Genomic DNA, 91,124 nt, shown 5'->3' on the forward strand with positions numbered 1-91,124 from the left:
AGTGGCCCTGGCCTTGGCCAGGGTCTGCAGTCGCGTGAGCTGGCCGGCCGCGGACGCGGCGAGATCCTGGTGGTCCTCGGTGATGGCGAGTTTGGACGCGGTCACGGACTTACTCACGGTGAGCCTCACTGCTGAAGGTGTCGGTCGGCAACCGACGTTATCGCGCGCCGCACCGGTCCCATATCTGTGACGCCGGTCACAAATTGACTACGGCCAAAACATGAATAGACAACTTCGCCCAGATTGTCGTTTGGTTTCCGCGCGCGGGGGTACGCTCGCGCAATGACGGAACGGCCGGCCACCCGGTATCCCGGACCTACTCTGACTACCCGCCTGCAATGGTTGCGCAACGCCGGCCCCTCCGACTACCTGCTGGCGATGAGCGTGGCCTCGGCGTCGCTGCCGGTCATCGGGAAACACCTTGAGCCACTTGGCGCACTGACCGCCGCGGGGATCTGGGGCACCCGACACGCCCCCGATTTCGTCGGCGCGCTGGCGAAGTCGCTGGTGACGCCGAACGACGCCGAGAAGAAGAAGCAGGAACGGGACTGCACCAACGCGGTCACCGAGGCCGCGCTGCGCGATGTGGTGGGTCCCAAGGATCTGGAGATCGAGTGGCCCGCCGCCGAGCGCACCCCGCCGGTCTGGAAAATGCGTGAGCACCGCCGGCACGTGCACCGGAGCTCGGTGCGCTACGGTCCGCGGCCGGGGCAGTTGCTCGACGTGTGGCGCCGGGACGACCTGCCGGCGGAGCCGGCGCCGGTGCTGATCTTCGTGCCGGGCGGGGCCTGGGTTCACGGCAGCAGGATGCTGCAGGGCTACGCGTTGATGTCCCATCTAGCCCAGCAGGGCTGGGTGTGTCTGTCCATCGACTACCGGGTGGCGCCGCACCATCCGTGGCCCGCCCACATCAGCGACGTCAAGACCGCGATCGCATGGGCCAGGGCCAATGTCGACCGGTTCGGCGGCGACCGTAACTTCGTTGCGATCTCCGGGACCTCGGCCGGCGGCCACCTCGCCGCGCTGGCCGGGTTGACCGCCAACGACCCCGAGATGCAGGGCGAGCTGCCCGAGGGTTCGGACACGTCGGTCGACGCGGTGGTCGGCGTATACGGCCGCTACGACTGGGAGGACAAGTCGACGGTCGAGCGGGTCCGCTTCATGGACTTCCTGGAACGGGTCGTGGTCAAGCGCAAGTTCGACAAGCATCCCGACGTGTACCGCAAGGCCTCGCCGGTGGCGCGGGTCCATCCGGAGGCGCCGCCGTTCCTGGTCGTCCACGGCACCGGTGACAGCGTGATCCCGGTGGCCCAGGCCCAGAGTTTCGTCGAACGTCTGCGCGGCGTCTCCCGTTCGGTGGTCGGCTATGTCGAGCTTCCCGGCGCGGGCCACGGTTTCGACATGACCGACGGTGCCCGCACCGGAGCCGCGGCGACCGCAATCGGCTTGTTCCTCAACCACATTCACCGAAACCGGAGCCTCATCGGGGCCAAAGAGGTTATATAGTCACCTCCGGTGCGGAAGGTGGCGCGGTGAAGAGGCTTCGTGGCTGGGACGCTGTGCTGCTGTACAGCGAAACCCCCAACGTCCACATGCACACGTTGAAGCTCGCCGTGATCGAGCTCGACGATCTCGGCGGGGCGCACTTCGGTGTCGAGGAGCTGCGCAAGGTCATCCACAGCCGGCTCTACAAGCTCGACCCGTTCCGGTACGAGCTGATCGACATCCCGTTCAAGTTCCACCATCCGATGTGGCGGGAGAACGCCGAGGTCGACCTCGAGTACCACGTCCGGTCCTGCCGGGCCGACGCGCCGGGCGGCCGTCGCGAGCTTGACGAGGCGGTCGGCCGCATCGCGAGCACCCCGCTGGACCGCAGCCGCCCGCTGTGGGAGATGTATCTGATCGAGGGCCTGGCCGGCGGCCGCATCGCGGTGCTCGGCAAGATCCACCACGCGCTGGCCGACGGTGTCGCGTCGGCGAACCTGCTGGCCCGCGGCATGGATCTGCAGGACAGCCCGCAGGCCGACCGCGATTCCTACGCCACCGATCCGGTCCCGACCCGGGGGGAGCTGGTGCGCACGGCGTTCGCCGACCACATGCGCCAGATCGCCAAACTGCCCGGCGTGGTGCGGTACACGGCTGCGGGGGTGCGGCGTGTGCAGCGCAGCGAACACAAGCTGTCCCCGGAGCTGACCCGGCCGTTCACTCCGCCGCCGTCGTTCATGAACCACATGATCGATGCGACCAGACGCTTCGCCACCGCGACGCTGTCACTCGACGACGTCAAACACACCGGCAAGCAGCTCGGGGTCACGATCAATGACATGGTGCTGGCGATGTCGGCCGGCGCGCTGCGAAAGTTGTTGCTGCGCTACGACGGTCGCGCCGACCACCCGCTGCTGGCGTCGGTGCCGGTGAGCTTCGACTTCTCCCGCGACCGGATCTCGGGCAACTACTTCACCGGTGTGCTGGTCAGCCTGCCCGTCGACCTCGAGGACCCGCTGAGCCGGGTCAAGGCCGCGCACGTCGCCGCGGCCGCAGGCAAGGAGAGTAACAACCTGATCGGGCCCGAACTGGTCAGCCGGTGGTCGGCGTACTTCCCGCCCGCCCCGGCCGAGGCGATGTTCCGCTGGCTGTCGAACAAGGACGGCCAGAACAAGGTGATGAACCTGCCGATCTCGAATGTGCCCGGCCCGCGGGAGCGCGCCCGCGTCGGCGGTGCGCTTGTCACCGAGATCTACTCGGTCGGGCCGCTGACCGCCGGCAGTGGACTCAACATCACGGTGTGGAGTTACGTCGACCAGATCAACATCTCGGTGCTCTCCGACGGGACCACGCTCGAGGATCCACACGAGCTGACCGCGGCCATGCTCGAGGAGTTCACCGAGATTCGCCGCGCGGCGGGGCTTTCCGCCGAGCTCACGGTCGTCGAGTCGGCGATGCCCAACGACGTCGCCCACTGACGCCGAAATCGCATTCCACGCGCCCAAATTCGCTCGCGGGCCGCGTGGAATGCGATTTCGGCGGAACTCAGGCGGCTGCCGCGGGCTAACTGGCCTTGTCGGCAACCTGACGGGTGGCCATCACCCAGGACAGGAACTCCTCGACGGCCTGCGCCGTGTAGTGCGCCCGCGGCGAACCGTAGTAGAAGTCGAAAGCATGTTGGGCGTGCGGGATCTCGGCGTAGACCACCGGGGAGTTCGACACGTCGCGCAGCGCGTCGGCGAACTCACGGCCCTCCGGCACCGGAATGATCGAGTCGTCCTGGCCGTGCAGGATGAAGAACGGTGGCGCATCGGGGCGCAGCCGGTACATCGGCGACGCGTCGACGTACTCCTGCCGGTGCCGCGCGATCGGCCTCTTGACGACGAACCGCTGCAGGAACGCGATGAACTCCCTGCGGCCGCTGCCGCGCGCGGACACCCAGTCGTAGCGGCCGTAGATCGGAACCGCCGCCGCCACCGAGGTGTCGGCGTCCTCGAAACCGGGCTGGTACTGCGGATCGTCGGCGGTCAGCGCCGCCAGCGACGACAGGTGCCCGCCCGCCGACCCGCCGGTGATCGCGACGAAGTCCGGGTCTCCGCCGTATTCGGCGATGTGCTCCTTGATCCAGGCCAGCGCGCGTTTGACGTCGACGATGTGATCGGGCCAGGTGTGGCGGGGGCTGACCCGGTAGTCGATCGACACGCAGATCCAGCCGTGATCAGCCAGGTGGCTCAACAGCGGGTAGGCCTGCGGCCGGCGCATCCCGATCGCCCACGCTCCGCCCGGAACCTGAAGTAACACAGGGGCTTTCCCGTCACGGGGCAGATCGGCCCGGCGCCAGATGTCCGCCTTGTTGACTCGCAGCGGCCCGTACTGCACGACGCTCTCGACGTACCGACGGCGGATCACGTCGTTGGGGAAGACGCCGACGTAGCGACGCCTGGCCGGGCGGGCCTTCTCGGCGATCCGCTGGTAGTTCTCGCCGAGCGCCTCGCGCAGCGGATCCTCGAAGTACGGCTGCGAGCCGACGTTGCGGCGGTGGATCAGATACAGCAGAGCCCAGGCGACCGCGGTCAGCCCCAACGCGATCCGGCCACGCGGACCACGGAAATCGCCGCGGATGCCGCGCCGGAGCGCGTCGAGCATCGAACCGGCCAGGTACACCGGCGACATCTCCGAGGTGGGCCAGCCGAATGCGAATACCGGGATGGTCGGATAGCCGTCGCGCGCCAGCGGGCGGACCCCGTTGGCGGCGTTGAGCAGCTCGGCGACGGCGCGCAGCAGCGGCCGGCGCTTAGGCATTATCAGGCATTCTTGACGCGTTCCTGCAGGTCCTTGCGGGAGATCTTGCCGGTGATGCTTCGCGGCAGCTCATCGAGAATCGTGATCTCCCTGGGCACTTTGTAGTTCGCGAGGTGGTCGCGGACGTGTTGCTTGAGTGTGTCGGGGGTAGCCGCGGCGCCGGGCTGCAAAACCACGAACGCCTCCAGGCGCTGGCCGAACTTCTCGTCGTCGACGCCGAGCACCGTCGCCTCGGCCACGTCGGGATGGGCGGCCAGCGTCTTCTCGACCTCGATCGGGTAGACGTTCTCACCGCCGGAGACGATCATCTCGTCGTCGCGGCCCACCACGAACAGGCGGCCGTCCTCGTCGAGGTAGCCGAGGTCGCCCGACGACATGAACCCCTCGTGGAAGTCCTTGCCTTTCCCGGTCGACCCCTTGGTGTAGCCGTCGAACTGCGTCGAGTTCCGCACGTAGATCCCGCCCACCTCGCCGGTGGGGACCTCGTGGAAATCCGCGTCCAGGATCCGGATCTGGGTGCCTTCGGCCGGCCGGCCCGCGGTGTCGGGCGCGGCCCGCAGGTCGCGCGGTGTCGCGGTGGCGATCATGCCGGCCTCGGTGGCGTTGTAGTTGTTGTAGATGACGTCGCCGAACCGGTCCATGAACTTGATGACCACGTCGGGGCGCATCCGCGAACCCGATGCCGCCGCGAATCGCAGTGAGCGGCCGCTGTACTTGCCGAGCACCTCCTCGGGCAGCTCCATGATGCGGTCGAACATCACCGGCACCACGCACAGCCCGGTGGCGCGGTGCTTGTCGACGAGCTCGAGGGTCGCCTCCGGGTCGAACTTGCGGCGGGTGATGATCGTGCACGCCATGGACGCGGCGAAGGCCAGCTGCGAGAAGCCCCACGCGTGGAACATCGGCGCGACGATCACCACGGGCTGCTCGGCGCGCCACGGGGTGCGGTCGAGGATGGCCTTGAGCACGCTCGGGTCGCCGCCGGAGTGTTTGGCGCCCTTGGGCGTTCCGGTGGTGCCCGAGGTCAATAGGATGACCCGGCTCTTGGCCAGCGAGCGCACCGGCTCCTGTCCGGTGTGCGCGTCGATCAACGCCTCGACCGTGTGCCGGTCGGTCGGCCCTTCGGTCCACGCGACGATGCGGGTGGTGTCGGGTCGTCCGGCCAGCGCGCGGTCGACCGTCTCGGTGAACTCCTCGTCGTAGATGACCGCGACGGAGCGGCCCTCGCCCTCGCGATCCATCACCTCGGCCAGCGCGGGCCCGGCGAACGAGGTGTTGAGCAGCAGGACGTCGGCGCCGATTCGGTTGGCCGCGATCAGCGCGTCGACGAAACCGCGGTGGTTGCGCGCCATCAGCGCGATCACCTCGGGCTGGCCGCCGGGCTGCGCCTGCAGTGCGGCGGCGAGAGCGTCGGCGCGCCGGTCGATCTGGCGCCACGTCAGGATGCCGAGTTCGTCGACCAGTCCGGCCCGGTCCGGGCAGCGCTGGGCGGCCGCGGCGAACCCGGACGTGATCGCCATGTTCTCGCGCTGCATCGCGCCGGTGATGCGCAGGTACTTGTCGGGCCGCATCGGTGCGATGACGCCGGCGCGCACCATCGTCGAGACCAGGCCGAGGGCGTTGGTGACGGAGTCGGTGATTCCCATGGGCACCTGGCTCAGCCCAGCACCGGGAGCCGGCGCTCTCGGGCCAGTTCGTCGAGGGCTCGCTGCATCACCCGCCGCACATGAGCGTCGACCTCGTCGATGTCGGGATCCTCGCCGAACTCGGCGACGATGTCGATCGGCGGCAGCGCCTTCATCGTGATCTTCGACGGCAGAGGCACGTTCAATGGCAGCACCACCGACAGGCCGAACGGGAAACCGAACGACACCGGCACGATCTTGGCGCGGAACGCCCGCGCCACCGGACCCAGTGCTTTGGCCACCTCCGTGCCGCGGGTCAGGAACAGCTGACTCTCCTGGCCGCCGATGCCCACCGTCGGCACGATCGGGACACCGGCGTTCAACGCCGCCTTGACGTACCCGGTGCGCCCCCCGAAGTCGATCTTGTTTGCGGCCAGTGTCGGACGGTAGACGTCGTAGTCACCGCCGGGGAACACCACCACGACACCGCCCGAGCGCAGCGCCTCGTCGGCGTTGCGGTGATTGGCCGGGATGAAACCGGTCTTCTTGAAGAAGGCGCCGGTGGGGCCGACCATCAGCATGTCGTGGCTGAGCGTGTAGACCGGCCGGTCGAAGCCGAACTTGTCGTAGAAACCGCTGGCGAAGACCGGCACGTCCATCGGGAACAACCCGCCGGAGTGGTTGGATACCACCAGCGCGCCACCGTTCGGGAAGTCCTCCAGCCCGCGCACCTCGGCACGGTGCCAGCCCTTGAGGAACGGCTTGAGGAGGCCCATCACCCGCTCGGTGAGCACGGGATCCCACTTGGTGATCTCGGACGTCTCGATGTCGGTCTGGTCGTCGGTCGCACCCACGGCGGCCCCCTCAATACTGGAACGTGTTCTAGTTTTGCCAGTGTACCCACTGCTCATGGCCGTCGAAGCGTGCCTATGAGCAGCGTCACTGACCGAAGAAACCAGTACCGGTACGGGGCCGTCAAGCTCGGTCGCCCGATCGCAACCTTGATCTTGATCAGGCGGGTGCCGCCGACAGCTGGGCCCTCACCGCGCGGGTCAGGTCATCGGCCAGGATCTCGGGCGCTCCGGCGAACAGGCCGTCGAGCGCGAGCTCGGCGACCACGGCGGGGTCCGTCTTCTGCTCGGCAGGGATGTCGCTGACCATGTCGGTGTCCATGTAGCCCACGTGCAACGCGGCGACGTGGACTCCGCGCGGCGCGAGCTCCTGGCGTACCGCGTCGGTCATCGCCCACCCGGCGGCCTTCGCCGCGGAGTACGCCCCGCTGGTCGGCGGGTGCAGCCACGACAGCACCGAGAGCACGTTCAGGATCGAGCCGCCCCCGTTGCGTTCGATGACCGGCGCGAACTCCCGGATCACGGCCAGGGTGCCGAAGTAGTGCGTCTCCATCTCCAGCCGGATGTCGTCCAGAGGGCCGTCGAGCAAACCGGCGCTGGTCGACACACCGGCGTTGTTGATCACGACGGTGACGTCCGGGGCCAGTTCGGCGGCACGGTGCACCGATTCCGGATCGGTGATGTCGAGCGGGATCGGCACCACCCCGGGCAGGTCGATCGTCTCGGGTCGCCGGGCGGCTGCGTAGACCTTGGCGCCGCGCGCCACGAGCTGCTCGGCGAAGCGTCGGCCGAGGCCCCGGTTGGCTCCGGTGACCAGTGCGGTGAGGTGTCCTGTGTTCGTCATGTCGACCTCAACACCGCGGCACCGCCGCGCAGTCCCCGCCGGCGAGGAATTGCAGCTGGCTGGTAGTCCGAAACGCCCGACGGATCCGGACCGCCCACTGTAGGTTCGAATCACTGTGGCGGAACCCGGTCGGGGGATTCCGCCACAATGATTTTCGGGGCGGGTGTTGTCGAGGCCCGGTGGGCCGTGCCCGAAGTAGGCAGTAGGGCAGCAGGAAAAGTCATGTTCCCGGTCGCGGCGGCCGACGATACTCGGAGACCGTGACCGACGATTCTTCGCCTGGGCACGCGGCTCTGCGTCGCCGCGACCGGCTCCGCGAACTCCTCGACGCCGTCACCGACTCGTCCAACGGCGATGTCGGCGACATGGCCCGCAGTAGCTACAGCTCGGAATTCCACTTCTCCCGTGAGGTCCGACGGTTGACCGGGGAATCGCCGGCGGCACTGCGGCGCAGGGTGATGCTGGAGCGCGCCGCCTGGCGGCTGCAACGCGGCGAGCCGGTGTCCGCCGTGGCCGCGGACGAGGGCTGGTCGTCGGCCGAGGTGTTCTCCCGGGCATTCCGCCGCACGTACGGCCGGCCGCCGTCACAGGCCGGCGAGATCCACTTCCGGCTCCCGGCGCCCAACGGCCTGCACTTCCATCCGCCGCAGTCACTGTGGCTGGACAGCGATCCCGGCGAACCAGGCGCTGCGCACGCGCCCGACATCGCGGCGTTGATGGTCGAGCACGACCTCGCCGACACCGCGCATCTCATCGAACGGGCCGCGCAGCTGACCGCCGATGAGTGGGTGGCCGAGATCGCGCACGGGCAGACGGTGCTCCACTGGGACGGCCCCGAACCGAGTGTGGGCGCGGTGCTCGGCGCGATCGTGTGGACCAAGGAGGTCTGGCTGGCCACCATCGCCGGTGACGACTTCCCGTCACGCAGCGCCACCCGACCCGAGTCCGTCACCGCCGTCGAGCTGGCCGCGCACCACGACGGCCTCGCAGCGCGCTGGCGGGCGATGGTGGCGGAGTACACCGCGGCCGGACGGCTGGGGGACACCGTGATCGACGCGCTCTGCGACCCGCCGGAGTCCTTCCAGCTCTACGGCATCGTCGCGCATGTGCTGACGTACTCGGCGCACCGCCGCGAACTCGCCCGCACGATGCTGGCGCGCCTCGGCGCGACGAGCCGGTGCGGCGACCCGCTGGATTGGATGAGGGGAGATCAGTGAGCACCGTCTACTACACCGCCTCGAGCCTGGACGGGTACATCGTCGACGAGCACAAGAGCCTGGACTGGCTCACGTCCCGCGACATCGACGCCGACGGCCCCTTCGCCATCGACCCGTTCCTGGCGTCGGTGGGGGCGTTGGTGATGGGTGCCGACACCTACGAGTGGATCCTGCACAACCACCCGGGCGAATGGATGTACCCGCAGCCGTCCTGGGTGCTGACCCACCGGCCGGGCCTGATCGCCGACGGCCATGACGTGCACACCTTCGCCGGCGACGTCACCGAGCTGCACCCGACCTTGGTGTCGGCGGCAGACGGCAGGGACGTGTGGGTGGTCGGCGGCGGGGACGTCGCCGCCCAGTTCGTCGCCGCGGGTCTGGTCGACGAGGTGATCGTGTCCTACGCGCCGTGCACGTTGGGCGCCGGATCGCCGGTGCTGCCGCTGCGTTCGGAATGGAAGCTGGTGTCCTCGGCGGTCAACGCGGACTTCGTGTGCGCCCGCTGGCGCCGCGCCTGACCGCGAGCAGACGCAAAATCGCACTCCTGGGGCCTTCTCCGTGCGACTTTGTGTCTGCTCGGCGATGAGTTCCGGGTTTGGCGGAGGTCGGAACCGGCATGACCGATAACCAGGGCCAGATTCAGGACACCATCGAGCGGTGGGTCGCGGCGATCCAGGCTCGTGACCATGACGGAGTGCTCGCCGCGCACACCGACGACATCGTGATGTTCGACGTGCCCCGCCGTGCCACGGGATCCACGGGATCGACGCCTACCGTGACTCCTGGCCACCGTTCTTCGAATTCCTCGCTGGCGGAGCGGTGTTCGAGCTCGTCGACCTCGACGTCGTCGCCGGTCACGACGTCGGGTTCGCGTACGCGCTGCTGCGCTGCGGCCGGCCCGAGCAGCTCGAGGCCAAACCCGGTGAGCGGTTGCGCGTCACGATGGGCCTGCGCAAGGTGGACGGCCGGTGGCTGATCGCCCACGAGCACCATTCGTTCCCGATCGAGACTGAGCAAGGGTCTGGGTGCGGCTGACACTCCCGGCCGGATGACGCCCAGCAGACACAAAGTCGCACGCCCACCGCGGTGAGCGTGCGACTTTGTGTCTTCTCGCGCTAGGACGTCGGCGGCGTGTAACCGAACGGCAGCAGGATGCTCTTGGGCTCGCAGTAGGCCTCGATGCCCTCCCAGCCGTTCTCGCGGCCGATGCCCGAGTTCTTGAAGCCGCCGAACGGCGCACACGGGTCGAACGCGTACATGTTCACCGCGTAGGTGCCGGTGCGGATCCGCCGGGCGATCTTCAGCGCCCGGTCGTTGTCGGTGGTGTACACCGACCCGGCCAGGCCGTAGACCGAGTCGTTGGCGATGCGCACCGCGTCGTCCTCGTCCTCGTAGGGGATCACCGCGAGCACCGGGCCGAAGATCTCCTCCTGCGCGATGGTCATCGAGTTGTCCACGTCGGCGAACACCGTCGGCTGCACATACCAGCCGCTGTCCAGGCCCTCGGGACGTCCGCCGCCGGTGACCACGCGGGCGCCCTCCTCGATGCCCTTCTTGATGTAGCCCTCCACGCGGTCGCGTTGCTTCTCGCTGATCAGCGGGCCGATCATCGCGGCCGGATCGTCGGGCAGGCCTGGGACCATCCCGGCCACCGCGGCGGCCAACTTTTCAACGACCTCGTCGTAGCGCGAACGCGGCGCCAGGATGCGGGTCTGCCCGACGCAGGCCTGGCCCGAGTTCATCAGGCCGGAGAACACCAGCATCGGCAGCGTGGAATCCAGGTCGGCGTCGTCGAGGATGATCGCCGCAGACTTGCCACCGAGCTCCAGCGTGCACGGCTTGAGCTTGTCGGCCGCGATCTTGGCGATCTCCTTGCCGACACCGGACGACCCGGTGAACGTGTACTTGTCCAGATTCGGGTTGGCGGTCAGCGCCTGACCGGTCTCCGGGCCGCCGGGCACGATCGACAGCACGCCTTCGGGCAGGCCCGCCTCGACGAACATCTCCGCCATCGCGAATACCGACAGCGGTGTCTCGGAGGCCGGCTTGAGCACCACGGTGCAGCCGGCCAGCAGCGCCGGGCCGAGCTTGTTGGCGGCCAGGAAGAACGGCACGTTCCACGCCGTCACGGCACCCACGACACCGACGGGCTCACGCACCACCAGGGTCTGGCCGTAGACGCCGTCGCGGATGTCCTGCCAGGTGAACGTGTCGGCGGCCCCGGCGTAGAACTGGAACGACGACATCGCCGCGCCGTACTGCATCATGTCGACGATCGTCGGCGGCTGGCCGGTCTCGGCGGCGAGCAGGAACTTCAGCTCGTCGGCGCGCTCCTCCATGATCTTGACGGCGCGGCCCAGCACCTCGGCGCGCTGCTGTGGCGTCATCTGCGGCCACGGACCGTTGTCGAACGCCTCGCGGGCGGCCGCGCAGGCGGCGTCGACGTCGGCCGCCGAGGCCAGCGGCACCTTGCCGACGACCTCGCCGGTGGCGGGGGAACGCACCTCGATGACGTCCGAGGTGGCCGGCTCGACCCACTTACCGCCGATGAACAGTTTGTCCCATTCGGTCCGAAACGCAGTGCTCTGTGTCATAGGCGTCACACTACCGACGGATAGGTCAAACGAGAACCTGTTGCAAGACAGCCTCAAAACGGCTGCAACACCAGCACCAGATTGCTCACCAGGAATTCCCGCACGCCCGGCACCTTCGTCAGTCCCCAGGCCCATCGCGGGTGGTAGCGCGGAAATGCGGCGATCAGCGCGCCGGTGCCGCGCGCCCAGCGCAGCCCGTCGGCGGCGTGCACGGCGAACAACGACGAGCCGTAGTCATTCTTGGGTCGGTGGCCGTGTGTGCGGGCGTACCGGTCAGCTGCCCGGCGACCACCGAGATAATGCGTGAGGCCCATCTCGTGCCCGCCGAACGGCCCGAACCAGACGGTGTAGGACAGCACGGCGAGCCCGCCGGGCCGCGTCACCCGCAGCATCTCCTCGCCGAGCCGCCACGGCTCGGCGACGTGCTCGGCGACGTTCGATGACAAGCACACGTCGACGCTGTCGTCGGCGAACGGCAGCGCGGTCCCGGAGGCCCGGACGAACGTGCCGGCCCGACCGTGGGTGCGGGGTGCGGCGGCGTGCATCTCCCGGGGGTCGGGTTCGACGCCGATGTAGCGGACGCCGGCCTCGGTGAACGCCGACGCGAAATAGCCCGGCCCGCCGCCGACGTCGAGCAGCGTCAGTCCGGTGGGCGCCGTGCCTTTGGCCGACTGCCACAGGTCGCCGACCATCGCGACGGTGTCCGCGGCCAGTGCGCCGTAAAAGCGGTCCGGCTCACTCTGCTCGAACCGGAACGCCGCGAGCAGCCGCGCCGAGCGGGACAGCGTCGCGCGTTCGGCGAAGCGGTCGGTGGCGGGCACCCGGTCACCCTACTGATCACCCGGCTAGGCTGGCGGGGATGTCTGACCTGCCCGATCCCGTGTGCTCCTCGCGTGCGCAGGTCCGTTCCGTGCTGCTTCTCTGCTGGCGTGACACCGGCCACCCGCAGGGCGGCGGCAGCGAGGCCTACCTGCAGCGCATCGGTTCCCAGCTCGCCGCGTCGGGCACCCGGGTCACGCTGCGCACCGCCCGCTACCGCGGCGCGCCGCGGTGTGAGGTGGTCGACGGCGTGCAGATCCAGCGCAGGGGCGGGCCCTACAGCGTATACGTGTGGGCGGGGCTGGCGATGGCCGCCGCGAAGATCGGACTGGGGCCGATGCGCCGCATCCGGCCCGACATCGTGGTGGACACCCAGAACGGGCTGCCGTTCCTGTCCCGGCTGGTGTACGGCCGCCGGACGGTGGTTCTGGTGCACCATTGCCACCGCGAGCAGTGGCCCGTCGCCGGGCCGGTGATGAGCCGCATCGGGTGGTTCGTCGAATCGCGGCTGTCCCCGCGGCTGCACCGCCGTAACCAGTACGTCACGGTGTCGCTGCCGTCGGCCCGCGACCTGGCCGCGCTGGGCGTGCACCCGGACCGGATCGCGGTGGTGCGCAACGGTGTCGACGCGGCGCCCGAACACACGCTGGCCATTCCCCGTTCGGAGACTCCGCGCGTCGTGGTGCTCTCGCGGCTGGTACCGCACAAGCAGATCGAGGATGCCCTCGATGCGGTGGCGCGCTTGCGCACCCGCGTCCCCGATGTTCACCTGGACGTGCTGGGTGACGGCTGGTGGGCGCAGCGGCTGGTCGACCATGCCGGGCAGCTGGGGATCTCCGATGCGGTCACCTTCCACGGCCACGTCGATGACGCCACCAAACACGCCGTGCTGCAACAGAGTTGGGTACATGTGCTGCCTTCCCGGAAAGAGGGTTGGGGCCTGTCGGTGGTCGAGGCTGCGCAGCACGGTGTGCCGACTATCGGTTACCGGTCCTCGGGCGGGCTGACCGACTCGATCGTCGACGGGGTCACCGGGATGCTGGTCGACGACTGCGATCAACTGGTCGACGGTCTGGAGCGGTTGCTCACCGACGGGGTGCTGCGCGAGCAGTTGGGCGCCAAGGCCCAGGTGCGCAGCGGCGACTTCTCCTGGCGCCAGAGCGCCGACGCCATGCGCGCCGTGCTCGACGCGGTGCGTGCCGGCGTGCCGGCCAGCGGCGTCATCTGATCACGGCGCGCGAATTCCGCTCTTATCGCGGACAGCAGCGCGAATGGCCATTAACATAGCGCCATGCTCAGTGTGGTGCGCCGGATCCTGGGCTACGAGATGACCGTCGCCGAGTGGATCGGGACCGCGCTGCTGGTCGGCGCGCCGTACGGGATTCTCGGGGTCCTGGTCACGGTGCTGCGGCCCGACCACATCGCGGCAGCGGACGGTGGGCTCAAGGTCTTCGCGGTCGCCGGCTCGCTGCTGTTCTGGCCCATCCTGCTCGTCACGGGCGTGTGTATCCCATGAGGGGCAACAGGATTCAGATCAAGCGGCGCACCGCACGCTGGAGCGACGAACCGGTGCGAGTCGGCGACGCGATGGACTTCTGGTCGTTCGCCGCCGGCGCGGCCAACGTGATCATGCAGATGTCGCGTCCTGGAGTGGGTTACGGCGTCGTGGAGAGCAAGGTCGACTCGGGCAACCTGCTCAAGCACCCGTGGAAGCGGGCCCGCACCACCTTCCAGTATCTGGCCGTCGCGATCTTCGGATCCGACGATGACCGGGCCGCCTTCCGGGCAGCCGTCGACGGCGCACACCGGCACGTGCAGTCGGGACCGTCAAGTCCGGTGCGCTACAACGCCTTCGACCGCGATCTGCAGATGTGGGTGGCCGCGTGCCTGTTCGTGGGGCTGGAAGACACCTACCAGCTGCTGCGCGGCCGGATGACGCCCGATCAGGCCGAGCAGTTCTACCGCTCGGCCTGGACGCTCGGCACCACGCTGCAGGTCGGCGCCGACCAGTGGCCGCCCACCCGTGCGGAGTTCGACCAGTACTGGGACTCGGCCTGCGAGCAGGTCCAGATGGACGATGTGGTGAGGTCCTACCTCACCGAGCTGATCAATGTGACGATGATCAATCCCGTTCTGGGACTGCCTTTCCGGCCGCTGTTGAAGTTCCTCACCGCGGGCTTCCTGGCCCCGGTTTTCCGCGACGCGCTCGGCGTTTCGTGGGGTGGCGGGCGGCAGTGGTGGTTCGAGCAGCTGTTCCTGTTCGTCGCGTTCGTCAACCGCTTCCTGCCCGGCTTCCTTCGCCAGGGCGGCAGTCACATCCTGCTCGCCGACGTCCGCAGGCGCGTCCGCGCCCACCGGCGGCTGGTCTGAGAGGAGCGCCGCATGTCGATCCGCACCGCCACGCGCAGCGTGCTCAGTAGACGGTTCTGTCTGGCCGACGTGATCGAACTCGGGCTGTGGCTGGCGATCCCTTATGTCACCGTCGGTCTGGTGTGGGCGTTCTTCCGCGTGGAGGAGGTCCGCCTCCTTGAGACATCGTTGAACACGCTGATGCCTGCCGGCGGTGGGCTGCTGGCCTATCTACTGGTCGCCGCGCTCTGGCCGGTCCAGCTGCTGCTGCCGGCCGTGTGCGTGACGTGACCGCAGCCGCGCGAGCAGCATCGCGATGAGCCCGACGACGAGCTGACCGAGCCACACCGAGTGCGCGGCCAGCAGCAGCGCCCGATGGGGCGCGGCCGGGCTGTCGCCGCCGATCGCGTACACCGTCAGCGCGTCGTCCCGGTAGGCCACCGGCAATTCCAGGTCCACCGCGGCGCCCTCGACCACCACCCAGCCCACCCCGGCCGCGGCGAGCTCGCCGGCGCCGGAGCCGGAGATCAGCAGCCGCTGCACCTCGCGGGCCCGGCTGCCCTCCCCGGGAACGGTCTGTCCCGCGATGGTCAGGTCACCGGTGCTGAGCACCTCGGCACGGACCCAGCGCGGCAGCGGGTCGAGCACCGGTGCGTCCCCGGCCCACGGGAACCGCCGCATGCTGTCGACGGGCAGCACGGCGACCGGCGCCGGGTCGGCGTTGATCAGCTCGGCGGCCGCCGGCCAGCCGGGCGGATACGTCACCGCGCCGACGCGGCCGCCGACACCCCAGACCAGGTCCGGCAACGTCGCCACCACCGCGGCGCAGCACAGCGCGGCGGCGGCCGCCGCGGGTAGCCGGGGACGCAGCGCGACGACGGCAGCCGCCCCGGCCAGTGCGTAGGCCGGCATGGCCAGCGCGACCCACTTCTGCCCGTCGCGCAGCACCCCGAGCCCCGGGACCGCGCCGACCACGCCCTCCAGCACCGCCATACCGGGCCCGGTGGCGAGCAGCGCCGGCGCGACCACTGCCGTCACCGCGACCACCAGCAACGGCAGCGCGACACGGCGGCGAAGCAGCACCGGCAGCCCCACCGCCACGATCGCCAACAGCACACCCGTCGACACGATTGCGAAAAGCGTTGTCCGCGAAGCCGGTACCGCCTCGGCATTCCAAATGCCGCCCAGGCCGGCCAGGCTGCCCAGAGTGGCCAGCCCCGGCTCGGCACGCGCGGCGAACGCCTCGATCCCGGGCCGCTGGTCCACCGCACCGGCCCAGCCGCCGGCCACCGCCGACGCGACCAACCACGGCAGTGCGGCCGTCACCGCCGCCGCCAGGCTCACGGCTGCGCACCACCACCGCGGCCGGCCTGAACCGGGGGCCGTCGCACACGCGAGCGCGATCGTCGCGGCCAGCATCAACCCCGTCGGCGTCAATCCTGCCAGCGCCACCCAGAACAGCAGCGCCCCGATCCTGCCGAAATCGCATTCCACGCGGTCATGTCCCGCATTTCCGCGCGTGGAATGCGATTTCGGCGATTGCCGCAGCGCCAGCACCGTCGCCGCGACCCACGGCAGGCACCCGTAGCCCACCAGCAGGCTCCAGTGCCCCTGCAGCAGCCGCTCGGCCACGTAGGGATTCCAGATCGCGATGGTGACGGCCACGCATTGGCCGGCGGTCCCGGCGTCGGGCAGCACCGTGGTCACCAGCCGGGCGGCGCCCCAGCCGGCCAGCCACAGGCCGAGGATGAGCACGGCCTTGACCACCACCCCGCCGTCCACCACGGCCGAGCCCAGCGCGACCGCGAAATCCTGCGGCAGCGCCCTCGGCGCGGCCTGGGTCAGCCCCAACGCGGCATCGGTCAGATAGGACCGCGGTGTGGACACCGCATCACGCAGCAGCAGGTAACCCGGCGCGAGGAGCGGCCCGGTCACCGCGAGGGTCAATGCCAGCGCATAACCCGGCGCGACGAGCGAGCGCCAGGTCGGCGCGGAGACCGGCGCGATCAGACCGGTCGGTCCGGCGGCAGGTCCGTCGGCCGCTGCGCGGGCAGTTTCTCGGTCTTCGCCTCGGCGCCGGGCACCGGTTCGCCGTCGTCGCCGCGCTTACCGAAGAACCGGTTGCCGGTGTCGTCCAGACCGGGATCGATCAACTGCGACTCCGTGCGCAGGCTGAACGAGCCGAGCAGCGCCCCGCCAACCAGCGCGACCAGGCCCAGCGCGGTGAACGTGATCGGCAGGATGCGGCCCCACAGCGACACCCGGTCCCGCTCGTCCTGCGCGGAGGCCACCTGGGACTCGACCGTCTCCTCGGTGGACGTCACGGTGTAGTCGACGAACGTGACCTCGGGCTTGAGCGCCTCGCGGGCGTAATAGTGGTAGCCGCGGTCGGACTCCTTGACGATCGTGCCCGACACCGGATCGACCCAGAACGTGCGCTGCGCGGCGTAATACCGCGTCATCGTGATCATCTCCTCGGGGTCGCCCTCGAGGCCCCACAGCGCGGCTCGCGCCGTCACCTGGCTGTCGGCGTCGTCGTCGTACAGCGACGGGTACTTGACCGGCTCGACCAGCTTGCCGTCGGCGTCGAAGCCGACGTTCTGGGTGAACTTGTAGGCGGTCAGGCCGTTGACATCCTCCTCGCCGGAGTAGTTGGCGTCATACGCCTTCTGCGCGATCGGATCGAACACCGGGTACGTCTTCTTCTCGGTGTCGAACGGGAAGCGGTAGGCCAGCCCCTCGTGCGGCAGCGCGATGCTCGTCGGCGGCACCTCATCGTCGATGGAGCGCGGCCGCTGCACCGAACCGCCGGGATTGGTCTCGCTCGACACCGCCATCGCGGTGGAGCGGTTGACCGTCACGGTGTCGACCATCGCCAGCAGCAGCCCGTTGTCCTGCTGCCGGTCGGTGCGCCGCAGCGACGAGCCGACCTGCAGCGTCACCACGTCGGCGTTCGACGGGGACTCCACGCTGATCTGCTGCTGCAGCACCATCGGGACGTCCTCGTTGATCACGAACCGCTCACCGAGCAGTGACGCCGGGTCGAACGCGGTGCCGGTGCCGTCGCTGACGAGGGTGGTGTCGATGTCGAGCGGAATCTTGGCGATTTTGTCCTGGGTGTAGGTGGACAAGAGCAGCGCAGCGATGAGCAGGGCAGCTCCGAGGCCCATGATTCCGCACGCGGCGATCCTCAGCGCAACTGCGCGGTTCAATACCGTGTCTCCCTTCGCGCGCCGCCACGGGCGTGGCGGTGGCGGCGCCCAGCCAGACGCCCAAAAGTCCGGTTCGACCCTAACAGCACAGATGATGGTCGTCGCTTACTACGAGGGTTCACCGGCAGCGCCTGACTACCCGTTTATCCGGCGGGATTCACGCAGGGACGGTGTTGCGGGCACACTGTTCGGCGTGAACGACGCCAAAGCCGTGGGCGATTCGAGCGCCGTCGGCGGGACGCGCGGATTCCTGCCCGCCGTCGAAGGCCTGCGCGCGTGCGCGGCGATCGGCGTCGTCGTCACGCACGTGGCGTTCCAGACCGGCCAGGGCGGCGGCGTGGTGGGACGGGTGCTGGGCCGCTTCGATCTGGCCGTCGCGGTGTTCTTCGCGCTGTCGGGGTTCCTGCTGTGGCGCGGCCACGCGGCCGCGGCGCGCGGGCTGCGGGAGCGTCCGTCGACCGGGCACTACCTGAGGTCGCGCATCGTGCGGATCATGCCGGGCTATCTGGTCGCGGTGGTGGTGATCATGACGCTGCTGCCCGACGTCAACGCCGACTTCACGGTGTGGCTGGCCAATCTCACGCTGACCCAGATCTATGTGCCGCTGACCCTGACCGCGGGCCTCACCCAGATGTGGAGCCTGTCGGTGGAGATGAGCTTCTATTTGGTGTTGCCGCTGCTGGCGCTGCTGGCCCGCCGGCTGCCGGTGAGCGCGCGGATCCCGGTGATCATCGCGGTCGCCGTGGCGAGCCTGTTCTGGGTGCGCATCCCGTTCGACCCCGACTCCGGGCACAACCTGTGGAATTGGCCGCCGGCGTTCTTCTCGTGGTTCGCCGCGGGCATGGTGCTCGCGGAGCTGACGGTCAGCCCGGTGGGCTGGGCCCATCGGCTGGCCCGCCGGCGCGTGCTGATGGCGGTGCTGGCGTTGACGGCGTTCCTGATCGCGGCGTCCCCGCTGGCCGGGCGCGAGGGCCTGCACCCCGGGTCGGTCGGGCAGGTGACGTTGAAGACGGCGATGGGCGCGGTGGTCGCCGGCGCGCTGCTGGCCCCGCTGGTGCTCGACCGGGTGGATACCCCGCACCGGCTGCTGGGCAGCCCGGTGATGGTGACGCTGGGCCGGTGGTCCTACGGGCTTTTCGTGTGGCACCTGGCCGCGCTGGCGATGGTGTTCCCGATCATCGGCGCGTTCCCGTTCAGCGGTCACTTCACCGTGGTGCTGATCCTGACCCTGCTGTTCGGTTTCGCGATCGCTGCGGTCAGCTACGGATTGGTGGAGTCTGGGTGCCGCAATGCGTTGCGGCGCTGGGAGCGACGCCATCATCCGACCCCGCTGGATTCGTCGGTCAGCGACGAGGTCGAACCCGCCGAAGCCCGCTGACGCCCGACCCCTCAGCCGCCGAAATCGCATTCCACGCGGTCGCCCGGCCGATTTCTCCGCGTGGAATGCGGTTTCGGCGGGAAATCAGGACTGCGCCCGCCGCATCAGGGGCCTGGGCGGCCAGTGCCGACACCTGGGTGCCGATCGGGGGTACCGGTGGCGCTGTCATGGCCCCCATCTTGACCGGTGCGCCGGGAATCGGGGAACGACACCAGCGAAACCGCGACCGCGACCATCGACAGCAGCGCGAGGAACTGCACTCCCGCGGAGTGGCCCACGTAACCGTCCACCGAGCGCCACGGGTTCTGGCTGAGCACGGCGCCGGCCAGGATCAGACCGAACGCGGCGGTGCCGACGGTCAGCGCGTCCCGCAGTCGTTCCCGCCGCCGCAGCAGGTAGCGGACGCCGACCGCGGCGCCTGCGACCAGCAGACCGCCGACTCCCGAGATCACCGCGGCCACCAGCGCGGCGCCGGCGGCGACCGCGAGCGCGGGAGGCTGCCACGGTCTGGAGGGCGGCCCTGGGACGCCGGGGCGGCGCACGGGGGCGAACGCCAGCACGAACAACACCGGCAGCAACGCCAGGCCGCCGATCAGTCCGGCGCGGTAGGTGGCGTTGGAGGCGAAGTCCAGCGTCACGGCGCCGGCCGCCCCCGCCGGAAGCACCCAGCCCTGCTGCCATCCGTTGACGGTGACCGACGTCAGCGCGGCGCCGTCGGCGGTGCGCGCGGTCCAGCCGGGGTTGGCGCTCTCGGGTACGACGAGGACACGCGCGGTCTGCGACGCCGGCACAGTCACCTCGCGATCGACGCTGGTCCACTCCTCGACGGTGACGGGCGACGTTGTCGCCGAACCGATGTCGGCAGAACGCGGACCGTCCAGCTGCACACCGTCGACGATCAGTCCCGTACCGGGGCTGATCACCAACTCCTGCTCGCCCGCCGGTAACGGGATCGGCTCGTCGCGGCAGGGGCGGGCCGGGATCGGGTCGCCGTCGAGCAGCGCGCCGACGGTGGCGGTCACCGACGTCTGGATGAACTCCCCGGCGACGCCGATGACCGGACCGCGTCCGCACGGCACACTCACCGTGCGTGCCCGGTTGGCCGCCGCGTCGGCGGCTCCGACGGGTGTGCCGCGTCCGTCGAGTGCGACCACCTCCGCCAGGCCGGGAGGCTTGAGCTGGTCGAAACCCAGTGAGGTGCGGTCGATCACGTCGTCCCAGTCCATGAGCCACACCGTGATCGAGTCGGTCACCCGCGGGTGCAGCCGGAAGGTCTCGGTTCCCGCCGTCATGCGGCGCACCTGCGGACCGTCCCCGAGATCGACGGCGATCAACCGCGGCCGGGCAGGCAGCGGCGACGAGCCAGGGGTGACCCGCAGCGCCGAAACCTCGGTGGCGGCAGGCAGTTTGAGCTGCAGCGATGGTGGGGTGTGCGGCTGCACGGTGCGCTGCGGTGCCGTCCACGACGTGCCGGTGTCCCCGTCGGTGGCCGCGTACGCCGAGCCGAGCACGTCGATCGGGTCGGAGTCGCCGTGGGCGCGGGTGGTGTCCGGCTGCGCGATCAACTCGGCCAGATGGGGTCCCTGGCGGCCACGCACCCACACCGTCGGGGTCACCTGTGTCGCCTCCGGCACGGTCAGCGTGCGGCTCAGGTTCACCGGTTCCTCGGCCGCCAGCGCCATCGCCGCGGCGCACCGAGTTCCGGTGGGACTCTGCGCGCAGCCGGCGCGACCCAACAGCTCTGATCCCAGATCCCACTGCGCCACAACAGAATCCGATGGTGGAGCGGGCACGTCGACGGTGTGCCGGAGACTCACCGGGTGCGCGAACCCGTTGGCGTCGTACTGGGTGATGCTGATGTCGGTGATGCCGAACTGCACCCCGGGCGAGCCATCGTCGGTGCCGGTGGCGGTGATCCGTACCCACGGGGACTCGCCGTAGGGCAGCGCCACGGTCAGCGGCTCGCCGGCCTCCTCGAAGCGGACGGTGCTGGTGCCGTTGACGGTTGACACCTCGATTCGCCGCACCTGCGCGCCGACCGCCGTCGCGCTCGGGGTGACGGTCAGCGTGGCGTTGGTGACGGGATGGTCGAAGTCGACCTGGAGCCATTGGCCCAGCGCGGTCTGCAGGGAATTGGACACCCAACTCGTGGACGGGTCTGCGTCGATCGCCGATGCGGGATTTGAGGACGGCGACACGTCGGGCAGCGCCGTGGAGTCCGATGCGGCACTGGACACCGAGAGCCTGCCGCCGCCCCACCGGCCGTAGACGAGTTCGCCTCCGGTGGTCGGATAGTCGGGCACCCGGTTGTACGTGTTGCGCGCGTCTGCGGGTGCGCGGATCGCCGACGAGTGGTCGTCCACGCGGCCGTAGTCGGTCTCCCGCGCCGTCGGGGTGTCGGTCACGGTCACCAGCGGCGAGGGCAGCCCGGCCCGTGTGGCGTCCTGGGTCAGCAGTGCGGGGCCGAGCGGGTCCCGCCCGACGAGCCTGCGACGTTCGTCGAGCCGCAGCAGCGACTCCGGGCCGCCGTCTACGCGCGGCATTGAATCAGCCTCGACCACATACGGTTTCAGTGACACCGGGCGGTCGACGCGGTAGATCTCCACGGCCGGATAGCGCGGCCGCAAGCCGCTGTCGGTGACGAATCCTTCCAGGCTGCCGGGGCCGATCGGCGGCCCGAACTCGGCGACCTTGGTCAGGCCGGGGGAGCTGTCGATCGCGCGGTGCACCAGGATGGGCCGCGCCGACCGCGACGAATCCGGATCCAGGTCGTTGCGCACCACCACATGGGAGACGCCCTGCCGGGACAGCGTGTCGGCCAGACCGTCAGAGGGCCGTCCCGCGGCGAACAGGCGCTGCACCGAGTCCAGCGCGCGGATCGTCTCCGGCGGGGTGAGCGGGATCGAATCGCGCACCCCCCACGCGCTGTCGCCGAGCACCTGCAACGGTTCGTCGTGGCTGTTGCCCCAGATCTGCGTCGCGAACGGAGCGCCCGGTGCCACCAGCACCCGGCCCCCGGAGTTGTTGTCGTCCAGCCACTCCGCGGTCTCGTGCCAGTACGGTGGGATCTCGTCGAACGCCCCGGGAGGGGTGAGCCGCCCGGTCCAGGCCAGCGCGGTGGCGGCGGTCAGCGCCGACAACAGCACGATGCCGACCGCGATCCGTTTGTCGTGTTCCGGGTGGGCGAACGCGTTGCGCCACACCGGCCGCGGCGCACTGCCCGGCAGTGGAATGCGCCCGAGCAGGTGGGCCAGCCCGAGCGCGAGCGGCAACCGCAGCAGAGGCTCGAGCTTGTGCAGATTGCGCAGCGGGGTGCCCTCGGCGTCGAGGAAGGCCTGCACGTACTGCGCGACGGGGGACCCCAGGCCGCCCGAGTAGCCCGCCGCCAGAAGTGCGACGCCGACCAGCAGCATCGTCACCAGGCGACCGCGGGCCGGCATGGTCGTCAGCGCCAGACCGGCCAGCCCGCCGGCGGCCACCAGCGTGGTCGCCAGCACGGCCACCGACCCGGTGACCAGCGGGGCGCCCGCGGTGGCGGTCGGTGCGACGTACGGCGTCCACGCCCCGGTGCCGCGCAGCATCTCCGTCAGCGACATCCACCGCGTCGTCACCCCGGAGGACTCGATGAAGTCCAGGAACGGCGGGCTGATGCGGCCCAGGTGCAGCAACGCCACCACCCACCACGTCACGGCCAGCGCCACGCACGGCAGCCACCACGCCACGAACCGTCGCCACGTCCGGTCGGGCCGGTGGCACAGCAGCCACACCACCGCGCACAGACACGCGGTGAGCGTCGCGACCGCGTTCACCGCACCCATCAACGCCACCGCGACGGCGGAGCGAGCCGCCAGCACCCGCACCCGGGACCCGCCCTGGAGGGCCAGGATGACCGGCAGCAGCACCCACGGCGCCAGCATCATCGGCAGCGTCTCCGACGAGATGGCGCCGATGGTGGTCAGCACCCGCGGCGACAGCGCGAACGCGAGCCCGCCGAGCACCCGGGACGTCGTGGTGCCGATGCCCAGCGCCTCGGCGACCCGCTGCAGCCCCCAGAACCCGGCCACCAGCAGCAGCGCCCACCACAGCCGTTGCGTCACCCAGCCCGGGACGCCGAGGAGATCACCGGTGAGAAAGAACGTCCCGTGCGGGAACAGGTAGCCGTACGCCTGGTTCTGTGCCTGGCCGAACGGCAGCTCGCTGTTCCACAGATTGAACGCGCGCGACAGGAAGCGCAGCGGGTTCGCGGTGAGGTCGAGTTTGGTGTCGGGTGAGATCTGGCCGGGCGACTGGGCGAATGTCAGGACCAGTGCCGCCGCGGCGGCCACCCACAACCAGCGCCGCGACAGCGGCCGGGTCAGGTCAGGGGCGGAGGGCAGGAGCGTAGCGACCCGGGATTTAGGTGCGGTCGCCGTACTCGACCCTGTTGAGCACCGATGACGCCGGATCGCCCGCTTGCAGCGGAGGCTTTGTGTCCTGCTGCACCATCAACGTCACACCGAACACGGCTGCCGCCCCGAGCAGCAGGCCGACGACGATGCTGGCTGCAGCGGGTACGAGAAACCGATCCATGCGGCAAACCTAGCACGGAGGCCGCCGCGGCCCGGGCGCCCGCGGAGCGGCGCGATCAGGCGCGGGTCACGGCTCCGGCGGCACGATCAGCACCGGACGGTGTCCCCGGCGCAGCACATGGTCGGCCACGCTGGACTGGATCAGCGACCGGAAACCCGTGGTCGCCCGGGTGCCCGTGACGATCAGGTCGGCGTCGAGCTCGTCGGCGGCCTCGATGATGGATTGCCACACGGTGAAGGTGGCCGCCCGCCGCATCGGCTCGGCGGGCAGACCGGCGGCCAGCGCGAGTTCGAGGCCCTCGTCGTTGATGCGCTGCGCCTCGGCGAGCGCGATGTCGATCTCGTCGTCGTTGCGCGGATCGGGCGGCCCGTCGAGGTCGTAGTGGTAACCGACCGGGGCCGAGCCCCGGTCCAGCGGCAGCCACACCGTCAGCACCACGGCCCGGTCGGCGGTCAGGAACCGGCTGGCGTAGTGCACCGCGCGTCGTGCAGTGGGCGAGCCGTCAAAGGCGATGACCATCACGGTCTTCTTGTCCCGGGGTACGGGGCCCGTCATCGCCGCTCCTTGTCCTCGCTCGTCACCCCCCACAGAATATTTGGTCGCAGCCGCACCACAGGGCGTCTTCATCGGGCTCTTGCGCCTCCGAGCCGCGGGACTCGGGACCCCGCCACGGCCCGGGGGAATAGATCGAGACACGTTCTGCCGTTACTGTCGGTCCGTATGCCTGCGTCACGGATCGTCCCGAAAACCGTCCCGCATGCTCTCGCCGGGGTGCTCGCGGCGTCGGCGCTGCTGGTCGGCTGCACATCGCCCGCCGAACCGGAGTCGGCCGGCCCGCCGGTGATCCACGCGACCCCGTCGATGGCGGCCGGCCCCGCACCGGCGCCGCCGGCCGCCCCGCCCCCGGCCGCGCCGGCGTGCGGTGACCCCGCGGCCGCCGTCGCGGCGATGTCCACCCGGGACAAGCTCGCCCAGCGGCTCATGGTCGGGGTGACCGGCGCGGCGGACGCCCGCTCGGTCGTCGACACCCATCGCGTGGGCGGCATCTTCGTCGGCAGCTGGAGCGACCTGTCGATGCTGACCGACGGCTCCCTGGCCGGCATCGCCGACGCCGCCACGCCGTTGCCGCTGGCAGTCAGCGTCGATGAGGAAGGTGGCCGGGTCTCGCGGTTGTCCGGCCTGATCGGCGCACAGCCGTCGCCCCGGCAGCTGGCGGCCACCAACAGTCCGGAGCAGGTCTACCAGATCGCCCTGGAGCGCGGACGCAAGATGCGCGGCCTCGGCATCACGGTCGATTTCGCGCCCGTCGTCGACGTCACCGACGCAGCCGACGGCGGCGTGATCGGCGACCGTGCTTTCGGTGCGGACCCGGCCCAGGTCACCGACTACGCGGGCGCCTACGCCCGCGGGCTGCGTGACGCCGGTCTGCTTCCGGTGCTCAAGCACTTCCCGGGGCACGGCAACGGGAACGGGGACACCCACGCAGGCAGCGTCGTCACCCCGCCGCTGGCCGATCTGCAGGCTCACGACCTGCTGCCGTACCAGACGCTGACCACCCAGGCCCCGGTCGGCGTGATGGTCGGCCACATGGAGGTGCCGGGCCTGACCGGCAGCGAACCGGCCAGCCTGAGCCCGCCCGCCTACGCGCTGCTGCGGTCGGGCGACTATGGCGGCCCGCCGTTCGGCGGCCCGGTGTTCACCGACGACCTGTCCGGCATGCAGGCCATCACCGCCCGGCTGGGCGTCGGGGACGCGGTGCTGCGCAGTCTGCAGGCGGGTGCCGACGTTGCGCTCTGGCTGAGCACCGGCGAGGTGCCCGCGGTGCTGGACAGATTGGAGCAGGCGGTCGCCGCCGGCGAACTGACCATGCCGCGCATCGACGAGGCTGTGATGCGGATCATCGCGATGAAGGGTCTCTCGCCACGCTGCGGCGGCTGATCGGTCGTCCAGTGCTTACCCTGTGGTAGGACGTTCGTCGCTGATCGGTCAGGAAGGCACGCGCAATGGCAGGTGGTACCAAGCGGTTGCCGCGTGCCGTCCGGGAGCAGCAGATGCTCGACGCCGCGGTGGAGATCTTCTCCGTGAACGGCTATCACGAGACGTCGATGGACGCGATCGCCGCCGAGGCGCAGATCAGCAAGCCGATGCTCTATCTGTACTACGGGTCCAAGGAAGAGCTGTTCGGCGCCTGTCTGAACCGTGAGCTCGGCCGGTTCGTCGATGAGGTGAACAGCGACATCGACTTCAGCGCGCCGCCGAAGGAACTGCTGCGCACCGCGGTGCTGGCTTTCCTGAAGTACATCGATGCCAACCGGGCGTCGTGGATGGTGCTCTACACCCAGGCCACCAGCTCCCAGGCGTTCTCGCACACCGTGCGGGAGGGCCGCGAACGCATCATCGAGCTGGTCGGGCGGCTGCTGCGTTCGGGCACCAAGTTCCCCGAGCCCGACACCGACTTCGAGTTGATGGCGGTTGCCCTGGTCGGTGCGGGCGAGGCCATCGCGTCGCGGGTCAGCACCGGCGACGCCGACGTCGACGAAGCCGCCGAGCTGATGATCAACCTGTTCTGGAGCGGACTCAAAGGGGCGCCGTCGACCGTCGACGTCGACGCCACCGCTGTCATCTCAAGCTAGCGACGGTCCCCGTCAGGTGGGGGTGACCCTTGGTCAGGTGCCGCAGCGTCAGGTCCCAGCCGTCGGGGTTGCGTTCGACGTACAACCCGGCCCTGGCGGGCAGTACCACCGGCTTGGCGAACCGCACCGAGTACTTCACCGCGTCCGGCAGCTGGCCCTCGATGTTGGCCAGAACGGCTGCGGCGCTGAACATCCCGTGTGCTATCACGGTCGGGAAACCGAACATCTTGGCCGCGATCGCGTTGGTGTGGATCGGGTTGTGGTCGCCGCCGACCGACGCGTAGTGCCGGATCTGCCCGGGGGTGATGCGCAGCACCGCGTTCGGCGGCGGCAGCTTCGGCTGCTTCTGCGGCGGCGGCTTCGGCTCGTCCGACAGGCTGGTGCGCTGCTGATGCAGGAAGGTGGTGATCTGATGCCACGCAACGTCATTGCCGACCTTGACGTCGGTCACGATGTCGACCAGCAGTCCGCGGCGGTGCTCACGCATGTTCTCCGCGTGCACCGTCGCCGACACCGTGTCGGTCACGGCGATCGGGCGGTACTGGGTGATGTGGTTCTCCAGATGCACCGAACCCATTGCGGCGAACGGGAAGTCGAACCCGGTGATCAAGGCCATCACGGTCGGGAACGTCAGAGCGAACGGGTAGGTGAGCGGGACGACGTTGTCGAACCGGAGCCCGGTGACGTCGGCGTACTCGGCGACGTTGACCGGGTCGATGGTGAGGTCCTCGACGGTCAGCGTACGGGTGGGCAGCGTGTCGCCGCGGCGCACGAACGGCAGCGCGCCGACCGCGGCCAACGCCAGGTTCCTCAAGCCCGAGGGCTGCTGGTCACCCATCTCTACGCGCCCAGCATGGCTTGACCGCACACCCGGATCGTGTTGCCGGTCACGGCATTCGAACCCGGGCTGGCGAAGTACGCGATCGCCTCGGCGACGTCGACGGGCTGACCGCCCTGGAACAGCGAGTTGAGCCGACGGCCGACCTCACGGGTGGCGAACGGAATCGCGTCGGTCATCTTCGTCTCGATGAACCCCGGCGCCACGGCGTTGATCGTGATGTTCCTGTCGGCGAACTGCGGAGCCAGCGCGTCGGTCAACCCGATCATGCCGGCCTTGGTGGCGGCGTAGTTCGTCTGCCCACGGTTACCGGCGATGCCCGCCATCGAGGACAACCCGACGATCCGGCCGCCGTCGCCGATCAGGCCGCTCTCCACCAGCCCCTCGGCCAGGCGTAGCGGCGCAAGGAGATTCACCGCCATCACCGAGTCCCAGCGGGATTCGTCCATGTTGGCCAGCAGCTTGTCTCGAGTGATGCCGGCGTTGTTGACCAGGATGTCGAGCCTGCCCCCGTGGTGTTCGCGGACGTGCTCGGCGATGCGGTCGACCGCGTCGGCGGCGGTGACGTCCAGCGTCAGCGCGGTCCCACCCACCTTGGTGGCGGTCTCGGCCAGCGCCTCGGCGGCGCCCTCGACATCGACGGCGATCACCTTCGCGCCGTCTCGGGCGAACACCTCGGCGATGGTCGCGCCGATCCCGCGCGCCGCACCCGTGACAACGGCGACCTTGCCGTCGAGCGGCCGGTCCCAGTCGGCGGGCGGGGTCGCGTCGGCCGCGCCGACCCGGAACACCTGACCGTCGACGTAGGCCGACCTGCCGGACAGGATGAAGCGCAGCGTGGACTCCAGGCCCGTGGCGGCCGGTTTGGCGTCGGCCGACAGGTACACCAGTGACGCGGTCGATCCGTCGCGCAGCTCCTTGGCCAGCGACCGGGTGAAGCCCTCCAGGGCGCGCTGCGCGGTGCGCTCGTGCACGCTGCCGGTCTCCTCGGGTGTCGTGCCGATGACGACCACGCGACCGGAATGCCCGAGGTTGCGCAGTAGCGGGGTGAAGAACTCGTACAGCCCTTTGAGACCCTCGGGATCGGTGATGCCGGTGGCGTCGTAGACCAGGCCCCCGAACGAGTCGGCCCAGCGCCCGCCGAGATTGTTGGCGACGACGTCGTAGTCGTCGGCCAGCGCGGCGCGCAGCGGTTCGACCACGCGGCCCTCGCCGCCGATCAGCAGGGAACCGGCCAGCGGCGGCTCGCCCTGCTTGTAACGGCGCAGCGGCTCGGGCTGCGGCACACCGAGTTGCTTGGCCAGGAACGAGCCAGGCCCGGAGTTGACGACCTGGGAGAGAAGATCGGAAGCCACGGCGCTGCCTTTCTGGAGATCCGGGTACATCAGTTGTCGACGGTGAAGGGGTTACCCAGCACTGTCATATCCCTCACGAACTTACTCCAGAGTAAGAACAGTGGGTAGTATGACCCTCGACACCCCATCAGCAGGGAGGCAATGTGGCTGAGAACTCAGACAACGCTGGGACATCAGAAATCGCCGGGACCAGGGCCGCTCGCCGGGTGGCCGTGCTCGGCGGAAACCGGATCCCGTTCGCGCGGTCCGACGGCGCCTACGCGAAAGCGTCCAACCAGGACATGTTCACCGCGGTGCTCGACGGCCTGGCCGAGCGCTTCAATCTCAAGGGCGAGAGGCTCGACGCGGTGATCGGCGGCGCGGTGCTCAAGCACAGCCGCGACTTCAACCTGATGCGCGAGTGCGTGCTCGGCAGTTCGCTGTCGTCGTACACGCCCGCGTTCGACCTGCAGCAGGCCTGTGGGACGGGTCTGCAGGCCGCGATCGCCGCGGCTGACGGCATCGCCCGGGGCCGCTACGAGGTCGCCGCGGCAGGCGGGGTGGACACCGCCTCGGATGCGCCGATCGCGTTCGGTGACGACCTGCGCAAGGTGCTGCTCGGACTGCGCCGCGCCACATCGAACGTCGACCGCCTCAAGCTCGTCGGCAAGCTGCCCGCGTCGCTGGGCGTCGAGATCCCGGTCAACAGCGAGCCGCGCACCGGCATGTCGATGGGCGAGCACGCCGCCGTCACCGCCAAGGAGATGGGCGTCAAACGGGTCGACCAGGACGAGTTGGCCGTCGCCAGCCACCGCAACATGGCCGCCGCCTACGATCGCGGTTTCTTCGACGATCTGGTCAGCCCGTTCCTCGGGCTCTACCGCGACAACAACCTGCGACCCGATTCGTCGACTGAGAAGCTGGCCAAGCTCAAGCCGGTCTTCGGCGTGCGCAACGGCGACGCGACGATGACCGCGGGCAACTCCACTCCGCTCACCGACGGCGCGTCGGTGGCGCTGCTGGCGTCGGAGGAGTGGGCCGCGCAGCACTCGATCCCGGTGCTGGCGTATTTCGTCGATGCCGAGACCGCGGCGGTCGACTACGTCAACGGTCGCGACGGCCTGCTGATGGCGCCCACGTACGCGGTGCCTCGGCTGTTGGCCCGCAACGGCCTGACGCTGCAGGACTTCGATTTCTACGAGATCCACGAGGCGTTCGCCTCGGTGGTGCTGGCGACCCTGGCGGCGTGGGAGTCCGACGAGTACTGCAAGGAGCGGCTCGGTCTGGACGGCGCCCTCGGGGCGATCGACCGGTCCAAGCTGAACGTCAACGGTTCGTCGCTGGCCGCCGGTCACCCCTTCGCCGCGACCGGCGGGCGGATCGTCGCCCAGCTGGCCAAGCAGCTGGCGGAGAAGAAGGCCGAAAGCGGCAAGCCCGTGCGCGGTCTGATCTCGGTCTGCGCCGCAGGTGGACAGGGTGTGACGGCCATCCTGGAGGCCTGATCGGAAAGTTTTCCGGATCGCTGTAACGCCTGCGATGGAGGCGCCGATACAGGGGATAGCTCCGTGTTGCCGTCTGACCCCCCGACCCGACGGCAACACGGGGCTCTCAACTTTTCGGCGTAGATTTCAGCCATGCAGATCAGCATGTTCGGACAGATCAGCGGCCTCGGCGGTAATCCGATCGACGCGACGATCGCCTACCTCGCCCAGTTGCGCGACGAGGGTTTCGCCCGGGTCTGGATGAGCCAGCTCCCGTACGAACCCGATCTCTTGACCATCCTCGCGGTCGCGCTGCACGAGGTCGACACGATCGAGGCCGCCAGCGGCGTGGTACCGATCCAGAACCAGCATCCGATGCAGCTGGCGCAGCGCGCGCTGACGGTCAGCCTGGCGTCGGGCGGCCGTTTCATCCTGGGCCTGGGCATGACGCATGCCGCCGTCACCGAGGGCATGTGGGGCATTCCGTGGGACAAGCCGGTCCGCAGGCTCAATGAGTACCTCGACGGACTGTTGCCGCTGCTGGCCGGAGAACCCGCGGACGCCGCCGGAGAGACCGTCACGACGCGCGGGGCGCTCGTCATCCCGGGGGCGCCGCCCCCCGACGTCTACATCGCCGCGCTCGGCCCGCAGATGCTGCGCCTGGCCGGCCGGCGCACCTCGGGCACGTGCACATGGATGACCGGCCCGAAGACGCTGCGCGAGCACATCAGCCCGACATTGCGGCAGGCCGCCGCCGACGCGGGCCGTCCGGCTGACGCGGTGCGCGTGGTGGCGTCGCTTCCGGTGGCCGTCACCGACGACGTCGACGGGGTGCGCAAGCAGGCCGCCGAACAGTTCGCCGTGTACGGGACGCTGCCGTCGTACCGCGCGATGCTCGACCGCGAGGGTTACGCGGGTCCGGAGGACGCTGCGATCATCGGTGACGAGGCGACGGTGCGCGACCGCATCGCCGAGCTGCGCGACGCCGGCGTCGACGAGTTCGTCGGCGCGGCGTTCGACAGCTCCGACGAGGGTCGCACCCGCACGAGAGCCCTACTGCGCGAGGTGGATTCGGCGGGGTGAAAATTCTCGGGAAAAGCCCGGGACTACCCCTTTTGCACCGCCCCCGCGCGGCGTAGCATCGTTCGCACGACGGGTTCGGGAGTGACTAAATCCAAAGAGCCGGCAAAGGGATGTGAGTCGGCCGCGCGAGATATGTAGAGACGCACCCAAGTGTCCTCCCGAACCCGCCCTTGTGTCCGGGGCAGGGTACAAAGTAGGCCATGACAGCCCTGAGCCTGCTGCAACTTCTCACCTTCGTGGCGTTTCTCGGGCTACTTGTGTACGCAGCCGTCGTCCCGCGTGAAGCCAATCCGGCGAAGCGTCGCCACCGGACGCGGCTGTACCGGGGTGCGGCGATGGTCGCCGGGGCGGCCTTCTTCGCGGTGCTCGCCGCTGGCCGGCTCGGCTGGTCCCGAAACGCGCTGGCTGTCGTCGCCGTCGGTTTCCTGGCCGCCGGACTGGTGGACATGTCCAGAAGCCGACGCGTCAAGAAATAGCTGCGCATACCGCGGTTCAGCTGCCCCGAGGCACACCCGCCTCAGAAGTCCACCTTTTGCAGGGGTCCTCTCGAACTTTTGCTGAAATTCGTGGATGTGATGCGCGTGGGACATGCTCCCGAGAGCGCAGACGCCCCGAGGCCAGACCCCCGCCAGCGCAAGACGCCCCCGGCAAGAATCCGGGGGCGTCCTGGGTCCGAGGCTGCGGAAGGGTCTAGAAGGCGGCCTCGTCCAGTTCCATGACCTCGTTGTCGAGGTTCTCGATGACGGACCGGGTGCTGGTGAGCAACGGCAGGAAGTTCTTCGCGAAGAACGACGCCACCGCGACCTTGCCCTCGTAGAACGCGCGGTCGTCGCCGGTCGCCCCACCGTCAAGCTTCTCGATGGCCACCGCGGCCTGCTGCTGCAGCAGCCAGCCGATCACCAGATCGCCGACGCTCATCAGGAAGCGCACAGAGCCCAGGCCCACCTTGTAGATGCTCTTGGGATCCTCCTGCGAGGCCATCAGGTAGCCGGTCAGCGACGCGGCCATGCCCTGGACGTCCTCCAGCGCGGTGGCCAGCAGCGCGCGCTCGGCCTTCAGCCGGCCGTTGCCGGTCTCGGCCTTGACGAACTGCTCGATCTGGCCGGCCACGTGGCCCAGGGCCACACCCTTGTCGCGGACGATCTTGCGGAAGAAGAAGTCCTGCGCCTGGATGGCCGTGGTGCCCTCGTACAGCGAGTCGATCTTGGCGTCACGGATGTACTGCTCGATCGGGTAGTCCTGCAGGAAGCCCGAACCACCCAGGGTCTGCAGGCTCTCGGTGAGCTTGGCGTACGCCTGCTCGGAGCCCACGCCCTTGACGATCGGCAGCAGCAGGTCGTTGACCTTGACCGCCACCTCCGGCTCGATGCCGTGCAGCGTCTTGGCGACCTCCGCGTCCTGGTGGGTCGCGGTGAACAGGTACAGCGCGCGCAGGCCCTCGGCGTAAGCCTTCTGGGTCATCAGCGAGCGACGGACGTCCGGGTGATGCGTGATGGTCACGCGCGGAGCGGTCTTGTCGGTCATCTGGGTGAGGTCGGCGCCCTGGACGCGCTCCTTGGCGTACTCCAGCGCATTCAGGTAACCGGTCGACAGCGTCGCGATCGCCTTGGTGCCCACCATCATTCGGGCCTGCTCGATCACGTCGAACATCTGCGCGATGCCCTCGTGGACCTCACCGACCAGCCAGCCCACGGCCGGGACGCCGTGCTGACCGAGGGAGAGCTCGCACGTCGCGGAGACCTTCAGGCCCATCTTGTGCTCGACGTTGGTGACGAACACGCCGTTGCGTTCGCCGGGCTCGCCGGTCTCGGGATCGAAGTGGAACTTCGGCACGAAGAACAGCGACAGACCCTTGGTGCCCGGGCCTGCGCCCTCGGGGCGGGCCAGCACCAGATGCATGATGTTCTCGAACAGGTCATCGGAGTCGGCCGAAGTGATGAAGCGCTTCACGCCGTCGATGTGCCAGGTGCCGTCGGGCTGCTGGACGGCCTTGGTGCGTCCGGCGCCGACGTCGGAGCCGGCGTCCGGCTCGGTGAGCACCATGGTGGAGCCCCAGCCGCGGTCGGCGGCGAGCTTGGCCCACTTCTTCTGCTCCTCGGTGCCGAGGTGGTAGAAGATGTCGGCGAATCCGGCGCCCATCGCGTACATGTACACCGCGGGATTGGCGCCGAGGATGTGCTCCTGCAAGGCCCAAGACAGCGCGCGGGGCATCGGCATGCCGCCGAGCTCCTCGCTGACGCTGATCTTGTCCCAGCCGCCCTCGACGAGCGCGCGGACGGACTTCTTGAACGACTCCGGAAGGGTCACGGTGTGCGTCTTCGGGTCGAACACCGGCGGGTTGCGGTCGCCGTCCTCGAAGGACGCGGCGATCGGACCTTCGGCGAGACGGGCCATCTCGCCCAGCATCTCTACCGCGGTGTCGACGTCCAGCTCGGAGTAGCTGCCCTGACCCAGCGCCTTGTCGACGCCGAGGACCTCGAACAGGTTGAATACCTGGTCACGAACATTGCTCTTGTAATGGCTCACGGGTTCCTCCTCGTTGAGAACGCCACCTGCGGTTGGGTACTTGTCGGCAAAGTTACCCACCAGTAACTGTGCTCGACTATACCGCCCGGTAACTTGAACGCAAGACGAGTGTGGGCAATTTCGGCCTGTTCACCAACCAGGCGGTTGGCCGGGCTGGGAATTTCGCCGCGAAACCCGTCGTGAACAGGCGTTTCAGCGGTCTGTGATGATACTCACGTTTAGCCCGGATAGGGTGTCACGATGGGCGCGACAACGGCGGTTGCGGTATGGGGAACGGGCAATATGGGGACCACCGCCATCCGGTCGCTGACCCGGTTTCCGGGCCTGCGGCTGGCCGGGGTGATCACCTCGTCCGAAGCGAAGGCCGGGACGGACGCGGCGACTCTCGCCGGGCTCGGCGCGCCGACGGGCATCGCGGCGACCACCGACGTGGACGCGGTGCTCGACGGCTCCGACGCGGTTGCCTACATGGCCTCCGGCGACATCCGGCCCGAGGAGGCCCTCGCCGACATCGAACGGTGTCTGCGTGCCGGCGCCCACGTCGTCACCCCGTCGCTGTATTCGCTCTACGACCCCCGCTCCGCACCGCCGGAGTGGCTGGAGCGGCTCACCGCGGCCGCGGCCGACGGCGGCGCCGCCCTGCTGGTCAGCGGCGTCGACCCGGGCTGGGCCAACGACGCGCTCGCGGTCACCGCGGCCGGGCTGTGCACCGGGATCAACACCATCACCTGCCAGGAGATCTTCGACTACTCGACCTACGACCAGCCCTACGCGGTGCGGGTGTCCTGCGGTTTCGGCGGGTCGATGGACGAGACCCCGATGATGCTGCTGCCGGGCATCCCGACGATGGTGTGGGGCGGCAACATCCGGCTGATCGGACGCGGGCTGGGCCTGGAGATCGACGAGATCACCGAGGAGGTCGAGCGGCTACCGCTGGAGGAGTCGGTCCACAACGTCATGGGTCACTTCGAGAAGGGCACCCAGGGGGCGTTCTTTCTCCGCGTGATCGGCTGGGCCGGCGGCAGACAGCGTGTCGTCGTCGAGCACATCACCCGCATCGATCCGGCGTGCGCGCCGCACTGGCCGCAACCCGATCAAGGAGTGGGTGATCATCGCGTCATCGTCGACGGAGACCCGCAACTGACCATCGTGACGCGCGCCGATGTGCCCGGCGGCACCCGCGCCGACGGCGGCAACGCCACCGCGGCCAACCGGCTGCTCGGGGCGATCAGCTGGTTGTCCGGCCAGAAGCCCGGCGTCTACGACGGTCTGGACGTGCCACTGCACCCGCCGCTGCCGCCGGACGTGGAAGCCACCCGCTGGAGTTAGCCTCCCGCCAGTCCCTTGTTCACCAGCCGGGTGAGCCAGGCCGGGGAGAACCGCGCCCCCAGCGCCAGGGCCTTGGCCTGTACACCCACTGGGAAGTGCACCTGCGCGACGAGCCGGCGAGGCCAGGTGGCCTCGACGGCGGCGACGATGTCGGTCGCGATGTCCTGCGCGGTCAGCCGGATGCCGAGCGACTGGGTGGTGCCGGTCGTGACGTCCTTGGTCATCGCGGTGTTCACGTACAGCGGCCACATGTCGATCACGCGGATCCCATGGCGTCCCCATTCGAGGTTGAGTGCCTCGGTGATGGCGCGGACGAAGAACTTCGTGGCGCTGTAGTTGGCCAGCTCGGCCTGGCCGTAGATCGCCGACGCGGACGCCAGGTTCACCACGACCGCGTGGCGGGTGCTCTTCAGGTACGGGAACGCGGCGTGCAATCCGTTGACCACGCCCTTGACGTTCACCTCGATCTCACGGTGGTGCACCGGCAGCGGGATCTCCTCGAAACGACCGGCGTTGAGCAGGCCCGCGTTGTTGATCAGCACGTCGAGCCGGCCTCCCGCGGCGTCGACGAACTCGGCCAGCCGCTGCGCCACCTCGTCGGCGTCGGTGACGTCGAGGTGCCCGACCACCGACCTGCCGCCGACCGCGGAGATGTCCGCGGCGAGTAGCCCTACGCCGTCCTCGTCGATGTCGTAGCCGCCGACGAGGTACCCGCGCTGGGCCAGAAGCAGCGCTGTCGCACGCCCGATCCCGGTCGCCGCTCCGGTGATGAACACTGATTTCGTCATGCCCGCTCCTTCGGTCAATTCAACTGCCACACAGCGCAATTCACGGCACAGTGCGAACCCGACCAGGCCAGGTGCGCACCGTGGCGATGCGGTGTCTCAGTCCTGCTCCGGGGTCGGCGTGGTCGGCCCCGGCTCCGTCTCCGCGTCCGGCAGCTGGCCCACCAGATACTCGGCCAACCCGCCGATGGTCGGGTAGTCGAACACCGCGGTCGCGTTGATCGTGAACGCGCCGCCGAACTGACTGTGCAACCGGTTGCGCAGCTCGATGGCCATCAACGAGTCCGTGCCGAGGTCCAGGAACCGGCTGGACGCCGCGGGTGGCTGCGCCAACCGCAGGAAGTTCTGCACCTCGCGCTGCAGGAACTCGGTCACGAAACCGGCGCGCTGCGGCACCGGGATCTCCTGCAGCTGCCGCAGCAACTCGCTGTCCCCGGTCACCTCGCCCTCCGGGCGGGGCAGTACCAGGTCGAGGATCGGGGGCCGGGAACTGCCGAGCACCTTCGCCGCGCGCTGCCAGTTGGCCTTGAGCACCGCGGCCTGACCGGTTCCGTTGGCGACGACTTCGGCCAGCGCGCTCAGCGCCGCCGACGGCTCCAACGGGATCAAACCTTGAGCGGTGATGTTCGCCGTCGCCGCGTCGGAGGACGCCATGCCCCCCTGCGCCCAGGGGCCGAAGTTCACGCCGGTGGCCGGCAGGCCGTGCGCGCGCCGCTGCGCGACGAGGCCGTCGAGGAACGCGTTGGCCGTCGCGTAGTTGGCCTGGCCGGGGGACCCGAACACGCTGGACACCGACGACGACACGATGAAGAAGTCCAGGTCGTCCTCCCGCGTCAGGCGGTCCAGGTGATCAGCGCCGAAAGCTTTGGGCGCCAGCGTCTTCCGGAAGCGGTCCAGATCCTGCGCAGCGAGCAGCGCATCATCGAGCACACCGGCCAGATGTGCCACGCCCGCCAACGGCGGCAGTTCGGCGCGGATCCTCTTCAGCAGCGTCGCCACCTCGTGTTCGTCCCCGACGTCGGCGGTGAACACGTGTACGCGGCACTTGTGGCGGTCGACGATCTCGTCGATCACCTGCTGTGCGTGGGTGTCGGGTGCACGCCGGGACGTGAGAACGAGGTCGCCGGCTCCCAGGTGGGCCAGATGCGCCGCGGTGTGCAGACCGATCGCGCCGAGACCGCCGGTGATCAGGTAGCTGCGGTCGGCCCGCGGCTGCAGCGGCGCGGGAATCTGGCACACGATCTTGCCGATGTGGCGGGCCTGCTGCATACGGCGGAACGCGGCCCGGGCCTCGGTCAACGGGTAGACCTCGGCGGGCAGCGGCCGCCACTCGCCCCGCTCCAGGCCGTCGGACACCTCGGTCAGCAGCGTGCGGATGCGTTCCGGATCCTGCAGCGTGGTGACGTCGAGTGCGACGATCTCGTAGGAGATGTCGGGCCGGGCGGCAGCCATCTGCTCGGGTGTCCAGATGTCGCGTTTGGCGATCTCGGCGAAGCGACCGTTGCGCGCGGTGGCCCGCACCGTGGCCTCGATGAACCCTTCGTTGGTCAGGCTGTTGAGCACCACATCCACGCCGGCGCCGTCGGTGTCGTCCAGGATCTGGTCGGCGAAATCGGTGCTGCGCGAATCGTAGACGTACTGCACACCCATCCTGTGCAGCGTCGCCCGCTTGTAGGTGCTGGCGGTGGCGAACACGGTCGCGCCGTGCTGCTGGGCCATCTGGATGGCGGCCAGTCCGACCCCGCCGCTGGCGGCGTGGATGAGCACCCGGTCACCCGGTTTCAGCTGCGCCCAGTCGAACGCCAGCCGGGTGGTCAACGCTGCGGCGGGGATGGTGGCCGCCTCCACCGCGCCGACCCCGTCGGGGATCGGCGCCAGCAGTTGCGCCGGGACGTTGAAGCGGCTGGAGAACGCGCCCTGCATGAACCCGTAGACCCGCTGGCCCACGTCGAGTCCGGTGACGCCGCTGCCGAGTTGGGTCACCGTACCGGCGAAGTCGCCGCCGATCGGTCCCGGGTCGCCCGGGTACAGCCCCAGCACGTTGAGCACGTCGCGGAAGTTCAACCCCGCGGCCTCGACGCGCACCTGCACGTAACCTTCGGCAGGCGGCGGAACTTCGGTCTCGGTGAGCCGCAGGTTGTCGATCGCGCCGCGCTCGGTCGGAGCCAGCACGAAGTCCGCGGAGCGTGGCACCGTGAGGTGGCCGCTGCGCGACCACGGCAACAGCCGGGACGCCAGCAACTTCCCTTGGCGCACTGCGAGTTCCGGCTCGTCGACCGGTGCTGCCAGCAGGCCGGCCAGCGCGCGCACCGCTTCCGGTGAACCGTCGCAGTCGACCAGCCGCCACCGCAGGCCGGGTTCCTCGTTGGCCGTGGTGCGTCCGAAGCCCCATAGTGCGGCCTGCACGGGGTCGACCGGCTCACCGGATTCACAGGCCACGGCCCGCTCGGTGACGACCCACAGCCCGCCGGGCAGCTTCACGCCGCCGTCCTGTGCGCCGCGTTGCAGCGTGTGCACCGCGCTGAGCAGGTGACCGATCTCGGCCTCGATCCGCGCCTGAACGTCGGCACTGGACTCACCGGCGCTCGCCGCGCTGCTGCGCCACACGACACCGGAGAACGGCACACCCTTCGCGTGTGCCTGGCTCAGCACCTCGCCCAGCGGTTCGGTATCGGTGTCGCGGTGCCACGCGATACAGCCGGGAACGGCGGAGGCCAGCTCGTCGAATCCGGCGATCAGCCAGGTGCCGGCCGGTGCGCCGGCATCGGCCGGCGCGGGCACCTCGTGCCAGCCCAGGGTGTAGAGCAGCCGGGTGGCGTCACCGCCGAGGCCGCGCAGCAGCGCCTCCCGCGGGGCGCGCTTGACGGTGAACTCGCGGATGCCGCCGAGGATGCGACCGTCCCGGTCGACGAAATCGAGGTCGAACACCTGGGTTTCGTTGTCCAGCGCCGCGGCGTGCCACCGGGCGCGGCAGTAGAACCGGCGCGGCATCTTGTCGCGCAGCACAACCTGCCCGTACCTCAACGGCAGGAACAGGTCGCTGACACCCTGCTCGGCGGCCAGCAGCGCCGGGAACGCCGGGAACGCGACACCGGTGCACAGGTCCATCAGCACCGGGTGCATCGGTTCGGTGGCCAACTGTTCGGCGAGTTCCTCACCGACGAGGATGTCGCCGATCGCCTCACCGTCGCCGAGCCACAGCGACTTCAGCGAGCCCGACCAGGTCGGTCCCCAGGCCAGCTCCAGGTCGGCGAACGTTTCGAACAGCTCCTGGGGGCGCATGCGTTCCAGGCGCTCGATGGCCTCGTCGACCGGGTCGGAGTCCTGCCCGACCGGTTCGTCGTCGCCCATGCCGGCCGCGACGGTGCCCTCGGCGTTCAACGACCACTCGGCGTCGCGGACGCCGTAGGGCCGGCTGTGCACTTGGAACGTCCACGACCCGGCATCGGTCAGCGGGCGCAGGGTCAGCTGCACCTCACGGGAAGTCTTCTCCGGCAGGATGATCGGCTCGTAGAAGAAGATGTCCCTGGCGCGTGCCGGGGTGCCGACGGCGGCCAACGCCATCGCCGCGTACGTCGCGCCGGGAACCACGACGGTGCCGTAGATGACGTGGTCGGACAGCCATGGCTGCGATCTGACGGACAGCCTGCTGGTGTAGACGGTGTCACCCGAGGCCAGATCTTTGGCTCCGCCCAGGATCCCCGATGCCGCGGCACCGGTCCCGCCGTCGACGGCGAGCCCGCTCGTCCTCGGCCAGAACCGGCGGCGCTGGAAGGGGTAGGTGGGCAGTACCGGCCGGCGGGACGGGCGGCGATGCAGCACAGCGAAATCGGGCCGGTGACCGCCGACGTAGGCCGCGGCGAGCGCGTCGGCGATCTGCCGCCGATCATCGATGCCCTTACGCAGGGACACGATCGCCCGCGGCGCGGCCAGGTGCTCCGGCCATACCTGCACCGCGGCGCCGGTGAGTACCGGTTGCGGTCCGATCTCCATCAGCACGGTGGCGCCCAGTGCCGCCACCGTGCGCACGCTCTCCGCGAACTGCACGGGCTGGCGGGAATGCTTGCGCCAGTACTGCGCGTCGAGCGGGGTCTGGGCCGTCAGCACCGTCCCGGTGCGGTTGCACACCAGCGGCATGGTCGGCGTGGCGTATTCCAATCGCGAGGCGTAGGCCTCGAATTCGTCGAGTACAGGATCCAGCAGCTCGGAGTGGAAGGCGTGGCTGGTCTCCAGCCAGGTGCAGCGGATCCCGTCCTCGCTGAACCGGGAGACGATCTGTTCCAGCTCCTCACCCGGGCCGGAGAGCACGGTGTTGGGTCCGTTGTAGGCGGCCACCGACACCCGCGCGAACCCACCGGCGGCCTGTTCGACGCGGGTGGCGTCGGTGAACACCGCCACCATCCGGCCGCCGGTGGGGAGGCTGCCGAACATCCGGCCGCGTTCGGCCATCAGCCGGGCACCGTCGGTGAGGCTGAACACGCCGGCCACGCACGCGGCGGCGTACTGGCCGACACTGTGTCCCAGTACCACGTCGGGTTCGATGCCCCACGACTGCCACAGCCGGGCCAGGCCCATCCCCACGGCGAACAGCGCCGGCTGCGCGAACGACGTGTGCCGCAACCGTTCTCCGGCCTTTCCGCCGGTCTCCCGGTCGGTGGCGAACACGACCTCGGTCAGCGGCAGCGGCAGGATGTCTGCGACGGCCTCCGCGCACGCCGTCACCGTCTCGGCGAAAACCGGCTCGGTGTCGAACAATTCGCGCGCCATGCCGGGGTACTGGCTACCCTGGCCGGTGAACAGCCACGCCGTCACCGGCCGATGGGTGTGCTCGCCGCGGACGACGCCCGGGCGCAGCCGGTTCTCGGCCAGCTCGGCCAGTCCCTGCCGGGCCGCGTCGACCGAATCCACCACCAGCGCGGCGCGCTGCTCGAAGTGGGAACGGCCCGTTCCGGCGGTCAGGCACACGTCGGCCAGGTTGGCCTCCGGATGGGCGCAGAGCCAGGACTGGTAGCGCTGCGCCAGGCTCACCAGAGCCTCCGGAGACCGCGCCGACAGTGGCAGGACGTGAACCGGTGCCTGCTCGGTGGTGCCCGGCTGCTCGTCGTCGATGACGGGTGCGGGCCGGGCGGGCGCCTCCTCGACGAGGACGTGCGCGTTGGTGCCGGTGAACCCGAAGGAGCTGACCCCGGCGCGGCGGGGCCGTCCGTCGGTCTCCCAGGGTGTCGGCTCGGCGACGACACGCACCGGCAGTGTGTCCCAAGGGATGTGCGGTGACGGGTTGTCGAAGTGCAGGCTCTTCGGCAGCACCTGGTGCTGGAGGGACAACACGACCTTGATCAGACCCGCTGCGCCGGAAGCGGATTCGGTGTGCCCGATGTTGCTCTTGACCGATCCCATCAGCAGCGGCCGGTCCACGTCGCGGGCGGCGCCGTAGGCGGCGGCTGCTGCTGCGACCTCGATGGGATCTCCCAGCGGGGTGCCGGTGCCGTGCGCCTCCAGATAGTCGACGTCGCCGCCGCTCAGCCCGGCCCGAGCCAGCGTGGCAGCGATGAGCCGTTGCTGCGCACCGCCGTTGGGCACGGTCAGACCGCTGGACGCGCCGTCCTGGTTGACCGCGCTGGCCGGGATGACCGCGCAGATCCGGTCGCCGTCACGCTCGGCGTCGCTGAGCCGCTTGAGGACCAGGATGCCGCAACCTTCGCTGCGCACATAGCCGTCGGCCGACGCGTCGAAGGTCTTGCACCGGCCGACCGGCGAGAGCATCCGTGCGCGGGACGCGGCGACCACCGGGACCGGGCTCAGCAGCACGTTCACGCCGCCGGCCAGTGCCATGTCGCAGTCACCGGACTTCAGCGCCTGGCAGGCCTGGTGCACGGCGACCAGCGCCGAACTGCACGCGGTGTCGACGGCCACCGCGGGGCCTTCCAGACCCAGCGCGAACGCGACGCGGCCCGAGATCGCGTTGAGCGCGTTGCCGGTGATGAAGTGGGGTTCGATCTTGTCGATCGATTCCGCGGACAACAGGTGCGCGTACTCGTTGGCGGCGACACCGACGAATACGCCGGTTCTGCTGCCGCGCAACGCGGCCGGGGCGTACCCGGCTCGCTCCAGGCCCTCCCAGACGGTTTCGAGCATCAGCCGCTGCTGGGGTTCGATCCAGACCGCCTCGCGCGGGGAGATGCCGAAGAACTCGGGATCGAATCCGTCGATGCCGTCCAGGAATCCGCCGAAGCGGGTGTAGGTCTTTCCGGCCGCGTCCGGGTCGGGGTCGTAGTACTCGTCGATGTCGAACCGGTCCTCGGGAACCTCCCGGATCGCGTCGACCCCGCCGGCCAGCACCTCCCAGAACGCCTCCGGGTCGGGCGCACCCGGGAATCTGCACGACACCGCGACGATCGCGATGGGGTCGTCGGTGCGCGGCACCGCGGTGACCGGCAGCGGCGCCGCCTTGGTCTGCTCGGCGAGTCCGAGAACCTCACCGAGCAGGTAATCGGCCACGTCCGAGAGCCGGGGATGGTCCATCGCCAGCGTGGCGGGGATGTCCTTGCCCACGCCCTGCTCGATGCGGCGCCGCAGTTCGACCGCCATCAACGAGTCCATGCCCAGGTCGAAAAACCCGGCTTCCTCCCGGATCTCGGCGGCATCGACACGGGTGATCTCGGCGACCGCGTCGCGCAGATAGTCGGTGAGCAGCTTGCGGCGTTGCTGCACAGGCGCATTGGTGAGTCGCTCGACCAGCGGTGTGGTCCCGGAAGGGGTCGGTACCGGTACCGCGTCGGGCACCTCGCGCTCGAGCTCGGCGAGGAACGCCCGACGCCCGGTCTGCTGGTAGAGCGGCAGAAACCGGGCCCAGTCGATGCGCGCCACGACTCCCTGCACGGTGTCGGCCGACGTCGCGACATCGGCCAGGCCCGCCAGTGCGTCGGTGGGGGACAGCGTCCGGATGCCGCGCTGGTCCAGCCGCGCCCGGGACTGCGCATCGGCCATGCCCGCCGACCACGGGCCGAAGTTGACGCTGAACCCGGTGATGCCCTGTTCGCGCAGGCGCCATGCCAGCCCGTCGAGGAACGCGTTGGCTGCGCCGTAGGCGGTCTGGCCGAAGCCGCCCCACACCGACGCGATCGAGGAGGTGCTGAGGAAGAAGTCCAGGCGCAGATCGGCCGCGGCTTCGCTCAGGTGCCAGGCCCCCCAGACCTTCCCGGCGAACACGCGGTCCACCTCGGCGTCGTCCAGGGTGCTCAGCGCAGTGGTGCCGACCTCCCCTGCCGCGTGCACGATGCCGGCCAGCGGCGGCAGTTCGGCGGCGATCGTGCCCAGCAGCCGGGCGACGTCGTGCGCGTCGGCGACGTCGGCGGTGAACACGCGCACCTCGCAGGCGTGCTGTTCGCTCAGCGCGTCGATGCGGCGCTGCGCCTCCTCACCGGGGGCGCGGCGGCTGGTCAGCACCAGATGCCGGGCGCCGTGCGTGGCAAGGTATCCGGCGATCTCGAGACCGATCGAGCCCAGGCCGCCGGTCACCAGGTAGGTGGCGTCGCCGCGCAGGTGCAGCAGCTGCCCGCCCGGCGCTGTGGTCCGGCGGACGAGCCGGGGCACGTAGAGCGCCTGGCCGCGCAGCGCCACCTGGTCTTCCCTGAGCGCGGAGTCGGGCACGGCCGACACCTGGTCGAGCAGACGGTGCCATTCCTCGGCAGAGCCTTCGCCCAGATCCGCCAGCCCGCCCCACAACTGCGGCAGCTCCAGCGCTGCGGCGCGGCCGAAGCCCCACAGCGCGGTCTGATCGGGTGCGACCGAGTCGGCGTCGAGGACACGTTGGCCGCCGCGGGTCACCAGCCAGATGGGGGTGCGTAGTTCGGCTGCGGCCGCGGCGCGGAACAAGCGGCGGGTGCCGCCGAGGATGCGGTGCTGCATCCGCAGCAGCGAGCGCATCGACGGTGCGGTGTCGGCGTCCAGCGCCGCGACGTGCAGGATCCGCAGCGGCGAATCCTCGGTTGCGGCCGCGCGGAATGCGTCGACGAGTTTGGTCTCCTCCGCGTCGGACATCGGCGGCGCGACGAAGCTGTGCTGGTGGCCACGCGCAGACAGCGCGTCGAGCAGCGGCCGGACTGTCTCGTTCTCCTCGCCGACCAGGATCCACGTGGCGGTGTCCCGGGAGGACGCGACCGCGGCGATGTCCCAGCGGATGTGGTAGCGGTCGTCGGCCACGGATTGCCCGGCGCGTTGCTGATTATGTTGTGCGGCAAGCCTGTTCAGTACATCGACGGTGTGGTCGTCGGAGGCCGGGCTGCCCAGCAGTGTCGCGAGTTCGTCGATGTGGCCGTCCTCGAGCAGGCGGACGGTCTCGGTGCGCGCGGCGGAGAACCGCGCCGCCTCGGGACGGTCCCGGTTCTCGGAGAACCAGTACTGGCGATGCTCGAACGGGTAGGTCGGCAGGTCGAGTTTGCGCGCGTGCGGGCGGCGCATTGCCGCGAAGTCGGGCAGGTGGCCCATCACGTAGGCGTCGGCGAGCGCTTCGGTGATCTGGCGGTGATCTGCGGTGTTGCGCCGCAACGACGCGATCACGCGCGGGCTGGTGGCCGGGTCGGGCCAGGCGCCGAGCGCCGCGGCGGTCAACACCGGGCGCGGTCCGATCTCCACAAGCGTCTTGCAGTTCAGCTCTGCCAGCGTGCGCACGCTCGCGGCGAACTGCACCGGCTGCCGGGCGTGCCTGCGCCAGTAGGCGCCGTCGAGTCGGACGCTGCGGCCCAGCGCCGCGCCGGTGCGGTTGTCGATCAGAATGCGCTGCGGCGCAGCGAAAGTGAACTGCTGCGCGTAGGACTCGAATTCGTCGAGGATCGGGTCGAGCAGTGCCGAGTGGAATGCGTGGCTGGTGTCCAGCCAGTCGCACCGCACGCCGTCGGCGGCCAGGCGTGCCACCGCCTGCTCCAGATCCGTGGCAGGACCGGACAATACGGTGTTGGCGCCGTTGTAGGCGGCGACCGAGAGGCTGGGGAACTCGTCGGTCAGGGCCTCGACACGGTCGGCGGCGGTGAACACCGCGGCCATGCGGCCGCCGGCGGGCAGGCTACCGAAGAGCCGTCCGCGTTCGGCCATCAGCAGGGCACCATCGGTGAGGCTGAACACCCCGGCGACGCAGGCGGCCGAGTACTGGCCGACGCTGTGCCCGAGCACCACGTCCGGTTCCAGACCCCAGGACTGCCAGAGCCGGGCCAGGCCCATCTCCACCGCGAACAGCGCCGGCTGGGCGTAACTCGTCTGTCGCAGCGCCTCTTCGGCGTCCGGGCTGTCGGCCGCGAAAATTACTTCCAGAAGCGGCTTTTCGAGCACATCGGCGACGGCATCCGCGCACTGACGCACGGTGTCGGCGAACACCGGCTCGGTGTCGAACAGCTCGCGGGCCATGCCCGGATACTGGCTGCCCTGACCGGTGAACAGCCACGCCGTCTTCGGCGCCTCGTAGGACTCACCCCGCACCAGGCCGGGGGCCGGGCGGTCGTCGGCCAGCGCGCCGAGCAGATCCACCGCGGAGTCCCGCGAGTCGGCCACCACGGCGGCCCGGTGCTCCAGGTGCGCCCGCGCCGCGCCGGCGGTGAAACACACGTCGGCCAGGGTGGCCTCCGGATGGTCCTGCAGCCAGCTGCGGTACCGCCCGGCCAGCGCCAGCAACGCGGCGGGAGTGCGCGCCGACAGCGGCAGCACCCCGAACCGCTCCGGTTCGGGTACCGGCGCGGGTCCGGTGGTCTGATCCGGCGCCTCTTCGAGGATGACGTGGGCATTGGTGCCGGCGAAACCGAACGAACTGACCCCGGCGATGCGGGGCCTGCCGTCGGTCTCCCACGGCATGGTCTCGGTGACCACCTCCACGGCGAGCCGGTCCCACGGGATGTGCGGCGACGGGGTCTGGAAGTTCAGGTGTTTGGGCAGCGTCGCGTGTTCCAGCGCCAGCACGACCTTCAGCACGCCGGCGATGCCCGCCGCGGCCTCCAGGTGCCCGATGTTGGTCTTCGCCGAACCGATCAGCAGCGGACGTCCCGGTTCGCGTCCGCTCCCGAGCACCGCACCCGCGGCCTGGACCTCGATCGGGTCGCCCAGCGAGGTGCCGGTGCCGTGCGCCTCCAGGTAGCCCACCTCGCCGGGCTCGACGCCGGCGCGTCGAAGCGCGTCGGCGATAACCCGCTGCTGCGCAACACCATTGGGCACGGTCAGGCCGCCCGACGCGCCGTCCTGGTTCACCGCGCTGCCGCGGATCACCGCGCGGATCCGGTCACCGTCGGCCAAGGCGTCCTCGAGGCGCTTGATCACGATGACGCCGCAGCCCTCGCCGCGCACGTAGCCGTCGGCGGACGCGTCGAAGGTCTTGCACCGGCCGTCGGGGGCGAGCATGTGCGCGCTGGAGAACGTGATCATGGTGGCCGGGGTGAGCAGCACGTTCGCACCGCCGGCCAGCGCGAGGTCGCATTCGCCGAGGCGCAGCGTCTGGCAGGCCTGGTGAATCGCCACCAACGACGAGCTGCACGCCGTGTCGACGGCGACGGCGGGTCCCTGCAGCCCCAGCCGGTAGCTGATCCGGCCCGCAGCGGCCGCGTTGGAGGTCCCGATGGCCATGTAGGCCTCGATCTCGGGATAGGTCAGCTCGTCGGAGGCCATCCCCAGGTAGTCGTGGGTGGCCAGCCCGACGAACACGCCGGTGTCGCTGTCGGCCAGCGAGGTCGGCGCGATGCCCGCGTGCTCGACGGCACGCCAGGCGGTCTCCAGCAGCATGCGGTGCTGCGGGTCCATCAGACGGACCTCGCGGGTCGACATGCCGAAGAACGGCGCGTCGAAGCCGGTGGCGTCGTCGACGAAGCCCGCGCGGCGGGTCACCACCTTGCCGGGGGTAGCGGGGTCCGGGTCGAAGAACTCGTCGACGTCCCAGCGGTCGCCCGGCACCTCCGAGATCGCGTCGCGACCCTCGCGCAGCACGTCCCAGTACTCGTCGGCGTCCGAGGCGCCGGGAAACCGCGCGGCGTAGCCGATGATCGCGAACCGTGGGGCCGGGTCGTTCCGTTGTCCACCGGAATCCATGCCGCTGACCTCCTTGCATCGACGGTGAAATGCGACCCTGCGGACACCTGTCGCGCGTGAAGACCCACTTCCCCCGTCGGACACTATGGCACGGACCCCCGCACAGTGTGCGGTTGCCGGCAGGGGATATGCCCTAGGCCGGCAACCACGGGCCGGGCCGGAGTATGTTGATCCGGCAACGGGCCGATTCCTTGATCTTGAGGCGGTCGGGCGGGAAGTATCGGGAGGGTCAAGTCTTGCGCATCGGCAAGATCACGGTTGGCGCACTTGACGAATGGTCGCTCAGCTCAGGGGCTGTCACGTCCTGGCATCCGACGGCCGCGGCGCTAAACAAGGCACGGCAGGCGCCGCGCAGCACCGTGCCGGTCAGCTACATGCAGGGCCAGCATCTGCGCAATTACTCTGAGCGCACCACCGCCGGGCTGACGTTCTCCCGCCAGATCATCGCCAGCTGCGAGGTGCCCGGCCAGTGCGACATCGCGGCGATGGACCATGCGGTGAACGCCTACCTGCGCCGCCACGACACTTTCCGTAGCTGGTTCGCGCCCGGTGAGGACGGGGGCTTCGTCCGGCATGCGCTTGAAGACCCCGCCGACATCGAGTTCGTGCCCGTCGATCACGGCACCATGACTGTCGATCAGATCCGCGACCACGTGGTGGCCATTCCGAGCCCACTGGAATGGGGCTGTTTCACGTTCGGGGTGATTCAGAACGACGGGCATTTCACATTCTTCGCCGCCATGGACCACGTCCACGGGGACGCCACGCTGATCGGCACCACCATGCTGGAGGCGAACGGGATGTATTCGGCGCTCAGCGGCGGCGGTCAGGCGCTGACACTTCCCGATGCCGGCAGTTTCGACGATTTCTGCGTCAGGGAGCGCGCACACACCTCGGAATTGACCCTGGATTCGCCCGAGGTGCAGGCCTGGATCGAATTCGCCGAGAACAATAATGGCGGATTCCCCGAATTCCCGCTTCCGTTGGGCAATCCGCTGGATTCGGTCCGCAGCGACATGACGTCGGAGATGCTGCTGGACGCGGCGCAGACCGAACGCTTCGAAGCCGCCTGCACCGCCGCAGGAGCGCGGTTCGTCGGCGGCCTGTTCGCAGGCCTGGCCCAGGTGGAGCACGAGCTGACCGGCGCGTTGACGTATTACGGCCTGACACCCCGGGATTCGCGTTCGGCGTCGGACAATTTCATGACTCAGGGCTGGTTCACCGGGCTGATCCCGATCACCATTCCGATCGGCGCGGCGTCGTTCGCCGAAGCCGCGTGGTCGGCGCAGACCGCATTCGACTCGAATCTGAACATGGCCAAGGTGCCGTATTACCGGGTACTGGAGTTGGCGCCGTGGCTGAAATGGCCGGAGCCCAATTTTCCGGTATCGAATTTCCTGCACGGCGGCGCTGCCCCGCTCAACGCCATTCTTGCCGCCGGTGAGATGGGCCTGGCGAACAATATCGGCATCTATCCGGACGGCCGATTCTCTTATCAGCTGACTGTGTACATCTTCCGCTACGGCGAAGGCACGGCCATGGCGATCATGCATCCCGACAATCCGGTCGCCAAGAAATCTGTCACCCGTTACCTGCTGGCGATGAAGTCCGTGTGCGCGCTCGTCGCCGACACCGGGCACTGGGGGCGCGTCGCTTAGCGTGGCAGCGGGAGTGAGGGCGATATGCGGCGGCTAGCCGATGTGGTGGTGCGGTGGCCCTGGGCGGTGATCGGGGTCTGGGTCGCGCTGGCCCTTGCGCTGCCGATGTCGTTCCCGTCGCTGGGCGAGATGGCCGAGCGGCACCCGCTGGTGATCCTGCCCGCCGACGCGCCCTCGAGTGTCACGGCCCGCAAGATGGCCGAGGCGTTCCAGGAGCCGGGCTCGGACAACCTGCTCGTCGTCGCGTTCATCAACGAGGGCGGCCTGGAGCCTGCCGACGAGGTCACCTACCGCGAGGTGGTCGACGCACTGCGCGACGACGTCACCGACGTGGTGTCGGTGGAGGACTTCATCAGCACCCCCCAGCTGCGTCAGTTCCTGACCAGTGAGGACAAGACCACCTGGGTGCTGCCGGTCAGTCTGGAAGGGGAGCTCGGCACCCCGCGGGCGTTCGACTCCTTCAACCGGGTCGCCGATGTCGTCGAACACCACCTCGGCGACGGGCCCCTGGAGGTGCATCTGACCGGTCCCGCGGCCACGGTCGCCGACCTCACCGTCGCCGGTGAACAGGACCGACTGCCCATCGAGATCGCGATCGCGGTGCTGGTGCTGGGTGTGTTGCTGCTGGTGTACCGCAGCGCGGTCACCATGCTGCTGCCGCTGGTGACCATCGGGTCGTCGCTGTTGATCGCCCAGGGCGTGGTGGCCGGTTACTCGGAGTTGACCGGCTCGGGGGTGTCCAACCAGTCCATCGTGTTCCTGAGCGCGATCATGGCCGGGGCGGGCACCGACTACGCGGTGTTCATGATCAGCCGCTATCACGACTTCCTGCGGTCGGGCGCCGATTTCGACGACGCGGTGAAGTCGGCGATGGTCTCCATCGGCAAGGTCATCACCGCCTCCGCAGCGACCGTGGGCATCACCTTCCTGGTCATGAACTTCGCGCAGATGGGCGTGTTCAAGACGATCGGGGTGGCGGCGGCGATCGGCGTCGGCGTCGCGTATTTGGCCGGGATGACGCTGCTGCCCGCGATCCTCGTGCTGGCGGGGCCGCGCGGCTGGGTCAAGCCGCGCCGGGAACTCACCACGCAGTGGTGGCGGCGGTCCGGTATCCGGATCGTGCGCCGGCCGGTGCAGCATCTGGTCGCCAGCGTCCTGGTGCTCCTGCTGCTGGCGGGCTGTGCGATCTTCGCGCAGTTCAACTACGACGACCGCAAAGCGGTCTCGGCGTCGGCGCCGAGCTCGATCGGCTACGCCGCGCTGGAGCGGCACTTCCCGATCAGCCAGTCCATCCCGCAGTACATCCTGGTGCAGTCGCCGCGCGACCTTCGCAGCCCGCAGGCACTGGCGGATCTGGAGCAGATGGCCTCGCGTATCGCGCAACTGCCGGACATCGGGCTGGTCAGCGGTGTCACCCGGCCGCTCGGCGAGGTCCCGGCCGAGTTCCGGGCCACCTTCCAGGCCGGCATCGTCGGGGACCGGTTGGCCGCGGGCTCGGCCCAGATCGGCGAGCGCACCGACGACCTCAACACGCTGGCCGACGGCGCCACCACGCTGGCCGACACCCTCGGGGACGTACGCGCCCAGGTCGACAGGATCGCACCGAGCCTGCAGACGCTGCTCGACGCGGTCACCAAGGTGCGCGTCGAGTACGGCGGCGAGCGGCTGGTCCGCGACGTCGAGACGGCGGCCAAGCTGGTTCAGAGCGTCAACGAGCTCGGGCTGTCGATGGGCATCAACGTCGCCGCGGTGCGGGACATGTTCGGCTGGATCGGCCCGGTCCTGGTGGCGCTGAACGGCAACGCGGTCTGCGACGCGAACCCGTCGTGCGTCAACACCCGCATGCAGTTCCAGCGGCTGATGGACGCGCGCGAGGACGGCCGGCTCGAGCGGATCAACACCCTGGCCGGAGATCTGGAGGGGCTGGACGACCGGCAGTCGCTGAACGCGACGGTCGCGACGCTGAACTCCGCGATGACCAACATCGTCAAAGCCGTCGACGAGCTGGGCCTGGACTCGCCGAGCGGCGCGCAGACCGGTCTGCGCGATGTCCGGCAGGGCGCCGACCGGCTGGCCAGCGGGAGCCGGCAGGTGGCCGGCGGTGTCGACGAACTCGTCGAGCAGGTGAAGGTGATGGCCGCCGGCCTGGACCAGGCGTCGACGTTCCTGCTGACGATGCGCAACGACGCGGCGGCCTCGTCGATGGCCGGGTTCAACATCCCCGCCGAGGTGCTGGGCGCGGTGGAGTTCCAGAAGGCCGCCGAGGCTTTCATCTCCCCGGACGGCCACTCGGTGCGGTACCTGGTGCAGACCGAGCTCAACCCGTTCAGCCCCGATGCGATGGATCAGGTCAACGCCATCAGCGACATCGCCCGGGGCGCACAGCCGAACACCACCCTGGCCGACGCGACGATCTCGATGGGCGGCTTCCCCGCCGCGTTGCGCGACACCCGCGACTACTACGAACGCGACATCCGGTTCATCATCATCGTCACCCTGATCGTGGTGCTGTTGACGTTGGCCGTGCTGCTGAGGTCGGTCATCGCCCCGCTGTATCTGGTCGGTTCGGTGGTGGTGTCGTACTTCGCGGCGATCGGCATCGGGGTGCTGGTGTTCCAGATGCTGCTCGGACAGCAATTGCACTGGAGCGTGCCGCCGTTGGCGTTCGTGGTGCTCGTCGCGGTGGGAGCCGACTACAACATGCTGTTCGTGTCGCGGCTGCGCGACGAGTCCCCGCACAGCGTGCGCTACGGCGTGATCCGCACCCTGAGTTCCACCGGCGGGGTGATCACCGCGGCGGGGCTGATCTTCGCCGCTTCCATGGCCGGGCTGCTGTTCGCCAGCATCGGCATCGTCGTCCAGGGCGGTTTCGTGATCGGGGTCGGGATCCTGCTGGACACCTTCGTGGTCCGCACCATCACGGTGCCGGCCATCGCCGCCCTGGTCGGGCGTGCGAACTGGTGGCCGTCGCGGGTGACCGAGCCCCGAAACGACCGGGTCGGTGCGCATGGGTGAGGTGTGTGAAACTACGACTCGTGCCGGCCGCGGACCCGATGTGACCTCGTCGACCATCCTGTCGATGCTGCACGGACGCGCCAGCATGCGCCCCGACGACATCGCCTTCACCTTCACCGACTATCTCGACGATCCGGGCGGGGTGCCCGAGAGCCTGACGTGGTCGCAGCTGGCCCGGCGCACCATGAACGTGGCCGCGGCGATCCGCCGCCACGGCGCGGTCGGTGACCGCGCCGTGATCCTGGCCCCACAGGGGCTGGACTACATCCTGGGGTTTCTCGGCGCCATGCAGGCCGGGCTGGTCGCGGTCCCGCTGCCGCTGCCGCACCGCGGATCCACCGACGACCGGCTGGGGCCGATCCTCGCCGACACCGAACCGGCGGTCGTGCTGACCACCGCGGCGGTCGCCGATGACATGGCCGACCACCTCACCCGGTCACCGCGGCAGGCGGCGCCGACCGTCGTCGAGGTCGACGCCCCGGCTCTGGCCGCCGTCGGCGCCAACGCCCTCGAAACCGTCGAAACCGTTGCACCGCAGGATATTCCGAGCATCGCCTACCTGCAGTACAGCTCTGGCTCCACCCGTCGGCCGACCGGCGTGATGATCTCGCACCGCAACCTGACGGTGAACTTCGAGCAGCTGATGCGCAGTTTCTTCGCGCGGGCCCCGCTGCCGCCGGACGCCACGCTCGTGTCGTGGCTGCCCTTCTACCACGACATGGGCCTGGTGCTGGGTGTGTGCGCACCGATCCTGTGCGGCCGCCGCGCCGAGCTGACCAGCCCGGTCGCATTCCTGGAGCGGCCGGCCCGCTGGGTGCGCGCGCTGGCCGAGAACCCGCACGCGTGGTCCTCCGCGCCGAACTTCGCGTTCGACCTGGCGGCTCGCAAGACCAGCGACGACGATCTGGCCGGACTGGACCTGGGCGGGGTGGTGGGCATCATCAGCGGCGCCGAACGCGTCGAGCCGGCGACACTGCACCGCTTCGTGGATCGGTTCGCGCACTTCAATTTCCGTGACCACATGATGCGCCCGGCCTACGGTCTGGCCGAGGCGACGGTGTTCGTCGCGACGAGCACCTGGAACGAGGCCGCGCCCGCGTCGTACTTCGACGCCGCCGAACTGGGTGCGGGCCGGGTGCTGCCGTGCGCGCCCCGGCGCGGCCCGTCCGCCGGAAAGGTCACCGCTCTGGTCGAATACCAGGTGCCGGCGTCCCCGTCGCTGCGCATCGTCGACCCCGAGACCCGCCGCGAATGCCCGCCGGACGTCATCGGTGAGATCTGGGTGCACGGCGACAACGTCGCCGAGGGCTACTGGCGGGAACCGCCCGCCGGACAGGACGTCTTCGGCGCCGCGATCGTCGACCCGTCGCCGGGTACCGCCGACGCGCCCTGGCTGCGCACCGGCGATCTGGGCTTCCTCCACGACGGAGGACTGTTCATCGTGGGCCGGATCAAGGATCTGCTGATCATCCGCGGGCGCAACCACTATCCGGAGGACATCGAGGCCACGGTGCAGGCGATCACCCGCGGCCGGGTCGCCGCGATCTCGGTGCCGGTGCGCAGCACAGAGGAGCTGGTCACCGTGATCGAACTCAAGCAGCCCGCCGACCGCGACGAGCACGCCACCCGCCGGCTCGGTGAGGTCAAGAGTGAGGTCACCGCCGCGATCTCCAACGCCCACGGCCTCAGCGTCGCCGATCTCGTGCTGGTGCCGTCCGGGTCTATCCCCACCACCACGAGCGGCAAGATCCGCCGCGCCGCATGCGCCGAGCAGTACCGCCAGGACCAGTTCGTCCGGCTGGACGCCTGAGGGGCATGAGTTTGCGGAGTAAGGTCTCGGGGCAGGGCAGTCGAACGGGCGGGGGTGTGTGACCGACACATGAAGCGACTACTCGCGTTCGGCACCGCGCTGACCACCCTGGGCGCCGCCGGATGTCTCGGGTTCGGTATCGCATCCGCCGACGAGAACCCGCCACCCACACCGCCCGTCGCGGGTACCGCCCCGCCGATCGGCACGCCGGGCCGGGCCTACGCGCTGGGCGGCGCACACGTGCTCGGTATCCCGTACGACGAATACATCATGCGCACGGGCGCGGACTGGTTCCCGGGTCTCGACCGGCAGATCGTCGACTATCCCGCCGGTCAGGTGCAGGGCCACACGCTGGAACGGCTGTTCCCGGGCATCGGTGCATTCGGGGACCGCGTTGCGCCCGGACTCGGGCTCGACGGCCCCAGCGTCGGTGAGTCCGTCGACGTGGGCTCGCCCGACACCATCGCCGCGATCCGGCAGGGCGGGCGCGGCACCGCGATCGGACTGTCCGAGGGCGCGATGGTCCTCAACGACGTGCAGGCCCGGCTCGCCTACGACCCGGCCGCTCCGCCCCCGGACCAGTTGAGCTTCGCGATGTACGGCGACCCGGTGGCGCGGCACGCGTTCGGCGAGAGCTTCCTGACCCAGAACTTCCCGGTCGGCAGCGTCGTCCCCTCGCTCGACTACCGGATCCCGCCACCGGTGGAAAGTCAGTACGACACCTACCAGTTTGTGTCCGCGTACGACAGCATCGCCGACTGGCCGGACCGGCCCGACAACTGGATCTCGGTAGCCAACGCGATCGTCGGCCTGGCCACCGGGCACACCGCGGTCGCGTTCACCAAGCCGAGCATGGTGCCGCCACAGAACATCAGGACCACCGTCAACTCCCGGGGCGCGAAGACCACGACGTACCTGATCCCCGAGGAGCATCTTCCGCTCGTGCTGCCGTTCAAGTACCTCGGCGTCCCTAAGGACACGCTGATCGAGCTCGACCGGGTGCTCAAGCCGTACGTGGATTCCGGCTATTCACGGCACGACGACCCGCTGACCGCACCCGTCACGGTCGATCCGGTCAACGGCTACGATCCGGCCGAGGTCACCGCTCCGGCCACCCAGGCCGCGTTCGGCGGCGGCGCGGACCCGGTGTCGCAGTTGCTGTCCGGGCTGCAGTACGTGCTCAACAACCCGCCGTAACCGCTAGAGAGCGGTGAGCCCGACCGCGAGCAGCACCCCGCCGACCGCGGCCAGCAGCACGGACACTCCGCGGCGGCCCTGCGCCCGCAGCCACCCGTACAGCGCCGACAGCGCCGCGCGGGTACGGTCCGGGGCGATCAGATGGCACAGCAGTGGGATCTCCACCAGCGCGAGCGCCACCACGTTGAACGCCATCAGCGCGCCGAACTGCACCCCGGCCGCGGCTCCCGAGGCGACGATCAGCGCCAGCGCGGCCAGATAGTCCACCGAGGGCAGCGCCAGGCCCAGTCCCGCGACGCCCGCCGTCCACAGGGAGCGGCCCTCCAGCAGCCGGCGGGCCCGGATCGCCAGCGGCGCGAAACGTTCCCCGGAGCTGCCGTCGCCGCGGCCCCCGCCAAGCACCCCGACGGCCACCAGTGCGGCGTTGAGCAGCAGGATCGCTCCGACCACGATCTGCACCCTCGGCAGCGTGAAATGCGCCGAGTCCAGCGCCGGGCGCAGCACGAACAGCACGACCACCCCCACCGCGGTGCCCATGGCGAAACCGCCACCGAGGAGCGCGAGCAGCTGCAGGGCCGGCCGCGGCCGGTTGATCATCAGCACCGTCATCCCGATCCGGAACGGCTCCAGGCTCACCGCGACGGCCATCAGCAGGAGCGGGAACCACATGAGGGGCGACGTTACCGCGCCGACACCCGAACCCGACTTACGTTCAGACCGATTGCAACGCTTGCCTGCTCGTCACGCTGTGACCGGCCGTTTTGCCGTCACCCCGACGTGGCCGCGACGCACCGGCGCGTGGGAGGATGGGGGACGATGAGCTCAGAAACCCATCCGGACGACAAGCTCGACCCGACCGCGCTGCGCGACGCGTTCGGGCATTTCCCGTCCGGAGTCATCGCCGTCGCGGCCGAGGTGGACGGTGTGCGCGTGGGTCTGGCGGCGAGCACCTTCGTGCCGGTCTCACTCGACCCGCCGCTGGTGTCGTTCTGTGTGCAGAACTCGTCGACGACCTGGCCCAAGCTCAAGGATCTGCCTTACTTAGGGATCAGCGTGCTCGGCGAGGCCCACGACACGGCCGCGCGCACGCTGGCCGCCAAGACCGGTGATCGGTTCGCCGGGCTGGAGACGGCGTCGACCGAGCGAGGCGCGGTGTTCATCCACGGCACCAGCGTGTGGCTGGAGAGCAGGATCGAACAACTGGTGCCGGCCGGGGATCACACCATCGTGGTGCTGCAGGTCAGCGACATCACGGTGAATCCCGAGGTGCCGCCGATCGTGTTCCACCGCAGCACGTTCCGCCGGCTGGACGCCTGACGGGACGCAGCCCGGCGGTCGGCGCCCGCGGGTCAGGGACGGGCGGCGAGTTCGTCCCGGTAGTGCCGGACGCGCTGGTCGAGTTCGGCGGCATCGGCGGATCGGCCCTCCTTGCGGGCCAGTTCGGCGCGGATGCTGATTTCGCGGATCGCGGTGCGAATTTCGTTGATGCTGCAAGGCTCGCGAAGCGACATCGGAGCTGCCTTTCGTCGATGATTGGCTGCTTAGCCGAAGGGTACCCCCGGAACCTGGAGATGCACCACGGATCAGGCGGCGTGCACGTCCCGCAGCCCCACCGCGTTGCGCAGGCCGGAGCAGTTCACGCAGCCCACGCAGCCGATGCAGTCCTCGCAGTCGACGCAGCCCACGCACACCTTGCAACGGACGCAGGCGACACAGGCCAGGCACGCCAGGCATTTCGAGCACGCGATCGACAGCACCACCAGGATGCTGTTGGCGACGGCCGCGCTGCCCGCGGTCGCGATCGACTGGGCGATCGCCGCGCTGCCCGCCGTGGCGATGGAGTTGGCGACGGCCGCGCTGCCCACGGTCGCGATCGACCCCGCCACCCCGGCGCTCCCCGCGGTCGCGACGGAGCCGGCCACGACAGCACTGCTGTGGGTCGCCACAGATCCCGCGACGACGCAACTGTTTTCGGTCCGCAAAGAACGGACGACGGCGTCCGATGCGCCCTCGAGCGTGTTCATCGCGGTCTTCTGCTCTTCGCGCAAGCGCTCATGGCGGTCTTCTGCTCTTCGCGCAAGCGCTCATCGCCGCCGGAACAGCTTGTCGCCCAGCCACACCAGCGGGTCGTACTTGCGGTCGGCGACGCGTTCCTTCATCGGGATCAGCGCATTGTCGGTGATCTTGATGTGTTCGGGGCACACCTCGGTGCAGCACTTGGTGATGTTGCAGAGTCCCAGCCCGTTCTCGTCCTGGGCTTCCTGGGCGCGGCCGTCGTGGGTGTCGAGCGGATGCATGTCCAGCTCAGCCTGCCGCATCAGATATCGCGGACCCGCGTACGCCTGCTTGTTCTCCTCGTGATCACGGATCACGTGGCACACGTTCTGGCACAGGAAGCACTCGATGCACTTGCGGAACTCCTGCGAGCGGTTCACGTCCTCCTGGGCCATCCGGTACTCACCCGGCTGCAGATCTTTCGGTGGAGCGAAAGCGGGGATCTCCCTGGCCTTCTCGTAGTTGAACGACACGTCGGTGACCAGGTCGCGCATCACCGGGAAGGTGCGCAGCGGCGTGACGGTGACAACCTCGTTTTCACCGAACGTTGACATCCGGGTCATGCACATCAACCGCGGACGGCCGTTGATCTCCGCCGAACACGATCCGCACTTGCCGGCCTTGCAGTTCCACCGCACCGCAAGATCCGGGGTCTGGGTGGCCTGCAGCCGGTGGATGATGTCGAGCACCACTTCGCCCTCGTTGACCTCGACGGTGTAGTCCTGCAGCCCGCCACCGGTGTCGTCGCCGCGCCAGACCCGAAGCTGTGCGTTGTAGGCAGCCATGATCAGCCCTTCCGTTGCGGGTACTCGGCCAATTCTTCGGGGGTGAAGTACTTTTCCAGCTCCGAAAGCTCGAACGTGGCGAGCAGATCCGGCCGCATCGGCGGCTGCAGCTCGACCTCGACCGAGATGTCCGGGATCACCGGGTCACCAGGCTCGTCCCCGCCGCCGACGGTCTTGCAGACCAGCAGCTTTCTACGCCAGTTCGGGTCCATCTGCGGGAAGTCGTCGCGGGTGTGCCCACCTCGGCTCTCGGTGCGCTGCAGCGCCGCCTTGGCCACGCACTCACTGACCAGCAGCATGTTGCGCATGTCGATGGCCAGATGCCAGCCCGGGTTGAAGATGCGGCCACCCTCGACGACCACGTTCTGGTAGCGCTTCTTCAACTCGGCGATCCTTACCAGCGCCTCTTCGAGTTCGTTCTGCTTGCGGATGATGCCGGCCAGGTCGTTCATCGACTCCTGGAGTTCGGCGTGCAGCGTGTAGGGGTTCTCGGCGTTGTCCTTGGGTTCGAACGGCGACAGCGCGAGCTTCTCGGCCCGCTCCAGCGCCGCATCCGAGACCGTCGGCCGGTTGTCCAGCGCCCGGACGTAGTCGGCGGCCCCGAGTCCGGCACGGCGGCCGAACACCAGCAGGTCCGACAACGAGTTGCCGCCGAGTCGGTTGGAGCCGTGCATGCCGCCGGAGCACTCGCCCGCGGCGAACAGCCCCGGCGTGGCGGCGCCGGCGCTGTCCGGGTCGACCTCGATACCGCCCATCACGTAGTGACAGGTCGGGCCGACTTCCATCTCGTCCTTGGTGATGTCGACCTCGGCCAGCTCGATGAACTGGTGGTACATCGACGGCAGCCGACGCTTGATCTCCTCGGCGGGCATGCGCGACGCGATGTCGAGGTACACACCGCCGTGCGGGGTTCCGCGGCCCGCCTTCACCTCTTCGTTGATCGCACGGGCCACCTCGTCGCGCGGCAGCAGATCAGGGGTGCGCCGCGCGGAGTCGTTGTCCTTGAGCCACTGGTCGGCTTCTTCTTCGGTCTCGGCGTACTGACCCTTGAACACGTCCGGGATGTAGTCGAACATGAAGCGCTTGCCCTCGGAGTTCTTCAGAACCCCGCCGTCGCCGCGCACACCTTCGGTGACGAGGATGCCCTTCACCGACAGTGGCCAGACCATGCCGGTGGGATGGAACTGGATGAACTCCATGTTGATCAGCCCCGAGCCGGCGCGCAGCGCCAGTGCGTGCCCGTCGCCGGTGTATTCCCAGGAGTTCGACGACACCTTGTACGACTTGCCGATGCCACCGGTGGCCAGCACGATCGCCGGAGCCTCGAACAGCACGAACTTGCCGGTCTCGCGGTAGTAACCGAACGCGCCGGCCACGCGGTCGCCGTCTTTGATGATCTCCGTGATCGAGGCTTCGTGGAACACCCGGATCCTGGCGTCATAGTCGCCCAGCTCGCGCTTGTCCTCCTGCTGCAGCGACACGATCTTCTGCTGCAGCGTGCGGATGATCTCCAGGCCTGTGCGGTCACCGACGTGGGCCAGCCGCGGGTAGGTGTGCCCGCCGAAGTTGCGCTGGCTGATCCGGCCGTCCTTGGTGCGGTCGAACAGCGCACCGTAGGTTTCCAGCTCCCAGACCCGGTCGGGTGCTTCCTGAGCGTGCAGTTCGGCCATGCGCCAGTTGTTGAGGAACTTGCCGCCGCGCATCGTGTCACCGAAGTGCACCTGCCAGCTGTCCTTGGTGTTGACGTTACGCATGGCGGCCGCGCAGCCACCTTCGGCCATCACGGTGTGGGCCTTGCCGAACAGCGACTTGGTCACCACGGCGACGCGTAGACCCCGCTCCCTTGCCTCGATCACCGCGCGCAGCCCGGCGCCGCCGGCCCCGATCACGACGACGTCGTACTCGTGCCGTTCCAGGTCACCCATTCACAATCCTCACTGTGTTTCCGAATTAAGTTGTCAGCCGATGAATCTGGGGTCGGGGAACCATCCCGCGGAGACGGCCATGACGTAGAAGTCCGTGAACATCAGCGTGCCCAGCGTGATCCACGCGTACGTCTTGTGCCGGACGTTGAGCCTGCTGATCTGCGTCCACATCCAGTACCGCACCGGATGTTTGGAGAAGTGCTTGAGACGGCCGCCCGCGATGTGCCGGCAGGAGTGGCACGACAACGTGTAGGTCCAGAGCAGAATCACGTTGATCAGCAGCACGAGGTTGCCCAGACCGAAACCGAAACCGCCGCCGGGCTTGTGGAACGCGATGATCGCGTCGTAGGTGTTGATCACCGAGATGATCGCGGCGATGTAGAAGAAGTAGCGGTGGGTGTTCTGGATGATCAGGGGCATGCGCGTTTCGCCGGTGTACTTGGCATGCGGCTCGGCCACCGCGCACGCCGTCGGCGACTGCCACACCGACCGGTAGTAGGCGCCGCGGTAGTAGTAACACGTGAGCCGGAACAGCAGCAGGAACGGCAGGGACAGCGCCGCGTACGGCAGGATCGGCCAGTCGGGCAGGAACTGGCCGAAGTGGCTGGCCTCCGGGATGCAGCCGGTCGACACACACGGCGAGTAGAACGGCGTGAGGTATCCGTACTCCTCGACGTAGTACCACCTCTGCATGAACGCCCGCACCGTCGCGTAGATGATGAACGCGGCGAAGCCCAGGTTCACGATCAGCGGCGACATCCACCACCGGTCGGTCCGAAGCGTGCGCTGCGGAATCTGGGCACGGCCAGGCGAGAAGACGCCGGTCGCTCTGCGGTCGGCGGTGGGTGCGCTCACGGTTACCTTTCGATGAAGTTGTGTCCCGACGCGCGTGCCGCCCGAAGGCGGCACGCGAGGCTCAGTGGGTTCCGCCGAGGCCCTCGTCGTCGACACCACGCCAGAAATCGGTGTCGTACTGCGTGTCCGGGATCGGGATCCGCTCGGCGACGTGATGGTGCCGGCTGACCCCGCGGGCGAGTTCCAGTTCCTCGGCGTCGATGTCCAACCGGTCGATGTCGTTGAGAATGCGCTCGGCGTCATTGACAATGCGACGGGTGGCTGGGCTGTCCCCGTATCGCGAAGCCAGCGACGTGACGCAACGCCGGAGGCTCCCGATCAGATCGTGGAGCTGGGCGAGTTCGGTGGTGGTGCTGGTGGTGGACAAGCGACCTCCTTGGGCTGAAGGGTGTCATGGATCACAGTACGCAACCGATGCTAGCTAAATCACCGATGCAAAGCGTGAGACAGATCACTAATGAGGAGAAGTCGTGACCGTTGACGAGTTGAAGACCCGGGCGGATGCGTTGCTCGCGCTGCATCAGCCGGGCAACCCGGTGGTGCTGCCGACGGTGTGGGACGCCTGGTCGGCGCGGCTGGCCACCGGCGCCGGCTTCGCGGCGCTGACCGTGGGCAGCCATCCGGTCGCCGATTCGGTCGGCAAGGCCGACAACGAGGGCATGACGTTCGACGACCTGCTGACCCGGGTCGCGCAGATCACCGCCGCGGTCGACGTCCCGGTGTCGGTCGACATCGAGTCCGGCTACGCCGAGGAGCCGGCCCGGCTGATCGACGGGCTGCTGTCGGTCGGAGCGGTGGGGCTGAACATCGAGGACACCGTGCACAGCGACGGCGGGCGGTTGCGGTCGTCGCGAGAGCACGCCGAACTGGTCGGGGCGCTGCGGGCGGCCGCGGACGCCGCCGGGGTGCGTGTCGTGGTGAATGCCCGCACCGACCTGTTCCTGCGCCAGGACGGCGACGAGTCCGACCGGGTGGACCGCGCGATCGCGCGGCTCACGGAGGCCGCCGCCGCGGGGGCCGACGTGCTGTACCCGGTCGGGGTGCATCCGCCGGAGGTGATGAGGCGGTTGACTTCGGAGCTGCCGCTGCCGGTGAACGCGATTGCGAGCCCGGATCGGTCCGACCCGGCGTCCTACGGGCCGCTGGGGGTGGCGCGGATCAGCTTCGGTCCGTTCTGGCAGGCGGCGCTGGCCGAGCGGTCCAAGGAGATCCTGGCCCGCTGGGTCTGATCGGGCGGCATCTGAAGTTCTTAAAAGAACTGGGCGGCAACGAAGCCCGCGACCAGCACGGCCGTGCCGCCGATCTCGCCGACGATCAGCGCGGCCATCGCCACCCGCACGGTGGTGTCGACGCGTTCGAATTGGTTGGTGGTGTCGCGCCGCATCCCGTGCATCACGTAGGTGGCTATCGCGAGCACGAAGAACGCGACCACCACCGCCGCCGAGGCCAGGTTGACCCACGTCGGCCAAGCGCTGAGTTCGACGAACACCGCCAGCAGCATCGTCGCGAACGCGTACAGCAGCGCCGCGCGGTGGGCGATGTCGACGTACGGGTGGGCCAGGTGGTCGGGGCTGGTGGCCATCTGCCGGTACTTCCAGATGCCCAGCACCAGTGCCCACAGGAAGATCAGCCCGGCGGCGAGCACGGTCAGAGCGGTGTCGACGGCCAGCGGGGTGGTCATGGAGACAGCACAGTACCGGCGGGGTCCTTGTGGGCCCCGGCGAACCGGCTCACAAGGTTCGCGGCGCCGACGTGAGCACCCCGTGACGGACGCTTCACACGAGGCGACACGGTGGCAATATCGGCTCCCTACCGTGGCCGTCATGAGCTCTACTTCGCACGTCGTGGTCGTCGGTCACGGCATGGTCGGCCACCGGTTCGTCGAGGCGCTGCGGTCGCGCGACACCGCGAACGCGTGGCGGGTGACCGTGCTGGCCGAGGAACTCGACGCGGCCTACGACCGGGTCGGGCTGACCGGCTACACAGAGCACTGGGAGCGTGCCCGGCTGGCGCTGCCGGGCAACGACTACTCCGGCGACGACCTCGTCGACGTCCGGCTGGGTCACCGGGTGACAGGAATCGACCGCACGGAAAGGACCGTCACCACCGCTGACGGCACCCGAGTCCACTACGACGCGCTGGTGCTGGCCACCGGTTCCTACGCGTTCGTGCCGCCGATCCCCGGACGCGATCTGCCGTCCTGCCACGTCTACCGGACCCTCGACGACCTCGACGCCATCTACGCCGACGCCGTGCGCACCCGCGAAAGCAACGGCGCGCCGGTCGGAGTCGTGATCGGCGGTGGCCTGTTGGGGCTGGAGGCAGCGAATGCGTTGCGCGGCTTCGGGTTACAGGCACACGTGGTGGAGCGCTCGTCGCGGCTGATGTCCCAGCAGCTCGACGAGGCCGGCGGGGCGCTGCTGGGCCGGATGATCGCCGACCTCGGCATCACCGTGCACACCGACGTGGGCACCGAGTCCATCAGGCCCGCGCAGCGCAACCGGCCGCTGCGGCGCAGTGAAGAGGACGATTCCGTGCGGGTGATGCTCAGCGACGGGACGGCCATCGACGCCCGCGTCGTGGTGTTCGCCGCCGGGGTCCGGCCGCGGGACGAGCTCGCGCGCGAGGCCGGCCTGGCGATCGCCGACCGCGGCGGCGTGCTGACCGACGTGACCTGTGCCACCAGCGATCCCGCGATCTACGCGATCGGCGAGGTGGCCGCGATCGAGGGCCGCTGCTACGGGTTGGTCGGGCCCGGGTACACCAGTGCCGAAGTGGTCGCCGACCGGCTGCTGGGCGGCGGGGCGGAGTTCCCCGAGGCCGACATGTCGACCAAGCTCAAACTGCTCGGTGTCGACGTCGCCAGCTTCGGCGATGCGATGGGCACCACGCCGGACTGCCTCGACGTGGTGGTCAACGACGCGGTGAACCAGACCTACGCCAAACTCGTGCTCTCCGACGACGCGAAAACCCTGCTCGGCGGCATCCTGGTCGGTGACGCCTCCTCCTACGGGCTGCTGCGGCCGATGGTGGGCGAACCCCTGCCCGGCGCGCCGCTGGCGCTGATCGCCCCGTCGGGGACCGACGGCGGCGGGCTCGGCGTCGGAGCCCTGCCCGACGGCGCCCAGATCTGTTCGTGCAACAACGTCACCAAGGGCGACCTCACGGAGGCGATCGCGTCCGGCTGCTGCGACGTGCCCGCGCTGAAGAAGTGCACACTGGCCGGCACCTCGTGCGGGTCGTGCGTACCGCTGCTCAAGCAGCTCCTCGAGGCCGAGGGCGTCGAGCAGTCGAAGTCGTTGTGCGAGCACTTCTCTCAATCGCGTGCCGAGATGTTCGAGCTCATCAGCGCCACCGAGATCCGCACCTTCTCGGGGCTGATCGAGAGGTTCGGCACCGGCAGGGGCTGCGACATCTGCAAACCCACGGTCGCGTCGATCCTGGCCTCGACCAGTTCGGACCACATCCTCGACGGCGAACAGGCCTCCCTGCAGGACTCGAACGACCATTTCCTGGCCAACATCCAGCGCAACGGCAGCTATTCAGTGGTGCCGCGGGTGCCCGGCGGTGACATCACCCCCGAACACCTGATCCTGATCGGGGAGATCGCAAGGGATTTCGGGTTGTACACCAAGATCACCGGCGGCCAGCGCATCGACATGTTCGGCGCGCGCGTCGACCAGCTGCCCGAGATCTGGCGCCGGCTCGTCGACGGGGGCATGGAATCCGGTCACGCCTATGGCAAATCGTTACGCACCGTGAAGAGCTGCGTCGGCAGCGACTGGTGCCGCTACGGCCAACAGGATTCGGTGCAGATGGCGATCAACCTGGAACTGCGCTACCGCGGGCTGCGCGCCCCGCACAAGATCAAGATGGGCGTGTCCGGGTGCGCGCGCGAATGCGCGGAGGCCCGCGGCAAGGACGTCGGCGTCATCGCCACCGAGACCGGCTGGAACCTGTATGTCGGCGGCAACGGCGGAATGACACCGCGGCATGCCGAACTGCTGGCCGGCGACCTCGACGACGAGACGCTGATCCGCTACATCGACCGTTTCCTGATGTTCTACATCCGCACCGCGGATCGTCTGCAACGCACCGCACCCTGGGTCGAGGAGAAAGGTCTGGAGCATCTGCGCGAGGTGATCTGCGACGACTCGCTGGGTCTGGCCGCCGAGTTCGAGGATGCGATCGCCCGCCACGTCTCGGGTTACGCGTGCGAATGGAAAGGCGTGCTGGAGGATCCCGACAAGCTGGCGCGGTTCGTGTCGTTCGTCAACGCCCCCGACGTGCCTGACCCCACGGTCGCGTTCATAGAGAACGCCGGCCGCATGGTTCCGGCGCCGAGCACAACACACATTGGTATGCCGAAGGTGGGAAGGTAGCCCGAAGATGACTCTGCTCAACGATGTTCAGGTCTGGACCACGGCCTGCCGGTACGACTTCCTGATCCCGAACCGCGGCGTCGGTGTGCTGCTGCCCGGCGGCGCTCAAGCCGCGCTGTTCCGCCTGGACGACGGGACCCTGCACGCCATCGGCAACATCGACCCGTTCTGCGGCGCGGCGGTGATGTCGCGCGGCATCGTGGGCGACCGGGCGGGCCGGGCGGTGGTGCAGTCGCCGATCAAGAAGCAGGCGTTCGCGTTCGACGACGGCAGCTGCCTCGACGACCCCGACCACTGTCTGCCGGTATACGAGACGAGGATCACCCCCGACGGAGACGTCCAGATCGGCTCCTGATCCCGGCGTGCCTGTATCCCGCGAAATCGCATTCCACGCGGCCTTTTCGCGCTTTTGGCCGCGCAGATCGCAATCTCGTCGTGATCAAGTAGGGACTTTCGGCCCCTGTCCTGCCCGCGCCGGTTTTCTAACCTCGACGGCATGACCTACGTGATCGGTAGCGCGTGTGTGGACATCGTCGACAAGTCGTGCGTGCAGGAGTGCCCGGCCGACTGCATCTACGAGGGCGATCGCGCGATGTACATCAACCCGAACGAGTGCGTGGACTGCGGGGCGTGCCGCATCGCGTGCCGGGTCGATGCGATCTACTACGAGACCGACCTGCCCGACGAGGAGCTGGCGTTCCTGGAGGACAACGCCGCATTCTTCACCTCGACGCTGCCCGGCCGCGACGCGCCGCTCGGCGATCCGGGCGGTGCGTCGAAGCTGGGCCGGGTCGGGGCCGACACCCCGCTGGTGGCGGCGCTGCCGCCGTCGTCGACTCCGCACCCCTGACACTCATCGCCGAAATTGCGTTAAGGCAGGCGCGCACTCGGAGTCGAACCCTGCCCGCCGGAAACGGTTGGCGATCAACCGAGTGATGCCGGGATGGGTGCCCAGCGGATCGGTCACCACATCGGCCCCGCTCGCGCGGAGCCGGTCCTGAAACAACCCGTCGGACAACAGGTATGAGGCGACCGCCACCCGTCCGCCGGGCCGCCGCAGTGCGGTCACCGCGTCGGCGATCCGAGGTTCCCCGGTGGCAGCGAAGGCCAGTTCCACCCGCGTGCCGAGCGTGGCCGACAGCCACGTGGCGGTGGTGTGCAGATCGCGCATCGCCCGCCGGTCGGATGTGCCCGCCGCGGCCAGGATCACCGAATCATCGGTTCGCCAACCCGACTCGACAAGACGGTCGACCAGCACCCGGATCAGTGCGGGATCGGGCCCGAGCGCCCGGGTGACGACGACATCGCCGTGACCACTTGTCGCGATGTGAGCCGGGATGTCGACGCGGACGTGATAGCCGCTGGCGAGAAACGCGGGCACCAGCACGGTCGGCTCGCGCCGGAAGGTGCCGAGCACCTCGGCCGGCGTGGGGCCCAGCACGTCGACGAACGCCACGCGCACCGGGCGCTCCAGTGTCGCCGACACCTGCGCGGCAAGGTCGGCGATCAACGCGACCCCGCTCTGCTTGCGGGTGCCGTGCGCGACCAGGACCAGGTTCATGACGCGACCACCTCGTCGACCGGCAATCGGTAGCCGCGCTTGACCACCGTCGACACCATCTTCTTGTCTCCCAGCGCCGTTCGCAGGCGCAGCACGGCCGTCTCGACGGCGTGGGTGTCGGTGCTGCTGCCCGGCAGCGCGCGCAGCAGGTCGACTCGCGAGACCACCGCGCCCGGTCGCAGTGCCAGCGCCCGGATCGTCGCCATCGCCGCCGGCGAGAGCGCCTTGACCGCGCCGTCGACCAGCACGCAGGTGCCGCGGATCTCTAACAGGTGCCCGGCCACCCGCACGGTACGTGCCTGCAGCAGCGGCAGTTCGTCGGTGATGTGACGTGCCAACGCGCCCAACCGCATTCGCTCCGGCGCCGAGGTCGGCACCCCTAGCCGCACCAGCGGACGGGCGGTGACGGGGCCGACGCACATCGCGTGCACGCCGGTGCGCAGCGCCGAGAGCACCTCGGCCTCCAGGCCCATCTCGGTGGCGCGCAGCAACACCGACGCCACCGCGGGTGCCGAGGTGAAACTGACCGCGTCGAACTTCTGCTCCGCGATGCCGGCCACCAACTGGTCGAACTCACCGTTGCGCGGTGCCGGGTGCCAGCGGTACACGCGGATAGGCACCACTTCGGCACCCGCGGCGCGCAACTCGTCGAGGAACTCGGGGAAGGGGTCCCATTCGGCGGTCGCCCCGTGCAGCTGCACCGCGATGCGTGCGCCGGCGATGCCGCCCTCAAGCAGGTAGTGCAGCAGTTCGCGGGAGGATTCCGATTCCGGCGACCACTCCTCGGGCAGTCCCGCCGCGCGTAGGGCTCCCGTCGCCTTCGGTCCGCGCGACACGATGCGGGCGTTGCTCAACGCGGTGGTGAGCTCGGTGGCCATACCCCAGCCATCAGCGGCGGCGACCCAGCCGCGGAAGCCGATGCCGGTGGTCGCGATGACGATGTCGGGCGGGGTTTCGATCAGCGCGCGGGTGTGCTGACGCAATTCGTCGTCGTCGGGCAGCGGCACCATCTCGATCGCGGCGGCGCTCGTCACAGTCGCACCACGGCGCCGCAGCAGCGCGCTCAATTCGTCGGCGCGCCGCGCGGAGGTCACCGCAACCCGGAATCCGGTGAGCGGCGCCCAGTCCGGCTCACTCATGCCACCTGTCTATTCAGGCCGTGTTTCGGTGTGATTAACCGGCCGTTGCGCAGCCGTGTCACCCCCGCTCAGAGCGTGAAATTCCGTTCACCGCGGACCGGGTGCCCCTGTGAGGTCACCAGAGGTCGCCGTTGCGCCAGTCGCACGCGATCGGAGCGTCGGGATCCAGCACCATCGACGGTGGCAGGTCCCCCGGCAGCACGTACAACGCGCCGTCGTCCCCGGGTGTGCGGGCCGGGCCGTCCGGGGCCAGCACCGAGGTCGGGCCGCGCCACGGCAGCCAGCCGCGCACCGTGTACAAAGGCTTGCCGAGCGCGGTCGTGCTCAGCGCGCCCAGGTGGTAGGCACCGCGCACCACTTGCTCCACACCGTCCATCAGCGCGTGGCCCAGGCCCCTTCCGCGACGGTCCTCCCGGACGGCCAGGCCTTCGACGTAGCCGCACCGCAGTGCCCGGTCGCCGACGTAGAGGCGGCGCTGCACGACGGCCGCGTGCCCGATCACCTCGCCGCGTTGCGAGATCAGCGCATGCATACCGCCGAGCGCGTGCTCCCAGTCCTCGTCGGCGAAGTCGCCGTCGAACGCATCGATGACCATCCGGCGGGCGTCCTCGCGGGTCTCGTCGTCGAGATCGGAGGTATGGACCAGGCGTGCGCGCACACCTGTGGTTCTACCAGCGACGGCTCGGCCGGCGTCGCCTAATGGACGGCTCAGCCGTCGTGCCTAATGGACGGCTCAGCCGTCGTCGTCGAACGGGCGACGGGGCCGCGACCAGTGCAAGCGCACGGTCTGCCCGCCGCGTGCCTGCGCCACCTTGTCGATGTCCTCGTCGACGACCACGCCAATCACCGGGTAGCCGCCGGTGACGGGATGGTCGGGACCGAGGATGACCGGGAAGCCGTTGGGCGGGATCTGGATGGCGCCGCGGGTGGCGCCCTCGCTGGGCAGCTGCCGATCCGGCCACCGGTAGTCCAGCGGCATGCCGACCAGTCGCATGCCGACGCGGTCGCTGCGGTTGGTGACCTGCCAGTTGGTGCGGACGAGCACATCGGGGTCGACGAACCAGTCGTCGCGCGGACCCGGCACCACCCGCAGCTCGAGGACGTCGTCGGCGATCGCCGCGACCGGCGCCTGGTCGAGTTCGGGGAAGTCGTCGGTGTGCGCGCCGACGGTCAGCACGTCACCACGCTTCAGCGGCAGCGGGCCCACCGCCGCCATCACGTCGTAGCTGCGGGACCCGAGGACGGGCTCGACGTCGATGCCGCCGCGGACCGCCAGATACGAGCGCAACCCCGAACGGGGTGAGCCGAGCGAGATCACCTCGCCGTCGTGGGCGTAGTGAATGCTGTTGCTGCCGAAGGGAACTCCGTCGACGGCCGGGTCAGCGTCGGCACCGGTCACGGCGATAGCGACTCCTTCACCGTTGCCGCCGTGCACACGTGCGGTGAACCCGCCCATCGTGACCTCAACCGTCGCCCGGTCGTCGGGATTGGCGACCAGACGGTTGGCCAGCGTGTGTGCGCGCCGGTCGGCTGCACCGGAACGGGTCACGCCGAGGTGGGACAAGCCGGGACGGCCGAGGTCCTCGACGAGGGCGAGCGGCCCGGGTTGCAGGATCTCCAACGTCACGGTGCTCATGACGCCGCCTCCCTCACGTCCGCTTCACCTGTTTTGCTCCTCGCGTCCGCCTCACCTGTTTTGCTCCTCGCGTCCGCGGTGCTTGTTTTGCTCCTCACGTCCGCGGTCTGAAACCGGACCCACATTCCCGGCGTCAGCAGCGCCGGGTTCTCCCGGTCGGCGTCCCACAGCACCGCCGAGGTACGGCCGATCAACTGCCAGCCGCCGGGGGACTCGCGCGGGTAGATGCCGCTGAACTCGCCGGCCAGCCCGACCGAGCCGACCGGCACCCTGGTGCGCGGTTCGGCCCGGCGGGGCACCGCGAGCCGTTCGTCCCCACCGACCAGGTACGCGAAACCCGGCGCGAATCCGCTGAATCCGACGCGCCACAGCCGCCCGGTGTGCGCAGCGACAACCTCGTCACGGCTCAGCCCGGTCAGCCGGGCCACCTCGTCGAGATCCTCACCGTCGTAGACGACGTCGATGACGATGTCCGCGGTGTGCGGTGTCGTCGCCTCGGCCAGGGCCTGCTGAGTCGGCGTCACCTTGGACAACCGTTGACGGGTGGGGGCTTGGTAGCGGGGGCCGGCCAGCTTCACCAGCACGGTCCGCGCGGCGGGGACGATGTCCTCCACACCCGGCAGCCCGGCTGCCCGTACGGCCTCGGTCCATGCCAGAACCTCGGCGCTGCCGTCGAACTCGAGGAGCAGCGCCCGATCGCCGTAATCCAGAATTCTTCGCACGCCATCGTGGCGCACCGTGTGTATCGCATCCGCAGTGACGCTCATAACGCAACGTTACCGTCGAGTAGCTTCGAAAGCTCCCCCGCACCGAAGCTCTCTGAGCCTTGCCAGAGCGTCCTTACCGAAGGCTCAAGATCCACTCGCCGAACGCGCATTCCAGCAGGCTGCCACTCGAACTTCCGCTGCTGGAATGCAGTTTCGTCGACCGGAACCGGGTCAGGCTGGCACCGGCTGGTAGGTCGGCTCGCGGCGCTTGATGTACGCGATCACGCGATAGGTGACCGGCAGCAGCACCACCTCGACGGCCGTTTTGTACAGCCAGCCCTGGGCGGTGTAGGTGAGGAAGTCGCCGAACGTCGTGATACCGATGACGCTGGCCGCGATCGCGCAGAACACCACGGTGTCGCCGAGTTGCCCGATGAACGTCGACCCGACCAGCCGCGCCCACAGATGCTTCTCCTTGGTGCGTTCCTTGATCAGCACCAGCGACCACGCGTTGAGCGTCTGCCCGACGATGAACCCGGCCAGCCCGGCGATGATCAGCCCGGTGTAGGAGTGCGCGATGTTCTCGAAGTGCTCCTGATTCTCGTAGAAGTCTGCAGCGGGCAGATAGATGGTCACCCAGAGAGCAAGAGCGGCAAGGATGTTCATCGCGAAGCCGGTGTAGATGGCCCGTCGGGCCGCCTTGAAGCCGTACACCTCAGACAGCACGTCGCCGATCACGTAGGTCAGGGGGAACACGATGAAGCCGCCGTCGGTGATGATCGGCCCGAACTCCACGCCCTTGGTCGCGGTGAGGTTGGAGATGATCACCAGCGCGGTGAACACGGCGACGAGGACCGGATAGTAGGCGGAACCGACGCGCGCGAAGGAGACGTTCTGGTCGACGTTCGGGTCAGTCACCGACCCATTAGACCTCAGCTCAGCGCGGCGACCAGCATCGGCGGTAGCCGCTCAGCGACCACCGGATAGGACAGCGTCGACGCATATGCGATGGCGCCGGACAGCTCCTTGCCGGTGAACACGTGCCGCTGCCGCGCGGTCGCGTCGAGGCCCGCGATGGTTGGGTCCGCCAGCAGCGCTGCCTGTTCCTCGTCGCTCTCGGTGAGCCAGACCAGCACGTCGGCCTCGTCGAGCACGGCCGCGATCTGATCCCGGGCGATCGACGCACTCGGTGTCTCGATGACGGTCAAACCCATCTGGGTCAGGAACTCGTGCCGCCAGGGCGGGCCGCTGACCTGCACGCCGTCCCGAAACAGCGTCCCACCGAGCAGCAGTGCCCGCTTCCCGGCGAACTGCGGGTGGCCGTCCTTGACCGCGCTGAACGTCGCGTCGACATCGGCGATGAGCTTCTGCATGTCGTCGTGGCGGAACACCGCCTGCCCGATCGCGCCGGCGCGGTCGCGCCAGGGCTCGAAGAACGCCTCCGATCCGGACTGCGGGATGGTCGGTGCGATCTCCGACAGCCGGGTGTACGTGTCCTGATCCAGGCCGGCGTCGGTCGCGACGATCAGATCCGGTGCTAGCCCTGCGATCTGTTCCACCTGGATCCCGTCGGCGAGCGACAGCACGACCGGCTGTGCGCCGGCGAGCCGCGGCTGCGCCCACGGCCACACCGCGAACGGTTCGCCGCCGAACCAGTCGGTCACCGCGACCGGGACGACGCCCAGGGCCAGCAGGTCGTCCGCGTCGGTCAGGCCGGCGCTGACCACCCGGGTCGGCGGTTTCGGGATCTTCGTCTGACCGAACGCGTGCCGGACGGTCACCGAGCCGTCCGAAGCGACCGCGCCCGGCTCCTCCGAACCGCACGCGGTCAGCAACGCCGCCGCGCCGGCTGTCATCATCAGAAACCCGCGCCGGGACACCACCCGGCAACCTTAACTAGCCGACCTGGAAGTTACGGGACCTGCGCGGGCACCGGAACGGGTGGCCACACCGGCGGCGGCGCCGACGCCGGAGGCGGGGGCGAGCCGGGCGCGGCTACCGGAGGCGGCGGGGGAGTGCCGTACGGGGTGGGCGGCTGCCAGGTCGCCGGATCCAGGGAGCCGGGACCGACCGACTGGAAGAACTCGGCGGAGTTGCGCATGTTCCACAACTCGCGCAGAAAGTCGAGCTGGCCGGTGTTGCCGAAATTCGCGTTGGGCACCGGTGGAATGACCGGTGCACCCACCGGCGGCGGCGCGGGCGGCGGGACGTTGTCGCCGCCGGTCGGGACGCCGGGGGTGTAGGCGAAGACCGGCGCGGCTGCGCCGGGGGCGGGGGCACCGGGAACGGGTGCCGGCGCGGCCACGGCGGGCGGCGCCGGCGGCAGCGCCGGATCCACCGGTCCGGGCTGGGCGCCGGCCTGGGTTGCGGCAGCCAGCGCGGCGCCGCCGATGAGCGCGTTCATCGCCGCGATCTTGACTACCTGCACAACAGACACATCGACGAGGCTAACGCCTCGCGTTACATGGCGATACTTTTCGCGCGCCGCTCACCGCAGGACCAGCGTGACACCCAGGACGAACATGGTGAGCGCGATCGCGCCATCGAGCAACCGCCAGGTCTTCGGCGACGCGAACAGGTGGCGGAGCCGGGTCGCGCCGAACCCCAGCCCCGTGAACCAAACCGCGCTCGCGCTCACCGCGCCGATGCCGAACAGCCACTTGCTTTCCTGATGCTCGTTGGCCAGCGCGCCGAGCAGGATGACGGTGTCCAGATAGACGTGCGGGTTGAGGAAAGTCATCGCCAGGCAGGTGGCCAGCACCGCACCCAGCCGCGCGGGGGCGGCGTCGGCCGGGGTGAGCGCACCGGGCTTGAGGGCGCGCCGGGCGGCCAGCAGTCCGTAGCCGATCAGGAACGCGGCCCCGCCGAACCTGGTGACGGTGACGATGTCGGGATGCGCGGCGATCAACGCGCCGAAACCGGCGATGCCGGCAGCGATCAGCAGCAGGTCCGACACCGTGCAGATGGCCACGACCGGCAGCACGTGCTCACCGCGGATGCCCTGGCGCAGCACGAACGCGTTCTGCGCGCCGATCGCGGCGATAAGCGCCATGGTGGTGGCGAAGCCGCTGAGCACGACGAGGTAGGCGGGGTTCACCCGCCTCACGTTAGGGAGCGGGGGGTATGCAGTAAAGCTAATGATTCTTCATCGTCATTAGATTTACTGAATATCAGTGAAATGTTGCCACCGAGGTGCCTTGCGGCGGCGGCAACCCCGGTCTGTCGCGTTTCAGTGTCGACGCAACGGGCACCCGACGCTCAACGTCCACCGACGCGTGATGGAGGTGACTCGCGGTGACACATTCCAAGGCGGACCCCTCGATGGGGGAATTGGTCAGCCAACTCTCCCAGCAGACATCCCGGCTCGTTCGGGACGAGATGCGGCTGGCGCAAAAAGAGATGAAGGAATCCGCCAAGCACGCCGGCGTGGGTGCGGGCATGGTGGGTGCGGCGGCGAACAGAACCATTGCTGGCCATCCTGGGGCTGGTGACGCTGGTCGCCGCGGCAGTGGCGGCACTGGCGCTGGTGCTGCCGGTCTGGTTGTCGGCGGTCATCGTCGCAGTGGTTCTGTTCGCCGCCGCCGGGATCGCGGCGCTGGTCAGCAAAAAGCAGGCCGAACAGGTCCCGCCCCCGGCCGCGGAGACTCTCGACAGCGTCAAGACCGACATCGACGAGATCAAGGATGCCCGCCATGGCAACAGGACCTGACCCGCGGCCCGAGCCGGGCCCTGACGCCGACATCGGTGAACTCCAGGCCGACATCGAGCAGACGCGCGCCGAACTGGGCGAGACCGTCGGGGCGCTGTCGGACAAACTCGACGTCAAAGGGCGGGCTCAGCAGGCGGTCGCCGAGGCCAAGGAGTCGGTCACCCAGCGCGGGCACGACGTGGCCCACCGGGCGAAATCACGCCCTGCTGTCCCCGTCGGGGTTCTGGTCGCGGTGCTGGCCGGCATCGGTCTGGTGATCTGGCGCCGCCGTCGCCGCTGACGCTGACCGCGTCGGCGGCCCGCCACACACCGACGTCACTCCTTGTCGTCGGGCTCGGTCAGCTCCGGCGCGATTTCCCGGGTCGCCATCCCGCCCTCTCGGCCGTGATCCTCCGGCCCCGGCCTTCCGCCCTGCGGTTCCTCGGTCTTCTTCTCCGACGCACTGTCACCCGTCATCTCCACTCCCTTCCTCTGCGTTCTCCAGTACCCACGTCCGCCGCAGCCCAGTCAGCGAGTTTGCTGGGGGTCGCAGAAACGGGTACCCGGGTGCGAAGATGGCAACGGCTGCCGGTCGATCGGCAGGCCCGTAGGGGTGGGAGAAGTTTGGTGAGCGAGGCGGTACTCGTCGACGCCGACGACATCGGCGCGGCAGAGGAGGCCTTGAGTGCGGCCTATTCGGCCATGCGGCTGGTGTCCGCTCCGGAGGTGCCGGGCGGCCGCACGCGGGTGTTTCGAACCAGCGTCGGAGCACTGACTGACCTTGGACGACGCGGAGTTCAACTTCCATGTGACCACCGACATGGATCCCTCGGACGGCGTGATGCTGTGCCGGGTGCGCTCTGGTCTGCTGGGCGGCAGCCTGCCCGGTCGGCCCGTCGAGCGCTACGGCGCCGGCAGCGTGGTCGCGTTCGGTGGCCGCTGCGGTGAACGCATCTGCGGCGACATCGACCGCGCTCGCTACGACGTCATCGTGCTGGACCGCGACCTGCTGGGACATGTGGCCGCCGGAACCACCGACGGCCACGCCGCGCCGGTGGACCTGACCTCGATGAGGCCGCTCTCGGAAGAGGCGAACCGCCACATCGCCGACGTGATGGCGCACCTGAGGCTCGAGGTCGGTGCCAACGCGCACGCGGTGGCACAACCGCTGGTGACCGGGCCGCTGCTGCGCTATCTGGCCGGTTGCGTGCTGGCCGCCTTCCCGAACACCGCGGCCCCCGCGCCCCGCGCCGACGGCGCCGGTCCGCAGGCGCTGGAGCGGGCGCTGGCCTTCATCGACGACCACGCCGACACCGACATCTCGCTGGCCGACATCGCCGCCGCCGCCCGGGTGACCCCGCAGTCGGTGCACGCGCTGTTCGCTGCGCACATGAACTGCACCCCCCGGGCCTACCTGCGCAAGGTGCGACTGCATTGCGCCCACCGCGACCTCGTGGCCAACAATCCCGGCACCGCCACCGTGGCCGACATCGCGGCGCGGTGGGGGTTCGGTGTGGTTGAGGCGTTCACCGTGTACTACCGGAGCCGCTACGGCGTCTGTCCGGAAACCACGCTCGCGGCCTGACATTCGCCGGCGCGTACGCTGCTGGGCGTGATCGATATCCCGCTGAGCGAGATGCGCAACTGGTTCGGTTTCGGGGTCGCGGGCAACTTCGCGGGCCACCTCGAGCAGGCGGGCGAGGCCGCCGATTTCGTGAACGTCACCAGTGAGGGCGCTGCCCCGAAGGGGATCTTCCCGTGGTACGCCCCGGGTTCCGACACGTTTCTCGGCGAGTTCCCGCTGTCCAACGACGAGATCGTGCTGCCGGGCGACAGCCCGGAGTTCTCGGGCCCGCTGAACCTGCAGATCGAACCGGAGGTCGGACTGGCCTGCCGCGTGGTCTGGAACGGCGACACCGTCGCGACTCTCGAGCCGTTCGCGCTGGGGGCGTTCAACGACTGCTCGATCCGGCGGCCGGGGGCGCCGAAGATCAGCCACAAGAAGAACTGGGGTCCGTCGTCCAAGGGCGTCGCCGCGGAGTTCTTCGACATCAGCGACCTGACCCCGGACGGTCCGACAGCCACCCTGCGCCTGGTCTGCCACCTCAACAGTGACGGGCAGGAGCACGACTACGGCGTCGACAGTCCGCTGATCGGCTACTCGTACTACGGCGAGGTACTGCTCGACTGGATCGTGGAACGGCTGGCCAACCAGAAGGGCTCGCCGGACACCCCGCTCGAAGACGTCGGCGCGCTGATGGTCGCCAGCGGGCACCCCGAGCACGTTCTGATCGGTATCGGCGCCACACGCTACACCCCGCTGGGCGAGAACACCTACCTCAAGCAGGGCGACGAGGCCATCGTGCGGGTGTACGACACCTCGTCCGACGCCGCTTCCGAACTGCGGCAACGGGTGCGGTAACCCACCATTCGACCCGAACTGTCGCTGTTACCGTAGCCAGCTCCGTTATCGTGTCGCTGTGACCAGCGACGACGTGAATGTGGGGGACCAGCGGGCGCTGGTGATGGGAGCGAGCGGCAACGTCGGGGCGTGTGTGGTCCGCCATCTCGCCGCCGGCGGCGCCGACGTCCGGGTGCTGCTGCGGAAATCCAGTTCCACCAAGGGGATCGACGGTCTCGACGTTGAACGGATCTACGGTGATCCGTTCGATGGCGCGACGGCTGCCGCCGCGATGGCCGACCGCGACGTCGTCTACTACTGCATCGTCGACACCAGAGCCGAACTGCGGGACCCGGCCCCGCTGTTCGCGACCAACGTCGAGGGTCTGCGCGCGGTGCTCGAGGTCGCCGCCGTCGCGGATCTGAAGCGGTTCGTGTTCCTGAGCACGATCGGCACCATCGCCGTCGGGGTTCACGGCGAGACCGTCGACGAGGACACACCGTTCAACTGGGCCGACCGCGCCGGAAGCTACATCGAGTCCAGGCGCGCCGCCGAACAACTGGTGCTGTCCTACGCCGCGGATCGCGGGGTGCCCGCGGTCGTGGTGAACGTGTCGAATCCGTACGGACCGCCGGACTTTCAGCCGCGTCAGGGCATGTTCGTCCAACTCGCGGCGCTCGGCAAGCTTCCGTTCTACGTCCGGGGGGTGGGTTCTGAGGTGGTGGGCATCGACGACGCCGCCGACGCGATGCTGCGAGCCGCGGTGCGGGGCAGGGTCGGTGAGCGTTACATCGCTTCCGAACGCTTCATGACCCACCGGGAACTGCTCATCACCGCGGCCGACGCGGTGGGTGCTCGACGCCCCCGGATCGGCGTGCCGATGGCGGTCGTGTACGCCTTCGCCTACCTGTCCGACATGGTGGGATCGCTTCTGCGCGTGCAGGTTCCGATCAGCAGGCAGAGCGCCTTCCTGTTGGCCTTCACGTCACCGGCCAGCCATGCGAAGGCGACCCGCGAGTTGGGGTGGCGTCCCGGACCCACCGAACACTTCATCGCGCGGGCGGCCGAGAACTACGTCGAACGGCAGCGCGTGAGCGCTGAGAAGACCTCGTCGGGGGCCGGCGGGTCGGCCAGGATCGCCGGTAGCACGAACGTCCGCACGTAGCGCCGAGCGGTCTGCGGATCGTCGAGGCCCGGGATCACTCCGAGAAGCATGGTGAGCGCGGTCGTGATCAGGAACTGCCCGACGTCACCGGGCCGCAGGCCGGGGCGGAGAATCCCATCACCGCTTCCCATCTCGGCCACGAGGTGCTCGACCAGTTCGGGGAGTTGCGCCGCGGTGGCCACCAGGTGCGCGACGGTGCCGTCGTCGGTCTGCTCGGACAGCGTCTGCAACAGCGGGTCATGGATCAACTCGGTCGCCACGATCACCAGCCCCTCGACCAAAAGCTCTGTCATGGAGGCATTCTCGGGAAGCCGGTGAACGATCTCGCGCTGGTGTTTGCGCGTTTTGCGTGCCACCAGCGCCTCGAGGAGATGTTGCCGGTTCGGGAAGTGCCGGTACATTGCCGCGCGGGAGTAGCCCGCCTCCCGGGCAATGACCTCCATCGTCGAGGCCTGATATCCGCGGCGCAGAATCGAGCGCTCTGCGGCGTCCATCAGCACCGCCCGGGCCTGCTCCGAGGTGTTACCGCCGCCGACCGGCCGGCCGCGCGGACGGCCGGTCGGCGCCTGCGCATCGAGTTCAACCATTGCGTGCCCAGTATGCCCGCTCTTGTGCCCGTCGCGGGCCGCGGCTATAAATAGACAAACATTGACTAATGTCTATTTATAGCGGGGGGCGTATGGGAAGCCGCTGGACCGTTCTGTTCGGCACCGGACTAGTGGCCGCCTCGATGTCGGGCGCGGTTCTCGTTGGTGTACCCGCTGCCTGGGCGATGCCGGTCGACGGTGGCACGGGGACGCCGTCGGCTGCCGAAACCGATCAGGGCGGTGACACCGACGACGCAGGAGCGGTCGGCAGGCTCGACGAGGTGGACGGGGCCGACGCACCCGAACCGGTCGACGAGGTTGAGGAGGTCGAGGAGTCGGAACCGGTCGACGAGACCGACGAGCCCGAACCTGCGGCCGAGCCGGGAACCGACCGACAGGGCGACATCGAGAATGAGACGGCCGGACTGGACCGAATCGCACTCGGCGACAGCGGTTCCAGCGCGCTGGAGAGCGGGCCCGACACCGGTTCCGAGGCCAGCCCCGGGACCGGTGTCGCGGACGATCTCGAGACCGCGGCTCTGGTCGACGGCACCGTTGAGCCGGCCGGCGAGAACATCATCGAGACGGTCGGGGCTGACGCCGCCGAGGTCGCCGAGCTCGCACCTGCCGCAACGCTGGACCCCGAGTCTGACGGGCGCGCGGCGGCCGCCACCACGGCGGTGCGGATGAGCGCCGCTGCAGCGACGTCACCCGCACGCGCGCCGTCGTTGCTCAACGTCGTCGGGTCGCTGGTGCTCAACGTGCTCGTGGGCTTCATCCACCTCATCGACGGCCCGCCGGTGCTGTCGCCGAACAGCACCGTGACGGTGCGGACTTCCCGACTGGACCTGCCGATCGGAGCCGGCCGCAGCGTGCAGGCCGACTGGTACTTCCCGGAGACGGTAAACGAATCCACGCGCCTGGTGTACTTCCAGCACGGATTCCTGGCCAGTGGCCCGATGTACAGCCACACCATCGCCCGGCTCGCCGAGCGCACCAACGCCATCGTGGTGGCGCCGTCGCTGACATCGAACTTCTTCGCTCCCGACGCCGCGTGGGTGGGCGGGTCCACGATGCACCGCGCCGTCGCCGAGCTGTTCGTCGGAGACCGTACCGCACTGGTTGAAAGCGCCTCGGCCGCAGCCGAATATGACATCGGGTTGCCGAACAGGTTCGTGTTGGTGGGCCATTCGGCCGGCGGCACGCTGGTCACCAGCGTCGCCGGCTTCCTGGCCGACAACGGCGCCATCGAGGACCTCGCCGGGGTCGTCATGCTCGACGGGGTGGAGCCGGCGGGGTCACGTCTGGTCAGCGATGCGCTGGCCAAACTGCGCGGCGACAACGACCGGCCGATCTACCTGATCTCCTCGGAGCGATACTTCTGGAGCCGCGGAGGGGACATGGCCGACAAGCTTCGACTCGCCCGCCCGGACCACTTCAACGGCGTGGGCCTCGTGGGCGGCCTGCACATCGACTACATGGAGGGCGGCAACCCCGTCGTGCAGTTTGGTGAGTACGTCGTCGGTGGGTTCTCGCTGCCCCGAAACATCAAGGCCGCGGCGGACATCACGGTCGGCTGGGTCGACGATCTGTTCTCCGGCACCACCTCAGCCGGCGTGTACGGCGTCCCCGGCCAGAGAATCCCGGTCGCAACAGCGGCGGGCAGGGCCACTGCGGTGGTGCTGCCGCTCGGGGTGCCCGCCCGGCCGGTGTGGCCGCCGCTGCTCGACGCGCTGCTGACAGCGATCTTCGATTTCGCCGGCCACCACCTCTTCGTCTACGGGCCACTGCGCGGTTACCAGACATCCGGCCACCCGATCACCAGCCACCTGGTAGCGGCGGTGGGTGCCAGCCGCCATTGAGGGGGTTGTCGGCTCCGGATGGAATTTTCTCGGTGGGCCCGGAGCTTTCATAGGTTGTCGCCGCGGGGGCGGCCACGACCGAGGAGAGCTCTATGTCCGCTCGCTGTTCGACCGCCCATGCCGTCTCCGGTAAGTCCGTCCGCCGCGCCCTGGTGATGGCGGGGGCCGGGGGCGCGCTCGCCGCCGGCCTCATCGGGCCGGGCGCCGCGAGTGCCCAAGCCGACGAATCCTGTCCCGACGTGGAAGTGGTGTTCGCACGCGGCACAGCCGAGCCCGCAGGACTGGGGCGGGTCGGCGATGCCTTCGTCGCGGCGCTGCGTAACGAACTGGGCGGCCGCACCGTCGCCACCTACGCGGTGAATTACCCTGCCTCTTACGACTTTCTGCAGTCCACCCCGGTCGGCGCTGACGACGCCAGCGCACACATTCAGGCAATTGCGGCGAGCTGCCCCGCCACCAGCATCGTGCTCGGCGGCTACTCCCAGGGCGCGGCGGCGATCGACCTGATCACCGCAGACCCGAACGCCACCTTCGGGTTCGGGCGCCTCATGCCGGCACCCGTGGCCGACCATGTGGCCGCCGTGGCGGTGTTCGGCAACCCGTCCACCAAGATCGGCCGGCCGCTGAGCTCGATCAGCCCGCAATACGGGGTGAAGACGATCGACCTGTGCAACGGTGCCGATCCGGTGTGCTCCGACGGCGACGACCGCCCCGCGCACAGCCAGTACGTCCAGACCGGAATGACACAGCAGGCGGCGGATTTCGTCGCCGCGAGGCTGGCTGCGCACAACCGGTCCGACGTGGTGATCAACGCGTCCGGCACCGCGGGCTGACCGACGGCGGCCAGGCCTGGCGCGCGCATTTACGGTCGTAGAGGTCGGCGTCGGCGCGGTCAGCGGCGCGGTGGCGGCGGCCACCACCGCGACCACAGCGCCATCGTCCAGGGGCACCACGACAGCAGCCGAGAAGACCTCGGGAACTGCGACGCTGTCGCTAGCATCTCTGCTGTGGCCGATCAGCTCGACACCGCGCACCTGGCCGCGTTGTCGGCGGTGGTCGAATACGGCAGCTTCGACGCCGCCGCCGCCCACCTGCACGTCACCCCGTCGGCGATCAGCCAGCGGATCAAAGCCCTCGAGCAGCGGGTCGGCCAGGTGCTGGTGCTGCGGGAAAAGCCATGTGTGGCAACTCCGGCGGGTGTCCCGCTGCTGCGGTTGGCGGCACAGACGGCGCTGCTGACCGCCGAGGCGCTCGCCGAGATGCGCGGCGGCAGCGCGGACCTGCCCAGGATCGCGCTGGCGGTCAACGCCGACTCCATGGCGACGTGGTTCACCGATGTGTTCGCCCGGCTGCCGCAGGTGCTGTTCGATGTGCGCATCGAGGACCAGGACCATTCTGCGCGACTTCTGCGGGAAGGGGTGGTGATGGGGGCGGTGACCACCGAGCGCACACCCGTGGCCGGCTGCCGGGTGCACCCGCTCGGCGTGATGCGCTATGTGCCGGTCGCCTCGACGGCCTACGTGCGGCGGTACCTTCCGGACGGCTTCACCCGCGAGGCTGCCGCCCGGGCACCGTCGCTGGCGTGGAATCGCGACGACGCGCTGCAGGACCAGTTGGTGCGCAAAGTCTTTCGCCGCGACATCGATCGGCCCACCCACTTCGTGCCCACCGCAGCGGGGTTCGGTGCCGCCGTGCACGCCGGGCTCGGTTGGGGCATGTACCCGGTCCAGCTGCTGGACGGCTCGTTCGTGCCGATCACCGACGCGCATCTTGACGTGCCGCTGTACTGGCAGTGCTGGAAGCTCGACAGTGAAACCGTCCGGCAGGTCACCGCGGCCGTCGACGCGGCCGCGGCGGGGCTGCTCCGCGAGCGGTGAGCGCGGCCAGGGACAATCACTGCATGGGCGCGGCGGTCAGGATCCGGATTCTCGGTGTCGGCATGGGTCCCCAGCACGTCACCCCAGAGGTCGCCGCCGCGTTGAACACCGTGGACTACGTGCTCGCGGCGGAGAAATCCGCGGACGACCGCCTGCTCGCGCTGCGCCGCGAGATCGTCGAACGCCACGGCAGCGCCGAGCTGGTGGCGCTGCCCGACCCCGCCCGGGACCGCTCCACGGCCCTGAGCACCAGCGGTTACGAATCCGCCGTCGCCGGCTGGCACGACGCCCGCGCCGCCCAGTATGCGGAAGTCCTGCGGGAGCGAGGCGGCACGGCGGCGTTCCTGGTCTGGGGCGATCCGTCGCTGTACGACTCGACGATCAGGGTGGTCGAGAAGGTGCGCGACCGGCTGAGCCCGCAGGTCTCCGTCGATTTCGACGTGCTTCCCGGCATCAGCGCGCCGCAGCTGCTGGCCGCCCGGCACCGCATCGTGCTGCACGAGGTGGGCCGGCCGGTTCACGTGACGACCGGCCGGCGATTACAGGAGGCGGTCTCCGCCGGGCTGGACAACATCGTCGCGATGCTCAATCCGCCGCCCGAACGGGTGGACTTCACCGGTCTGGACGACTGGACGATCTGGTGGGGCGCCAACCTCGGCGCCCCGGGCGAACGCCTCGTCGCAGGCAGGCTGGCCGACGCGCTGCCCGAGATCACCGAGGCGCGCGCGGCTGCCGACGCGCACGACGGCTGGGTGATGGACGCGTTCCTGGTCAGGCGCAACCGGTGACCGGCCTGCTGGTCGCCGGCACCACCAGCGACGCCGGAAAGACCGCGGTGACCACCGGGCTGTGCCGGGCATTCGCGCGGCGCGGGTTCAAGGTCGCGCCGTACAAGGCCCAGAACATGTCGAACAACTCGATGGTCTGCGCGGGGGACGGTGGTGCAGCCGAGATCGGACGCGCGCAGTGGGTGCAGGCACTCGCCGCGCGCGCCACCCCCGAGCCCGCGATGAACCCGGTGCTGCTCAAACCCGGTGGCGACCGCCGCAGCCACGTGGTGCTGATGGGCCGGCCGTGGGGGCAGGTGTCGTCGTCGGACTGGCTGGGCGGCCGTCGGCCACTCGCGGAGGCGGCACACGCCGCCTACGACGACCTGGCCGCCCGCTACGACGTCGTCATCGCCGAAGGAGCGGGTAGCCCGACCGAAATCAACTTGCGCGCAGGTGACTACGTCAACCTCGGGCTGGCACGGCACGCGGGGCTGCCGACTGTCGTGGTCGGCGACATCGACCGCGGTGGCGTGTTCGCGGCCTTCTTCGGCACCGTCGCGCTGCTCTCGCCCGAGGATCAGGCACTGATCGCGGGCTTCGTGGTGAACAAGTTCCGCGGTGAGCAGGCGTTGCTGGAGCCCGGATTGCGCGATCTGGAACGGTTGACGGGACGTCGGGTGTTCGGCACCCTGCCGTGGCACCCTGACGTCTGGTTGGATTCCGAAGACGCGCTCGAACTCACGCACCGCGGCTCCACCCGCCCGGGCGCACGCCGGGTCGCGGTGGTGAGGCTGCCGCGGATCAGCAACTTCACCGACGTCGACGCGCTGGGTCTGGAGCCCGGGCTCGACGTCGTATTCGCCTCGCAGCCAAGCGCTCTGGCCGACGCGAACCTGGTGGTGCTGCCCGGAACGCGCTCGACGATCGCCGACTTGGCCTGGCTGCGCACCCGCGGCCTGGACCGCGCGGTACTGGCCCATGTGGCGGCGGGAAAACCGGTGCTCGGCATCTGCGGTGGCTTTCAGATGCTGGGCCAGACGGTCCGCGACCCGCACGGCGTCGAAGGATCCACCGCCGAGGTGGCCGGACTCGGTCTGCTGGATGTCGAGACGAATTTTGTTGTGGACAAGGCACTCCGGCTGCCCGAAGGGCAGTGGGGCGGGGTGCCGGCGGCCGGCTACGAGATCCACCACGGCCGGATCACCCGCGGCGCCGGTGTCGAGGAGTTCCTCGGGGGCGCCCGCAGCGGGCAGGTGTTCGGCACGATGTGGCACGGCGCGTTCGAAGGTGATGCGCTGCGCGCGCGGTTTCTGGCCGACGTCCTCGGTCTGGTGCCGTCGGGCGTCTCGTTCCCGAAGGCGCGCGAGCACCGCCTCGACCTGCTCGGTGATCTCGTCGAGCAGCATATCGATGTCGACGCGCTGATCGACCTCGTAGGCAGTGGTCCACCGTCGGGACTACCGTTTCTTCCGCCGGGGGCGCCGTGATCCGAATCCTGTTGCTGGGCGGCACCTCCGAGGCGCGGGCGCTCGCGCACCTGTTGACCGCCGACGGTGTGGAGGTCACCACGTCGCTGGCCGGCCGCGTCAACGAGCCCCGACTCCCGGTCGGGGAGGTCCGCATCGGTGGGTTCGGCGGAGTCGACGGCCTGCGCGCGGCGCTGCGCGACTACGACGCCGTCGTCGACGCGACGCACCCGTTCGCGAAGAACATCTCGGCCAATGCGGCCGCGGCGTGCCACCAGGCCGGCGTGCCGCTGCTGCGGCTGGAGCGGCCGGGCTGGGCCGACCGCAGCCGTGACAGCTGGCACTGGACCGACACCCACGAGCGGGCCGCCGCCGCTGCGGCGCGGCTCGGGCGCCGGCCCTTTCTGACCGTGGGACGCCAGGAGATCGCCCGCTTCGTCCCCGATCTTCGCGATCACGCCGTGCTGGCCCGGGTGGTGCAGGCCCCGGACGTCACGCTGCCCGCCCGCTGGCAACTGCTGAACAGCCGCGGCCCCTACGAACTTTCGGGAGAGTTGCAGCTGATGCGGGAGCACGGCTCCGATGTGCTGATCACCAAAGACTCCGGCGGAGAACACACCTGGCCCAAGATGGATGCCGCGGAACGGCTCGGCATACCCGTGGTCGTAGTGCGCCGCCCGCCCCGCGCCGCCGGGGTGCCCACCGTGCACGACCTCACCGACGCTACGGCCTGGGTGCGCAGCCTCCCCCGGGTGGCGACGTGAGGATCCTGGTCACCGGCGGAGTGCGGTCCGGAAAATCCCGGCACGCCGAAGAACTGCTGGCCGCAGCCGAACGCGTGACCTACCTGGCCCCGGGCCGTCCCGCCGACGGCACCGATCCCGATTGGGACGCGCGGGTCGCCCAGCACCGCGCCCGCCGTCCCGCGCACTGGCGGACCGTCGAGACCGCCGATGTCGCCGCCGCGATCCGTGACGCCGACGGCTCCGTTCTGGTCGACTGCCTGGGCACCTGGCTGACCGCGGTTCTGGATCGAGAAGATCTGTGGGAGAGGGACTCTCATGAGATCCACGATGTGGTCGCCCTCCGAATGTCGGCGCTGTGCGCCGCTCTGGCCGAGACACCGGATGTGGTCGTGGTGACCAACGAGGTCGGCCTCGGCGTCGTGCCGTCGCACCGGTCCGGGGTGCTGTTCCGCGATCTGCTGGGCACCGCCAATCAACGTGTCGCGGCGCTGTGCGACGACGTGCACCTGGTGATCGCCGGCCGCGTCCTGAAGCTCTGAGGCTCAGCGCGATGGTTCGGGGACCTGAGCCTCCCAGCGGGCCCGCCGCTGCGCGTCGCTCTGCTCCCACCAGGGCGGCGAACCCCGCTCGCCCAGCGCGATCTTGACCGTGTTGACGGCGGCGCGGGCCGCTGCCTCACCGTCGGTGCCCTTGGTGCGGCGCACCTCGCGCCGCCACGCCATCAGGATCCGGGTGAGTTCGGCTCGCCGGTCCTCGGGTATCGCGGGATCCGTTGCACGCCAACGGCGTCTGTCGATTACGACGAAGTGTCCGTCCTCGGTGGTGGGTGGCCCGCCCATGTCAGTCGATCCTCACCTGAATCTCGCGAACGGTCATGACGCCCATCATGTCTCAAAACGCGTAGCGGATTCGGCAGGACGGCACTTCCGCAAGCTCAGTGCCCGTAGCGCTCCTCGTGCAGCACCGCCTCCAGCGACGACCGCGCCCGCCAGCCGAAGCGTTCCAGGTCGGGTACGTCGGGCAGGTCGCTGACGGGGCCGACGCACAGCCACGCCACCGGTCGCACGTGGTCGGGCATCCCGAGCAGCGAGCGCAGGAAGTCCTCGCGGTAGAACGACACCCAGCCGACGCCGAGCCCCTCCGCGGTCGCGGCCAGCCACAGGTTCTGGATCGCGCAGACCACCGAGTACAGGCCTGCGTCGGGGATCGCGTGCCGGCCCAACACCTGAGGGCCGCCCCGGGTCGGGTCGTAGCCGACGACGACGCCGAGGCCGGCTTCGCAGATCCCTTCGATCTTGATGCGCCGGAAGGTCTCGGCGCGCTCGCCGGACAACTCGGCGGCGAAGGTCTCCCGCTCGGCCACGACGTGGTCGCGGAACATCCGCAGGGTCTGCGGCGACCGGACCAGGATGAAATCCCAGGGCTGCGACATGCCGACCGACGGTGCCGCGTGCGCGGCGAGCAGCACTCGCTGCATCACGTCGTCGGCGACAGGCGCGCCGGTGAACTCCCTGCGGGTGTCGCGGCGGCGGTTGATGACGTCGTACAGCGCTGCCGCACCGCCGTTCACCGAGTACCTCCCGACCGGTCCCGCGCCGGGTCGTACAGGAAGCTCTCGCCCGCCTCAGGATCCGGCCGGCCCGCCAGCGCCCGGCCCACCAGAATGACCGCGGCCTGCCTCAGGCCGGCCTCCTCCACCGCGTCGGCGATGTCGGCGACCGTGCCGCGCAGCACCCGCTCCCGCGGCTGGGAGGCCCGGTACACCACCACCACCGGGCAGTCGGGTCCGTAGTCGGGTTCGATCTCGGCCATCAGCGCCCGGATCCGGGTGATCGCGAGGTGCAGGACCAGCGTCGCGCGGGTGGCGGCAAAACTCTTGAGCGACTCGGTCTCCGGCATCACCGTGGAACGCTGTTGGGTCCTGGTCAGCACCACCGACTGCGCGACCAGCGGCACGGTGAGTTCGCGGCCGACCCGGGCCGCGGCGGCCGCGTACGCCGGTACCCCGGGCGTCACGTCCCAGGGCACGCCCGCCGCGTCGAGCCGCCGCGTCTGTTCGGAGACCGCCGAGTACACCGACGGGTCACCCGAGACCAGCCGCACCACGAGCCGACCCGACCGGTGACCGGCGACGAGCCGCACGACGATCGCGTCCAGGTCGAGGTGCTCGGTGTCGACGAGTTCGGCGTCCGGCGAGCAGCCAGCCAGCACCGCGGGGTCCAGATAGGTTCCGGGATAGAGCACCAGCCCGGCGTCGGCGAGCAACCGGGTGGCGCGCACGGTGAGCAGATCCGCGGCGCCCGGGCCCGCACCGACGAAGTGCACCGCACGGTCATTCATCGGTTCGGAGTCTAGATACGGGCGCCGCCGGCGCCTCAGGCGGTGGTCAGCGCCGGAGGCTTAACCGCCGCCGGGTCCGGGTTGACGATCGGCAGTCCCATGAACCGGCGCGCGTTGTCGCCCATGAAGTCGTAGGTGCGTCGGACGTCCATGCCCTCGGCGTACTTCCAGAAGCCCTTGGGCTCGGCCAGACCCTCCGGATGCGGGTAGTCCGAGCCGAACATCACCTTGTCCCAGCCGACGGTGTTGACGACGTCGGACACGCAGCCCTCCCAGAACGGGCTGACCCAGATGTTGCGGCGGAACACGTCCAACGGATGTTCGGGGAAGTTCTGCGGCATCTTCTTGGCGAGTTCCTCGAAGTCGTTGAACAGCGGGAAGATCCACGAGCTGCCGTTCTCGACACTGGCGATGCGCAACTTCGGGAAGCGGGTCAGGGTGCCGTGGCAGATCAGGCTGGTGATCATGTCCGCGATCTCGCGGTGGCCCAGCACCATCCAGCGGAAAGCGCTCATCGCCATGAAGTTCTGAGTGTGCGGCGGCTCCCACCTGCCGACGTAATCATCGAGCGGGGGATAGCTCGCGTGCAGCACGATCGGCAGTCCCGCCGCCTCGACGTCGCGCCAGAAGGGGTCGAACTCCGGCAGGGCGGGCGAGCGCCAGCCGCGCAGCCCGTTGACCGGGCCGGGTTTGATCAGCGCCACCCTGGCGCCGTGGGCCAGCACGTACTCGAGTTCACGCTGGGCGCCGTCGACCTCGGACAGGTTGATGATCGGCGTGGAGAACACCCGGCCCTGATGGTCGAAACTCCAGTCTTCGGCCATCCACTGGTTGAGTGCGTGGATGACGGCCAGCGTCAGCTCGGGATCGTCGGCGGTCGCATGCTCGATCAGGCTGGCCAGCGTCGGGTAGTTCAGCGCCTCGCGCACGCCCTGGCGGTCGAGCTCGGCGACGCGGTCGGCGGGGTTGCGGGTGGCCGCCGGCGCCGCGATCGCCGGGCCCTGCATCTCGCGCAGCGTCAGGCCCTCGGAGTTCTGGCCGGCGAAGAACTTCTCGTGGGCGCCGGGGGCGGCGACGCGCTCGAAGGTCGGGTTCGGGATGAAGTCGGACACCCGGTTGTTGATCACGATCCTGGTGTGCCGGCCGAACTGCGCGTACTGCACAGCCCGGCCATAACGCTCCGGCAGATATCTGGTCAGCGCGTCCGGCGTCTCGTACATGTGCTGGTCGGCGTCGAAGATCGGCGCATCGCGGAACTGCCCGGTTGAATCTGCCATCGTCACCTTCCGGTCGCCCGTCCGAGGGCGTCCTGGGCGATCTTACTGTAATAACGACGGTAAGCGTGTCGGCCCGCTACTCCGGCAGGCCCCTGTCGAGGACGTCGAGTGCGTTGAGAAAGGCCTCGCCGGACATCGGCGCGTCGTCGGAGGCGGCCATGAACACGCCCATGATGGCCCCGGCGGTGACGCGCATCTGGTCGTCGTCCTCAGGCCGGTCGAGCCGCTGGGCGATCGCCGTCGTGAGCCGCCGGATCGCCTTGACGTGCTCGTTCCACAGCGCCCCCTTGGCCTCGGGGAGCGAGTACAGCAGCCGCTGCCGGGCGATCACGTAGTCGAATTCCGTGCCCGCCATCGCGGCGAACACCTCGGCGGCGGCGTGCCGGTACGCGGCCACCGGCGACAGTTCCGCCGGCGCTGCCAGGAACGCCTCGATGATCGGCGCGAACAGGTCGTCGGAGAACAGCACCGATTCCTTGGTCGGGAAGTACCGGAAGAACGTGCGCGGAGAGACCTCCGCGGCCTCGGCGATCTGTTCGACGGTGGTCTGCGCGTAGCCGTGCCGTTCGAACAGCCGGAACGCCTCGCGGCGCACGGTCTCGCGGGTGCGCGTCTTCTTGCGCTCCCGCAGACTGGGCCGCTCGTCGGAGTTCATCCCTCGATTGTGGCAGCGGCACCTGAGTGCGAGCTGGGCCGACCGTGACGATCCGGCGACGGCGGCGCCGTCGTTCCGCGCACGATCAGCGTCGGTTCCAGCACCACATCGGTTGCGCGCGACGACCCTTCGACGAGCAGCTGAATCGCCAGCTCCACCGAGCGCCGAGCGATCTCGCCCGCATCCTGGTGAATGGTGGTCAGGTCGATTCGCGGGTTCTCCGACAGCCGGCTGTCGTCGTATCCCATCAGCGACACTCGACCGGGGACATCCACGCCTGCGCGGGTGAAGACGTCGAGAACGCCGAGCGCGCAGCGGTCGTTGCCGGCCAGCACCGCGGTCGGCAGCCTCGGCGCCGCCAGCATGGTGTGTGCCGCGGCGGCGCCGGCCTCCTCATTGTGGGCACCGGGGATCACCACGATCTCGTCTGCCAGTCCGTGCGCGCTCATCGCGCCCCGGTATGCGCGCAGCCGGTCGGCCGACCCGGGATCCTTGCCGCCGTCGACGTGGTGGATACGGCGGTGGCCCAGCCCGACCAGATAATCGATCGCCTGCCGGATGCCCTTGGCGTCATCGGTGCGCACGGTGGCCAGCGGCAGCTCGCCGTCCACGCCGGTCAGGCGCCGGCACGCGACCACCACCGGCGCCCGCGCGGCCAGCCGGGCGTAGAAGTCCTCGTCGGACCTCGGGCCGAGCAGGATCAGTGCCCCGCACCGGTGGCTGAGCAGGGAGTCGACGACAGTGGCCTCGGTGCGGCCGGGCAGGTTCGCCGACAGCAGCACCTCGTAGCCGAGTCGTTCGGCGGCCGGATAGATGTGGGTGATCAGTTCGGCCTCGAACAGCTGCCGGATGTCGCTCATCACGCCCAGGGTGCGGCTGCGGCCCTGAGCGAGCAGGCGGGCCGCGGAGTCGGGCCGGTAGCCGATCTCGTCGGCGATCGCCAGCACCCGCTGCCGCGTCTCGTCGCTGGCGCCGGGCTTGCCGTCCAGGATGAAGGACACGAGCGTGCGCGACACCCCGGCGCGTTCGGCGACGTCGGCCATCGTGGGCCGGCGTGGCGCGGCGCCGGGGGGGCGTCGGCGCGGTGTGGGCACGAGCGGGGTCCTTTCGACGAGTGACGGTTGACACATTCGGACCGCCCGGTTCATAGTAGACCTCACGCGCGTTACTAACGCGCGTTAGTTCCCGAAGCGAGGTTCCCGGTGTCTGTTTCAACCCCACGCGATCAGTCGGGTCGCTTCCTGACGAAGCTCACCGTCATCGCCACCCTCGGCGGTCTGTTGTTCGGCTACGACACCGGCGTCATCTCCGGCGCCCTGCTCTACATGAACGACGACCTGGCGTTGTCGCCCTTCGGTGAGGCCACCGTGGTCAGCTCGCTGCTGTTCCCCGGCGCGGCATTCGGAGCGCTGTTCGGCGGACGGGTCGCCGACCGGATCGGGCGCAAGCGCTCGCTGCTGGTCTGCGCGGGTCTGTTCCTGGTCGGCGCGATCGGCTGCGCGCTGGCGCCCAACGTCCAGATCATGGTCGCCGCGCGGATCGTGCTGGGCCTCGGAGTCGGCGCCGCCGCCGTGACGTGCCCGCTGTACCTGGCCGAGATGGCGCCGGCCGAGCGTCGTGGCCGCATGGTCACGATCAACGAACTGATGATCGTCACCGGACAGATGCTGGCCTTCGCCACCAACGCGCTGCTCGACCACCTCGTCCGCGATCCGCACGTATGGCGGACCATGCTCGCGGTGGCCGCCGTCCCCGCGGTCGCGCTGCTGATCGGGATGCTGGTGCTGCCGGATTCCCCGCGCTGGTACGCGCTCAAAGGCCGACTCCCCGAAGCCCGGAAGGTGTTGCAGCTCAGTCGCAATCCGGTCGAGGCCGAGACCGAGTACGCGATCGTGGTGGACCACACCAGCCACATGCTCAAGAGCACCAGCACGCCGTTCTCTGTGATCCGCGACGTGCCGTGGATCCGCCGCGTCGTGCTGATCGGGTGCGGACTGGCGATCGTGCAGCAGGCCACCGGAATCAACACCGTGAACTACTACGCACCGACCATCCTCGAGCAGAGCGGTCTCGGGGTCAGCGCCGCGCTGGTCGCGACCATCGCCGTCGGCGTCACGTCGGTGATCACCACGATCATCGGCATCATCCTGCTCGGCTACATCGGCCGGCGCACCATGCTGCTCATCGGATTCGCCGGGGTGGCCGCATCGCAGGCGGCGCTCGCCGCTGTGTTCCTGTTGCCGGAGAACACCACTCGCAGCTACGTGATCCTCGCCTGCATGGTGCTGTTCGTCGGCTTCGTGCAGATGTTCATCGGAACCTGTGTGTGGCTGCTGCTCTCGGAGATCTTCCCGCTGTCGGTGCGCGGCTTCGCCATGGGCATAGCGGTTTTCGTGCTGTGGTGCACCAACGCGGTCATCTCGTTCCTGTTCCCGCTGCTGAACAACGCACTCGGGTCCACCGGAACCTTCGCCCTCTTCGTCCTGGTGAACATCGGGTCCTGGATCTTCGTGCACCGCCTGGTGCCCGAGACCAAGGGCACGACCCTCGAAGAACTCGAGGAACGTCTGGAAAGCCAGGGCGCCCCGACATCGACCATCGAAAGGACACCTGTATGAGCAGCATTCGTGTCGGCTCCGCGCCGGATTCGTGGGGGGTGTGGTTTCCCGACGATCCGCAGCAGACGCCCTACACCCGTTTCCTCGACGAGGTCGCCGAGTCGGGCTATGAGTGGATCGAGCTGGGCCCCT

79 protein-coding genes and 2 pseudogenes (1 of these 81 cut by a window edge) are annotated in these 91,124 nt (G+C 69.4%); 39 read left to right on the forward strand and 42 right to left on the reverse strand.

The annotated features are described in order from the left end of the window. A protein-coding gene (locus tag ACTWP6_RS10020) for an acyl-CoA dehydrogenase (RefSeq protein WP_443187582.1) crosses the window boundary here: on the reverse strand, window positions 1-105 show its 5' portion. The gene continues 2,067 nt to the left of window position 1, outside the view; the window shows 105 of its 2,172 coding nt (coding positions 1-105); it begins with the start codon at window positions 103-105; the stop codon falls past the left edge of the window. A gap of 177 nt (window positions 106-282) precedes the next feature. Here ACTWP6_RS10020 and ACTWP6_RS10025 point away from each other — a divergent pair, with 177 nt between their 5' ends. Continuing rightward, on the forward strand, window positions 283-1,506 hold the full coding sequence (locus tag ACTWP6_RS10025; RefSeq protein WP_443187538.1) for an alpha/beta hydrolase fold domain-containing protein: 1,224 nt from the start codon (window positions 283-285) through the stop codon (window positions 1,504-1,506). A 26-nt stretch (window positions 1,507-1,532) separates the two neighbouring features. Then, on the forward strand, window positions 1,533-2,963 hold the full coding sequence (locus ACTWP6_RS10030; protein ID WP_260756338.1) for a WS/DGAT/MGAT family O-acyltransferase: 1,431 nt from the start codon (window positions 1,533-1,535) through the stop codon (window positions 2,961-2,963). 85 nt (window positions 2,964-3,048) lie between these two features. On the opposite strand, the gene ACTWP6_RS10035 is transcribed toward ACTWP6_RS10030, so the two are convergent. The 4 genes from ACTWP6_RS10035 to ACTWP6_RS10050 all read right to left on the reverse strand — a co-directional run bounded on the left by ACTWP6_RS10035 (window position 3,049) and on the right by ACTWP6_RS10050 (window position 7,607). Then, a complete protein-coding gene (locus tag ACTWP6_RS10035; protein ID WP_260756339.1) occupies window positions 3,049-4,287 on the reverse strand; it encodes an alpha/beta hydrolase in 1,239 nt (412 codons plus the stop codon). A gap of 2 nt (window positions 4,288-4,289) precedes the next feature. Then, window positions 4,290-5,933, reverse strand: coding sequence for an acyl-CoA ligase FadD12 (gene fadD12 / locus ACTWP6_RS10040; protein ID WP_443187539.1), 1,644 nt, complete (start codon window positions 5,931-5,933; stop codon window positions 4,290-4,292). 11 nt (window positions 5,934-5,944) lie between these two features. Next, window positions 5,945-6,688 (reverse strand): 1-acyl-sn-glycerol-3-phosphate acyltransferase, encoded by a 744-nt coding sequence (locus ACTWP6_RS10045; protein WP_443187583.1) that lies wholly within the window; start codon window positions 6,686-6,688, stop codon window positions 5,945-5,947. 235 nt (window positions 6,689-6,923) lie between these two features. Continuing rightward, window positions 6,924-7,607: an SDR family oxidoreductase gene (locus tag ACTWP6_RS10050; protein WP_443187540.1), complete on the reverse strand. Its 684-nt coding sequence runs from the start codon at window positions 7,605-7,607 to the stop codon at window positions 6,924-6,926. Window positions 7,608-7,867: 260 nt separating this feature from the next. Here ACTWP6_RS10050 and ACTWP6_RS10055 point away from each other — a divergent pair, with 260 nt between their 5' ends. The 3 genes from ACTWP6_RS10055 (at window position 7,868) to ACTWP6_RS10065 (ending at window position 9,859) form a co-directional block, all read left to right on the forward strand. After that, on the forward strand, window positions 7,868-8,824 hold the full coding sequence (locus ACTWP6_RS10055; protein ID WP_313901365.1) for a helix-turn-helix domain-containing protein: 957 nt from the start codon (window positions 7,868-7,870) through the stop codon (window positions 8,822-8,824). Then, the gene (locus ACTWP6_RS10060) at window positions 8,821-9,342 is read left to right on the forward strand and encodes a dihydrofolate reductase family protein (protein ID WP_260756342.1); all 522 of its coding nucleotides are present in this window, start codon (window positions 8,821-8,823) and stop codon (window positions 9,340-9,342) included. Before ACTWP6_RS10055 ends, ACTWP6_RS10060 begins: the two co-directional genes overlap by 4 nt. 244 nt (window positions 9,343-9,586) lie before the next feature. Continuing rightward, a complete protein-coding gene (locus ACTWP6_RS10065; RefSeq protein ID WP_396885363.1) occupies window positions 9,587-9,859 on the forward strand; it encodes a nuclear transport factor 2 family protein in 273 nt (90 codons plus the stop codon). An 80-nt stretch (window positions 9,860-9,939) separates the two neighbouring features. Here ACTWP6_RS10065 and ACTWP6_RS10070 read toward each other — a convergent pair whose 3' ends face one another. Together ACTWP6_RS10070 and ACTWP6_RS10075 are read right to left on the reverse strand one after the other, a co-directional pair. After that, on the reverse strand, window positions 9,940-11,418 hold the full coding sequence (locus ACTWP6_RS10070) for an aldehyde dehydrogenase (protein WP_443187541.1): 1,479 nt from the start codon (window positions 11,416-11,418) through the stop codon (window positions 9,940-9,942). A gap of 53 nt (window positions 11,419-11,471) precedes the next feature. Continuing rightward, window positions 11,472-12,239: a class I SAM-dependent methyltransferase gene (locus tag ACTWP6_RS10075; protein ID WP_443187542.1), complete on the reverse strand. Its 768-nt coding sequence runs from the start codon at window positions 12,237-12,239 to the stop codon at window positions 11,472-11,474. Window positions 12,240-12,277: 38 nt separating this feature from the next. On the opposite strand from ACTWP6_RS10075, the gene ACTWP6_RS10080 reads away from it, so the two are divergent. From ACTWP6_RS10080 to ACTWP6_RS10095, 4 genes are all read left to right on the forward strand, one after another. Then, a complete protein-coding gene (locus ACTWP6_RS10080; protein WP_443187543.1) occupies window positions 12,278-13,465 on the forward strand; it encodes a glycosyltransferase family 4 protein in 1,188 nt (395 codons plus the stop codon). Between the two features lie 63 nt (window positions 13,466-13,528). After that, on the forward strand, window positions 13,529-13,753 hold the full coding sequence (locus ACTWP6_RS10085) for a hypothetical protein (protein ID WP_260756346.1): 225 nt from the start codon (window positions 13,529-13,531) through the stop codon (window positions 13,751-13,753). Beyond that, complete coding sequence (locus tag ACTWP6_RS10090; RefSeq protein ID WP_260756347.1) at window positions 13,750-14,607, forward strand: oxygenase MpaB family protein; 858 nt, start codon at window positions 13,750-13,752, stop codon at window positions 14,605-14,607. The genes ACTWP6_RS10085 and ACTWP6_RS10090 overlap by 4 nt, the downstream gene beginning before the upstream one ends. 12 nt (window positions 14,608-14,619) lie before the next feature. Then, a complete protein-coding gene (locus tag ACTWP6_RS10095) occupies window positions 14,620-14,877 on the forward strand; it encodes a hypothetical protein (RefSeq protein WP_260756348.1) in 258 nt (85 codons plus the stop codon). On the opposite strand, the gene ACTWP6_RS10100 is transcribed toward ACTWP6_RS10095, so the two are convergent. Together ACTWP6_RS10100 and ACTWP6_RS10105 are read right to left on the reverse strand one after the other, a co-directional pair. Next, a complete protein-coding gene (locus tag ACTWP6_RS10100; RefSeq protein ID WP_443187584.1) occupies window positions 14,818-16,596 on the reverse strand; it encodes a hypothetical protein in 1,779 nt (592 codons plus the stop codon). The genes ACTWP6_RS10095 and ACTWP6_RS10100 overlap by 60 nt on opposite strands. Then, window positions 16,593-17,798, reverse strand: coding sequence for a DUF3068 domain-containing protein (locus tag ACTWP6_RS10105; protein WP_260756350.1), 1,206 nt, complete (start codon window positions 17,796-17,798; stop codon window positions 16,593-16,595). The genes ACTWP6_RS10100 and ACTWP6_RS10105 overlap by 4 nt, the downstream gene beginning before the upstream one ends. Window positions 17,799-17,991: 193 nt before the next feature. Here ACTWP6_RS10105 and ACTWP6_RS10110 point away from each other — a divergent pair, with 193 nt between their 5' ends. Next, window positions 17,992-19,176, forward strand: a complete 1,185-nt coding sequence (locus tag ACTWP6_RS10110; protein WP_260756351.1) for an acyltransferase family protein — start codon at window positions 17,992-17,994, stop codon at window positions 19,174-19,176. Between the two features lie 104 nt (window positions 19,177-19,280). Here the strand turns inward: ACTWP6_RS10110 and ACTWP6_RS10115 are convergent, their stop codons facing one another. The 3 genes from ACTWP6_RS10115 to ACTWP6_RS10125 form a co-directional block, all read right to left on the reverse strand. Beyond that, entirely contained in the window at window positions 19,281-23,522 is a 4,242-nt protein-coding gene (locus ACTWP6_RS10115) for an alpha-(1->3)-arabinofuranosyltransferase (protein ID WP_443187585.1), read from the reverse strand. 49 nt (window positions 23,523-23,571) lie between these two features. Beyond that, entirely contained in the window at window positions 23,572-23,745 is a 174-nt protein-coding gene (locus ACTWP6_RS10120; protein ID WP_003933939.1) for a DUF2613 domain-containing protein, read from the reverse strand. 66 nt (window positions 23,746-23,811) lie between these two features. Next, complete coding sequence (locus ACTWP6_RS10125) at window positions 23,812-24,300, reverse strand: universal stress protein (RefSeq protein WP_260756353.1); 489 nt, start codon at window positions 24,298-24,300, stop codon at window positions 23,812-23,814. Window positions 24,301-24,465: 165 nt separating this feature from the next. Here ACTWP6_RS10125 and ACTWP6_RS10130 point away from each other — a divergent pair, with 165 nt between their 5' ends. Then, window positions 24,466-25,683: a glycoside hydrolase family 3 N-terminal domain-containing protein gene (locus ACTWP6_RS10130; RefSeq protein ID WP_443187544.1), complete on the forward strand. Its 1,218-nt coding sequence runs from the start codon at window positions 24,466-24,468 to the stop codon at window positions 25,681-25,683. 65 nt (window positions 25,684-25,748) lie between these two features. Then, a complete protein-coding gene (locus tag ACTWP6_RS10135; protein ID WP_260756355.1) occupies window positions 25,749-26,378 on the forward strand; it encodes a TetR/AcrR family transcriptional regulator in 630 nt (209 codons plus the stop codon). Here the strand turns inward: ACTWP6_RS10135 and ACTWP6_RS10140 are convergent. Together ACTWP6_RS10140 and ACTWP6_RS10145 are read right to left on the reverse strand one after the other, a co-directional pair. Beyond that, window positions 26,365-27,216: a MaoC/PaaZ C-terminal domain-containing protein gene (locus ACTWP6_RS10140; protein WP_260756356.1), complete on the reverse strand. Its 852-nt coding sequence runs from the start codon at window positions 27,214-27,216 to the stop codon at window positions 26,365-26,367. The genes ACTWP6_RS10135 and ACTWP6_RS10140 overlap by 14 nt on opposite strands. Window positions 27,217-27,218: 2 nt before the next feature. Beyond that, complete coding sequence (locus ACTWP6_RS10145; protein WP_443187545.1) at window positions 27,219-28,571, reverse strand: 3-oxoacyl-ACP reductase; 1,353 nt, start codon at window positions 28,569-28,571, stop codon at window positions 27,219-27,221. Between the two features lie 179 nt (window positions 28,572-28,750). On the opposite strand from ACTWP6_RS10145, the gene ACTWP6_RS10150 reads away from it, so the two are divergent. From ACTWP6_RS10150 to ACTWP6_RS10160, 3 genes are all read left to right on the forward strand, one after another. Further along, window positions 28,751-30,052, forward strand: a complete 1,302-nt coding sequence (locus ACTWP6_RS10150) for an acetyl-CoA C-acetyltransferase (protein ID WP_260757893.1) — start codon at window positions 28,751-28,753, stop codon at window positions 30,050-30,052. Window positions 30,053-30,184: 132 nt separating this feature from the next. Beyond that, window positions 30,185-31,114 carry a TIGR03564 family F420-dependent LLM class oxidoreductase gene (locus ACTWP6_RS10155; protein WP_443187546.1) on the forward strand — a complete coding sequence of 310 codons (930 nt, stop codon included), beginning with the start codon at window positions 30,185-30,187 and terminating at the stop codon, window positions 31,112-31,114. Between the two features lie 200 nt (window positions 31,115-31,314). Then, entirely contained in the window at window positions 31,315-31,590 is a 276-nt protein-coding gene (locus tag ACTWP6_RS10160; RefSeq protein WP_443187547.1) for a hypothetical protein, read from the forward strand. A 214-nt stretch (window positions 31,591-31,804) separates the two neighbouring features. Here ACTWP6_RS10160 and ACTWP6_RS10165 read toward each other — a convergent pair whose 3' ends face one another. After that, entirely contained in the window at window positions 31,805-33,640 is a 1,836-nt protein-coding gene (locus ACTWP6_RS10165; RefSeq protein ID WP_443187548.1) for an acyl-CoA dehydrogenase, read from the reverse strand. A 240-nt stretch (window positions 33,641-33,880) separates the two neighbouring features. Between ACTWP6_RS10165 and ACTWP6_RS10170 the strand changes: the two genes are divergently transcribed. Next, a complete protein-coding gene (locus ACTWP6_RS10170; RefSeq protein ID WP_443187549.1) occupies window positions 33,881-34,969 on the forward strand; it encodes an NAD(P)H-dependent amine dehydrogenase family protein in 1,089 nt (362 codons plus the stop codon). Here ACTWP6_RS10170 and ACTWP6_RS10175 read toward each other — a convergent pair. Together ACTWP6_RS10175 and ACTWP6_RS10180 are read right to left on the reverse strand one after the other, a co-directional pair. Next, window positions 34,966-35,757, reverse strand: a complete 792-nt coding sequence (locus ACTWP6_RS10175) for an SDR family oxidoreductase (RefSeq protein WP_443187550.1) — start codon at window positions 35,755-35,757, stop codon at window positions 34,966-34,968. The genes ACTWP6_RS10170 and ACTWP6_RS10175 overlap by 4 nt on opposite strands. A 96-nt stretch (window positions 35,758-35,853) precedes the next feature. Further along, on the reverse strand, window positions 35,854-46,815 hold the full coding sequence (locus ACTWP6_RS10180; protein ID WP_443187551.1) for a type I polyketide synthase: 10,962 nt from the start codon (window positions 46,813-46,815) through the stop codon (window positions 35,854-35,856). A gap of 236 nt (window positions 46,816-47,051) precedes the next feature. Between ACTWP6_RS10180 and ACTWP6_RS10185 the strand changes: the two genes are divergently transcribed. From ACTWP6_RS10185 to pe, 4 genes are all read left to right on the forward strand, one after another. After that, a complete protein-coding gene (locus tag ACTWP6_RS10185) occupies window positions 47,052-48,473 on the forward strand; it encodes a condensation domain-containing protein (RefSeq protein ID WP_443187552.1) in 1,422 nt (473 codons plus the stop codon). Window positions 48,474-48,497: 24 nt separating this feature from the next. Continuing rightward, the gene (locus ACTWP6_RS10190; protein WP_443187553.1) at window positions 48,498-51,488 is read left to right on the forward strand and encodes an MMPL/RND family transporter; all 2,991 of its coding nucleotides are present in this window, start codon (window positions 48,498-48,500) and stop codon (window positions 51,486-51,488) included. A 40-nt stretch (window positions 51,489-51,528) separates the two neighbouring features. After that, window positions 51,529-53,298 (forward strand): AMP-binding protein, encoded by a 1,770-nt coding sequence (locus tag ACTWP6_RS10195; protein WP_443187554.1) that lies wholly within the window; start codon window positions 51,529-51,531, stop codon window positions 53,296-53,298. Window positions 53,299-53,367: 69 nt separating this feature from the next. Beyond that, window positions 53,368-54,495, forward strand: coding sequence for an acyltransferase PE (pe, locus tag ACTWP6_RS10200; protein ID WP_443187555.1), 1,128 nt, complete (start codon window positions 53,368-53,370; stop codon window positions 54,493-54,495). A gap of 3 nt (window positions 54,496-54,498) precedes the next feature. On the opposite strand, the gene ACTWP6_RS10205 is transcribed toward pe, so the two are convergent. Beyond that, the gene (locus ACTWP6_RS10205; RefSeq protein WP_443187556.1) at window positions 54,499-55,164 is read right to left on the reverse strand and encodes a GAP family protein; all 666 of its coding nucleotides are present in this window, start codon (window positions 55,162-55,164) and stop codon (window positions 54,499-54,501) included. 147 nt (window positions 55,165-55,311) lie between these two features. Between ACTWP6_RS10205 and ACTWP6_RS10210 the strand changes: the two genes are divergently transcribed. After that, window positions 55,312-55,812, forward strand: a complete 501-nt coding sequence (locus ACTWP6_RS10210; protein WP_260756370.1) for a flavin reductase family protein — start codon at window positions 55,312-55,314, stop codon at window positions 55,810-55,812. Window positions 55,813-55,844: 32 nt separating this feature from the next. On the opposite strand, the gene ACTWP6_RS10215 is transcribed toward ACTWP6_RS10210, so the two are convergent. From ACTWP6_RS10215 to ACTWP6_RS10240, 6 genes are all read right to left on the reverse strand, one after another. Further along, complete coding sequence (locus ACTWP6_RS10215; RefSeq protein ID WP_260756371.1) at window positions 55,845-56,006, reverse strand: hypothetical protein; 162 nt, start codon at window positions 56,004-56,006, stop codon at window positions 55,845-55,847. 72 nt (window positions 56,007-56,078) lie between these two features. After that, window positions 56,079-56,519, reverse strand: coding sequence for a hypothetical protein (locus tag ACTWP6_RS10220; protein ID WP_443187557.1), 441 nt, complete (start codon window positions 56,517-56,519; stop codon window positions 56,079-56,081). 60 nt (window positions 56,520-56,579) lie between these two features. Next, entirely contained in the window at window positions 56,580-57,335 is a 756-nt protein-coding gene (locus tag ACTWP6_RS10225; protein WP_443187558.1) for a succinate dehydrogenase/fumarate reductase iron-sulfur subunit, read from the reverse strand. A gap of 2 nt (window positions 57,336-57,337) precedes the next feature. Next, complete coding sequence (locus tag ACTWP6_RS10230) at window positions 57,338-59,260, reverse strand: fumarate reductase/succinate dehydrogenase flavoprotein subunit (protein WP_260756373.1); 1,923 nt, start codon at window positions 59,258-59,260, stop codon at window positions 57,338-57,340. Between the two features lie 33 nt (window positions 59,261-59,293). Further along, on the reverse strand, window positions 59,294-60,115 hold the full coding sequence (locus tag ACTWP6_RS10235) for a hypothetical protein (RefSeq protein WP_260756374.1): 822 nt from the start codon (window positions 60,113-60,115) through the stop codon (window positions 59,294-59,296). Window positions 60,116-60,176: 61 nt separating this feature from the next. Next, window positions 60,177-60,482: a hypothetical protein gene (locus ACTWP6_RS10240; protein ID WP_260756375.1), complete on the reverse strand. Its 306-nt coding sequence runs from the start codon at window positions 60,480-60,482 to the stop codon at window positions 60,177-60,179. 103 nt (window positions 60,483-60,585) lie between these two features. Between ACTWP6_RS10240 and ACTWP6_RS10245 the strand changes: the two genes are divergently transcribed. Continuing rightward, window positions 60,586-61,344, forward strand: a complete 759-nt coding sequence (locus ACTWP6_RS10245) for an isocitrate lyase/PEP mutase family protein (protein ID WP_260756376.1) — start codon at window positions 60,586-60,588, stop codon at window positions 61,342-61,344. A gap of 20 nt (window positions 61,345-61,364) precedes the next feature. Here ACTWP6_RS10245 and ACTWP6_RS10250 read toward each other — a convergent pair whose 3' ends face one another. Further along, window positions 61,365-61,796 carry a hypothetical protein gene (locus ACTWP6_RS10250; RefSeq protein WP_260756377.1) on the reverse strand — a complete coding sequence of 144 codons (432 nt, stop codon included), beginning with the start codon at window positions 61,794-61,796 and terminating at the stop codon, window positions 61,365-61,367. 142 nt (window positions 61,797-61,938) lie between these two features. Between ACTWP6_RS10250 and nirB the strand changes: the two genes are divergently transcribed. From nirB to fdxA, 3 genes are all read left to right on the forward strand, one after another. Then, window positions 61,939-64,497, forward strand: coding sequence for a nitrite reductase large subunit NirB (gene nirB, locus ACTWP6_RS10255; RefSeq protein ID WP_260756378.1), 2,559 nt, complete (start codon window positions 61,939-61,941; stop codon window positions 64,495-64,497). 7 nt (window positions 64,498-64,504) lie between these two features. Continuing rightward, the gene (gene nirD, locus ACTWP6_RS10260) at window positions 64,505-64,852 is read left to right on the forward strand and encodes a nitrite reductase small subunit NirD (RefSeq protein ID WP_260756379.1); all 348 of its coding nucleotides are present in this window, start codon (window positions 64,505-64,507) and stop codon (window positions 64,850-64,852) included. Between the two features lie 141 nt (window positions 64,853-64,993). Next, on the forward strand, window positions 64,994-65,347 hold the full coding sequence (gene fdxA / locus ACTWP6_RS10265; RefSeq protein WP_443187559.1) for a ferredoxin: 354 nt from the start codon (window positions 64,994-64,996) through the stop codon (window positions 65,345-65,347). Window positions 65,348-65,350: 3 nt separating this feature from the next. Here the strand turns inward: fdxA and ACTWP6_RS10270 are convergent, their stop codons facing one another. The 9 genes from ACTWP6_RS10270 to ACTWP6_RS10310 form a co-directional block, all read right to left on the reverse strand. Next, complete coding sequence (locus ACTWP6_RS10270; RefSeq protein WP_260756382.1) at window positions 65,351-66,058, reverse strand: sirohydrochlorin chelatase; 708 nt, start codon at window positions 66,056-66,058, stop codon at window positions 65,351-65,353. Beyond that, window positions 66,055-67,197 (reverse strand): uroporphyrinogen-III synthase, encoded by a 1,143-nt coding sequence (locus ACTWP6_RS10275; RefSeq protein WP_260756383.1) that lies wholly within the window; start codon window positions 67,195-67,197, stop codon window positions 66,055-66,057. Before ACTWP6_RS10275 ends, ACTWP6_RS10270 begins: the two co-directional genes overlap by 4 nt. 115 nt (window positions 67,198-67,312) lie before the next feature. Beyond that, window positions 67,313-67,855 carry a GNAT family N-acetyltransferase gene (locus tag ACTWP6_RS10280; protein ID WP_260756384.1) on the reverse strand — a complete coding sequence of 181 codons (543 nt, stop codon included), beginning with the start codon at window positions 67,853-67,855 and terminating at the stop codon, window positions 67,313-67,315. Between the two features lie 75 nt (window positions 67,856-67,930). Continuing rightward, on the reverse strand, window positions 67,931-68,833 hold the full coding sequence (locus ACTWP6_RS10285; protein WP_443187560.1) for a 5-oxoprolinase/urea amidolyase family protein: 903 nt from the start codon (window positions 68,831-68,833) through the stop codon (window positions 67,931-67,933). Continuing rightward, window positions 68,830-69,600 carry a 5-oxoprolinase subunit B family protein gene (locus ACTWP6_RS10290; RefSeq protein ID WP_443187561.1) on the reverse strand — a complete coding sequence of 257 codons (771 nt, stop codon included), beginning with the start codon at window positions 69,598-69,600 and terminating at the stop codon, window positions 68,830-68,832. Before ACTWP6_RS10290 ends, ACTWP6_RS10285 begins: the two co-directional genes overlap by 4 nt. A 171-nt stretch (window positions 69,601-69,771) precedes the next feature. Further along, window positions 69,772-70,458 (reverse strand): queuosine precursor transporter, encoded by a 687-nt coding sequence (locus ACTWP6_RS10295; RefSeq protein WP_443187562.1) that lies wholly within the window; start codon window positions 70,456-70,458, stop codon window positions 69,772-69,774. A 14-nt stretch (window positions 70,459-70,472) separates the two neighbouring features. Then, on the reverse strand, window positions 70,473-71,399 hold the full coding sequence (locus ACTWP6_RS10300) for an ABC transporter substrate-binding protein (RefSeq protein WP_443187586.1): 927 nt from the start codon (window positions 71,397-71,399) through the stop codon (window positions 70,473-70,475). A 53-nt stretch (window positions 71,400-71,452) separates the two neighbouring features. Then, the gene (locus tag ACTWP6_RS10305) at window positions 71,453-71,977 is read right to left on the reverse strand and encodes a hypothetical protein (protein ID WP_443187563.1); all 525 of its coding nucleotides are present in this window, start codon (window positions 71,975-71,977) and stop codon (window positions 71,453-71,455) included. Between the two features lie 51 nt (window positions 71,978-72,028). Then, the gene (locus tag ACTWP6_RS10310) at window positions 72,029-72,592 is read right to left on the reverse strand and encodes a LysE/ArgO family amino acid transporter (protein ID WP_443187587.1); all 564 of its coding nucleotides are present in this window, start codon (window positions 72,590-72,592) and stop codon (window positions 72,029-72,031) included. 269 nt (window positions 72,593-72,861) lie between these two features. Here ACTWP6_RS10310 and ACTWP6_RS10315 point away from each other — a divergent pair. Continuing rightward, window positions 72,862-73,249, forward strand: a pseudogene (locus ACTWP6_RS10315) (phage holin family protein). Then, window positions 73,233-73,529 carry a DUF3618 domain-containing protein gene (locus ACTWP6_RS10320; protein WP_443187564.1) on the forward strand — a complete coding sequence of 99 codons (297 nt, stop codon included), beginning with the start codon at window positions 73,233-73,235 and terminating at the stop codon, window positions 73,527-73,529. The pseudogene ACTWP6_RS10315 and the gene ACTWP6_RS10320 overlap by 17 nt, the downstream one beginning before the upstream one ends. Window positions 73,530-73,564: 35 nt before the next feature. Here the strand turns inward: ACTWP6_RS10320 and ACTWP6_RS10325 are convergent, their stop codons facing one another. Beyond that, the gene (locus ACTWP6_RS10325) at window positions 73,565-73,705 is read right to left on the reverse strand and encodes a hypothetical protein (protein ID WP_443187565.1); all 141 of its coding nucleotides are present in this window, start codon (window positions 73,703-73,705) and stop codon (window positions 73,565-73,567) included. A 304-nt stretch (window positions 73,706-74,009) separates the two neighbouring features. Here ACTWP6_RS10325 and ACTWP6_RS10330 point away from each other — a divergent pair, with 304 nt between their 5' ends. The 3 genes from ACTWP6_RS10330 to ACTWP6_RS10340 all read left to right on the forward strand — a co-directional run bounded on the left by ACTWP6_RS10330 (window position 74,010) and on the right by ACTWP6_RS10340 (window position 76,794). Next, entirely contained in the window at window positions 74,010-74,813 is an 804-nt protein-coding gene (locus tag ACTWP6_RS10330; protein WP_443187566.1) for a helix-turn-helix transcriptional regulator, read from the forward strand. A gap of 27 nt (window positions 74,814-74,840) precedes the next feature. Next, window positions 74,841-75,650, forward strand: a complete 810-nt coding sequence (locus ACTWP6_RS10335; RefSeq protein WP_443187567.1) for a DUF5718 family protein — start codon at window positions 74,841-74,843, stop codon at window positions 75,648-75,650. A gap of 103 nt (window positions 75,651-75,753) precedes the next feature. Next, window positions 75,754-76,794 (forward strand): NAD-dependent epimerase/dehydratase family protein, encoded by a 1,041-nt coding sequence (locus tag ACTWP6_RS10340; protein ID WP_443187588.1) that lies wholly within the window; start codon window positions 75,754-75,756, stop codon window positions 76,792-76,794. Here the strand turns inward: ACTWP6_RS10340 and ACTWP6_RS10345 are convergent. Continuing rightward, window positions 76,701-77,381: a helix-turn-helix domain-containing protein gene (locus ACTWP6_RS10345; RefSeq protein ID WP_443187568.1), complete on the reverse strand. Its 681-nt coding sequence runs from the start codon at window positions 77,379-77,381 to the stop codon at window positions 76,701-76,703. The two genes, ACTWP6_RS10340 and ACTWP6_RS10345, sit on opposite strands and share 94 nt — an antisense overlap. A 92-nt stretch (window positions 77,382-77,473) precedes the next feature. Between ACTWP6_RS10345 and ACTWP6_RS10350 the strand changes: the two genes are divergently transcribed. From ACTWP6_RS10350 to ACTWP6_RS10380, 7 genes are all read left to right on the forward strand, one after another. Beyond that, window positions 77,474-79,243, forward strand: a complete 1,770-nt coding sequence (locus tag ACTWP6_RS10350; RefSeq protein WP_443187569.1) for an alpha/beta hydrolase — start codon at window positions 77,474-77,476, stop codon at window positions 79,241-79,243. A 92-nt stretch (window positions 79,244-79,335) separates the two neighbouring features. Further along, a complete protein-coding gene (locus tag ACTWP6_RS10355) occupies window positions 79,336-80,076 on the forward strand; it encodes a cutinase family protein (protein ID WP_443187570.1) in 741 nt (246 codons plus the stop codon). A 174-nt stretch (window positions 80,077-80,250) separates the two neighbouring features. After that, entirely contained in the window at window positions 80,251-81,120 is an 870-nt protein-coding gene (locus ACTWP6_RS10360; RefSeq protein ID WP_443187571.1) for a LysR family transcriptional regulator ArgP, read from the forward strand. Window positions 81,121-81,143: 23 nt separating this feature from the next. After that, complete coding sequence (gene cobF, locus ACTWP6_RS10365) at window positions 81,144-81,908, forward strand: precorrin-6A synthase (deacetylating) (RefSeq protein ID WP_443187572.1); 765 nt, start codon at window positions 81,144-81,146, stop codon at window positions 81,906-81,908. Then, window positions 81,905-83,377 carry a cobyric acid synthase gene (locus tag ACTWP6_RS10370; protein WP_443187573.1) on the forward strand — a complete coding sequence of 491 codons (1,473 nt, stop codon included), beginning with the start codon at window positions 81,905-81,907 and terminating at the stop codon, window positions 83,375-83,377. The genes cobF and ACTWP6_RS10370 overlap by 4 nt, the downstream gene beginning before the upstream one ends. Next, a complete protein-coding gene (locus ACTWP6_RS10375; RefSeq protein ID WP_443187589.1) occupies window positions 83,377-84,120 on the forward strand; it encodes a cobalt-precorrin-6A reductase in 744 nt (247 codons plus the stop codon). Before ACTWP6_RS10370 ends, ACTWP6_RS10375 begins: the two co-directional genes overlap by 1 nt. After that, window positions 84,117-84,641 (forward strand): bifunctional adenosylcobinamide kinase/adenosylcobinamide-phosphate guanylyltransferase, encoded by a 525-nt coding sequence (locus tag ACTWP6_RS10380; RefSeq protein ID WP_443187574.1) that lies wholly within the window; start codon window positions 84,117-84,119, stop codon window positions 84,639-84,641. The genes ACTWP6_RS10375 and ACTWP6_RS10380 overlap by 4 nt, the downstream gene beginning before the upstream one ends. Window positions 84,642-84,644: 3 nt before the next feature. Here ACTWP6_RS10380 and ACTWP6_RS10385 read toward each other — a convergent pair whose 3' ends face one another. The 6 genes from ACTWP6_RS10385 to ACTWP6_RS10410 all read right to left on the reverse strand — a co-directional run bounded on the left by ACTWP6_RS10385 (window position 84,645) and on the right by ACTWP6_RS10410 (window position 89,417). Next, window positions 84,645-84,941: a hypothetical protein gene (locus ACTWP6_RS10385; RefSeq protein WP_443187575.1), complete on the reverse strand. Its 297-nt coding sequence runs from the start codon at window positions 84,939-84,941 to the stop codon at window positions 84,645-84,647. Between the two features lie 95 nt (window positions 84,942-85,036). Further along, window positions 85,037-85,672 (reverse strand): 5,6-dimethylbenzimidazole synthase, encoded by a 636-nt coding sequence (gene bluB / locus ACTWP6_RS10390; RefSeq protein WP_443187576.1) that lies wholly within the window; start codon window positions 85,670-85,672, stop codon window positions 85,037-85,039. After that, window positions 85,669-86,442, reverse strand: a complete 774-nt coding sequence (locus ACTWP6_RS10395) for a cobalt-precorrin-4/precorrin-4 C(11)-methyltransferase (RefSeq protein ID WP_443187577.1) — start codon at window positions 86,440-86,442, stop codon at window positions 85,669-85,671. The genes bluB and ACTWP6_RS10395 overlap by 4 nt, the downstream gene beginning before the upstream one ends. 35 nt (window positions 86,443-86,477) lie before the next feature. Continuing rightward, a complete protein-coding gene (locus ACTWP6_RS10400) occupies window positions 86,478-87,719 on the reverse strand; it encodes an amidohydrolase family protein (protein WP_443187578.1) in 1,242 nt (413 codons plus the stop codon). A 76-nt stretch (window positions 87,720-87,795) separates the two neighbouring features. Continuing rightward, window positions 87,796-88,374 (reverse strand): TetR family transcriptional regulator, encoded by a 579-nt coding sequence (locus ACTWP6_RS10405; RefSeq protein WP_443187579.1) that lies wholly within the window; start codon window positions 88,372-88,374, stop codon window positions 87,796-87,798. Next, window positions 88,371-89,417, reverse strand: coding sequence for a LacI family DNA-binding transcriptional regulator (locus tag ACTWP6_RS10410; RefSeq protein WP_443187590.1), 1,047 nt, complete (start codon window positions 89,415-89,417; stop codon window positions 88,371-88,373). The genes ACTWP6_RS10405 and ACTWP6_RS10410 overlap by 4 nt, the downstream gene beginning before the upstream one ends. Window positions 89,418-89,576: 159 nt before the next feature. Between ACTWP6_RS10410 and ACTWP6_RS10415 the strand changes: the two genes are divergently transcribed. Together ACTWP6_RS10415 and ACTWP6_RS10420 are read left to right on the forward strand one after the other, a co-directional pair. Further along, window positions 89,577-90,992 (forward strand): sugar porter family MFS transporter, encoded by a 1,416-nt coding sequence (locus ACTWP6_RS10415; RefSeq protein WP_443187580.1) that lies wholly within the window; start codon window positions 89,577-89,579, stop codon window positions 90,990-90,992. Beyond that, a pseudogene (locus ACTWP6_RS10420) lies at window positions 90,989-91,124 on the forward strand (2-keto-myo-inositol dehydratase); the annotation flags it as partial. The gene ACTWP6_RS10415 and the pseudogene ACTWP6_RS10420, both read left to right, overlap by 4 nt.

The sequence above is a fragment of the Mycobacterium sp. 4D054 genome (genome assembly GCF_052245755.1).
Taxonomy (GTDB): domain Bacteria; phylum Actinomycetota; class Actinomycetes; order Mycobacteriales; family Mycobacteriaceae; genus Mycobacterium.

What these genes read in the sequence shown, in the direction of transcription:
- ACTWP6_RS10025 (WP_443187538.1), top strand. Translation starts at nt 283, where the DNA reads ATGACGGAACGGCCGGCCACCCGGTATCCCGGACCTACTCTGACTACC.
- ACTWP6_RS10035 (WP_260756339.1), bottom strand. Translation starts at nt 4,287, where the DNA reads ATGCCTAAGCGCCGGCCGCTGCTGCGCGCCGTCGCCGAGCTGCTCAAC.
- fadD12 (WP_443187539.1), bottom strand. Translation starts at nt 5,933, where the DNA reads ATGGGAATCACCGACTCCGTCACCAACGCCCTCGGCCTGGTCTCGACG.
- ACTWP6_RS10045 (WP_443187583.1), bottom strand. Translation starts at nt 6,688, where the DNA reads ATGGGCCTCCTCAAGCCGTTCCTCAAGGGCTGGCACCGTGCCGAGGTG.
- ACTWP6_RS10050 (WP_443187540.1), bottom strand. Translation starts at nt 7,607, where the DNA reads ATGACGAACACAGGACACCTCACCGCACTGGTCACCGGAGCCAACCGG.
- ACTWP6_RS10070 (WP_443187541.1), bottom strand. Translation starts at nt 11,418, where the DNA reads ATGACACAGAGCACTGCGTTTCGGACCGAATGGGACAAACTGTTCATC.
- ACTWP6_RS10080 (WP_443187543.1), top strand. Translation starts at nt 12,278, where the DNA reads ATGTCTGACCTGCCCGATCCCGTGTGCTCCTCGCGTGCGCAGGTCCGT.
- ACTWP6_RS10085 (WP_260756346.1), top strand. Translation starts at nt 13,529, where the DNA reads ATGCTCAGTGTGGTGCGCCGGATCCTGGGCTACGAGATGACCGTCGCC.
- ACTWP6_RS10090 (WP_260756347.1), top strand. Translation starts at nt 13,750, where the DNA reads ATGAGGGGCAACAGGATTCAGATCAAGCGGCGCACCGCACGCTGGAGC.
- ACTWP6_RS10095 (WP_260756348.1), top strand. Translation starts at nt 14,620, where the DNA reads ATGTCGATCCGCACCGCCACGCGCAGCGTGCTCAGTAGACGGTTCTGT.
- ACTWP6_RS10120 (WP_003933939.1), bottom strand. Translation starts at nt 23,745, where the DNA reads ATGGATCGGTTTCTCGTACCCGCTGCAGCCAGCATCGTCGTCGGCCTG.
- ACTWP6_RS10125 (WP_260756353.1), bottom strand. Translation starts at nt 24,300, where the DNA reads ATGACGGGCCCCGTACCCCGGGACAAGAAGACCGTGATGGTCATCGCC.
- ACTWP6_RS10130 (WP_443187544.1), top strand. Translation starts at nt 24,466, where the DNA reads ATGCCTGCGTCACGGATCGTCCCGAAAACCGTCCCGCATGCTCTCGCC.
- ACTWP6_RS10135 (WP_260756355.1), top strand. Translation starts at nt 25,749, where the DNA reads ATGGCAGGTGGTACCAAGCGGTTGCCGCGTGCCGTCCGGGAGCAGCAG.
- ACTWP6_RS10140 (WP_260756356.1), bottom strand. Translation starts at nt 27,216, where the DNA reads ATGGGTGACCAGCAGCCCTCGGGCTTGAGGAACCTGGCGTTGGCCGCG.
- ACTWP6_RS10155 (WP_443187546.1), top strand. Translation starts at nt 30,185, where the DNA reads ATGCAGATCAGCATGTTCGGACAGATCAGCGGCCTCGGCGGTAATCCG.
- ACTWP6_RS10160 (WP_443187547.1), top strand. Translation starts at nt 31,315, where the DNA reads ATGACAGCCCTGAGCCTGCTGCAACTTCTCACCTTCGTGGCGTTTCTC.
- ACTWP6_RS10170 (WP_443187549.1), top strand. Translation starts at nt 33,881, where the DNA reads ATGGGCGCGACAACGGCGGTTGCGGTATGGGGAACGGGCAATATGGGG.
- ACTWP6_RS10175 (WP_443187550.1), bottom strand. Translation starts at nt 35,757, where the DNA reads ATGACGAAATCAGTGTTCATCACCGGAGCGGCGACCGGGATCGGGCGT.
- ACTWP6_RS10180 (WP_443187551.1), bottom strand. Translation starts at nt 46,815, where the DNA reads ATGGATTCCGGTGGACAACGGAACGACCCGGCCCCACGGTTCGCGATC.
- ACTWP6_RS10190 (WP_443187553.1), top strand. Translation starts at nt 48,498, where the DNA reads ATGCGGCGGCTAGCCGATGTGGTGGTGCGGTGGCCCTGGGCGGTGATC.
- pe (WP_443187555.1), top strand. Translation starts at nt 53,368, where the DNA reads ATGAAGCGACTACTCGCGTTCGGCACCGCGCTGACCACCCTGGGCGCC.
- ACTWP6_RS10205 (WP_443187556.1), bottom strand. Translation starts at nt 55,164, where the DNA reads ATGTGGTTCCCGCTCCTGCTGATGGCCGTCGCGGTGAGCCTGGAGCCG.
- ACTWP6_RS10210 (WP_260756370.1), top strand. Translation starts at nt 55,312, where the DNA reads ATGAGCTCAGAAACCCATCCGGACGACAAGCTCGACCCGACCGCGCTG.
- ACTWP6_RS10215 (WP_260756371.1), bottom strand. Translation starts at nt 56,006, where the DNA reads ATGTCGCTTCGCGAGCCTTGCAGCATCAACGAAATTCGCACCGCGATC.
- ACTWP6_RS10220 (WP_443187557.1), bottom strand. Translation starts at nt 56,519, where the DNA reads ATGAACACGCTCGAGGGCGCATCGGACGCCGTCGTCCGTTCTTTGCGG.
- ACTWP6_RS10225 (WP_443187558.1), bottom strand. Translation starts at nt 57,335, where the DNA reads ATGGCTGCCTACAACGCACAGCTTCGGGTCTGGCGCGGCGACGACACC.
- ACTWP6_RS10230 (WP_260756373.1), bottom strand. Translation starts at nt 59,260, where the DNA reads ATGGGTGACCTGGAACGGCACGAGTACGACGTCGTCGTGATCGGGGCC.
- ACTWP6_RS10250 (WP_260756377.1), bottom strand. Translation starts at nt 61,796, where the DNA reads ATGACCACCCCGCTGGCCGTCGACACCGCTCTGACCGTGCTCGCCGCC.
- nirB (WP_260756378.1), top strand. Translation starts at nt 61,939, where the DNA reads ATGAGCTCTACTTCGCACGTCGTGGTCGTCGGTCACGGCATGGTCGGC.
- nirD (WP_260756379.1), top strand. Translation starts at nt 64,505, where the DNA reads ATGACTCTGCTCAACGATGTTCAGGTCTGGACCACGGCCTGCCGGTAC.
- fdxA (WP_443187559.1), top strand. Translation starts at nt 64,994, where the DNA reads ATGACCTACGTGATCGGTAGCGCGTGTGTGGACATCGTCGACAAGTCG.
- ACTWP6_RS10270 (WP_260756382.1), bottom strand. Translation starts at nt 66,058, where the DNA reads ATGAACCTGGTCCTGGTCGCGCACGGCACCCGCAAGCAGAGCGGGGTC.
- ACTWP6_RS10275 (WP_260756383.1), bottom strand. Translation starts at nt 67,197, where the DNA reads ATGAGTGAGCCGGACTGGGCGCCGCTCACCGGATTCCGGGTTGCGGTG.
- ACTWP6_RS10285 (WP_443187560.1), bottom strand. Translation starts at nt 68,833, where the DNA reads ATGAGCACCGTGACGTTGGAGATCCTGCAACCCGGGCCGCTCGCCCTC.
- ACTWP6_RS10290 (WP_443187561.1), bottom strand. Translation starts at nt 69,600, where the DNA reads ATGAGCGTCACTGCGGATGCGATACACACGGTGCGCCACGATGGCGTG.
- ACTWP6_RS10300 (WP_443187586.1), bottom strand. Translation starts at nt 71,399, where the DNA reads ATGATGACAGCCGGCGCGGCGGCGTTGCTGACCGCGTGCGGTTCGGAG.
- ACTWP6_RS10310 (WP_443187587.1), bottom strand. Translation starts at nt 72,592, where the DNA reads ATGGCGCTTATCGCCGCGATCGGCGCGCAGAACGCGTTCGTGCTGCGC.
- ACTWP6_RS10320 (WP_443187564.1), top strand. Translation starts at nt 73,233, where the DNA reads ATGGCAACAGGACCTGACCCGCGGCCCGAGCCGGGCCCTGACGCCGAC.
- ACTWP6_RS10325 (WP_443187565.1), bottom strand. Translation starts at nt 73,705, where the DNA reads ATGACGGGTGACAGTGCGTCGGAGAAGAAGACCGAGGAACCGCAGGGC.
- ACTWP6_RS10340 (WP_443187588.1), top strand. Translation starts at nt 75,754, where the DNA reads ATGGGAGCGAGCGGCAACGTCGGGGCGTGTGTGGTCCGCCATCTCGCC.
- ACTWP6_RS10345 (WP_443187568.1), bottom strand. Translation starts at nt 77,381, where the DNA reads ATGGTTGAACTCGATGCGCAGGCGCCGACCGGCCGTCCGCGCGGCCGG.
- ACTWP6_RS10350 (WP_443187569.1), top strand. Translation starts at nt 77,474, where the DNA reads ATGGGAAGCCGCTGGACCGTTCTGTTCGGCACCGGACTAGTGGCCGCC.
- ACTWP6_RS10355 (WP_443187570.1), top strand. Translation starts at nt 79,336, where the DNA reads ATGTCCGCTCGCTGTTCGACCGCCCATGCCGTCTCCGGTAAGTCCGTC.
- cobF (WP_443187572.1), top strand. Translation starts at nt 81,144, where the DNA reads ATGGGCGCGGCGGTCAGGATCCGGATTCTCGGTGTCGGCATGGGTCCC.
- ACTWP6_RS10385 (WP_443187575.1), bottom strand. Translation starts at nt 84,941, where the DNA reads ATGGGCGGGCCACCCACCACCGAGGACGGACACTTCGTCGTAATCGAC.
- ACTWP6_RS10395 (WP_443187577.1), bottom strand. Translation starts at nt 86,442, where the DNA reads ATGAATGACCGTGCGGTGCACTTCGTCGGTGCGGGCCCGGGCGCCGCG.
- ACTWP6_RS10400 (WP_443187578.1), bottom strand. Translation starts at nt 87,719, where the DNA reads ATGGCAGATTCAACCGGGCAGTTCCGCGATGCGCCGATCTTCGACGCC.
- ACTWP6_RS10405 (WP_443187579.1), bottom strand. Translation starts at nt 88,374, where the DNA reads ATGAACTCCGACGAGCGGCCCAGTCTGCGGGAGCGCAAGAAGACGCGC.
- ACTWP6_RS10410 (WP_443187590.1), bottom strand. Translation starts at nt 89,417, where the DNA reads ATGGCCGACGTCGCCGAACGCGCCGGGGTGTCGCGCACGCTCGTGTCC.